General features: G+C 71.7%; 102 protein-coding genes and 1 riboswitch (1 of these 103 running past the window's edge). Of the genes, 54 read left to right on the top strand and 48 right to left on the bottom strand.

Translation table 11 applies throughout. The features are described 5' to 3' along the window. Window positions 1-1,897, bottom strand: the 5' portion of a protein-coding gene (locus ACFYZA_RS03950; protein WP_388486918.1) for a cytochrome P450. 1,259 nt of this gene lie to the left of the window's left edge; only the first 1,897 of its 3,156 coding nucleotides appear in the window; the start codon lies at window positions 1,895-1,897; its stop codon lies off the left edge, out of view. A gap of 104 nt (window positions 1,898-2,001) precedes the next feature. On the opposite strand from ACFYZA_RS03950, the gene ACFYZA_RS03945 reads away from it, so the two are divergent. The 3 genes from ACFYZA_RS03945 to ACFYZA_RS03935 all read left to right on the top strand — a co-directional run bounded on the left by ACFYZA_RS03945 (window position 2,002) and on the right by ACFYZA_RS03935 (window position 7,172). After that, window positions 2,002-2,667 (top strand): PAS domain-containing protein, encoded by a 666-nt coding sequence (locus ACFYZA_RS03945; RefSeq protein WP_382593804.1) that lies wholly within the window; start codon window positions 2,002-2,004, stop codon window positions 2,665-2,667. A 121-nt stretch (window positions 2,668-2,788) separates the two neighbouring features. After that, complete coding sequence (locus tag ACFYZA_RS03940) at window positions 2,789-4,894, top strand: glycoside hydrolase (RefSeq protein WP_388486914.1); 2,106 nt, start codon at window positions 2,789-2,791, stop codon at window positions 4,892-4,894. A 127-nt stretch (window positions 4,895-5,021) separates the two neighbouring features. Further along, window positions 5,022-7,172, top strand: coding sequence for a hypothetical protein (locus tag ACFYZA_RS03935; protein ID WP_388486912.1), 2,151 nt, complete (start codon window positions 5,022-5,024; stop codon window positions 7,170-7,172). An 81-nt stretch (window positions 7,173-7,253) separates the two neighbouring features. On the opposite strand, the gene ACFYZA_RS03930 is transcribed toward ACFYZA_RS03935, so the two are convergent. Continuing rightward, window positions 7,254-8,867: an adenosine deaminase gene (locus ACFYZA_RS03930; protein ID WP_388486909.1), complete on the bottom strand. Its 1,614-nt coding sequence runs from the start codon at window positions 8,865-8,867 to the stop codon at window positions 7,254-7,256. A 116-nt stretch (window positions 8,868-8,983) separates the two neighbouring features. Between ACFYZA_RS03930 and ACFYZA_RS03925 the strand changes: the two genes are divergently transcribed. Together ACFYZA_RS03925 and ACFYZA_RS03920 are read left to right on the top strand one after the other, a co-directional pair. Next, window positions 8,984-10,024: an ETX/MTX2 family pore-forming toxin gene (locus ACFYZA_RS03925; RefSeq protein ID WP_388486908.1), complete on the top strand. Its 1,041-nt coding sequence runs from the start codon at window positions 8,984-8,986 to the stop codon at window positions 10,022-10,024. Between the two features lie 172 nt (window positions 10,025-10,196). After that, window positions 10,197-10,916 (top strand): HAD family hydrolase, encoded by a 720-nt coding sequence (locus ACFYZA_RS03920; protein WP_388486906.1) that lies wholly within the window; start codon window positions 10,197-10,199, stop codon window positions 10,914-10,916. 6 nt (window positions 10,917-10,922) lie between these two features. Here ACFYZA_RS03920 and ACFYZA_RS03915 read toward each other — a convergent pair whose 3' ends face one another. The 4 genes from ACFYZA_RS03915 to ACFYZA_RS03900 form a co-directional block, all read right to left on the bottom strand. Then, window positions 10,923-11,372: a nucleoside deaminase gene (locus ACFYZA_RS03915; RefSeq protein ID WP_382593822.1), complete on the bottom strand. Its 450-nt coding sequence runs from the start codon at window positions 11,370-11,372 to the stop codon at window positions 10,923-10,925. A gap of 42 nt (window positions 11,373-11,414) precedes the next feature. Further along, window positions 11,415-13,610 carry a DUF4157 domain-containing protein gene (locus ACFYZA_RS03910; RefSeq protein WP_388486903.1) on the bottom strand — a complete coding sequence of 732 codons (2,196 nt, stop codon included), beginning with the start codon at window positions 13,608-13,610 and terminating at the stop codon, window positions 11,415-11,417. A 117-nt stretch (window positions 13,611-13,727) separates the two neighbouring features. Beyond that, on the bottom strand, window positions 13,728-14,165 hold the full coding sequence (locus tag ACFYZA_RS03905; RefSeq protein ID WP_382593828.1) for an STAS domain-containing protein: 438 nt from the start codon (window positions 14,163-14,165) through the stop codon (window positions 13,728-13,730). Window positions 14,166-14,479: 314 nt separating this feature from the next. Beyond that, window positions 14,480-15,241 carry a transglycosylase SLT domain-containing protein gene (locus tag ACFYZA_RS03900; protein ID WP_382593831.1) on the bottom strand — a complete coding sequence of 254 codons (762 nt, stop codon included), beginning with the start codon at window positions 15,239-15,241 and terminating at the stop codon, window positions 14,480-14,482. Window positions 15,242-15,246: 5 nt separating this feature from the next. Beyond that, window positions 15,247-15,428, bottom strand: a riboswitch (cyclic di-AMP (ydaO/yuaA leader). Window positions 15,429-16,122: 694 nt separating this feature from the next. Between ACFYZA_RS03900 and ACFYZA_RS03895 the strand changes: the two genes are divergently transcribed. Then, entirely contained in the window at window positions 16,123-16,746 is a 624-nt protein-coding gene (locus ACFYZA_RS03895; RefSeq protein ID WP_388486900.1) for an RraA family protein, read from the top strand. 51 nt (window positions 16,747-16,797) lie between these two features. Here ACFYZA_RS03895 and ACFYZA_RS03890 read toward each other — a convergent pair whose 3' ends face one another. From ACFYZA_RS03890 to ACFYZA_RS03845, 10 genes are all read right to left on the bottom strand, one after another. Further along, window positions 16,798-17,481 carry a hypothetical protein gene (locus tag ACFYZA_RS03890; protein ID WP_388486897.1) on the bottom strand — a complete coding sequence of 228 codons (684 nt, stop codon included), beginning with the start codon at window positions 17,479-17,481 and terminating at the stop codon, window positions 16,798-16,800. Between the two features lie 84 nt (window positions 17,482-17,565). After that, window positions 17,566-18,183, bottom strand: a complete 618-nt coding sequence (locus ACFYZA_RS03885; protein ID WP_388486895.1) for a phosphatase PAP2 family protein — start codon at window positions 18,181-18,183, stop codon at window positions 17,566-17,568. A gap of 230 nt (window positions 18,184-18,413) precedes the next feature. Then, window positions 18,414-18,788 carry a fluoride efflux transporter CrcB gene (crcB, locus tag ACFYZA_RS03880; RefSeq protein WP_382593843.1) on the bottom strand — a complete coding sequence of 125 codons (375 nt, stop codon included), beginning with the start codon at window positions 18,786-18,788 and terminating at the stop codon, window positions 18,414-18,416. Window positions 18,789-18,864: 76 nt separating this feature from the next. Then, entirely contained in the window at window positions 18,865-19,356 is a 492-nt protein-coding gene (gene crcB, locus ACFYZA_RS03875; RefSeq protein WP_382593846.1) for a fluoride efflux transporter CrcB, read from the bottom strand. 15 nt (window positions 19,357-19,371) lie between these two features. After that, window positions 19,372-19,869: a universal stress protein gene (locus ACFYZA_RS03870; RefSeq protein ID WP_388486892.1), complete on the bottom strand. Its 498-nt coding sequence runs from the start codon at window positions 19,867-19,869 to the stop codon at window positions 19,372-19,374. Window positions 19,870-19,878: 9 nt separating this feature from the next. Continuing rightward, window positions 19,879-21,114, bottom strand: a complete 1,236-nt coding sequence (locus ACFYZA_RS03865; protein WP_388487977.1) for an SLC13 family permease — start codon at window positions 21,112-21,114, stop codon at window positions 19,879-19,881. 178 nt (window positions 21,115-21,292) lie between these two features. Continuing rightward, the gene (locus ACFYZA_RS03860; protein ID WP_382593852.1) at window positions 21,293-23,188 is read right to left on the bottom strand and encodes a bifunctional metallophosphatase/5'-nucleotidase; all 1,896 of its coding nucleotides are present in this window, start codon (window positions 23,186-23,188) and stop codon (window positions 21,293-21,295) included. A gap of 731 nt (window positions 23,189-23,919) precedes the next feature. Beyond that, complete coding sequence (locus tag ACFYZA_RS03855; protein ID WP_388487975.1) at window positions 23,920-24,732, bottom strand: class I SAM-dependent methyltransferase; 813 nt, start codon at window positions 24,730-24,732, stop codon at window positions 23,920-23,922. Between the two features lie 134 nt (window positions 24,733-24,866). After that, entirely contained in the window at window positions 24,867-25,508 is a 642-nt protein-coding gene (locus tag ACFYZA_RS03850) for a formylglycine-generating enzyme family protein (RefSeq protein WP_388487974.1), read from the bottom strand. A gap of 57 nt (window positions 25,509-25,565) precedes the next feature. Then, window positions 25,566-26,828, bottom strand: a complete 1,263-nt coding sequence (locus ACFYZA_RS03845) for an RNA polymerase sigma factor (protein ID WP_388486890.1) — start codon at window positions 26,826-26,828, stop codon at window positions 25,566-25,568. Between the two features lie 113 nt (window positions 26,829-26,941). Between ACFYZA_RS03845 and ACFYZA_RS03840 the strand changes: the two genes are divergently transcribed. Together ACFYZA_RS03840 and ACFYZA_RS03835 are read left to right on the top strand one after the other, a co-directional pair. Beyond that, window positions 26,942-27,421, top strand: a complete 480-nt coding sequence (locus ACFYZA_RS03840; protein ID WP_382593858.1) for a GNAT family N-acetyltransferase — start codon at window positions 26,942-26,944, stop codon at window positions 27,419-27,421. Between the two features lie 144 nt (window positions 27,422-27,565). Continuing rightward, the gene (locus tag ACFYZA_RS03835; RefSeq protein ID WP_388486888.1) at window positions 27,566-27,934 is read left to right on the top strand and encodes a MerR family transcriptional regulator; all 369 of its coding nucleotides are present in this window, start codon (window positions 27,566-27,568) and stop codon (window positions 27,932-27,934) included. A 36-nt stretch (window positions 27,935-27,970) separates the two neighbouring features. Here the strand turns inward: ACFYZA_RS03835 and ACFYZA_RS03830 are convergent, their stop codons facing one another. Beyond that, window positions 27,971-28,294, bottom strand: a complete 324-nt coding sequence (locus ACFYZA_RS03830) for a cupin domain-containing protein (RefSeq protein WP_388486885.1) — start codon at window positions 28,292-28,294, stop codon at window positions 27,971-27,973. A 233-nt stretch (window positions 28,295-28,527) separates the two neighbouring features. Here ACFYZA_RS03830 and ACFYZA_RS03825 point away from each other — a divergent pair, with 233 nt between their 5' ends. Next, entirely contained in the window at window positions 28,528-28,788 is a 261-nt protein-coding gene (locus tag ACFYZA_RS03825) for a hypothetical protein (RefSeq protein ID WP_382593867.1), read from the top strand. Between the two features lie 88 nt (window positions 28,789-28,876). On the opposite strand, the gene ACFYZA_RS03820 is transcribed toward ACFYZA_RS03825, so the two are convergent. Continuing rightward, window positions 28,877-29,773, bottom strand: coding sequence for a class I SAM-dependent methyltransferase (locus ACFYZA_RS03820; RefSeq protein WP_388486882.1), 897 nt, complete (start codon window positions 29,771-29,773; stop codon window positions 28,877-28,879). Between the two features lie 300 nt (window positions 29,774-30,073). Between ACFYZA_RS03820 and ACFYZA_RS03815 the strand changes: the two genes are divergently transcribed. Next, entirely contained in the window at window positions 30,074-30,517 is a 444-nt protein-coding gene (locus ACFYZA_RS03815; protein ID WP_388486879.1) for an SPW repeat protein, read from the top strand. 185 nt (window positions 30,518-30,702) lie between these two features. Here ACFYZA_RS03815 and ACFYZA_RS03810 read toward each other — a convergent pair whose 3' ends face one another. Then, window positions 30,703-31,221 carry a GNAT family N-acetyltransferase gene (locus ACFYZA_RS03810; protein WP_388486876.1) on the bottom strand — a complete coding sequence of 173 codons (519 nt, stop codon included), beginning with the start codon at window positions 31,219-31,221 and terminating at the stop codon, window positions 30,703-30,705. Window positions 31,222-31,680: 459 nt separating this feature from the next. Here ACFYZA_RS03810 and ACFYZA_RS03805 point away from each other — a divergent pair, with 459 nt between their 5' ends. Beyond that, on the top strand, window positions 31,681-32,736 hold the full coding sequence (locus ACFYZA_RS03805; RefSeq protein WP_388486873.1) for an isopenicillin N synthase family dioxygenase: 1,056 nt from the start codon (window positions 31,681-31,683) through the stop codon (window positions 32,734-32,736). 46 nt (window positions 32,737-32,782) lie between these two features. Here ACFYZA_RS03805 and ACFYZA_RS03800 read toward each other — a convergent pair whose 3' ends face one another. The 4 genes from ACFYZA_RS03800 to ACFYZA_RS03785 all read right to left on the bottom strand — a co-directional run bounded on the left by ACFYZA_RS03800 (window position 32,783) and on the right by ACFYZA_RS03785 (window position 37,355). Continuing rightward, the gene (locus ACFYZA_RS03800) at window positions 32,783-33,907 is read right to left on the bottom strand and encodes a polyprenyl synthetase family protein (RefSeq protein ID WP_388486871.1); all 1,125 of its coding nucleotides are present in this window, start codon (window positions 33,905-33,907) and stop codon (window positions 32,783-32,785) included. 59 nt (window positions 33,908-33,966) lie between these two features. Further along, window positions 33,967-35,013: a tetratricopeptide repeat protein gene (locus tag ACFYZA_RS03795; protein ID WP_388486868.1), complete on the bottom strand. Its 1,047-nt coding sequence runs from the start codon at window positions 35,011-35,013 to the stop codon at window positions 33,967-33,969. A gap of 144 nt (window positions 35,014-35,157) precedes the next feature. Continuing rightward, on the bottom strand, window positions 35,158-36,402 hold the full coding sequence (locus ACFYZA_RS03790) for a styrene monooxygenase/indole monooxygenase family protein (protein WP_388486865.1): 1,245 nt from the start codon (window positions 36,400-36,402) through the stop codon (window positions 35,158-35,160). 80 nt (window positions 36,403-36,482) lie between these two features. Further along, window positions 36,483-37,355: a PIG-L family deacetylase gene (locus ACFYZA_RS03785; RefSeq protein WP_388486862.1), complete on the bottom strand. Its 873-nt coding sequence runs from the start codon at window positions 37,353-37,355 to the stop codon at window positions 36,483-36,485. A gap of 168 nt (window positions 37,356-37,523) precedes the next feature. Here ACFYZA_RS03785 and ACFYZA_RS03780 point away from each other — a divergent pair, with 168 nt between their 5' ends. Further along, window positions 37,524-37,697: a hypothetical protein gene (locus ACFYZA_RS03780; protein ID WP_388486859.1), complete on the top strand. Its 174-nt coding sequence runs from the start codon at window positions 37,524-37,526 to the stop codon at window positions 37,695-37,697. Here ACFYZA_RS03780 and ACFYZA_RS03775 read toward each other — a convergent pair. Both ACFYZA_RS03775 and ACFYZA_RS03770 read right to left on the bottom strand, forming a co-directional pair. Then, window positions 37,649-38,641 (bottom strand): zinc-binding dehydrogenase, encoded by a 993-nt coding sequence (locus tag ACFYZA_RS03775; protein ID WP_382593891.1) that lies wholly within the window; start codon window positions 38,639-38,641, stop codon window positions 37,649-37,651. The two genes, ACFYZA_RS03780 and ACFYZA_RS03775, sit on opposite strands and share 49 nt — an antisense overlap. 182 nt (window positions 38,642-38,823) lie before the next feature. Next, window positions 38,824-42,006 (bottom strand): GH92 family glycosyl hydrolase, encoded by a 3,183-nt coding sequence (locus ACFYZA_RS03770; protein WP_388486856.1) that lies wholly within the window; start codon window positions 42,004-42,006, stop codon window positions 38,824-38,826. Between the two features lie 403 nt (window positions 42,007-42,409). On the opposite strand from ACFYZA_RS03770, the gene ACFYZA_RS03765 reads away from it, so the two are divergent. Next, window positions 42,410-43,417 (top strand): LacI family DNA-binding transcriptional regulator, encoded by a 1,008-nt coding sequence (locus ACFYZA_RS03765; RefSeq protein ID WP_382593897.1) that lies wholly within the window; start codon window positions 42,410-42,412, stop codon window positions 43,415-43,417. 102 nt (window positions 43,418-43,519) lie between these two features. Here the strand turns inward: ACFYZA_RS03765 and ACFYZA_RS03760 are convergent, their stop codons facing one another. After that, window positions 43,520-45,289, bottom strand: coding sequence for an immunity 49 family protein (locus tag ACFYZA_RS03760; protein ID WP_388486852.1), 1,770 nt, complete (start codon window positions 45,287-45,289; stop codon window positions 43,520-43,522). A 601-nt stretch (window positions 45,290-45,890) separates the two neighbouring features. Between ACFYZA_RS03760 and ACFYZA_RS03755 the strand changes: the two genes are divergently transcribed. The 6 genes from ACFYZA_RS03755 to ACFYZA_RS03730 all read left to right on the top strand — a co-directional run bounded on the left by ACFYZA_RS03755 (window position 45,891) and on the right by ACFYZA_RS03730 (window position 52,794). Continuing rightward, window positions 45,891-48,179 carry a D-alanyl-D-alanine carboxypeptidase gene (locus tag ACFYZA_RS03755; RefSeq protein ID WP_388486849.1) on the top strand — a complete coding sequence of 763 codons (2,289 nt, stop codon included), beginning with the start codon at window positions 45,891-45,893 and terminating at the stop codon, window positions 48,177-48,179. A 504-nt stretch (window positions 48,180-48,683) separates the two neighbouring features. Beyond that, window positions 48,684-49,250, top strand: a complete 567-nt coding sequence (locus ACFYZA_RS03750; RefSeq protein WP_388486846.1) for a DUF2165 domain-containing protein — start codon at window positions 48,684-48,686, stop codon at window positions 49,248-49,250. 438 nt (window positions 49,251-49,688) lie between these two features. After that, window positions 49,689-50,165, top strand: a complete 477-nt coding sequence (locus tag ACFYZA_RS03745) for a hypothetical protein (protein ID WP_382584616.1) — start codon at window positions 49,689-49,691, stop codon at window positions 50,163-50,165. 80 nt (window positions 50,166-50,245) lie between these two features. Further along, window positions 50,246-50,890: a toxin gene (locus ACFYZA_RS03740; RefSeq protein WP_388486843.1), complete on the top strand. Its 645-nt coding sequence runs from the start codon at window positions 50,246-50,248 to the stop codon at window positions 50,888-50,890. 60 nt (window positions 50,891-50,950) lie between these two features. After that, on the top strand, window positions 50,951-52,198 hold the full coding sequence (locus tag ACFYZA_RS03735) for an MAB_1171c family putative transporter (RefSeq protein ID WP_382583646.1): 1,248 nt from the start codon (window positions 50,951-50,953) through the stop codon (window positions 52,196-52,198). Then, the gene (locus ACFYZA_RS03730; protein WP_382583648.1) at window positions 52,195-52,794 is read left to right on the top strand and encodes a hypothetical protein; all 600 of its coding nucleotides are present in this window, start codon (window positions 52,195-52,197) and stop codon (window positions 52,792-52,794) included. Before ACFYZA_RS03735 ends, ACFYZA_RS03730 begins: the two co-directional genes overlap by 4 nt. 25 nt (window positions 52,795-52,819) lie before the next feature. Here the strand turns inward: ACFYZA_RS03730 and ACFYZA_RS03725 are convergent, their stop codons facing one another. Further along, complete coding sequence (locus ACFYZA_RS03725; RefSeq protein WP_382583651.1) at window positions 52,820-53,620, bottom strand: AraC family transcriptional regulator; 801 nt, start codon at window positions 53,618-53,620, stop codon at window positions 52,820-52,822. Window positions 53,621-53,669: 49 nt separating this feature from the next. Between ACFYZA_RS03725 and ACFYZA_RS03720 the strand changes: the two genes are divergently transcribed. Further along, the gene (locus tag ACFYZA_RS03720) at window positions 53,670-54,104 is read left to right on the top strand and encodes a DUF2000 family protein (protein ID WP_388486838.1); all 435 of its coding nucleotides are present in this window, start codon (window positions 53,670-53,672) and stop codon (window positions 54,102-54,104) included. A gap of 12 nt (window positions 54,105-54,116) precedes the next feature. On the opposite strand, the gene ACFYZA_RS03715 is transcribed toward ACFYZA_RS03720, so the two are convergent. Further along, window positions 54,117-55,283, bottom strand: a complete 1,167-nt coding sequence (locus tag ACFYZA_RS03715) for a sensor histidine kinase (RefSeq protein ID WP_388486836.1) — start codon at window positions 55,281-55,283, stop codon at window positions 54,117-54,119. Next, a complete protein-coding gene (locus tag ACFYZA_RS03710) occupies window positions 55,280-55,969 on the bottom strand; it encodes a response regulator transcription factor (RefSeq protein ID WP_382583660.1) in 690 nt (229 codons plus the stop codon). Before ACFYZA_RS03710 ends, ACFYZA_RS03715 begins: the two co-directional genes overlap by 4 nt. A 168-nt stretch (window positions 55,970-56,137) precedes the next feature. On the opposite strand from ACFYZA_RS03710, the gene ACFYZA_RS03705 reads away from it, so the two are divergent. The 5 genes from ACFYZA_RS03705 (at window position 56,138) to ACFYZA_RS03685 (ending at window position 60,484) form a co-directional block, all read left to right on the top strand. Continuing rightward, the gene (locus tag ACFYZA_RS03705; protein ID WP_388486833.1) at window positions 56,138-56,653 is read left to right on the top strand and encodes a hypothetical protein; all 516 of its coding nucleotides are present in this window, start codon (window positions 56,138-56,140) and stop codon (window positions 56,651-56,653) included. After that, complete coding sequence (locus ACFYZA_RS03700; RefSeq protein ID WP_382583666.1) at window positions 56,650-57,714, top strand: efflux RND transporter periplasmic adaptor subunit; 1,065 nt, start codon at window positions 56,650-56,652, stop codon at window positions 57,712-57,714. Before ACFYZA_RS03705 ends, ACFYZA_RS03700 begins: the two co-directional genes overlap by 4 nt. Continuing rightward, complete coding sequence (locus tag ACFYZA_RS03695; protein WP_388486830.1) at window positions 57,711-58,478, top strand: ABC transporter ATP-binding protein; 768 nt, start codon at window positions 57,711-57,713, stop codon at window positions 58,476-58,478. The genes ACFYZA_RS03700 and ACFYZA_RS03695 overlap by 4 nt, the downstream gene beginning before the upstream one ends. Next, a complete protein-coding gene (locus ACFYZA_RS03690) occupies window positions 58,475-59,677 on the top strand; it encodes an ABC transporter permease (RefSeq protein ID WP_382583672.1) in 1,203 nt (400 codons plus the stop codon). Before ACFYZA_RS03695 ends, ACFYZA_RS03690 begins: the two co-directional genes overlap by 4 nt. A gap of 198 nt (window positions 59,678-59,875) precedes the next feature. Beyond that, window positions 59,876-60,484 carry a histidine phosphatase family protein gene (locus tag ACFYZA_RS03685; protein WP_382583675.1) on the top strand — a complete coding sequence of 203 codons (609 nt, stop codon included), beginning with the start codon at window positions 59,876-59,878 and terminating at the stop codon, window positions 60,482-60,484. 18 nt (window positions 60,485-60,502) lie between these two features. Here ACFYZA_RS03685 and ACFYZA_RS03680 read toward each other — a convergent pair whose 3' ends face one another. The 9 genes from ACFYZA_RS03680 to ACFYZA_RS03640 form a co-directional block, all read right to left on the bottom strand. Beyond that, entirely contained in the window at window positions 60,503-61,324 is an 822-nt protein-coding gene (locus ACFYZA_RS03680) for a RimK family alpha-L-glutamate ligase (RefSeq protein ID WP_388486826.1), read from the bottom strand. Further along, the gene (locus ACFYZA_RS03675; RefSeq protein ID WP_388486824.1) at window positions 61,321-62,256 is read right to left on the bottom strand and encodes a RimK family alpha-L-glutamate ligase; all 936 of its coding nucleotides are present in this window, start codon (window positions 62,254-62,256) and stop codon (window positions 61,321-61,323) included. Before ACFYZA_RS03675 ends, ACFYZA_RS03680 begins: the two co-directional genes overlap by 4 nt. 65 nt (window positions 62,257-62,321) lie before the next feature. Next, window positions 62,322-63,296, bottom strand: a complete 975-nt coding sequence (locus tag ACFYZA_RS03670) for a DUF6397 family protein (protein WP_388486821.1) — start codon at window positions 63,294-63,296, stop codon at window positions 62,322-62,324. A 291-nt stretch (window positions 63,297-63,587) separates the two neighbouring features. Next, a complete protein-coding gene (locus ACFYZA_RS03665) occupies window positions 63,588-64,001 on the bottom strand; it encodes a roadblock/LC7 domain-containing protein (protein ID WP_382583687.1) in 414 nt (137 codons plus the stop codon). Window positions 64,002-64,124: 123 nt separating this feature from the next. Next, the gene (locus ACFYZA_RS03660) at window positions 64,125-64,718 is read right to left on the bottom strand and encodes an ATP/GTP-binding protein (protein ID WP_388486818.1); all 594 of its coding nucleotides are present in this window, start codon (window positions 64,716-64,718) and stop codon (window positions 64,125-64,127) included. Beyond that, window positions 64,699-65,115: a DUF742 domain-containing protein gene (locus tag ACFYZA_RS03655; protein WP_382583692.1), complete on the bottom strand. Its 417-nt coding sequence runs from the start codon at window positions 65,113-65,115 to the stop codon at window positions 64,699-64,701. Before ACFYZA_RS03655 ends, ACFYZA_RS03660 begins: the two co-directional genes overlap by 20 nt. Before the next feature lie 21 nt (window positions 65,116-65,136). After that, window positions 65,137-65,622 (bottom strand): roadblock/LC7 domain-containing protein, encoded by a 486-nt coding sequence (locus ACFYZA_RS03650; RefSeq protein ID WP_382583695.1) that lies wholly within the window; start codon window positions 65,620-65,622, stop codon window positions 65,137-65,139. Then, a complete protein-coding gene (locus tag ACFYZA_RS03645) occupies window positions 65,619-68,111 on the bottom strand; it encodes a nitrate- and nitrite sensing domain-containing protein (RefSeq protein WP_388486814.1) in 2,493 nt (830 codons plus the stop codon). The genes ACFYZA_RS03650 and ACFYZA_RS03645 overlap by 4 nt, the downstream gene beginning before the upstream one ends. Window positions 68,112-68,160: 49 nt before the next feature. After that, entirely contained in the window at window positions 68,161-68,928 is a 768-nt protein-coding gene (locus ACFYZA_RS03640) for an MHYT domain-containing protein (protein ID WP_382583700.1), read from the bottom strand. Window positions 68,929-69,097: 169 nt separating this feature from the next. On the opposite strand from ACFYZA_RS03640, the gene ACFYZA_RS03635 reads away from it, so the two are divergent. After that, window positions 69,098-69,697, top strand: coding sequence for a methyltransferase domain-containing protein (locus ACFYZA_RS03635; RefSeq protein WP_382583703.1), 600 nt, complete (start codon window positions 69,098-69,100; stop codon window positions 69,695-69,697). On the opposite strand, the gene ACFYZA_RS03630 is transcribed toward ACFYZA_RS03635, so the two are convergent. Then, window positions 69,667-70,506, bottom strand: a complete 840-nt coding sequence (locus tag ACFYZA_RS03630) for an alpha/beta fold hydrolase (protein ID WP_388486811.1) — start codon at window positions 70,504-70,506, stop codon at window positions 69,667-69,669. The genes ACFYZA_RS03635 and ACFYZA_RS03630 overlap by 31 nt on opposite strands. 142 nt (window positions 70,507-70,648) lie before the next feature. On the opposite strand from ACFYZA_RS03630, the gene ACFYZA_RS03625 reads away from it, so the two are divergent. Further along, window positions 70,649-71,170, top strand: a complete 522-nt coding sequence (locus ACFYZA_RS03625; RefSeq protein WP_388486808.1) for a PadR family transcriptional regulator — start codon at window positions 70,649-70,651, stop codon at window positions 71,168-71,170. Window positions 71,171-71,173: 3 nt separating this feature from the next. Here the strand turns inward: ACFYZA_RS03625 and ACFYZA_RS03620 are convergent, their stop codons facing one another. Next, window positions 71,174-72,070, bottom strand: a complete 897-nt coding sequence (locus ACFYZA_RS03620) for an oxygenase MpaB family protein (protein WP_382583712.1) — start codon at window positions 72,068-72,070, stop codon at window positions 71,174-71,176. 108 nt (window positions 72,071-72,178) lie between these two features. Between ACFYZA_RS03620 and ACFYZA_RS03615 the strand changes: the two genes are divergently transcribed. Beyond that, complete coding sequence (locus ACFYZA_RS03615) at window positions 72,179-72,445, top strand: hypothetical protein (protein WP_382583715.1); 267 nt, start codon at window positions 72,179-72,181, stop codon at window positions 72,443-72,445. Here the strand turns inward: ACFYZA_RS03615 and ACFYZA_RS03610 are convergent. Beyond that, window positions 72,369-74,774 (bottom strand): helix-turn-helix domain-containing protein, encoded by a 2,406-nt coding sequence (locus ACFYZA_RS03610; RefSeq protein ID WP_388486804.1) that lies wholly within the window; start codon window positions 74,772-74,774, stop codon window positions 72,369-72,371. The genes ACFYZA_RS03615 and ACFYZA_RS03610 overlap by 77 nt on opposite strands. Before the next feature lie 150 nt (window positions 74,775-74,924). Here ACFYZA_RS03610 and ACFYZA_RS03605 point away from each other — a divergent pair, with 150 nt between their 5' ends. From ACFYZA_RS03605 to ACFYZA_RS03590, 4 genes are all read left to right on the top strand, one after another. Then, window positions 74,925-75,971 (top strand): BTAD domain-containing putative transcriptional regulator, encoded by a 1,047-nt coding sequence (locus ACFYZA_RS03605; RefSeq protein ID WP_382583721.1) that lies wholly within the window; start codon window positions 74,925-74,927, stop codon window positions 75,969-75,971. 35 nt (window positions 75,972-76,006) lie between these two features. Continuing rightward, window positions 76,007-76,684 (top strand): hypothetical protein, encoded by a 678-nt coding sequence (locus tag ACFYZA_RS03600; protein WP_388486802.1) that lies wholly within the window; start codon window positions 76,007-76,009, stop codon window positions 76,682-76,684. Window positions 76,685-76,811: 127 nt separating this feature from the next. Next, on the top strand, window positions 76,812-77,207 hold the full coding sequence (locus ACFYZA_RS03595) for a hypothetical protein (protein ID WP_388486800.1): 396 nt from the start codon (window positions 76,812-76,814) through the stop codon (window positions 77,205-77,207). A gap of 93 nt (window positions 77,208-77,300) precedes the next feature. Then, a complete protein-coding gene (locus tag ACFYZA_RS03590) occupies window positions 77,301-77,948 on the top strand; it encodes a hypothetical protein (protein ID WP_388486798.1) in 648 nt (215 codons plus the stop codon). Between the two features lie 174 nt (window positions 77,949-78,122). Here ACFYZA_RS03590 and ACFYZA_RS03585 read toward each other — a convergent pair whose 3' ends face one another. Next, a complete protein-coding gene (locus ACFYZA_RS03585) occupies window positions 78,123-79,052 on the bottom strand; it encodes a hypothetical protein (protein WP_388486796.1) in 930 nt (309 codons plus the stop codon). A 366-nt stretch (window positions 79,053-79,418) separates the two neighbouring features. On the opposite strand from ACFYZA_RS03585, the gene ACFYZA_RS03580 reads away from it, so the two are divergent. Then, window positions 79,419-80,489, top strand: coding sequence for a hypothetical protein (locus ACFYZA_RS03580; protein WP_388486793.1), 1,071 nt, complete (start codon window positions 79,419-79,421; stop codon window positions 80,487-80,489). A 46-nt stretch (window positions 80,490-80,535) separates the two neighbouring features. Continuing rightward, window positions 80,536-81,081 carry an SAM-dependent methyltransferase gene (locus tag ACFYZA_RS03575; RefSeq protein ID WP_388486790.1) on the top strand — a complete coding sequence of 182 codons (546 nt, stop codon included), beginning with the start codon at window positions 80,536-80,538 and terminating at the stop codon, window positions 81,079-81,081. A 58-nt stretch (window positions 81,082-81,139) separates the two neighbouring features. On the opposite strand, the gene ACFYZA_RS03570 is transcribed toward ACFYZA_RS03575, so the two are convergent. The 3 genes from ACFYZA_RS03570 to ACFYZA_RS03560 all read right to left on the bottom strand — a co-directional run bounded on the left by ACFYZA_RS03570 (window position 81,140) and on the right by ACFYZA_RS03560 (window position 83,104). Beyond that, entirely contained in the window at window positions 81,140-81,691 is a 552-nt protein-coding gene (locus ACFYZA_RS03570; RefSeq protein ID WP_382583739.1) for an MOSC domain-containing protein, read from the bottom strand. Between the two features lie 74 nt (window positions 81,692-81,765). Next, on the bottom strand, window positions 81,766-81,948 hold the full coding sequence (locus ACFYZA_RS03565; RefSeq protein ID WP_382583742.1) for a hypothetical protein: 183 nt from the start codon (window positions 81,946-81,948) through the stop codon (window positions 81,766-81,768). 94 nt (window positions 81,949-82,042) lie between these two features. Beyond that, a complete protein-coding gene (locus ACFYZA_RS03560) occupies window positions 82,043-83,104 on the bottom strand; it encodes a fatty acid desaturase family protein (protein WP_388486787.1) in 1,062 nt (353 codons plus the stop codon). 259 nt (window positions 83,105-83,363) lie between these two features. On the opposite strand from ACFYZA_RS03560, the gene ACFYZA_RS03555 reads away from it, so the two are divergent. From ACFYZA_RS03555 to ACFYZA_RS03505, 11 genes are all read left to right on the top strand, one after another. Beyond that, window positions 83,364-86,204 (top strand): DEAD/DEAH box helicase, encoded by a 2,841-nt coding sequence (locus ACFYZA_RS03555; RefSeq protein WP_388486785.1) that lies wholly within the window; start codon window positions 83,364-83,366, stop codon window positions 86,202-86,204. Further along, the gene (locus ACFYZA_RS03550; RefSeq protein ID WP_388486782.1) at window positions 86,201-87,466 is read left to right on the top strand and encodes an SWF or SNF family helicase; all 1,266 of its coding nucleotides are present in this window, start codon (window positions 86,201-86,203) and stop codon (window positions 87,464-87,466) included. Before ACFYZA_RS03555 ends, ACFYZA_RS03550 begins: the two co-directional genes overlap by 4 nt. Window positions 87,467-87,614: 148 nt before the next feature. After that, a complete protein-coding gene (locus ACFYZA_RS03545) occupies window positions 87,615-89,108 on the top strand; it encodes an APC family permease (RefSeq protein WP_388486780.1) in 1,494 nt (497 codons plus the stop codon). Beyond that, window positions 89,105-90,133 (top strand): acetamidase/formamidase family protein, encoded by a 1,029-nt coding sequence (locus tag ACFYZA_RS03540; protein WP_388486778.1) that lies wholly within the window; start codon window positions 89,105-89,107, stop codon window positions 90,131-90,133. The genes ACFYZA_RS03545 and ACFYZA_RS03540 overlap by 4 nt, the downstream gene beginning before the upstream one ends. 15 nt (window positions 90,134-90,148) lie before the next feature. Then, on the top strand, window positions 90,149-90,724 hold the full coding sequence (locus ACFYZA_RS03535) for an N-acetylmuramoyl-L-alanine amidase (RefSeq protein WP_388486776.1): 576 nt from the start codon (window positions 90,149-90,151) through the stop codon (window positions 90,722-90,724). 121 nt (window positions 90,725-90,845) lie between these two features. After that, window positions 90,846-92,138: a GAF domain-containing protein gene (locus ACFYZA_RS03530; RefSeq protein WP_388486774.1), complete on the top strand. Its 1,293-nt coding sequence runs from the start codon at window positions 90,846-90,848 to the stop codon at window positions 92,136-92,138. Window positions 92,139-92,195: 57 nt separating this feature from the next. Next, complete coding sequence (gene adh / locus ACFYZA_RS03525) at window positions 92,196-93,719, top strand: aldehyde dehydrogenase (RefSeq protein ID WP_388486772.1); 1,524 nt, start codon at window positions 92,196-92,198, stop codon at window positions 93,717-93,719. A gap of 440 nt (window positions 93,720-94,159) precedes the next feature. Then, window positions 94,160-95,038: a helix-turn-helix domain-containing protein gene (locus ACFYZA_RS03520; RefSeq protein WP_388486770.1), complete on the top strand. Its 879-nt coding sequence runs from the start codon at window positions 94,160-94,162 to the stop codon at window positions 95,036-95,038. A gap of 338 nt (window positions 95,039-95,376) precedes the next feature. Next, complete coding sequence (locus ACFYZA_RS03515; RefSeq protein WP_382583769.1) at window positions 95,377-95,712, top strand: hypothetical protein; 336 nt, start codon at window positions 95,377-95,379, stop codon at window positions 95,710-95,712. Between the two features lie 168 nt (window positions 95,713-95,880). Continuing rightward, window positions 95,881-97,965, top strand: coding sequence for a WD40 repeat domain-containing serine/threonine protein kinase (locus ACFYZA_RS03510; protein ID WP_388486767.1), 2,085 nt, complete (start codon window positions 95,881-95,883; stop codon window positions 97,963-97,965). Then, a complete protein-coding gene (locus tag ACFYZA_RS03505; RefSeq protein ID WP_388486765.1) occupies window positions 97,962-99,470 on the top strand; it encodes a serine/threonine-protein kinase in 1,509 nt (502 codons plus the stop codon). Before ACFYZA_RS03510 ends, ACFYZA_RS03505 begins: the two co-directional genes overlap by 4 nt. Before the next feature lie 421 nt (window positions 99,471-99,891). Here ACFYZA_RS03505 and ACFYZA_RS03500 read toward each other — a convergent pair whose 3' ends face one another. Then, window positions 99,892-100,659, bottom strand: a complete 768-nt coding sequence (locus ACFYZA_RS03500; protein ID WP_388486762.1) for a HisA/HisF-related TIM barrel protein — start codon at window positions 100,657-100,659, stop codon at window positions 99,892-99,894. Between the two features lie 307 nt (window positions 100,660-100,966). On the opposite strand from ACFYZA_RS03500, the gene ribB reads away from it, so the two are divergent. The 7 genes from ribB (at window position 100,967) to ACFYZA_RS03465 (ending at window position 107,771) form a co-directional block, all read left to right on the top strand. Then, a complete protein-coding gene (ribB, locus tag ACFYZA_RS03495) occupies window positions 100,967-101,638 on the top strand; it encodes a 3,4-dihydroxy-2-butanone-4-phosphate synthase (RefSeq protein ID WP_388487971.1) in 672 nt (223 codons plus the stop codon). Then, window positions 101,635-102,333: an SDR family oxidoreductase gene (locus ACFYZA_RS03490; RefSeq protein ID WP_388486760.1), complete on the top strand. Its 699-nt coding sequence runs from the start codon at window positions 101,635-101,637 to the stop codon at window positions 102,331-102,333. Before ribB ends, ACFYZA_RS03490 begins: the two co-directional genes overlap by 4 nt. Further along, window positions 102,330-103,742 (top strand): flavin monoamine oxidase family protein, encoded by a 1,413-nt coding sequence (locus tag ACFYZA_RS03485; RefSeq protein ID WP_388486757.1) that lies wholly within the window; start codon window positions 102,330-102,332, stop codon window positions 103,740-103,742. The genes ACFYZA_RS03490 and ACFYZA_RS03485 overlap by 4 nt, the downstream gene beginning before the upstream one ends. 4 nt (window positions 103,743-103,746) lie before the next feature. After that, window positions 103,747-104,595: an aldo/keto reductase gene (locus ACFYZA_RS03480; RefSeq protein WP_388486754.1), complete on the top strand. Its 849-nt coding sequence runs from the start codon at window positions 103,747-103,749 to the stop codon at window positions 104,593-104,595. Window positions 104,596-104,609: 14 nt separating this feature from the next. Continuing rightward, window positions 104,610-105,764, top strand: a complete 1,155-nt coding sequence (locus ACFYZA_RS03475; RefSeq protein WP_388486751.1) for an ATP-grasp domain-containing protein — start codon at window positions 104,610-104,612, stop codon at window positions 105,762-105,764. Further along, window positions 105,761-106,447, top strand: coding sequence for an NADPH-dependent F420 reductase (locus ACFYZA_RS03470; protein WP_382583796.1), 687 nt, complete (start codon window positions 105,761-105,763; stop codon window positions 106,445-106,447). Before ACFYZA_RS03475 ends, ACFYZA_RS03470 begins: the two co-directional genes overlap by 4 nt. Before the next feature lie 127 nt (window positions 106,448-106,574). After that, a complete protein-coding gene (locus ACFYZA_RS03465) occupies window positions 106,575-107,771 on the top strand; it encodes an FAD-dependent oxidoreductase (RefSeq protein ID WP_388486748.1) in 1,197 nt (398 codons plus the stop codon). On the opposite strand, the gene ACFYZA_RS03460 is transcribed toward ACFYZA_RS03465, so the two are convergent. Beyond that, complete coding sequence (locus ACFYZA_RS03460) at window positions 107,741-109,249, bottom strand: FAD-dependent monooxygenase (protein WP_388486745.1); 1,509 nt, start codon at window positions 109,247-109,249, stop codon at window positions 107,741-107,743. The two genes, ACFYZA_RS03465 and ACFYZA_RS03460, sit on opposite strands and share 31 nt — an antisense overlap. Window positions 109,250-109,316: 67 nt before the next feature. Between ACFYZA_RS03460 and ACFYZA_RS03455 the strand changes: the two genes are divergently transcribed. Continuing rightward, the gene (locus ACFYZA_RS03455; RefSeq protein ID WP_388486743.1) at window positions 109,317-109,940 is read left to right on the top strand and encodes a TetR/AcrR family transcriptional regulator C-terminal domain-containing protein; all 624 of its coding nucleotides are present in this window, start codon (window positions 109,317-109,319) and stop codon (window positions 109,938-109,940) included. Between the two features lie 164 nt (window positions 109,941-110,104). On the opposite strand, the gene ACFYZA_RS03450 is transcribed toward ACFYZA_RS03455, so the two are convergent. After that, complete coding sequence (locus tag ACFYZA_RS03450) at window positions 110,105-110,830, bottom strand: TetR/AcrR family transcriptional regulator (protein ID WP_388486740.1); 726 nt, start codon at window positions 110,828-110,830, stop codon at window positions 110,105-110,107. Window positions 110,831-110,936: 106 nt separating this feature from the next. Here ACFYZA_RS03450 and ACFYZA_RS03445 point away from each other — a divergent pair, with 106 nt between their 5' ends. Then, the gene (locus ACFYZA_RS03445; RefSeq protein ID WP_388486739.1) at window positions 110,937-112,019 is read left to right on the top strand and encodes an alpha/beta fold hydrolase; all 1,083 of its coding nucleotides are present in this window, start codon (window positions 110,937-110,939) and stop codon (window positions 112,017-112,019) included. Window positions 112,020-113,168: the final 1,149 nt, after the last annotated feature.

The following is a 113,168-nucleotide window of genomic DNA, read 5'->3' as shown; positions in this document are numbered from 1 at the left end:
CCGTGCCCATGAGTTCGCCGGACGCATCGGCCTCGGCGCGGGGCAGCAGGCGGTCGCCGCCGAGGGCCGCGAGCCGCTCGTCGATGAGGGTGGGCACGCGCTGGTAGGTGGCGGCCCAGTTGCGGTCGCCGACGCCGAGCACCGCGAACGGCACGCCGTCGGCCGTGCCGGGCTCGGCCTCCTCGGTCCAGCGGACGAAGCGCGCCGCGTCGTCGGTCGGCTGTCCGTTGTAGGAGGCGGCGACGATGACGACGGGGCGGTCCTCGGGCAGCGCGCCCGCGTGCGCGTCGAGCGGGCCGATCTCGGTGGCGAGGCCGAGACCGGCGGCTTCGGCGGCCAGGCGTTCGGCGAATTCGCGGCAGGTGCCGTAGTTCGTGCCGTGCAGGAGCAGCAGGCCGGTCCCCTGCCGCACGCGGGAGGGCAGCTCGGGCCCGGCGGCGGCCTCGGCGGACGCGGCGGCCGCCGCACCGGGGAAGGCGAGCCGGTTCAGGGAGCGCTCGGCGGGGGTGCGCGGGATCAGGGAGAGCGTGAAGCCCTCGGGCTTGAGGGTGAGGGTCTCCTTGATCCGCAGCCGGTAGTCGCTGGAGTCGAGGAAGCGGTAGCGGTGGGCGAGCAGCGCGAGGAGCATGGTCGCCTCGTGGAGCGCGAACTGCCGCCCGATGCAAGCCCGTTCACCGGTTCCGAAGGGCTTGTAGGCGTGCGGCGAGCGGGCCGCCTCCGCCTCCGGTGTGAACCGTGCGGGGTCGAAGAGCTCCGGGTTGTCGCCCCAGGCCGGGTCGCGGTGCAGCATCGGCGTGAGCACCGTGACGAGGTCACCGGCGGCGAGCGGCACGCGCCCGCCCAGCAGGGTGTCCTCGCGGGCCTGCCGGGTGAAGGCGGCGGCCGTGGGCCACAGGCGCAGGGTCTCGCTCAGTACCTGGCGGGTGAAGCGCAGCTTCCCGATGTCCTCGAAGGTGGGCTCCGGGTCGGGGGTGTCGCCCCACAGCTCGTCGGCCTCGCGCTGGACCATGCGCAGCGCGGTCGGGTCCTTCAGGAGGTGGTAGAGGGCGAAGGAGAGGGTGCCCGAGGTGGTCTCGTGGCCGGCGATGAGGAAGGTGATGACCTGGTTGCGGATGTTGGCCGCGTCCAGGGTGGTGCCGTCCGCCGGGTGTGTGGCGCCCAGCATCAGGCCGAGCAGGTCGTCGACGGAGGTGTCCCCGCTCTCCGTGCGGGCGGCGATGACGTCGTCCACCACCGAGGCGAGATAGGCCGAGTCCCGCTCGAACTCCCGGTCCGCCGCGGTGTGATCGGCGCCCGGCGCGCGGCCGATCCGCTTCATGCTCCACTCAAGGCAGCGCACCATCGCCTCGACGAAGGGGTGCGGGGTGGCCCGCCCGAACGAGTCGAAGTCGAAGCCGAATCCGGCGAGTCCGATGGTGTCGAGGGTCATCCGCGTCATGTCGTCGGCGACGTCCACCGCCGCGCCCTCGGCGGCCCTGCGGTCCCAGCTGCCGATCACCCGGCGGGCGACGCGCAGCATCGCCGGGTGGTAGGTGCGCATCGAGCCGAGCGCGAAGGCGGGCATGAGGATGTCGTGCGCCTTGGCCCAGTTCGGCTCGTCGCTGTAGGCGGTGAACAGGCCGTCGCCTGCGAACTCCCGCACGTGGTCGAGGACCTTCGAGATGCCCTTGGCGAAGCGGGTCTCGTCCGCCAGCTCGGTGACCAGGTCGAGGGAGCTGACGAAGAGGACCTGGTGTTCGTGGAGGCGGCGCCGGAAGGCCGGCCCGTGCTCGCGGGCCAGGTCCATGGCCTGCTGGACGGGCGTCGCGGTGGGACCGCCGGCCGAGATGTCCACCAGCGGGACGGTGTCGTCGGCGGCGGGGTGTGCGGGCGTGGGGATCAGGATCATGTCCGTCATGGCTCAAGCCTCGCCCTCCCGGTGTCCGGCTCCCGGGCGGGCGACTGCATGATTGTGCAGTGGTTTATCGCGTCCGGTACTTGCGGACGGGCCGAGGAGGGACGGTGGCACACGGCATGGCCGACGAGCAGGCGGCGGAGGAGGACCTGGGGGCCTGGCGCAACCACTTCCTGACCCTCCTCGACCGCATTCCGCTGCCGATCGCGGTCTGCGCGATCGACGGGGAGGTGCACGTCGCCAACCCCGCCATGGCCGCCGAGTGGGGCACCACGCCCGGCCGGCTGCGCGGCCGCTCGCTGCGCGAGCTGTTCACCCCGCGTTCCGAGGGCCAGCTGGAGCGGCTGGTGGACGCCCTGCGGGCAGGGCGCATGTCCCGTTATCCCATCGAGGTGACCTGGCCCGGCAGGGCCGGCGCCGAGCGGACCGGCGAGTTCACCATCGACCCCATCAAGACCGCCGATCCCACGCCCGTGCTGCTCGCCCTGCTGTACGTGCGCGACGAGCGGCCCGAACCGCCGCCGCCCCCGCGCGTCGCGGTGAGCGAGCCGCAGGCCCGCATCCTGGCGCTCGCCGCGTCGGGCGCGACCACCGCGGTCATCGGCAAGGCCCTTGGCCTGACGGTGGACGGCGTCAACTACCACCTGACGCGGCTCTCGCAGCGCTGGCGCGTCCAGGGCCGCACGGCCCTGGTGGCGAAGGCGTACGCGCTCGGCGTCCTGGCCCCCGGCCGCTGGCCTCCGGTACCGGCCGAGGGGCTCATCGGCCCGTGAGCCGGGGCGCGTTCCGCACCCGGCACCGAACTCCGTTCGCCCGCAGGTCCCTTGAAGCCTTCGCGACTCATCAGCTCCTCTCTCTTAGAGCCCTCTTACAACTCTTCGTTATCCATGCGCCATGGACACCATCACGGGGAAGTCAGCCATCGCGCGCCCCCTGCGCCGGCGCGCCCGACGCACCCTTCTCGTACTCGCCGTCGCCACCGCCCTGGCGGCCGGGCTCACCCCGGCCGCGACCGCAGGACCCGCGCACCCGGACGGGGTGCGCGTCCAGGACGGCCGGGTGGAGCTGCCCGTCGCCGGAGGCACGGCCACCATCGATCCCACGACCCTGCGCATCGAAGCCCGTACCGACGACGGCCGCACCCTGCGCGTCTCGGACCCGGCGGCCGACGCACCCGGCAAGCCCGGGCACGTGACCGCGTCGGGCCGGGGCGCCCAGTGGTCCTACCCCGGGCGGGGGCTGCACGCTCAGGCGCGCGTCGAGCACGGCAGGCTGCTCGTCACCCTCACCGCCGGCCGGGACACGAGCCTGGCGTGGCCGGTCACGGGGGCGGACCCCGCCGCCTCGGCACTCCAACTCCCGCGCGGCGAGGGCCTTTCGCTGCCGGTCGCCGATCCGTTCTGGAACTCGCCGCGCGCCCAACTCGTGGGCTCCGAGGAGGACATGGCCTCCCAGCTCACCCTGCCGGCCTGGGGCTACACGCTCGGCCGGGGCCGGGGCGTCAGCTACCTCGCGCCCACCGACATCGACACGTCCCTCACCTACGCCTCGCAGGGCGGCCGCCTGCGCACCACGGCCAAGCACACCTTCTCCGGCGGCAACGGGACCCGCGCCTACACCGTCGCCTTCGCGCTCACCGACGGGTCCCCGGTGGCGCCCGCCGTCGACTACCGCCACTGGCTCGCCGAACACGGGCAGCTCGGCAGCCTCGACGACAAGATCCGCGAGAACCCGGAGACGGGCAGGCTGCTCGGCGCCTTCCACGCCTACGCCTGGGGCGGCGACCGTACGGCGGCGGGGATCGAGCGGCTCAAGTCCCGGGGCGTTTCCCGGCTTTGGCTCGGTTACGACGCCGACGACGCGCCCATGAAGAGTGAGGACGTCACCGCCGCGACGAAGGCCGGCTATCTGGTCGGCCCGTACGACTCGTTCGCCAACGGGCGCGACAAGGGCCCCGACACTCCCCCGAACTCGGTCTGGCCCGATGGCGTCTACCCGTCCTTCTGCGTGCGGCGGGCCGACGCCACCCCGCAGCCGGGCTTCCACCAGCAGGGCTGCTACCTCAGCTCCCAGGCCTTCGAACAGGCCGAGCGGCAGCGGCACTTGCTCGCCGACCGCACCCGCTCGCTGGTCGCCAACGGCGCGAGCAGCTACTTCCTGGACGTGGACGCGGCGGGCGAGCTCTTCCGCGACCACGACGCCGGGCACCCGATGACCATGGCCCAGGACCGGGCCAACCGCCTCGCCCGGATGGGGCGCCTGACCGACGGCACGTACGACGCCACCGGGCGCGAGCCGCTGGTGCTCGGCTCGGAGTCCGCCGGGGCCTGGGCCAACCGGGTCCTCGCCTTCGACCACGGCTCGGGCACCCCGGTCGACGGGCGGCTCTGGCCGATGGAGAACGGCCACTTCGACAGCGCGGCCGACCAGCCCAAGGACGACACGGCGTGGGGCGGCTACATGCCGGCGGGGGCACCCGACACCTTCTTCAAGCCGGTGCGGGTCGGCGACTTCAAGCCGGAGCACCGGGCGGCGGTCGCCGATGCCCTCAAGGCGATGTACGACCCGGCCTATCGGGTGCCGCTGTACGAGACCGCGCTGCACGGTTCGCTGGTCAACGTGGAGCGCTGGGAGCTGCCGTTCGGCAAACTGCCCGAGGAGAAGACGGACCGGGCGCTCCTCGCGATGCTCTACAACACGCCGCTGAACTTCGTACTGAGCGACAAGGACGAGCGCGAGGAACAGAACGTACGTGAACTCGCCGCCCTGCAACGGTACTTCGAGCCCCTGCACCGGGCGGCGGGAACCAAGGAGCTCACGTCCTTCGACTGGCTGACGGCCGACCGCACCGTACAGCGGACCGTGTTCGGCGACGGCACGCTCACCGTCACCGCCAACTTCGGCAGCGCCGCCCACGACGGCCTTCCGGGCGGCTGCGTCGACGCCACTCTCAAGGGCGGCAGGCCCCAGCGGCTGTGCCCCGCCGGCATCGTCTCGTAGCCCGGCCGCCCGCCGCTCCCCCGCCCCGCTGGCCGAAAGGGCGCTCTGGCCGATCCCGTCGTACGGCGACAGGATGCCTCGCCCCAGCCGGAACCGTACCGGTGTGGTCGAGGGAGGGGCACGGGCCATGGATGCCAGACGAAGACTGAGCCGACGCGGCGTGTTACGGGCGGGGCTGGGCGCCGGGGGGCTCGCGGCGGCGTCACAGCTGCTGCCGTTCCTTCCCGGCGGCGGCCCCCGCCCGGCCTGGGCCGAGGCACCGGACGCCCGGAGCGTGGCCGGGGTCTCCTTCCCCGACTGGGCCCGGTTCGCCCGGCTGGCGGACGGCACCTTCGACGACGACGCCGATCCCCAGCGCGACATGCTGCCGGTCATCAGGAAGCTCAAGGCGCAGAACGTGAGCGTGATCGAGCTCGACACCGTGCTGTCGAACTGGCTGACCGACGAGGTGTTCGCCGCGCACATGGCGAAGGTGAAGAGCTTCGCCGCGCTGGCCCACACCGCCGGGATGCGGGTGGTCATGTACTACCCCTCGCTGGAAGTCATCAGCCCCGGCGGTGAGAAGGGGCCCTCCTTCTACAAGAACGGGGGCGGCAAGGACTGGGTGCAGCGCGGGCTCGACGGGCAGCCCAACGTGTTCTACGGCAGCCTCGTCGTCTGGGTGGACCCGGGCGACGAGAGCTGTTGGCTGAGCCCCAACTCTCCTTACCGGGACTACTACTTGAGGCGCGTCCGCGCGTTGGCCGCGACGGGCGTCGACGCGATCTGGCCGGATGTGCCGATCTACTTCGACGGGGCGCTCAGCTGGTGCGACGCCTCCTCCTGGGCGGCCGCCGCGTTCCGCGCGGACACCGGTCTCGAACTGCCCCGCACGGCCGACTTCACGAACCCGGGCTTCCGCCGCTACGTCGAGTGGCGCCACCGCGATCTGTCGGACTTCCAGCTGGACATCGCCGCCGCCGGCCGCTCCGTCAACCCCGACCTGGTCACCTTCGTGGAGACGGTGACCATGGACTACCAGTACGCGACCCTGACCGGCCTGGACGGCGCGCGGTTGCGCCGGGCCGAGGGGATCAGCCAGGTGTGGGAGGTGGACATCCTCGGCAACTACGACGGCATGCGCCACGCCACGGCGAGCGACTGGGTCTGTCTGATCTCGATGTACAAGTACGCGCGGGCCGCCAGTGGCACCAAACCGGCCTGGGCGTTCTCCTACGGCTGGAAGGCCGACGACGCCTCCTTGGTGATGGCCGAGCTGCTCGCGGCGGGCTGCAACCCGTACGAGGTGAAGAGCCCGTTCAAGGACCAGAGCACCGACACCGCGATGCGGACCCGGATGTTCGGGTTCGTCGCGGCGCACCAGGAGCGGCTGTTCGGCGCCGTCTCCGGGGCGACGGTCGGGGTGTACCACTCCTCCGCGAGCCGCGACTTCGTGAGCCCGGTCCAGGGCAGCGGCATGTACGTGAACACCAAGCCGCCGGCCGGTGTCACGGACTGGTGGAGCTTCGAGAGCTCCGAGGAGAGCTGCACCCAGCAGAAGTGGCTCGGCGAGTTCCGCGGCACGGTCAAGGCCCTGGTGTACGCGCACATCCCGTTCGACACCGTGCCGAGCCCCGGGCTCGAAGGCGGCGACCTGGCCGGCTACCGCGTCCTGTACCTGCCCAACCTCCAGGCGGTCTCGGACCCGGAGGCCGAGGTGCTGCGCGCCTTCGTGCGCGGCGGCGGCACGGTCGTCGTGACGGGTCCCGCGCCCACGGCCCTCGACGCGTTCGGCACCGCGCGGGCCGAGTACGCCCTCGCCGATGTGCTGGGCTTCGGCAAGGCCGACCCGCTGCCGGCCACCGGCCGCCATGCGTACGGGGCGGGGACATGCTGGTACTTCAGGGATCTGCTCGGCCTGTCCTATCTGGCGCGCACGGACGCGCCGAGCTCCGACCGGCTGCTCGAACCCGTACGCGCCGGCGCCCCCGCGGCCGTGTCGCTCGCCGGTGACCACCGGATCCATCTGGAGCTGAGCCGGCTCGGCGACGACACGGTGGTGCAGCTCGTCAACTTCACCCACTTCGGTGAGAGCCCCGCCCCCTTCACCACGACCCCGGCCGCCTGCACGGTCTCGCTGACGGTCCCGTCGGGCCGGCGGGTGACGGCCGCCGCGGTGAGCTCGCCGGACGGCGCCTCGCCCGCCCCGGTGCCGGTCGGGTGGAAGGTGAACGGAGACACGGTGAGCGTGGAGCTGACGGTCATTCAGTACTCGCTGCTCACGGTCACCCTGCGCTGAGCAGGGGCGCCTCGCCGACTCGGCGGCGGCCGTCCCTGTGACCGCCGGGGCGCGGTCCGGGACGGCACGTCCGCCCGGGGCTCAGCGGTGGGCGTAGCGGTTCTCGAAGTCCCGCCAGTCCGCCTCCAGTTGCCACTGGAGCGTCGCCTTGGCGCTGGCCTTCAGGAAGGTGCGGCAGGAGGCGCTGGGCAGCCGGTGCGCGTCGGGGGTGTCACGGGCGCAGGGCTTGGCGAAGGCGCCGTAGTGGTCCTGCTCCTTCCACAGGCCGGGGCCCTCGATGAAGGCGTGGTCGAGGGAGGCGCGCACCAGGGTGCGCAGCTGGGCGACGGTCAGCCCCTGGTCGGTGACGGCCTGTTGGAACACCTCGGTCAGGTCGCTGCGGCTGACGCCCGGGTCGTCGGTGGCCAGCGCTACCGGGACGCCCGCGTCGAGGTAGGTGCCCAGCGGGTGCCGGTCGCCGCTGACGCGCAGGATCTGGGCGTTGCTGACGAGCGGCGCCTCGACGAGGACGTGCTGCCGGCGCATCCGCGCGGCCAGGGCCTGCGGGTCCTTCTCCTGGGCGAGGTCGACGCCGTGCCCGATCCGGTCGGCGCCCGCCACGTCCACGGCCTCGTTGATGTGGAAGGTCAGGTCGCGCCCGGCGACGCCGTTGAGGCCCTCGACGAGTTCACCCGCGTGCAGGCTGACCCGCACCTCGGGCGAGAGCGACTTGAGGTAGCGGACCATCCGCATGTGGAGGGTGTAGTCGCGCAGCGCGATGGGCGCGTCCTCCGGCTGCACCATGTTCACGCCGACGACCCCGCCGAGATGCCTGCGCACGAGCTCGAAGCCGAGGGTCTGCTGGGCGAAGACATGGCGGGGGTCCTGGGCGCGCAGCACCTGGTAGTCGAAGCGGATCGCGACCCGGCAGGCTTCGGGGGCGGTCGCGGTGTCGCAGCCGAGCAGCTTGCGGGAGTCGCGGACGCTGCGGTCGGTGCCGTCTGCCGCCTGCCGGACCAGGGCCTGGAAGTGGGGGTTCGCGGTCAGAGTGGCGTGGAACGCGGCGAGATCGGCGGGGCCGGGGTCCTTCGGCAGGATCCTGTCCACGAGTTGGTTCAGCGGGCCCGCCCCGGGGGTCACCAGGGTCTCCAGATAGGCGCTGTGTTCCTTCGCCGAGTCCCGTGCCACCTCGGCGAGCATGTCCGCGTCGTGACCGGTGGCGGCCTCCTGGAACTTCCCGAACGTGTCGAAGAAGTGGTCGTGGCCGGGCTGGGGATCGCCGTCGGGCGGCAGGACGAAGCCCTGCATCGACCACGCCTGGACGACTCCGCGCCGGAACGGCCCGGGCGCCACCGCGTCGCGCGCCGGACGCCGGCCGTCCGCGCAGGGCGTGCCGGCGGGGGTGACGACGTAGGTCGTGGTGTCGATGCACTTGCCGTCCCGCGCCGCGTATCCGATCAGCGACTCGGCGCGTACCGCACCGACCAGGTGGTGGTGCAGATCGCCGCCCTTGGGCAGCTCCTCCAGGAAGCGCCTGAGTTCACCCGGGGAGTGGGAGACGCGCCCCAAGTAGTCCTGTACCGCCGCCTGTCGGCCGCTCTGGGCGTCCTGCCCGGCCGCCACTGGGGCGGCGGCCGCCGGCAGCGCCCCCAGGGTCACGCTCAGGGCCGTGGCGCCGACGAGCACCGGCCACCGGGTTCCGTACCTCTTCCGCATGTTCCGTTCCCTCTCCTCGTTCACTTCGCGCGTCCCATCATTCACCGATTCGGGGGTCGGGACCAAAGTCCCTATGCCGTGGCGCCATAAGTGGATTGCATTGCCTGTCAAGGAAGTTGACCATTTCGTACAAGATCGAACGAAAGGCCCCTCCGCTGATGAGTCATGTCTCCAGACGACGTCTGCTCACCGTCGCCCCCGTCGTCACCCTCGCGTCGGCCATTCCCCTGTCCGTCACCACGGCGGCGCATGCGGCACCTCGGCAAGGTGGCTCGAAAACATCGGCCCGGCCGCTTCAGGAGATAACGGACGCGTGGGGCGGCTGGATGGCACGCGAGCGCTTTCCCGCCTCGAATGGCTGCCGATTCACCGCGTCCACCGACTATGCGAGGCAGAGCTTCCTGGGCGACTATCACCGCCACCAGGTATCCGCGAAGTACCAGGACATCATTTACGACGCGAACGCCCCATCGCCCGTTCCCGGACAGGTCAGTTCGGTGGCCACGAACTATCGCAACGGAACGGCGGTGGAACAGACCGTCACCTACAAGCAGAGCAAGACCACCGAGCAGGATCTGCGGATATCGGTCACGGAGTCGCTGAAGATCGGCGTGACGGTGGAGGTCTCGGCGGAGATTCCGGCGGTCGCCAAGGTCAGCGAGACGACGTCGATCGAGGCGAGTCTCTCGTCGACCCAGGAGTTCACGCACAAGGAGACGCAGAACTGGAGCGTGGACCTTCCCCTGCGCATTCCCCCCAAGTCGGTGGTGGAGGCGACGCTGGTGGTCGGCACCCAGAAATACGACATCGACTGGACGGCCACCGTCACCCTGCGGGGCAATGTCGCGATCTGGTTCAACGAGAAGGTCGACCTCAATCAGGACGGAGACCGCCACTGGCTGTGGTTCGTGCCCATCGAGCAGGTGCTCCGGGACTGCCGGGACCACCGGATCATCGACACTCCGGGATACGAGGTCATCGCGGACGGCGTGCACGCCTTCGCGAGCGGAACGTTCAGCGGCGGCCAGGGCGTGTCGCTGAATGTGAACGCCGATCAGAAACCGCTGGACGGCGGCCGTTCCCGGGCTCTCGGCTCCCGCACGATTCCCATTCCGCTCGCCCCGAACGGAAAGCGAGCGGCCGTTCCCGGGCACTGAGAAGCCTGCTGCGCATCCGTCGCATTACCTCATGCCGTATGCGCGCATCCGTCGCATTACCTCATGCCGTATGCGCGCATCCGATGGTCACCGGACCGGCAGACGGAACATCAGGCGAATATCGCGCGGCCGCTCAGTAAGGTGAGGCCGATCCCGGGAAAGGGGCGGCCCCATGGCGCAGCCGCGTGTACTCGCGCTCGATTTCGTCGGCACCTTGGCAGGCCATGGGCCGGCCCCGGATGGCCGGTTCATCGCGGATGTCCTTCGGGGCCTGCCGGGTACGGCGATCCCGAAGGACTTCCCGGCGCGCTTCGACGCCGTCACCCGTCGCCTCCGGGAGACCGACCGGGCCCGAGGGGCCCGAGGGGTACGCACCCCCTTCCTCGCCCGGCTGGCCCGGACCGTCCAGGACTGCGGGGCCACCGTTCCCGATCTGCGGACGGCGAGCGATGCGGTGTTCACCGCGCTGCCCGACGCCCGGGTCGACCCGCGAGCGGCCGCCGCGCTGCGCGAGCTGCGCGCGAGCGGCCTGGTCTGTGTGCTGGCGGCCAACACCGACCGGCCCGAGCCGGTGCGGCGGCGCACCCTGCGGGACGCCGGAATCGAGGGCTGCTTCGACGCCCTGGTGCTCTCCGGCACCCTGGGCATCCGCAAGCCGGACCGGCGCTTCTACGCCGCCGTGACCCGGGCGGCGGGGTGCCCGGCCGAGCACATCCTGTTCGTGGGGGACAACGCGGAGACCGACGCGCTCGGCCCCCACGCGTTCGGCATGTCGGCGGTACTCGTCACGCCGGGCCCCCGACCGGCCGCGCTGCCCCCGGACATCGCGACCGTCCCGCACCTCAGCGAGCTGGCCTGCTGCCTCAACGAGCTGGGCCATCAGGTGAGTTGAGATATCTCACTGACCGATGTCCTCGTTCCACAGCACCGGGTTCGCCGCGATGAAGTCCTTCATCAGGGCCACGCACCGAGGATCGTCGAGCACCACGATCTCCACCCCGAGCCCGGCCAGCCACTCCTGTCCGCCCCGGAACGTCTCGTCCTCCCCCACCACCACCCGGGAGATGCCGAACTGCCGGACCAGACCACTGCAGTACCAGCACGGGGACAGCGTCGTCACCATCGTCGTGCCCCGGTAGGAGCGCTGGCGTCCGGCGTGGCGGAACGCCGCGGTCTCCGCGTGCAGGGAGGGGTCGTCCTCCTGCACGCGCAGATTGTGCCCGCGCCCGAGGACGGCGCCGTCCGCTCCGTACAGGGCGGCGCCGATCGGGATGCCGCCCTCCGCGAGGCCCGCCCGGGCCTCCTCGACGGCGGTCGCGAGCCACTGCCTGGCCAGTTGGTCGTCCATGGGCGCGACGATACGCCCGGCCCGCCGGCCTCGCGGGAAGCCTCAGGCCCGCTTCGCGTATTTCAGCTTCTTGCCCTCGTTGAGCTGCTCGATGAGTTTGAAGGCGGCGAGCGCGAGCGGCTTGAGGCCCTCCGCCGGGACGCCGTCCCGCATGCGGCGCAGCTCGGCGACCATCAGATTCAGCTCGCCGCTCTTGGTGGTGGTGCGGTTGTCCTGGTCGCCCAGCGCTCCCAGCGACTTGTGCACCGCCTCGGCGCCCGGCTCGTCGTCGACCATGGTCCGCTGCTCGGCCGTCAGGTGCTGCGCGTTCTTCAGCAGATCGTGGCCCTGGGGGATCGCCCGCAGCCACTGGGCGCGGGTCAGGGCGATCTCGGTCTGGGTACGGTCGTTCGCCAGGCCCCGCTCCACCGGCGCCCCGAACAGCCGGGCGCTCCCGCTGCCCGACCGGTTGGCGGCGGACAGGACCAGATCGACGAACTGGTCCGGGTGAGCGGTGAAGTACTCCCGCACCCCCTCCGTCAGGAGTCCGAAGTGGCGGGCGAAGTCGGTGCGGGCCATGAGGCCGCCCGCGATGGACTTGGCATTGGCACCCGCCTGCAGCTCCTCCCCCGCGAGCACGTAGGAGGACAGGTGCATGACCAGGCCGGTGAGGCCGCCGATGTCGGTCTTCGACAGCGAGATGCCCTCGGGAGCCGACTCCCCGAACTCGCCCACCGCCCGCTCCGCACCGGTCTTGGCCGCGGGCAGCGTGCCGAGCCCGCCGCCGAAGAGGTCGCGCTGCGCCTGCGCGCGCCGCTCCTTGGTGTGGGTGAGCTTTCCGTAGACCCCGCGCACGGCCCCGGCGACGGACTTCTCCTCGGGCTCCTGCTTGTCGGCCAGATAGCCGATCAGGTCCGGCAGGCGGTCGAGCCGCACTCCGGCGGTGGTCTGCGGGGCGAACTTGAGCGCGCCGCCGAACGGGTAGATGCGCAGCTGCCGCTCGGGCGTGCCGCCTCCAGCCGTGACGTCCTCGGAGGGGATGTACGGGTCCCGCTGGCGGCCGTTGAGGTAGCCGGCCATCCGCGAGATGCGGTCGAGGACGCCGCCGACCTCGGCGACGTTGTTCAGCGGGTCGGTCACCCACTCCAGGTTCGAGCCGCCCGAGGGGCTGGCGTCCGCGGTGAGATCGAACTTGTCGCCCTTCACCACCACGCCGTCGGGCCCGCGGCCCTTGCCGAGGTTCTCACCGACCAGGGGCACTTCGGAGATCTCGCTGGAGATCATCAGGCTCATCTCGGCCGCCGCGCGCTGCGCGCCGTCGGGCCCCAACTGTGTCTTCTTGAGCCGGAGTTCGCCCGCCTCGGTGAGGAACTCGCCGTCGAACCAGCGGGCCCTCAGTTCGTCCTGCGACGTGCTCCGCTCCGCCGCGCTCAGCTCCTGCGCGTAGGGGCTGTACGGGTTGAGGACCCGCTCCAGGAGCTTGGCGTCGAGCAACCGCTCGCGCTCGACGGCCCGTTGCTCCTGCACGGCCTTGGCGGCGACGGGGTCGGCGACCCTGCGCACGTTCCACTGCGCCTCGAACTCGAAGCCGACCGCCCGCTGCACGACGGGGGCACCCGCCGCGTGTGCGTGCCCGTGGGCCCCGGTTCCGCAGTCGCGCTGCACGGAGGCGGACTCACCGCCGGCCTCGGGCGCGGGCCCGGAGAGGGCACGGGTGGCGTTGGCCTCGGCGGCCCGCTCGAAGGAGTCCGAGGGGTCGGACACGCGCAGCCCGTCACCGGTGTCGGTGCCGGCGACGGGTCCCCGGCGCTGCTGGATGACGTGCGTGAGTTCATGGGCGAGGGTGTGCCGGTCGGCGCCGCCCTGCCCGACCACGATGTGGCTGCCCGAGGTGTAGGCGCGGGCGCCGATCTCGGCGGCGGACCGCTGAGCCGCGGCGTCGTTGTGCAGGCGTACGTCGCCGAAGTCGGCGCCGAGCCTGGTCTCCATGTCGGCGCGCACCTCCGAGTCCAGCGGCTGCCCGGATCCCCGCAGCACGTCGTGCACCGCGGAGCGCTGCACGGCCGCGTCGCCCTGGGTCAGGAGCCCGGCCACCGCGGCGTTCCCCGCGGACCGCTGGAGCGCGAGCAACTGGGCCGCACCGAGCCCTCCGCCGGGCGCGGCCTGTCCGTCGCCCGCACCTCCACGCCGGTCACCGGCCCGTGAAACGGGTCCGCCGGGCGTGACAGCTGGGCCCTGCTGCCTGTCCTGCGCGTGCACGTGAACCCCTTCGGTGGTGAATCGTGAAGCCGGGCTGTACGTGCATATCAGCCACGGGAGCAGGGGTGAAGGTACGAAAGGGCAAGTACGGGTGCACTCCTGTCAACCAGCCGCGATTCAGAGCCGGTTGATGTCCGAGCCGGACCGGGCCAGGGCGGCGAGGGCAGCCTCCTCCACGGATCCGGCAGGCCGCAGGAGCGTGTCGAGGCGGGCCGCCGCGAGGATGCGCAGATGCCACGGCCGTACGCAGACCACGCCGAGGTGGCCGTCGCGCTCGCGGATCCTGCGGTGCGCCCGGCAGAGCTGGGTGAAGACGGCGCAGTCGAAGAAGTCCACGGGCCGCAGGTCGACGATCACCCGGGCGCCGGCCGGCTGGGTGGCCGCGTCCAGGTGGAGCTGGACGCCGGGCGCGCTGGCCAGGTCCACGGTGCCGTGCACCTCGACGACGGTGAAGCCGTGCATCAGATAGGTGCGGGCGTTGCGGCACCGGTCCGGCAGCAGCCCCGGCGGAAGGGGCACGGGCGCCGAGACGGATGGCCGAGCGGTGGATCCCATGGGCAGCTCCCGGTCCAGAACTGACCCCCGCGGTGCGGGAGTACTCGGTAGTCGGGCAGTCACCGTGGTCCCCGGGGTGACGCACTAGCACCCTAGGAACAGACGCGTATGCAGAAACGTCCAGCCTTCGAATTGTTCACCCCGGGGGGTGAACGAAATTTGCGTCTGCCCCTGTTCTGACCCTGCGCAACGGCTGCCGAGGGCTCAAAACGGCGCGGCGCCCGGCCAGTTGGGATGGCCGGGCGCGCGCTCGGGGCCGCGAGCGGTGCGGCCGGGCACTCCCTTCACCGCGAGAGGCCCGGCCACGGGATCCGTCAGTAGGCCCCGAAGACGTTGTCGATCGACCCGTAGGTCTTGGCGGCGTAGTTGCAGGCCGCGGTGATGTTGGCGATCGGGTCGTAGAGGTCCGTGGAGGTGCCCGGCACGTGGAAGGCGGAGAACGTGGGCTGGATGACCTGGAGGAGTCCCTTGGAGGGCGTTCCGGCCACGGCGTTGGAGTCCCAGTTGTTGATCGCCATCGGGTTGCCCGAGGACTCCCGCATCACGTTGCGGTAGATGCCGTCGTAGCTGCCCGGGATGCCGTGCTGGGCCATGATGTCCAGCGACTGCCGGATCCAGCCGTCCAGGTTGTTCGCGTACGTGGTGGTGCTGGCCACGGTGGCGGTCGCGGTGAGGTCGGTGGTCCGGGCCGAGCGGTCGGCCCGGGCGGAGGCGTCCCGGGCGGTGCTCGCCGCGGGGGCGCCGAGGGTGAGCTTCATGCCGGGGCGGATCAGCGCGGGGTTGCTGCCGATGACGCTCTGGTTGTCCTGGTAGAGCTGCTTCCAGCCGCCGCTCACGTTGAGCGCGTCGGCGATCTTCGCCAGCGAGTCCCCGTCGGCCACGGAGTAGCTCGTGGGGGCGGCCTTCACCGCGGTGACCGGCTTGGCCACGACGGAGTGGACCGACGCCGGGGCGGCGGAGGCCGTGGTCGCGCCGATCACCGGGAGGGCCAGGACGGCGCTGCCGGTGCCCGCGACGGCGAGGCCCCGGGAGAACGAGCGGGACTTCGGCCGGCGGTGCTTGCCCTTTGCGGACATGTGTCTATTCCTCTCCGTCGCCTGCGAGGTGAGCTGTCGGGTTCGGACGGGAGATGTCCGGTCGCGGTGCACGCGACTTCACCCCAGCCGTTCCGGAATCCGGATCGGCGGCTTACCTGGGTCCCCCGCTCCTGCCGTACGTGTATGGGAGGCTCCGGACGGCGGCAGGATTCGGCGTTCCTTCCGGATTGACGGTGAACGTAGACGAATAGCCCCGACGGAAACAAGGCCGGAATTCGTGAGGGGTGATCAGGAATATAGATCAACTCGAATTCACCGGCGCCAGCCACTTCGGCGGGAGCGCCCAACTCGCTTTCGGGTGAAGCGAAATGCCCCGGGCGGGCGCCACACGCCCGGCGGGCCGCACGTGACCCAATTCACTCGCCCGCGACGCAACCGCCGGGACCTCCGATAAAAGAGGCGAGTCTTACCCATTAGCCCCAATTAGGACATTGCCACGGCGGTCCATCCCGCGCCGATTACATTTCATTTCGGACACTTCGGGCACGAGGTCCCCGCCTACCCCCTGTGTGCGACACCACACCCATCCCCTACGCCTTGTCCGGGATCATGATCACTGGCCACCCTCCAGGGAACCGGGGGTGACAGGGGGCGGGGCGGGGAACGGGGAGGCGGGGCGGTGATCAATTCATTTGCGGTGATCAATTCGATCGATCACGGATCCTGCGAGTCCGCTCGCGTCCACATGGCGAAGGCGCGACGCCTGGCACGGCCTCGCGCCCCTGACACCATCTGGCCCATTCCGCCCAACTGGCTCTCGGCGCAGGCCCCGTCACGTCCCGTCAAACCCGTCTTCGCCGCACAATGGCTGCGGCCCACCCAGTAATAGTCGCCGTCAACTACCAATCACCAGGAAGAACATGAACGACTTCAGCGAATTCAAGGACATTCCCCCGACCACGCTCGCCGACATCGTCGGGCGCCCGCAGGTGATGGATATCGGCATTCGCCCTCTGTGGTCTCCGATGCCGCGTGTCGCCGGGCCCGCATTCACCGTGCGCTGTCCCGCCGGTGACAACCTCATGCTGCACGCGGCCATTTACCGGGCCGAACCCGGTTCGGTCATCGTGGTGGAGTCGGGCGACCTGGACTACGCCCTCGCCGGAGGCAACGTGTGCGCCGTGGCCCAACGCCGGGGCGTCGCGGCGTTCGTGGTCGACGGGGTGATCCGCGACCTCGCCGAGGTCCGCGAGGCGGGCTTCCCCGTCTTCGCCCGGGGCGTCATCCCCATTCCCGGCACCAAGAAGGCCGTCGCCCCGCTCAACGAGCCGGTCCGCTGCGGCGGAGTGCTCGTGCACGCGGGCGATGTGGTGGTGGCCGACGAGGAGGGCATCGTGGTCACGCCCCGCGCGCAGGCGGAGCAGGTGCTCCTCGATGCCCGGCGCAAGCTGGCCAAGGAGGCCGCCGAATCCCTGGACGCCTGGGAAGAGGCGCACCGCGGCCGGATCGACAAGGCCCTCGGCGACGGCGGCTTCGAGGGCTGAGCGCCCAACTCCCTTTCGCGCATGGCTGGTTGGCGACGGAGCGTGCCCGGTTCACACCGTGCCGACCTCGCGGACGAGTTCGAGGCCGAGGACGCGGTCCAGGTGGGACATGGTCTCGAACTTGGCACCCGGCGCCACCTCGTCGGCCGTCGCCAGATCGTGCAGGAGGCGCAGCACGGCCGCGGTGTCGAGCCGGTTGTCCAGGGCGGTGCGGGCCGTGCTCTTGAGGTCGGCGGGGATCGGTTTCGAGGGCTGCGCGGCCCAGCCGGCGATGGCCCGCCGCCAGCGGGCGAGGGCGCGCCCCGCCTCGTCGACCTGGTCGGCGGTGACCGTGACCGGCTCCTCGTAGGGGTGGCTGAGCAGCAGCAGGCGTACGGCCAGCAGGTCGAGGCCTTCGAGCGGGGGCAGAGCGGCCGCGCCGATCTGGAGGCCGGCGATGCCCGCGCCCTCGTACGTCGCGCTGCTGAGCTGGACGCCGGGCGGGCCGCCGAGCTGCTCGGCGATCCGCTCCGGGTCCCCCTCGGCGTCGGGCGGCCGGATACCGGCGGCGGCCACCGGCTGCTCGGGGCCGGTCCATCCGATGAGGGCCGCCCTGCCGCCCTGCTCGACGACGCGCGCCAGCACGTCCGCGATCAGCAGCACCCGCAGTGCGGTCCCGGGATCACCGTCGGCGGGGGCCTGGGCGCAGATGCGCAGGGGTCCGGGGCCGGCGAGTTCATCGACGATTCGCAGCATGCCGCCGACCCTAGGTGTTCGGGCCCGCCCTGGACACCGGTCCACGCCCGCACGGACGAGAAACGCCGCCGGGGCGGGCGGGCGTCAGGCGAGCAGGGGCTTCAGGGCGCCACCGCGCAGTCGGGCGACGAGCGGGGCCGCGTACCGCCGCGCGGACCACGTCACCGCGAGGGCCACGGCCGCGCCGACCCCGAAGGCGACCAGCACGTCGTGCGGGTAGTGCGCGCCGACGTACACCCGGGACGCGCCCATCAGGAGTGCGGCGAGGGCGGCGATCGCGCCGAGGCGCCGGTCGACCAGGAACAGGGCGACGGCCGTGGCAGCGGCCACCGTGCTGTGGTTGCTGGGGAAGGCGTAGTCGTTCAGGGGCGGGCACTTCTCGATCAGGAAGTCGTGCGGCAGCGCACGGCAGGGCCTGGGCTCCGTGAACACCGACTTGACCGCGTCGTTCACCACGTACGCGAGCACCACCGCGATCGGCGCGGACAGGGCCGCCGCCATGACGGAGGCGTCCTTGCGCCGCGCGATCCACCAGCCGGCCAGCATCAACACGGCGAACAGGGCGACGCCGTAGCTGGTGTACGCGGCCACCGGTCCGTTCAGCCAGTGCGTATGGCGGGCGAAGTCGGTGATGTCGCCGTACAGGCCGCCGTCGATGGACGCGCCGTCCAGGGCCTGGGTCGTGGGGGCGGAACTGGTCATGGGATGCGCTTCTCCGGTGGGTCGAACGGGGCGGGGTGCGGGGTGGCCTTCTGGGTGAAGGCCGGGCGAGCGGAACATGAACGACTACAGGCATGTAGACGTCAGAAGATCCGGATTGGTTGCGCAGACGATCCGGATTGGTTGCGCAGAGGGTCCGGATGGGTTGCTCAGAGGGTCCGGATGGGTCGCGCGCCCCTGCCGATCCGCTCGGTGGCCCCTGCGGGAAGCCCTCAGCCCCAGAGCCCCTCGGCGAGCGCCACACCCGCGAAGACCGCGCCGAGGCCGGCCACCACACTGCCGACGGCGTTCGCCACCGCGTAGGACTTCGCCCCCTGCTCGGCGAGCCGGAGCGTCTCGTACGAGAAGGTCGAATACGTGGTCAGCGCTCCGCAGAGCCCCGTGCCGACGAACAGCTGTACCGACGAGGACGCGGCGCCCTCGGTGACCGCGCCGGTGAGTACGCCGAGGATCAGACAGCCGGCGACGTTGACCGTGAAGGTGCCCCAGGGGAAGACGCTGTCGTGCCGCTTCTGCACGGTCAGGTCGGTGAGGAAGCGCAGGGGCGCGCCAATCGCCGCCCCCAACACCACGTAGATCCAGCTCACTTGACGCTCTCCCGTCCGGTGTACCGCGTGTCGTCCCCGGTCCGCTGTGCCGGGTGGGTCCGTCCCGTCAGGCCGGTCATCGCCGCCTCCGCACGAGCACGCGCCGGGTCAGCCACACCGCACTCCACACGGCCGCGAGCGCCACGGCCAGCGTGAGGGCCAGATAGGCGAGGGCGGTCAGGGGCCGTCCGGCGGACAGGAGCTTCTGAATGTCGACGGCGTACGTCGAGAAGGTCGTGAATCCGCCGAGGACGCCGGTGCCGAAGAAGGGGCGGACCAGCCGGTGCGCGGACCACACTTCGGTGATCGCCACCATGAACACGCCGATCACGGCGCAGCCCACGGCGTTGACCAGCAGTGTCGTCCACGGAAACGAGCCGGGGGCGGTGGTCCACAGGAGCGAGGCCCCGTAGCGGGCGCAGGCGCCGATCGCTCCGCCGAGCGCCACCACCGCGACGACCGGGCCGAGACCGCGTGCGAGGTCCCGGCGCTGGGCCGGCACGCCCAGATCGACATCGGGGTCGGTGGGCCCGTCGGTCACCCGCGACTGCTTGGCTGCGTCGGACATGCTTCTCCTAACTGGTCAGGGCTGCGGATGGGCGGGCGGTGGCGGCGGCAGCGAGCCGAGGCCCGGGGCCGTTTCGGGCCACACCAGCAGGATCGGGCAGGGCGCGTGGTCGACCACGAACCGGGTCGCCGGACCGAGACTGCGCGGCCCGAGGTGGCGGTGGTCGCCGTCGCGCGCGCAGACGAGGAGGTCGGCGCCTTCCGCGGCGCGCACGACCCGCTGTTCGGCGCGGCCTCTCAGGTCGAGGCGGCGGGCTGGACGGCCCAGGCGCCGCTCGGCCTCGGCGAAGAGGTCGTCGACGGCGGCCCGGGAGAGTCCTTCGAGGCGGGTGCCGGGGTCGCGTTCGCGGTGGCCGCGCCCGAGGAGCCCGGCGAACGCGCCGTGCGCGGCCTCGGCCACCGTGTCGTCGGTGACGTGCAGGAGTACGAGGTCCTCTCGCCCGGCGGTGTGCTCGCGCGCGGCGTCCACGCAGGCGGGCCAGGTGCCCTCGGTGATCCAGATGATGACGCTCATGGAATGCGGTCAGCCTCCGATCGTGTGCAGCGCCGCCCAGAGCGCGGCGGTCGACGCGACCAGTGTGGCGGGAACGGTGAGCAGTCCCAGGCGGGTGAAGTGCCCGAGTTCCGGCGCGTCGTCGTGCTCGTGCAGGATCCGCCGCCACAGCAGGGTGGCGAGCGAGCCGACGTAGGTGAGGTTCGGGCCGAGGTTGACGCCGATGAGGACCGCCAGGACCGGGCCCGGGCCGCCCGGCGCGGCGACGGGGAGCAGGGCGAGCACGGCGGGCAGGTTGTTGATGAGGTTCGACAGCACCGCGGCGACGGCGACGACGGCGAGCAGGGCGGGCAGCGAATCGCCGTCGGGCAGCAGATGGCTGATGGCGGTGCCGAGGCCGTTGTCCACGACGGCCTTGACGACGACGCCGAGGCCGAGGACGAAGAGGCAGAACGGGATGCCGGCCGAGGTCACCAGTGTGCGGGGCGTGGTGCGGCGCCGGGCCAGGCCGCGCGCGGCGAGGACGAGCGCGCCCGCGAGGGCGGCCCAGACCGGGCTGAGGCCGGCGAACGAGGTGACAACGAACCCGCCGAGCGTCAGCGCGAGGACCACGAGCGTGAACACGGGCATCGGGGTGGTGTCCCGGGCCCGCCCGCCGCTCGGCCGGGCGGCCAGGTCGCTGCGGAAGAAGGCCCGGAAGATTCCGTACTCCACGGCGATGGCCGCCAGCCACGGCAGGGCCATCAGCGCCGCGAACCTGGTGAAGGAGAGCCCGCTGGCCGCCAGGGCGAGCAGGTTGGTGAGGTTGGAGACGGGCAGCAGCAGCGAGGCCGAGTTCGCCAGGTGCGCGGTGGCGTACACGTGCGGGCGGGCCCGGACACCGGCGCGGGCCGCCGTCGCGAACACCACGGGCGTGAGCAGGACGACGGTCGCGTCCAGGCTGAGGACGGCGGTGATGACGGCGGCGACGGCGAAGACCCCGCCGAGCAGGCGCTGGGCACTGCTTCCGCAGACCCGGGCGACGAAGTCACCGGTGGCCGCGAACAGGCCGTCGTCGTCGCAGAGTTGGGCCAGTACGAGGACGGCGGCGAGGAAGCCGACCACCGGGAGCAGGTCGCGGGTCTGCTGCCACGCCTCGGTGGGCGAGACCGCGCCGAGCCCGACCACGAGCGCCGCCGCGGGGAGCGCGGCCACCGCTTCCGGCCAGTTGCGGGGGCGTACGACGGCGAAGGCGAGCACGGCGATCAGGAGGACGGCCGACACGATCTCGGCGGTGACGGTACTCAGGGTCGGCCTCCGGGCAACGGGCGATCACGGCGGCGGGCCCCTTGCCACACCACCGCGACGACCCTACGCGCCGGTCACCGCTCCGCGATCTCCGGCGGGGTGAGTCGCCGGCACTCCCCCGCGCGGCGCGGGCACGGGGGAATGAGGTGGGCGGCGTTCAGCAGCGGCCCTCGCCGCCGTCCGTGCCCGCCGACGCCACCCGTGGTCCGGCGTCCACGCTGCGCGTCCGGGGCACCGGCAGCAGCTGGCCCGGCTCGCCGCTCAGGGTCTTCGCGTTGCGCGCGGTGACCCGGCCGAGCGGGGCCGGGGTGAGGACGGCCTGGCTCTGGACGTAGGCGACGAAGCTCTCGAAGTCCCGGGTGTGGCGCACCGCTTGCGAGTGGTTGAGCAGGGCGGGGTAGTCGTCCGCGCCGATCAGCGTGTACGCCGTGACGGCGAGCCGGTAGGTCGCCTTCACGTCGAGCGGGGTCCCGTCGATGAGGACATCGGCCGGAGCCACCCGGTCGCCCGCCGCCCCGGACGCGTCGAAGGTGTAGCGCACGTTGTGGGACACCGCGAACGGCGCGTAGGTGAGCGCGGTCCCCTTCATCTTCCACTGCTGTTCCAGGGTGTCGTGGATGCACTGGCCCGTGACGGAGACCGTGACGATCGGGTCCCCGTAGCCGACGGCGTTGAACGCCTTGCGGTAGGACACGGCGCCCTGCAGCGTCGCGTCGATGGTGAGGTCGCCGTTGATGACGCAGGAGCCCTGGCGGGGAGCCACCGCGATCAGGGCGAGCTGGGCGGGCACGTTGGCGTTGATGTTCCCCGTGTCGAACGGGTCCAGCGGCTGGGCCCCGGCCCACAGGGCCCAGTCGGCGGCGAGGTTGCCCATCGTGCTCTCGCCGAAGCTGTTCAGGCTCCTCGTGAAGGAGGCCGTCTGGCGCCCGATGCGGGTGTTGCCCCGGTTGTCGGCGTAGCCGGTCCAGTAGTCGGACGTCTCCTTGAGGTCCGGGTCGGGCGCCACGTCATGGGTGTTGGGGTGGTTGGTCGAGGTGGTCAGCTCCCGTACGACCTCGCCCGTCACCGGGTCGAGGCGCAGGTTGATCTCGTTGATGATCTGCCCGTGGCAGCCCGCCTCGACGAACGGCCGCGTCTTGCCCGAGGGGTCGGGGACCATCATGTTGAAGGCGCAGTGCCAGTGGCCGGTGATGATCGCGTCGATGTCGGACGACACGGCGAGCGCCAGGTCGTAGGCAGGCCCCGAGGGGTTGCTCCCGCTGTTGAAGTCGCTTCCCGCGACCGCCCCGTCGTGCATGCTGAGCACGATCGCGTTGACGCCCTGCGCCTTGAGCTGCGCCGCACAGCGGTTCGCCGTCGCCAGCTCCTCGGTCATGCGCAGTGCCGTCTGGTAACTCGTGGATCCGGTGTCCGTGCCGGTGACCGTCAGATGAATGAATCCGATCGGAAGCCGTTTCCCGCCCGGCCCCTGTACCCATTCGACATTCACTGGCGGAAGGACGGTCCTTCCCGTATTTCCCCAGAGCATGTTGGCCGAGTAGTAACGGAAGTTCGCGCCGTGGAAGGTCCGTCCGGTCGAGTCGGGGAAACTGTTCGTCCACCCCGCTCCGGCGTACGGTCTGCCGTGTTCCATGTGGTTGATCAGGAATCCGGGGGTGCGGTCGAACTCGTGGTTTCCGGCGGTCGAGAAGTCGAGCTTCATCCGGTTGAGCGCTTCGATGGTGGGCTCGTCGGCCAGTGACAGGGCCGGGAACGCCCAGCCCGAGAACAGGTCTCCCTGTCCGAGGAACAGCGTGTTCGTGCGGCCGGCCCGCAGGTTCTTGAGGTGCGTGGCCATGTAGGGCACGCCGCCGACGGTGAACTGTTCGCCGCCCGCGCCCGTGATGACCGCGTCGCTCGCGGGCGGGGCCTGGAGGTATCCGTGCAGGTCGGTGATGCTGAGCAGCTGGACGTCCACGTACTCGGTGGCGGTCTTGGCGTCACGCGCGTGTCCGCTGGCCAGCGCCGACGTGCCCGTCGCCGCCATCGTCGCGAGTGATCCCGCCACGGTCATGAAGCTCCGTCGACCCACGCCCCACATTTCGACTCCCTCATTCGAAAGCTACGCGGCCATGCCGGGAGCGGTGTTCCGGCTCCCCACGTGGCGGCCCGAAGAACTGCGTGACACGAATCCGCCGATTGCGGGCACAAGGAATACAACACGGCAGGATGGCCGAACCCTCGACACGCCGCCGGACCAAGGGCGCCGAAATCCGGGTCGCCAACATGTCCCACTCAAGCGCACGAACCACACGAAGAGCGAAAGATGCGCGGAACTCGGTGGTGGTGTCACATGACGAGTTGCTGAACTGAATCCGGTGTCCTTCAACCCCGCTTGTGCGCGGACGTCATGAATGGACGTCAGGATCTCCGGAAATGCGGTGCCGACGCGAAGGGCCCGTTCGGGGCGCGGCGCGGCGGCACCGCGGGGTAATCGGCTCCGACCTCTGCGCATGGCAGGCCGCCCTTCGCCGGTGCCCGCCGCGCCCCGCAGGGGGGGCGGCACTCCCGTGCCGGGTGTCCGCGCGCCCGGCACGGTTCGACCGTTCTCGTCTCGGCGGTCCGTGTACGTGTGGAGCGCTGGGGGCCAGGGGCCGCCTACTGGCCGTCTCGCGCCGGGCCGGCACCGGGGCCGACCGCTCGCGCAGACGTACTCGTTGGCAGTGTCCCCTTCCGCGCAGCCTTCAAATCAAGCTGAAGGCAAGGGAGTTGACCGATCAAGGCGGTGGGGGTCACGGGGCTGACTCAGCGGTGTGCGATCAGGGTGAACAGGAGCGGGACGCGCGGCTCCCCGTCGGGCAGCCGCCACCAGCCCTGCGGGGTGCGGACCATCTGCGGCCAGCGGGGCCAGGGCAGTTCGTCGCTCTCCCGCAGCCGGCCGATCCTCAGACCCGCGCCGAGCACGGCCTCGACGACCTCGTCCAGACCGTGCATCCACTCGTAGCACTCGGTCGCGCCCCGCACGGCCGGGCCGTCGGTGTAGGTGTACGTGGCGTCGCGGCGCACCGCGCCACCGCCGCCCAGGTAGTCGTGGCGCAGCAGCAGTTCGGGGCCGGCACCGGGCGCGGGCGAGGGGCCGAGGGAGTTGAGCAGGGGGTGGAACTCGGCGAGGTACAGCCGCCCGCCGGGGCGGAGGAGTGCGGCAACCGTCTCGGCCCAGCGGGGCAGGTCCGGGAGGTAGCAGAGCGCGCCCTTGCCCGTGTAGACGACGTCGAACTGCCGCCCCGCAAGGCGCCGGGCCGCGTCGTACACGTTGGCCTGGACGTATTCCACGTCGAGGCCCGCCCCGGCCGCCAGCGCGCGAGCCGCGGTCACCGAGGCTCCGGAGAGGTCGAGGCCCACGGCGCGGGCCCCGCGCGCGGCGAACGCCATCGTCTCCGTACCGAGGTGACATTGCAGATGGAGGACGTCCCGCCCCGCCAGGTCGCCGAGGTCGCGCCACTCGTAGTCCGCGAACCAGCGCTCGGGGTCCGCGCTCCCGTCGGCCACGCCGTAGAAGCGGCTGGCGAGATGGACCGGGGTGCGCGCGTCCCAGTTCGCCTCGTTGGACGACATCATCCGCCGCACAGCCGGGTCGAAGTCGTCGGTCGTGTCGGTCAACCGGTCCCCCTCACGGACGCCACGTCGCCCCGACCCTACCCAGGTCCCCTGAGGGTAGGCGCCCCTTCCTCACCCCGGCCCTCAGGTGTCGCTCAGCCGGAGCGCGCGACCCGGAACCCTACGTCGTCGATGCGGAAGGTCGGGTGGCTGCGGCGTCGCACGGAGGCCCGGCAGCTCCAGGGTTCATCGAACCAGCCGCCGCCGCGCAGCACCCGGTAGCTGCCGTAGACCTCGGCGTCGTAGACGTCCCAGCACCACTCCCACACATTGCCCAGCATGTCGTGCAGCCCCCACGCGTTGGGCCGTCTGCCGCCCACCTCGTGCATCCGCTCGCCCGAGTTGCCGCGGTGCCAGGCGATGTCGTCGAGCGGCCCGTACCGCGCCTGAGCCGTACCGGCCCGGCACGCGTGCTCCCATTCGGCCTCGCTCGGCAGCCGGTAGCCGTCGCCGCCCGCGTCCCACTCGACGCGCTCGCCGTCGACCCCGCGATAGGCGGGGGCCAGCCCCTCCTCCCGGGAGAGGGCGTTGCAGTACCGGACCGCGTCCAGCCAGGAGACGCCCTCGACGGGCAGACGCTCGCCCCGCGCGGTGCTCGGCCATGCGCCGGTGACCCGTGCGTAGTGCGCCTGGGTCACGGGGAACGCCCCGAGCCGGTACGGCTGGAGCTCCACCTGCCAGCTGCGCCGCGTACGCCGGTCCGACAGCGTCACCCGCCCTGCCGGGACGGCGACCATCTCATCTCTCACTACCCCACCCATGACCATGATCGGCCGATCCTAGCAACGGCGGTCTCAACCCCCTTGCGCCAAGCGCCTGTTGGCGTCCGCGCGGTTGAGGAGGAGCTCCTTCTCCCGCGCGTTGCGGGTCAGGGCGGCCGCCCGCTCGAACTCCGCCCTCGCCTCCGCCGGACGGCCGAGACGCTCAAGCAGGTCCCCTCGTACGCTCGGCAGCAAGTGGTAGTTCTTGAGGGCCGGTTCGTCCCCGAGGGCGTCCACCAGGCGCAGCCCGGCCTCGGGGCCCTCGGACATCGCGACGGCGACCGCCCGGTTCAGCTCGATCACGGGGGACGGGGTCATCGCCATGAGACGGCCGTACAAAAGGGCGATCGACGCCCAGTCGGTGTCCTCGTAGCGCAGAGCGTGCGCATGGCACGCGGCGATGGCAGCCTGCACGGAGTAGGGGCCGTCCCCCGCCCGCTGGAGGGCCTCGACGCCCCGCCGGACGAGCAGGCGGTTCCACTTGGCCCGGTTCTGGTCGGCGAGCAGCACCGGCATCCCGCCGGGCCCGGTGCGGGCGGCGATGCGGGAGGCCTGGAACTCCAACAGGGCGGCCAGGCCGTGGACTTCGGGCTCCTTGGGCATCAGGCCGCAGAGCACCCGCACCAGCCGCAGCGCGTCCTCGCACAGGGCGGGGCGCACCAGGTCGTCGCCGGCCGTCGCGGAGTACCCCTCGTTGAAAATGAGGTAGATGACTTCGAGGACCGAGGACACCCGGGCGTCCCGGTCCGCTCCGTACGGCACCTCGAACGGGACCCCGGCCTTGGCCAGCGAGCGTTTGGCGCGCACGATGCGCTGGGCGACGGTGGATTCCGGGGCCAGGAAGGCGCGGGCGATCTCCTGCGTCGTCAGGCCGCCGAGGAGCCGCAGCGTGAGCGCGATCCTGGCCTGCGTGGACAGCAGCGGATGGCAGGCGGTGAAGATGAGCCGCAGCAGGTCGTCGTCGATGCGGTCCGGGTCGTCGAAGTCGGCCGGGTCCGGCGGCGGCACGTCTTCGAGCGCCCGCCCGACCTCCGCCAGCTTGCGGGCGTACGTCTCCTTGCGGCGGACCAGGTCGATGGCGCGGTTCCTGGCGGCGGCCATGAGCCAGGCACCGGGGTTGTCGGGGACGCCGGAGGCGGGCCACTGCTCGAGGGCCGCGACCAACGCGTCCTGCGCGAGCTCCTCCGCGATGCCCACGTCCCGCACGACGCGGGCGACACCCGCGATGATCCGCGCGGACTCGATCCTGAATACCGCTTCGACCGTTTCGGTCGCACTCGCTGACGTCACGGCCACCCATCAGAGCAGCCCCACGAAGGCGCGGCAAGCTCGACGCGGCGCGTCCGACGGCCTCGACCAGGCGACACCCTCGTCACCGCCGCCCGCACCCGGATGCGTAGCCTTGCCGCATGGCCCAGCTCCAGCTTCTCCGCGTCGATCACGGTCCTGCCCTTCTGGAGTTCGAGCGGGAGAACCGCGCGTACTTCGCCGCGTCCATCCCCGACCGCGGCGACGACTACTTCGCCGAGTTCGACGCCCGCCATGCGGCACTGCTGGCCGAGCAGGCGGTGGGCACCTGCCGCTTCCACCTCGTGGTGGGCGACGACGGTGAGATCCTCGGGCGCGTCAACCTGCTCGACCTGCAAGCCGGTTCGGCCGAGCTCGGATACCGGATCGCCGAGCGGGCCGCCGGACAGGGGCTGGCCACGGCATCCGTCCGCCAGGTCTGCGCCCTGGCCTCCGGGGCGTACGGCCTCACCTCGCTGACGGCCAGGACGACCCTGGACAACACCGGCTCCCGGGCCGTCCTGACCCGGACCGGATTCACGCCCGGCGCGGAAATCGAGCTGAGCGGCCGGCCGGGCCTCAGCTTCGTACGGGGCTTGTGACCGACCGGGTCTCAGCTTCGTGCGGGGGCTGTGACCGACCGGGCCCCTCGCCATCGCCGCGCGCCGCGCTGCCCTACACTCGCTCGCACCTTCACAGCGGTGTGAGGGTGGGGCCTTGTTCCGTACGTCCGCGAGGAGGAGCACATGCGCATCGGCGAGCTCTCGGAGCGCACCGGCACATCGCGTCGGCTGCTGCGCTACTACGAGGAGCAGGGCCTGATCATCTCCAGCCCCTCCCCCAACGGCTACCGGAACTACGACGAGAATCTGGTGGACCGGGTGCTGCAGATCCGGGGGCTGCTCGACGCGGGCCTGCCGACGCGCATCATCAAGCAGATCCTGCCCTGCCTCAACAAGCCCCGGGCGATCCACTTCCCCGACGCCACACCGGAGATGCTCGCCACCCTCACCCTCGAACGTGACCGCATGACGCAGCGCATCGAATGCCTGATCCGCAACCGCGACGCGGTGTCGGAGTACCTCGACACGGTGAGCGGCAATTCACATGTCTGATGCGAACCCCGCATTCTTGGGCTCCCCGAGGAGCCCTCAGGAGCCGTCCTCCTCGACCTCCACGATCACCAGGGTTCCCCTGCTGCCCGGGCGGACCGCGTGTGCCGTCCCGGCGGGGACCAGGTGGAGTTCGCCCGCCTTCACGGTCAACGGGCGCCCCGCGACGAGGAGTTCGAGCCGGCCGTCCAGGACCAGGAGGGCCTCCGTGGTGTCGTGCCGCTCCTCGACGAGCGGCAGCCCGTCCATCCTGAGCACCTTCACACAGGCCGGGCCCACCTTCCCCAGCGCCAGCGAGCGCCAGGGCGTGAGGCCGGCGGCGGTCGCCGTCAGGTCGATCGGGTTCTCGGCAAGTGTCGTCACGGCACACGTCTCCTCTGCGGTCGGGGCATGCCGCCGACCGTTCCGGGGGGAATCTGTGGATGCCCGAAGGCTATGTGGCCGGGCCACATGACTGGTCGACCGAACGGCAAAGGATGTCGACGCCTCGGGTGGGAACGGATCCGGCTCCATCCCTGTCTACTCTTCTGAGCACCCCCGAGCGGTGCCACTCGGGCGCGCCCGGGGGAACGTCTGGCAGAGAGTTCTATCGACCCATGGGTCTCACGAGTAACAGCGTGCTGGCACTGACCGTGCTGTGCGCGGTGGTCATGTTCGCCGTCACCATCTGGTGCTGGCCGCGCCTTTCACGTCACAGCTGGAAAACGGTACTGGGCCGGCTGGGGCTGCTCATCGCGACGCAGTTCCTGGTGTTCGCCGCCGTGGGGCTCGCGACGAACAACTCCTTCCTGTTCTTCGGCTCGTGGACCGACCTGTTCGGGCAGGAGCAGGGCGTCGGCGTGGTGGTCAACCACTAGGACCGGCCACCGGCCGTCACGGCCCCGGCCCCGCCGTCGGGCGGCTCGTCGAGCCGCCCGGAGCGCGGGGGCCGGGGCCGTGCCGTGTTCAGCGGCGGCGGCCGCCGAGGGCGCGGGCCAGCAGGCCCCGGCGCGCGGCCGGCGGGGCGGGGACCGGAGCGGCGGCCTCGGCCGTCGGGGCCTCCGGAGACTCCGACTCCTCCCCCGACTCCGGCGGTGCGGTGCGCAGTGGTTGGGGCGGGGTGGGCGCCTTGGCCTTCTTGCCGTCGATCCGGATCAGCGGTGCGCCCGCCACCTCTTCCACCCCGTGCCACAGGTCCGTGCGCGATGCCAGCCAGTCGAGGAGTTCGGCCCGTACCGGTTCGGGATCGCCCCAAGTGCCGTACGCCTTAGTGCCGGTGATGCAGATGAGCTTCAGCTCCATCGTCGCGACCGCGCCCCAGACCGCGGCCGCGACCCCGGGGCAGTGCTCGGCGCGGAAGTCGTCGAAGGCCACGATGGCCTCGGGGGCGGCGAGTTCCCTGGCCGCCTCGATGTCGCCGTGGACGTGCTCGTACAGGTGTGAGGCGTCCACGTGGATGAAGCGGCAGCTTCCGGCGTCGAGCCGGGAGGCGATGACGGAGGTCGGTGCCTGGACGACGGTGGGCAACTCCTCATGGAACGCGCGGTAGTTCGCCTCGAAGGCCCGGCGGGTCAGCGTCGAGTACGACCTGCCCATTTCGGCGCTGTTGGGATCGTCGGGGGCCGGTGAGTCGAAGAGGTCGCAGACCGTGAACTCCTCGCCGGGGCGCAGATAACCACCGATGAAAATCGCGCTCTTGCCCAGATAGGCGCCGAGTTCGAGCAGATCACCGGTCTGTTCGGGGGCCCGGTCCTGGCGCTTCAGGAACCAGTCGAACAGCAGTTGATCGGCGGGCCAGAACCAGCCTTTGACGTCGGAGAAGCGGGCCGGGGACGCCACCGGTGCACTCGTCGTTTGTGACATGGCCCGGTCCTACTCCTGCGAGATGACCGGAAGGTGGCCACGGGGCGTGGCCCGGGCGCCCCCGGCCGAAACTCCCCGTACAGCACGAGAAAACCCGCCTTCACCTGCGAATCCGCCGTACTGAACAGCGGGACAATCACCCTGTGTAGCCGCAGAAACACCCGAAGCGAAAGATTCCGCGTCGCACAAATCGACAATTCCCCCGACTACACATAAAGGGCATGTAAGCGCACAATGGGGGGCGCGACACATTGTCGCAGCGCGGCCAGACGTGCAGACTTTCAGAAGGAGGCGAGTCGGATGGCCGACGTCTCACACCGCCCCGGTGATCTTTCCGGGCACCCCGATGTATCGGAGATGCGGGACCGCTACGCCCGGGTGATGGAAACCCGCGGAGTGGCAGCGGTCGAGGAACTCGTGATCCTCGCCGGTATTTACGCAGCGATCTCCGGCTGGACGGTCCACTTCTCGGCCGCCAAGCCCACCCTGGCCCTCAGCAACCTGGTCGTCGGCATAGCCCTCGCGGTGCTGGGCCTGTGCATGTCCATGGCCCCGGAGAGGTCCACGGACCTGAACTTCGTGGTCCTGCCCCTCGGAGCCTGGCTCATCGTCTCTCCCTGGGTCGTCGCACGGAGCGCCGGCACCGGAGCCATCCTGAGCAACGTCATCACCGGCGCGTGTGTGTGCCTGTTCGCACTCGTCGCGGGTGGGATGTTGATGTCGAGAAACCGAAAGTCGACCTGACTCCCGGTAGCCGGCCCCGGCGGGGGTGAAGCCTTCCTGTCCTACGAGGCCTCCCGGTTTCGACGGAGACCCGCCGCCGCCCCGGGCCGGCACCGCCGTCCCCGATCGCCACAGCATGCGGCCCGCACGGCGCCCGTACCTCAACTCCCGGACTGTGAGCCGGAGTTGACGCGGGCGCCGTCGGCCTACGAATCGACTCGGCGCAGCCACCTCAGCTCGCCGTCCTGCCACACATCGGTGACCGCGAGCCCGGCGGCAGCGGCGACGGCGGCGGACGCGCGGTGCTCGGGGTGGATGTGGGCCACCAGCGTCCGCACGGGCTGCCGCACGAGCCAGTCGACGAGCCCCCGGGCGGCTTCGGCCGCAATGCCCCGGCCCTGCCAGGCCGTGCCCACCACCCACGCGATCTCGGCGACGCCCCCTTGCCCGGACGAGGTGACCGTCGCCTGGACGGTGCCGGTCAGGCAGTCCTCGTCCCGCAGCCGCACCACCCAGTTCAGCCAGGACACCCCGGGCTCGGGAGAGCCCTCGGTCAGGCGCTCGTAGCGGGCGCGGAGCGCCTCGGGGTCATCCGGGGCGCCGCCGATGAAGGCGTGCAGCGCCGGGTCGGACAGGACCGTGGCCATCTCCTCGGCGTGGTCGACGCGCAGCGGCACGAGGTCGAGCCGCGCGGTCGCGATGGGCTTGGCTTCCAGGGGGTTCACGCCGCCATCCTCGCCGTCGGCGCCTGCGGCTGTCGATCTCCGGCAGGGCGGCTCCGGGCCCGCTTCGGCGACTTCCGGCCGGAGCGGAGGCGGGGAGCGGCAGCCGCGTATCGGCCAACTCCCCCGCCGCCCCCTACACCCCGGCCCCGCACCGGACGAAGATGCGCATCACTCTCTACGAGGGCTGAGAAACGAGGGCAGTGAGCGGGAGAGGGGGCGGCGCACATGCCATGTGAGGGTGATCACAGCACCCGAGGGCCACCCGGGCGTAACCTGACGTCATGCCTCTGCTCGTTCGACGCCGCCACGTGGACTTCGTCCGCGTCACGAGCATGGCCTGTCGCACTTACCGCTGACCCAGGCCCCCCTTTCCTCCTCCCCGTGCCCATGCGGCGCCCGCCTCACCCCGGCGGAGCCGCGATCGCGCGCACCCGCGCCGGCCGGGGCATCTTCCAGCGGATGGCTTCCATGTCGTACGTGACCTCCTCGCAGCTGCCGATCATCGACCTCTCCGCCGCCGACCGCGGCCCCGAGGCCCGTGGGCGGCTGCACGACCAGCTCCACAGTGCCGCGCACGGCGTCGGCTTCTTCCAGCTCGTCGGGCACGGCGTCACGGAAGCCGAGACCGCCGCGCTCAACGAGACCATGCGGGCGTTCTTCCGGCTGCCGGAGGCCGACCGGCTCGCCATCGACAACGTCAACTCGCCCCATTTCCGCGGCTATACGCGCATCGGCGACGAGCGCACCGGCGGCTCCCGGGACTGGCGCGACCAGCTGGACATAGGCGCCGAGCGGCCCGCCCGTGTCCCCGGGCCGGGTGAGCCCGCGTACTGGTGGCTGGAGGGCCCCAACCAGTGGCCCGCCGCGCTGCCGGGCCTGCGCACCGCGGCCCTGAACTGGATCGACCGGCTCAGCGCGGTCGCCGAGAAGCTGCTGCACGAGCTTCTCGCCGCGATCGGCGCGCCCCAGGACTTCTACGACGACGTGTTCGGCGACCGGGCCCATCTGCACCTGAAGCTGGTCCGCTACCCGGGCAGCGCCGAGGACGGCACCGCACAGGGCGTCGGCGCGCACAAGGACTACGGGTTCCTCACCCTGCTGCACCAGGACACCGTCGGCGGCCTCCAAGTGCAGCGCGAGGACGGCCGGTTCCACGATGTGCCGCCGCTGCCCGGCGCCTTCGTCGTCAACCTCGGCGAGCTGCTCGAAGTCGCGACCAACGGCTATCTGCTCGCCACCAACCACCGTGTGGTGAGCCCGCCCGGCGCCACCGAGCGCTTCTCGGTGCCGTTCTTCTACAACCCCCGCCTCGACGCCCACATCCAGCCGCTGTCCTTCCCGTACGCGGCGCATGCGCCGGGCGCCACCGCGGACCCGGCGAACCCGCTGTTCGCCGAGTACGGACGCAACGAACTCAAGGGCAAGCTGCGGGCCCACCCGCTGGTCGCGGCCCGCCACCACGCGGACCTGCTGCTCACCGAGCGCCCGCTCGCCGGATCGGCGCTGACGTCCTAGCCGCGCCGATCTGCGCGCGGGACTCGCACCCGGCGGTCGAGGACCGTCACATCCGGCGGTCGAGGAACAGCTCCGAGAGCGCGACCAGTTCGTCCACGCGCGGCGCCACCAAGGGCGCCGCGCGCAGCCGGTCGCGGGCGACGGCGACCCGAGCACGCGCGTCCCGCAGCGCGTAGGTGCGGCCGCCCGCCTCCTCGATCAGGTCGGCGGCGCGCCGGACGCGGGCCTCGTCCGGCGGGGTCCGCCCGTCGAGGAGGCGTTCCAGGCGGGGCCCCAGCGAGGGGTCCTCGGCCAGGGCGGCGAGGACCGGCAGCGTTTTCTTGCCGCGCCGCAGATCGCTGTGCACCGGCTTCCCGGTGACGGCGGGGTCCCCCCAGATTCCCAGGACGTCGTCGACCGCCTGGAAGGCCAGCCCCCATTCCCGCCCGGCCCGCGCGAGCGCGTCCGTGAGACGGGGCGGGGCGCCCGCGAGGACCGGCCCGAGTGCGACGGCGCAGCCGAGCAGGGCACCCGTCTTGCGGGTCGCCATCGCCCGGTATTCGGTCAGGCTCACCGCCCCGCCGCCGGTCCACGGCCGTTTCTCGAACTGGACGTCGTCGGCCTGGCCATGCACCAACTCCCCCAGCATGACTGCCAGTTGACGCACCGCCGAGCCGCCGTGCACGTCGTCCGCCTCGGCCAGTGTGCGAACGGCGAGCGCGAACAGGGCGTCGCCCGCCAGGACCGCGGGGCCCGTGCCGAAGGCCTTCCACGAGCTGTCGCGGTGCCGCCTGGTCTCGTCCCCGTCCATGATGTCGTCGTGCATCAGGGAGAAGGTGTGGATCAGCTCGATCGCCACGGCCGCGGGCACCGCCACATCGGCGCTCGCGCCCACCGCCTCCGCCCCGAGCACCGCCAACGCCGGTCGCACCCCTTTGCCGCCGCACCCGGCGCTGGGCGTGCCGTCCGTTTCGCACCAGCCGAAGGAGTGTGCGGCGATGCGGCCGGGTTCCGGGTGCAGCCCCTGTACGGCCTCGCGCAGCGCCGGCTCCACCACATCGCGGCAGCGCGCGAGGGTGGCCGCCGCGCGGGGCGCGGGGCCGCCTCGGGACGTCACGGCTGCCACCGGCGCGGAGCCGTCCCGGGGCGGACGTAGGGACTCGGGGGTGTGCAGACCAGCCTGGGGGGACATGGGTTCTGCTCCTGTCGTGGGCCGTGCGGGGGGTGCCGTGGACATCGCGGGGGCCGCGCTCAAGGGGCGGGTACGGCGTCGGGCGCCGTGATGCCCAGTTCCGCGCGCGCCTTGGCGATCATGTCGCCGGCTCGTCGCAGACCGATGCCGCCGAGCGCACGCTCAAGGACGTCCAGATCGGCGGCGGTCAGCTCCGCCGCACGCCCCTGCCGGGCCTGCGCCTTCACCAGGCCGAGCCGCGACAGCGCCTCCCCGCGCGGCTCGCCCATCGCGCGGAACTCCGCGAGCGCCCCGCTGTAGACCTCCTCGGCCTCGGCGTAACGCCCCGCGCGGTACAGCACGTTGCCCCGCATCTTGTGGTTGTACGCGAGCGCGCCGACCAGCTGAACCTCCCGGCAGAGCGGCTCCGCCTCGGTCAGCAGCGCGAGGGCCCGCTCGGTCTCGCCCTGGGCGGAACACACATCGGCTATGCCGCGCAGCGCCCAGGCCCGGCCGCGGTCGTCGCCCGCGTCCCCGGCTATCCGGGCCGCTTCCTCGAACATGGCGAGGGCAGTGTCGAAGGAGCCGGTGTTGCGGTGCATCTGCGCGATGCCTTCGAGCGCCCACACGGTGTGCCGGGCCTCGCCGCGCCGCCGGGCCTCGGCGAGCAGCTGCTCGTGCAGGCGGCCCACGGCCTCGTAGTCGCCCTGGATGCGTCCCGTCTCCGCGAGCCCGGCCAGCGAGTAGCCGCGGGCCACGATGTCGTCGCCCTGTTCGGCGAGTTCGGCGGCTTCGGCCAGTCGTTCACGGGCCAGCGCGAGGTCGCCGCGCTGGCGGGCGAGGGTGCCTCCGCTCCAGACCGCCCAGGCCATCGCCCCCCGGTCGCCGGCCCGGTCGGCCGCGCGGTAGCTGTCCTGCCAGGCCCGTTCGGCCTCGTCGACCCGGCCCAGTCGCCGGCTCGCCTCGGCGACGGCGAGCGCGGCGTGGGCCAACTCCAGCGCGTCGCCGCTCTGTTCGGCCCGCCGCTGTTCCTCGACGGCCTTGGCCAGCACCTCCTCCAGCGACGTGTTCACCGAGAGTTCGCCCAGGGACCCCCGGTACTCGGGGGCGAATGCCTTGCCGTACATGGTTGTCTCGCTTCGGATCGTGGTGCGGAGCGAGGCGCTCCACCTTTGATCAAGAAGCTAGGAGACGACCGGGGTGCCGGGAGTCAGCCTCAGAGCCCGTGTGCCGTACATCTGAAGGCGGACGTCCGGTGGAAACATCCGACTTCAGCGGGACCCGGGGAGCGTCGCGAGGTAGGCGTCCGTCCGGTCCGGATCCATCAGCCAGTCGCGGTAACTCAGCGGATCGGCATAGCCGTTGGCGAAGCGGTGGGCGACCTCTGGGTGTTCGTACGCGGCCCGCAGGATGCGTCCGAGGTGATCCGCCGGCGGCTGACGCAGCATCAGGTCGGTGAAGGCGTGCACATGGCGCGCCTGTTCCCAGTAGTCGTCGAAGGTCCCCCGCATCCACTGCTCGTCGAAGGGCCGCTCGCCGCGCTTCAGGATCGCGTCGAGGTATGCGGCGGCCGCCCTCGCCGCGTTGTTGGCGCCCTGGCCGGTGAGCGGGTCGTTGACGGCGACGGCGTCCGCCATGCCGAGGACGTACTGGCCGTCCCCCAGTGCGGCGACCCCGTGCCGGACGACGGGGGTGACGGCTCCGTACAACGCGGCGCCGCCGTCGGTGGGTTCGGCTCGCGCGAAGCGCTCGTACTCCCACGGGGCGTACTCCCGCAGCAGCTCCACCGCCCGGCTCAGCCCCTCGCTCGGGGCCGGGCGATCCGCCCAGCAGTCGTACGGACCACCCGGCTTGGCCTCCAGGAACAGGATGTCGCAGGGCCCGTGCACGCTCAGGGCCTGGAGGACGATCGCGTCCCCGGCCGCCGAGCCACCGGATACGCGCAGATATCCGTCCGTCTCGTCGCCGCGGCCCGTGACGTCGTTGGCGTAGAACGCGGCGAGCGTGCGCTGCGGGCGGTCGTGGACCGAGCGTGCCGCGTCGCGGCCGAAGAGCGACGAGAGGGAGCCGCGGCCCGCGGCCACGACCGTGAGGTCATGGCGCGCGACGACCGCCGGGGCGCCGTCGGCCTCGACCGACCCGTACTCCACCCGGCCGCCCCGCGACTCGAACAGCTCCAGCCATGCGGAGAGCTTGAGCCGCTGGTCCACCGAACGGGCCTCGGCGTCATAGGAGGTGGTGAAGCGGGCGGGGCCCTGAGCCGGCACCGCCGGGTCCCACTGGCTCATCTCCAGGCCGCCCATCACCGGCGCCCGCTCGTCCCAGAGGTTCAGCCCGGCGGCCCGCTCAAGTGCCAGGGCGGGGCCGAACATCAGCTGTGTCGAGGTGACCCGGCCGTCGTGGATCTCGCGCGCCGTCCGCTCCGAACAGAGCGTCACGTCGTAGTCCTCGGCCTGGAGTCCGAGCGCCAGGTGAAGCCCGGCCTGCCCCGCCCCGATGATCGCGATCCTGCGCACGCCTGCCTCCACCTGGTCCGCACCGCCGACCCCACCGTTGTACTGGGTGGCACCGGGGGCTGCCTAGACGACCTTGGACGTCAGGCCGTCGGGTACTGACGGAGCATCCAGTTCCGGTACAGCGCCGAGAGGGGGCCCTTGTAGTCGGTACAGCCCTTGGGGCACTCGGTCGTGGTCAGATACCGCCGGAAGACCGCCTCCTTGCGACGGGCCGGCTGAACGGCGACGTTCGGGCGCATCGCACTGACCGAGTAACCCCGGTATCCGATGACGGCGGGCTTGACGCCCGGCACTGCGGCGGCGGCCGACTTCACGAACCGCGCCGCGACTTCGTGATCGCTGTGGTCGCCCTTGGGTCCCGTGCCGTAGTCGGTGTTGCGGTAGTCGAGGGTGCGTACGGTCCTGGCGTGCGAGTCCGCGACGAGCCAGGCGAGCATCGCGGTGAGCTCCCTCGCGTCGTAACTCGCGCTGTGGTCCATGGCGGTCATCCGGCGGATCCTCCCCCGTTCGAGCTTGAGGAGGCTCTGGCCCGCCTGGGTGCGGGTGCCCGAGCCGTCGTGGATGCCGTCCGGCAGACGCAGGAAGGTGACCCGCACCCCTGGCCGGCCCGCCGGCACGCGGAGCGCGAAGGCGCGGACGGTACGGCCGGCGTGCCTGCGGTCCTCGCGCCGCCAGTCGTTGGGCACCCCCGCCAGCAACGCGTAGGCCTGGCCCACGCCCTGCTCGCGTTGCTGTACGTACCGGGTGCCGGGGCTCCCCGCATCGCCGGCGGTGAGGTAGACGATGTCGAGGCAGGCGCCCTTGCCCCAGTCGGCGACCAGATCCGGGCTCATGAAGAGGAGGTCGTCGTCCTCGTGGGCGACCCCGGCGAACACGGTGCTCCGGCACGGCGGGGCCGCGGCCGCCGAGGAGTTCGCGGGTACGGCGATCTGCCCCCACGCGAGCATCGCCATGCCGCACACCACTGAAGCGCCTCGAAGTCCGAGCTTTCTCCGCTGTACCGCTGTCCCGTTCACGGGACGGATTATCAGCGCATATGTCGCGAAGATCCCGGATTTCCCTCCGGGCGTGCCTCCGGCCGGTCCGCGTGCCCCGGCCCGCCGGGCGCCCGGGTGAGTGCCGTGACCGTCCTCACCGCCGCCGTCGTCCAGGCGGGCTCACCCTTGTTCGACACCCCGGCCGCGCCGGCCAAGGCGCTGGACCCGATGACGCGCCCGACGCCGAGCCCGCTCGCCGCGGACCTCGCTCAGGCGACCTCGACCGGCACCCGGAGGTCGGCGCGCGGGCGGGTGTAGAGGCGGCCCCGGACCTCACCCCGCGCCAACCGGTCCATCGCGGCCGGGAGTTCGGTGAACGGAACCTCCTCCACGGCCGGCTTGAGCGCGCCGCGCGCGATGAGGTCGTACACCTCCCGCAGCTCGTCCTTGCTCGCTCCGAGGGAGCCGACGAGCTGGACGTTGCGCATCACCAGGGAGGCGATCGATATCGGGGCTACGGCACCGCCGAGGCCGACGAGCACCACACGGCCGCCCGGCCGAACGCTCTCCACGGCGGCAGCGGCCGTCGAGGGCACGCCCGCGAAGTCCACTATGACGTCCGGGTGTTGGGCCGCGAGCTGGTCGATGTCCTGGAAGCAGGCCGTGGCTCCGGCCTCCGTCGCCGGCCCGAAGGTGGACGAGTTGACGTCGACCCCGTACACGGTGGCGCCGAGCAACTTGGCGATGCGTACGCCATTCAGGCCGAGGCCGCCGAGGCCTATCACGCCGACCGTCCGGCCGGGACCGACCGAACCGGCCGTCCGCACCGCGTGAAAGGCGGTGGCCACGGAGTCGGTCGCGACAGCCGCCTCCGCGAACGTCACGTTGTCGGGGATGTGCACCAGCGTGGAGACATGGGCGAGTTCCCGCTCGGCGAACGCGCCGTCGTGTCCCACTCCGGGCGTGAAGAGGGCCTCCGCTATCGGGTGCGAGACCAGGGCGATGCCCACCCGGTCGCCCACCGCGAAGTCCCCCACTCCTTCTCCCACCGAGGAGATCACTCCGGCTCCCTCGTGGCCCAGGGTCACCGGTGACTTGACGGTGAGGTCACCGAGGTCCATACCGCTCATGATGTGCAGGTCGGAGTGGCAGAGCCCGGCTGCCTCGATGTCGACGACCACCCAGCCCGGGCCGGGCTCCGGATCCGGAACGGTCTCCAAGTTGAGCGGCCGTCCCGCGCCTGCGAACCGTATGGCCTTCATCCGCGCATCCCCACCTTTACACCCGCGTCGCACAGTTGTTCCCTGTTCTGGTGGTTGAATTCCCAAGGTTCGAACGCTTTATGCGTGTGATTCGAATCGGCAGACGAATCACCATATGACCGACGTGAACATGCCAACGGCGGCCCGTCCAGCGGATGCTGGGCGGGCCGCCGCGATGAGGATCAGCTTCCGTTGACCTCCAACTCGTATATGCGGGCGGCCGGATCACCGTTCTGGGCCGGGGTGACGACCGCGAGGCGAACGTAACGGGCCGATGCGCTCACGGGGCTCGTCGTGGAGCCGGCCGTGTTGCCGCGTACCTGGGCCGCCGTCGTCCAGGTGCTGCCGTCGGTGGAGACGCTCAGGTCGTAGTCCTTGGTGTTCCAGTCCGCGCTCTCGCCGCCCGCGCCCGCGTGGCGCACGGTGATCGACGTCAGCGGATGCGACGCGCCCAGGTCGACCTGGAGGGTCTTGGCGCCGGACGCCTTTGAGCACCACTTGTCGCCGGTGCCGCCGGTGAAGCTGCCGTTGACCGCCTTGTCCGGGGTCTCCGTGGCGTTGCAGGACGCCGAGCCCGTGGCCGGCTGCCCGATCGCGAGGTCCCGGCTGCCGCCGCTCGGCCCGTAGACCTCCAGCTCGTAGACGCGGGCCGCGTCGCTGCCGCCGCCGCTGGTGTTGGAGGGGCTGGTGATGAGGAGGCGTACGTAGCGGGCCGACCGGGCCGAGACGGGATGGTAGGTCCGGCTGGAGCGCGAGCCGGTGACGGTGGCCGCGGTGGTCCAGGCGGTGCCGTCGGTGCTGGTCTGGATCTGGAAGGCGCCGGTGTTCCAGCCGGTGTTCTCGCCGCCCAGACCGGCGTGCTTGATCACGAAGGAGGACACCGTGCGGGCGGTGCCCAGGTCGACCTGGAGCGACGGGTTCGCCGCGGACGAGCACCACTTGCTGTTGTTGGTGAGCGAGCCGTCCACCGCCTTGTCGGCCGACTCCGCCGTGGCGCAGCTCGCCGACCCGGTGGCCGGCTTGCCGAGCGCCAGGTCGGGACCGAGGTCCGGCGCGGCGGGCACCGGCGTTGCCCCGTCCTGGAAGGACGGCGGCACGTCGGAGGCGCCGGTGCCCCAGGTGCCGCTGGGCGTGCCGCCCATGGTGTAGTTCAGGGTCGCGCCGCCCGCGACGTCCGGGTAGCGCAGGTAACTGTGGCTGGTGGAAGCGCCGTTGACGTCCAGCGCCTGCACGTAGGGGCCGGTGCCGGAGCTGTTGATGGTGATGTTGCCGCCCGCCCGCTGGATCAGGATGGACGGGAACTGCGGCCCGTGCAGGGCCAGCGTGTCCGCGCCGGGAGTCGCGGGATACATGCCGAGCGCGGCCCACACGTACCAGGCCGACGTCGCGCCGAGGTCGTCGTTGCCGGGGAGCCCGCCCGCGCCGGTGGTGAAGGACTCGGCCATCACCTTGCGTACGGCGTCGGTGGCACCGGCCGGTTGGCGCGCGTAGTTGTAGGCCCACGGCACACCGTGCTCGGGCTCATTCCCTATGTAGTAATAGGGCCTGCTCTGCCCGGCGTTGACCTCGGTGAAGTGGTGGTCGAGGCGCTGCACCGCCGTCCCGGGGCCGCCCATGGAGTTGATCAGGTCGGAGAAGTCGTACGGCACCATCCAGGTGTACTGGGAGGCGTTGCCCTCGGTGAACGTGGACTGGCTCGCCGGGTCGAGCGGCCAGCTCCACGAGCCGTCGCTGCGGTGCTGCTGCACATAGGACGACTCGGAGTTGAAGGTGTTGCGCCACCACTGGGCGCGTCCCATATGGGTGTTGTAGCTCGACGTGTCGCCGAGCGCCCTGGCGAACTGGGCCACCGCGAAGTCGGACGCCGAGTATTCGAGGGAGTCGGAGGGGTCGTCCAGGTAGTGCAGGCTCGTGTAGGTGGACTGACGGCCCCGGATCGCGCTGCCCTGCGCCGTGCCTCCGTTGGACGCCTTCTCCATCAGGGACAGGGCGGCCGAGGTGTCGAAGTCGCGCGCCCCGAAGGCGTACAGGCTGCTGACGATGATCGGGCCGGGGTCGCCCGTCATCACGAAGTCCTCGTTGGTCTGCTGCGACCACTTGGGCAGGAGACCGCCCTGCTGGCCGTCCAGGACCATCGACTTGGCGATGTCACTCGCCTCGGTGGGCGCCATGAGGGCGATGAGTGACGCCCACGAGCGGTAGATGTCCCAGCCCGAGTAGTTCTGGTACACCGGTCTCGCCGAATTGTGCACGGCGTTGTCGAAGCCCCGGTAGTCACCGTTGACATCGCTGGAGATGTTGGGGCTCTGGAGCACGTGGTACAGCGCGGTGTAGAACTTCTGCCGTTCCGCGGCGCTGCCTCCGGTCACCTGGACCCGGTTGAGCATCTCGTTCCAGGAGGTGTCGGCCGCGGTGCGGACCGCGCCGAAGTCCCAGCCGCTGTTCTCCGCGCCCACGTTGGCCTGCGCGCCCGTGACGCTCACGTACGACAGGCCGACCTTGAACTGGACCGTCGCGTTGCTGCTGGTGTCGAAGGTGACGTAGGCGCCGGTGTTGGTACCGGAGGCACTGGCCGAGCCGTCGCTGACGGTTCCGCCGGACCAGGTGCCGAAGCCGGTCGGCGTGCGGTCGAAGCGCACGTCGAAGTAGATCTGGTACGTCTTGGACGAGCCGCAGAACCCTCCGGCGGTCACGCTGCCCGTGAGCTCGTTGCCGTTGACGCGCACCGTTCCGGCGCGGTTGCCGGTCGCGCTGCGGCCGGTGTTGATCAGCAGCCGGGACGCGGTGGAGGCCGGGTAGGTCAGCTTGCCCATGGCGGTGCGGGTGGTGGCGGACAGCTCGACGTCGGTGGCGTAGCGGTCGAGGCGGGTCTTGTAATAGCCGGGCTTGGCCACCTCGTTCGCCTTGGTGTAACCGGAGGCGTAGCTCGTCCAGTTGGTGCCGGGCGAGCTGCCGAGCGCGCCGGTGACCGGCAGCAGGGGCAGGTCCTCGTTGTTGGCGCAGCCGGCGCCGTCGAAGTGGGTGAGGCTGAAGTCCTCGACGGAGGTGTCCTTGTAGCGGTAGCCGGACGGTGAGGCGGTGGGGGTGTCAGGACCGAACTGCACGCCGCCGAAGGGCACCACCGCGCCGGGGTAGGTGCTGCCGCCGGCGCCGCCGGGCACGGGGTTGGGGGCGTTGCTGTCGTCGGTGCCGATGAACGGGTCGACGTACTGGGTCAGCGGAAGCGCTGCCGCCTGGGCGGGCACGGCGGCGGCGAGGCCGACGAGCCCCAGGGCGGAGAGCGCCAGCGCGCTGAACGCGCTGACGCCCCGGGAGGGACGTCTTGGCCGGACCACGGGTCCGGCGGAGGGCACGGAGCGGAGCACGAGGGGGGACCACCTTCTCGCAAGGGACCGCTCGCCGTCCGGCGGGCGGCCTCGGGACGGGGGATGCTCGATGTGCATGTGAACGTTACCAACCAACTCAGGATTGTTGAGGTGTCCCTGACCACCCGTCAAGAGTGCGGGACGAATTGGAGCCCCGTGTTCACTCAGGCACGCGGACGCCTCCGCCAGGGGGAGCAATCGCCTTGCGTGGAGCGCCGTTTGACGATCAATCAGATCCGACCGGACCTCGCACGCGGCCGTCATGTGAACGTTACCAACCCGAAGGGGCTCCCGAGGCTGCCGGCCCAAGCGCCGCGCGGGCCGCCTGACATGGGGGTCCGTCTGCCATCATCGACGCGTCGCCGTGCCGGACCCGGGCGCGGACCGGTCGATGAGGAGGCTCGTGAAGCGCCCGACGATGAAGGACGTGGCCCGCGCGGCGGGAGTGAGCCCGATGACCGTCTCGCGGGCGGTCTCCGGCGAACCCGGTGTCTCGCCGGACACCGCGGCCCGGGTGGAGCAGGCCGTACGGCAGTTGGGCTACCAGCGCAACGACAACGCCCGCAGTCTGCGGCAGAAGGACCTCCGCACGTCGACCATCGGTCTGGTCGTCGACGACCTGGCCAACCCCTTCTACGCCCTGATGGCGCGCTCCGTCGAGGACGAGGCCCACCGGCGGGGCTTCCTCGTCCTGGTCGGCAGCACGAACGACGAGCCCCGCCGCGAACGCGAGGTCATAGCCGCGTTCACGGCACGTCAGGTGGACGGCCTCATCCTCGTCCCGACCAACGGCGGCCACGGCTTCCTGAAGCAGCCGATGGAGGGCGGCACCTGCGTGGTCTGCGTCGACCGGCCGGCCAAGGGCCTGGCCGTGGACACCGTCACGGTCGACAACCGCGCGGGAGCCGAGCGGGCCGTCAGCCACCTGCTCGGTCACGGACACACCCGGATCGCCTATCTCGGCGACCGGTTCGACATCTGGACCCAGCGCGAACGCCACGCGGGCTATCTGGACGCCCTCGCCTCCCACGGCATACCCGAGGACCCCGAACTCGTACGCCATGAACTGCGCTCCCAGTCCGACGCCGCCGCCGCCCTCGCCGATCTGCGAGCACTGCCCGCTCCGCCCACGGCGCTTTTCACCACCAACGACCTGATCACCATCGGGGTGATGGACGGGCTCGGGCATCCCGACCCCGTCGCCCTCGTCGGGTTCGACGACTTTCCCCTGGCGGACCGGCTCGACCCGCCGCTGAGCGTGGTCAGCCAGGACCCGGTCGCGCTCGGCGCCACCGCCGCGAACCTCCTGTTCTCACGCATCGACGGCGACCGGTCGGCTCCGCGCTCGGTCGTCCTGCTGACCCGGCTGATCGTGCGCGGCTCGGGGGTGGGCGGGGGCGAGCGCGGCTAACCGGTGGGGCGGGCCGTGATGGCGGGTCCGGCCCATGCCGCGTGGCCGGTCGACGCGGCCGGGGCGGGTCCTGACGGCCCGGCTGCTCGGGGCCGGCCGGGGCTAGTCGAGCAGGCTCTTGGGCAGGTAGGGCGACCTGACGGGCACCGGCCAGCCGATGCGGCGGGCGTGGCAGGCCAGGCCCAGCACATCCAGGTTGACGGCGGCTTCCATGTCCCTGCCTCGGGCGCCCACCGTGTAGTGCTCGCGGTGTTCCTCCAGGGCGTCGGCAAGCGCGAGGGCGAAGCCCTGTTGGTCGCACTGGACGAGTTGGGACAGCAGGGAGAGCGGCGGCGCGAGGAAGCTGCCGCCGGCCATCCGGTCGGCGACCGCCAGGGCGTGGTCCATCGCGGGCTCGGGATCGACGCCGCGCAGATAGTCGTGCAGCGCCGCACAGTACGCCCCGCCGGGTGACGGGTGATCGCCTTCCGCGAAGAACTCCGGCTCGATGAGGACGCAGTCGGCCAGCGGCCTGCGCGCGCCGACGACCAGCGCGAGCGCCACGGCCTGTTGCCACTGATGCGGATTGGGGCGATAGGAACCGCGCCACGCCGGAAGCGTCCTCGTCGTCCCTCCGACGGTGACCTCCACCTCTGTGCCCGGCTCGGCCCGTGCCACCCGAAGCGCGGCCGCTCCCGCCTCCGCCCCGAGCAGGACGGCCTCGTACTGACACGGATCGGTCCCGTCCGGATCGACCGCGGCCCGCACCAGGAAGCGCCGGCGCTCGTCCGACATGAGCGACGTCAGATCCCGCGCGAGCGACTTCGGGTCCGCGCTCAGGTCGTGGAAGCGCGCCATCTCCTGCGCGGCGAGGTCGTCGTACAGCGAGGGATCCAGGGATCGGATCTCCAAGGGATGGCGCGGCCGCTCGACGACCAGGGGGCCGGTGCCGAGCGCGGCCACGGCGTCGGCGCGCTTGTCCCTGCCGTAGGCCCGCACCCGTGGCGCCTCCGGTTCGAACCCGGTCACCAGGGCCCGGGGAAGGTAGCCGGACTCGACCGGGATCTCCCAGCCGTGCCATCGGTGGGCCATCGCCATGAGCGCGAGGGCGTCGAGCGGGAGCAGGCTGCGCGGTCTGGCGTTGTCTCCCGAGGCGCGGCTCCGGTACTGCTCCAACTGTGTGGCCAGGCGCTGGGCGAAGCCCTCCTCATCTCCTGCCGCCAGGGCCCGCAGGGTGCTGAGGGCGGCGCGGTGGCCGGGCCAGTCGTCGCCTTCGCCGAGCGTGGAGACCACCATGTCGATCAGGGCGCACTTCTCGACGTCCTGAACGGGCACCGAGGAGAACACATCGGCCGGCCCTTCCTCGTGGCCGAAGACGTACGCCATCAAGGCGTGGACGAGCGCCACGTCCGCGCGGCCCTCGTTGCCGCGCCACGGCGGGGCGGCCTCGATGAACACCTCGGCCGCGCTGTCCGAGACCTGGGCGAGGAAGGCCAGATGGAGGGCGTCCAGCCAGTCGGATGCGCGGACGCGTCCCGCCTGCTCCTGCGTGTCCTCGTCGCGCTCCAACTCCCCGCCGTAGGACACCCCGGCCCCGGCGTAGTCGATGAACACCTCGGACTGCCGCCCCGGAGCGGAGGTCAGTTCCAGGGCGCCCACCGCGGCGGCCGCCGCCGAGCCCAGCGCCGTCTCGGCGTCCTTGCCGCCCAGCTCGGGCAGCCGTAGGGACCGCGCCCCCAAGTAGTCCAGAAGGTCGTCGGCCACCATCCGCCAGCCCTCGGCGGGCAGGGGGTCTTCCTGCATCCGGTGCACCTCGGCGGCGATCCGCTCCGCGAAGTCGGCCTCCGCGGCGGCCGATGCCGCCTCACCGATGCGATGGCGCTCGATCCGCACCTCTGCCTCCCGACGAGTCCCCGTTCGATCTTGCCCTGCCAGCATAGGAAGGGGGTCTGACAACGCGCCCGGTTCGGCGGTCCGCTCGTTCCGCATGACAGATCCCCCGGCGTCTTTGTCATCATTTGGTCACATGGGCATGCGATCGTGGTCTTGCTTGATCGGTTTCCGGGGCCATGGCAGTTCGACACCGGCTCGGAAATGAGTACTTCCGACTGGAACGGCTGTATGCGTTCCTGACGTCTAGGCGGCCGACAGCGCAGAGAACAGGGCGAGATCAGCAAGGCGGGCTGCACCACGTATGAACGAGAAGAACAGCGCGAAAGCGGGCGGGCCTTCCGGCACGGAGGCCGCGGGCGGCGACGATTCCGCCGCGGCCAAGGCGGCCGACGGAGCGGCTGAGCGGACGGAGGGTACGGGGCAGGCGGCCGCGCACCGGACGCCTTCGGCGTCGGCCGGCCCCCAGGGCTCCAACTCCGGCCCCGCCGCGCCGGCTCAGGACCGGCCCACTCCGGCCGAGCGCCCTGATCGAAGCGATCGAGCCGACCAAACCGGCCGTCCAATCGATCAAGCCGACCGAGCCGACCGAGCCGACAAGACCTTGGTCTTCACCTCCCCGGCGTCGCGGCTGGACTCCGCGCGGCCCGCCGCTGACCGGGCCGTCACGGCTGACGACGGTGACGCCGACGACGGCCACGCGGGCAACAGGGACGCGGGCCGGCACGAGGAGGAGGGTGAGAAGGGCAAGGCCGCAGCAGGCACCAACTCCGGCTCCGCCGTCCCCGCGTCCACCCCCGCCTCCACATCCGCTTCCGCGTCCGCGTCCTCGTCCACGTCAGCTATCCCGTCGCGAGACGGGAAGCCCGAGCAAGCTGACGCCGAGCGACCCGAGGCAGCGGCACGCACGTCGGATGCACCGGCGCTGAATGTGCCCGAGTCGGGCGCGCCCATCCCCGAGGCGGAGGGGCCGAAGGCCGAGGCCCCCGAGTCGCAGGCCAGGGGACACGAGTCGGAGTCCTCCGACGCCGGGGCGCCCGAGCCACAGGCCTCCAAGGCCGGGGCGGAAGCTCCCCAGACAGAGGGGCGCACGCCCGAGCAGCCCGAGTCGGAAGCCCGAGCGGCGCCGGCCGACAGCGACCCTGCGGCCACTCCCGCCGCGACTCCCTCTCCGGCGCCCGCCGCGCCCCCCGTCTCGGATCCCCGCGCTGTACCCGCGCGCACCGCCAAGGCGGAGCCGGAGTCGAAGGCAACGTCGGAGCCGGATTCCGAGCCCGTCGAGAAGCCGACCCCTTCCTGGGCCGCCCGCAGGGAGTCGGACTCCGAGCGGACCAGTGAGTTCGTCGCGCTCAAGCCGGACCTGCCGCACCCGGCCCCGCCCCGCCGTGTCGTCCCCGTCCCGCCTCCCCCGTCGGTCGGCACGGAGCCCGGCCAGAGCCCCTCGGGGCCCGAGGTCACCAGGGAGTTCAACGCGCCGCGCGCCGTCGACGACCGCACCATGGCGCTGACCCGCCCGCCCGCGCCCTCCGCCACGCCTCCGGCCGCCACACCCCCGACCGCGCCCGGAGGCGGTGACGCGGGCGGGCCGCCGCCCCCGCTCGACCTGCTCGCGCAGCTGACGAACACCCCGCCGAAGCCCGAGACGGTCGCCCGCACGGTCGGGCGCAGGATCAAGATCTGGGGCACGCTCGTCGCGCTGGTCGCCGTAGTGCTGGTGGTAGTGCAGGCGCTGCGGCCGCTCCCCACGCCCACCCTCCAACTCACCGCCAAGTCCACCCACACCGCCGACGGCGGGGCCCTGTCCCTGCCGTGGCCGAACGAGGGCCAGGCCGTGGTGGACATCAACGGCCTTGGCCGGATGGGCACATACGGGGAGATGAAGCCGCTCCCCATCGGCAGCGTGGCCAAGGTGATGACCACCTACCTCATCCTGCGCGACCACCCGCTCAAGGCCGGCGACAAGGGACCCTCGATCCCCATCGACCAGAAGGCGCAGGACGACTACACCAACGGCGTCAAGGAGAAGGAGTCCGTCGTCGAGGTCAAGGCGGGCCGGCAGGTCTCCGAACTGGAGGCCCTGCAGGCCGTCATGCTGCCCTCGGCGAACAACGTGGCCCGCCTGCTGGCCCGTTGGGACGCGTCCACGGAGGAGGCGTTCATCAAGAAGATGAACGACACCGCCAAGGAACTCGGGATGACCAACACCACGTACACCGACGCGAGCGGCCTCGAGGAGTCCACGGTCAGCACCGCCGAGGACCAGGTGAAGCTGGCCAAGCGGGCGATGGCCGATCCGATCTTCCGGACCATCGCCAAGCTGCCGTCGTACACGTCGACTACGACCTCTGGCGGCGGCACCCTGGAGACGGCCAGGACTCAGCACAACTTCAACAAGCTCGTCCCGCTGAACGGCGTCGTCGGCATCAAGACGGGGTCCACGACCAAGGCGGGCGGCAACCTGCTGTTCGCGGCCGAGACGACCGTCGGCGACAGCAGGCAGCTGGTCATCGGAGCCGTGTTCGGCCAGCACCGGGCACCCATCATCGACACCGCGACGGCGGCCAGCAAGAAACTGATACTGGCCGCGGACAAGGCGCTCAGGAGCGAGACGGTGGTGAAGAAGGGCGATGTGGTCGGCCGGGTGGACGACGGCCTCGGCGGTACGGTCCCGGTCGTGGCGACCAAGGACCTGAGCGTGCCCGTCTGGTCCGGCGCCTCGGTCGGGGTCGGCCTGACGGACGGCGGCAAGGCGCTGCCGCACTCGGCGAAGGCGGGCACCCAGGTCGGCACCCTGACCGTGGGCACCGGCACCGGTGAGGTGAAGGTGCCCGTCGCCCTCAAGGACGATCTGGTGGAACCGTCGTTCGGCGCGAAGCTCACCCGGATCGGCTGACCCGGAGGGCGGCCGCCGACAGCCCCTGCCAACAGTGCGGCCCCGCCGATTTCGGCGGGGCCGCACTGTTGGCAGGGGGTCAGCAGGGGACGGCGCCCCCGCACTGGCAGGGGCCGCCGCTCTGGCAGCCGCATTGGCAGCTGGGGCCGCACGAGCAGTTGGCCGCGCGCGGTGACGGGGCCGTCGCGGGGCGGGGCGTTGTGTACAGGAGGCTCGGTGGAGCCATGGGAGGAACAGGCTGCTCGGGAATCATGGTCAAGCTCCCTTCCCTGGTGCGCTGTTTCGGTCCTGAGTCAACTCCAGGCCATGACGGGCGTCAACGCCCTTGCGCGACAAGGGGTTTGAGAGTACGGATCTCATGCGCATCAGGAGCCGCACTCCCCCCACCCGGCCCGATTGTCAGTGGTGCCCGGCAGGATGGTGGCAGGCCCGGCGTCGGGCGCGCGCGGGGGCTGTGCGTTCGGCGAAGGAATCGGCTCGGCACGTCCGACAAGGGAGTCCGCGATGACCTCCAAGTTCAGGTTCGGGGCAGGCACGGCAGGGGGCGCACGTCCCGCGAGCGGCTCGCGCCTTCCGGCGCTTTCCCTCGCGGCGGGGCTGCTCACCGCGACCGTCGCGCTGTACATGGCGCTCGTCGCCTTCGGCAACATCACCGACTTCGACACCAACCGGCAGTTCGTCCGGCACGTCCTGGCGATGGACACCACGTTCAAGGACCCGGATCTCATGTGGCGGGCCATCACATCGGGCACGCTCCAGGACATCGCGTACGTCGTGATCATCATCTGGGAGACCGTGGCCGCCCTGGTGCTCGTCGCGGCCGCCGTCGCCTGGCTCGGCGGGCCGCGGCGGCGTTCCGGCGCGGGGCGGGCCCGCCGCCTGAGCACCCTCGGGCTCTTGATGGTGCTGCTGCTGTTCGGCGCCGGATTCATAGCCATCGGCGGCGAGTGGTTCTCGATGTGGCAGTCGAAGTCCTGGAACGGACTCGACGCGGCCACCCGCAATTTCATCGTGGCGGGCATCGTCCTCGTGGTCGTCCATCTGCCGGGCGGTGAATCCCCGGCGGAATAGGCCGACGTCACTTCCCGGCCAAGTCGCGTGTCGGAGCTCTCAGCCGGAAGTGGTCACCGAATACCGCAGACAAGGTGCATAATGCATGTGTAGCCCTTCGCGCGTCCCCCGTCGCGAAGGGCTACACCTGCTTGCAACGGCCACGCACCTTGGACGCGCGAAACGCGCAGGGCGCAGCAGCCACCCGAGCAAGGAACTCCCCTCGTGGCTCCTTGTTCGTGTTTTTTCGAGTTAACAGTGACGTAGAGTGTTTCCGCAAGTCCGGTTCCGATCACGGAGCAAGATGTTCCGTTTTGTCACCGGCGACCGTGGCCGACAGGCTCCCCGTCCGCCGGGCCCCTGTACCAAGGTCGGTTAAAGTACACAGCCGTTGACCGAATCGGACGTCGCGCATCGACGGACAGCGCATGAGCGGCGGACGTGGACGTGGGGACCCTGATGGACAACGGCGAAGAGCACACGCCCGACCTGACCACATTGCGGCAAAAGGTCGAGTACATGGTCGAGAAGACCTTCCCGGGGGAGAAGATCTCCGGCCGGGTCTTCGCCGATCTCGTGAAGGAACGGGGCGGCTCGCTCTCCCACAGCTATTTCTCCAACATCCTCGCCGGCAAGGTCACCAACCCGTCGGAGGAGATCCTCAAGGCTCTCGGGCTCGGCTTCGGCGTGGACTGGCGTTTCTTCAAGGACGAGTCCGAAGTGGTCGACGACGTCGTGGCCGGGCTCCAGTTCCTTGCGAAGCGGCGTACCGGGGAAATCAGCGGCCTGGCGGCCCGCGGGCTCGACGACGACGGCCTCGACCCGGAGCTGCTCCAGTTCGTCCTCTCCCTCCTGGAGGACAACAAGGACAACAAGGACGGCGATGGCGGACGGGGCAGCGGGCCCGAGGCCGCCCCCGGCGGACAGTCCCGGTAGCGGGCACCGCGTGTTCATGACGATTGGCTAAGATCGCAGACCGCTTGTCACACACGCGTGACTACGATCAAGAGGTCTCCATGTCCATGCGCGAGCTGCGGAAAGAGTGCGAAGCCGGCCTGGCGGATCTGCCGATCCCGGCCCCGTTCAGCATTCCGGGTCTCGTGGCGAACATGGAGGAGGCCCGGGGCCGCACCATCGTGCTGCACGAACTGCCCGACCGCCTCGCCCGCGTGAACGCCGCGTGCGGCCTGCGCCTCAAGTCGGGCGGCACCAGCTTCGTGCTCTACCGGCGCCGTCCCACCGCGTACCAGACCCAGCACGTCATCCTGCACGAGCTCTGCCACGAGTGGTTCGACCACGGCACGACCCTGAACGCGGACCAACTGCGCCAGCTGCTGCCGCTGTTCAACACCTCCCTGATCAAGCGGGTCCTCGGCTCCGACGAGCCGGCCGCGCGCCCCGGGCCGCCCGAAGCCCCGGCGCCCCCGGAGGAGGAGCCGGCCGGTCTGCCGCCCGCGGTCACCGAGGCGCTGCGCTCCGGCGGCCCCATCCAGGCGCGCGCCCAGTACGACACCCACGACGAGCGGATCGCCGAGTTCGGCGCCTCGCTCATCCCCCGCATGGCCCGCGACGTGACGAGCGACGACATGGTCGGACGCCTCGCCAACTCCCTGTCCCGGCCCGTCGCCCACCGGCGCCGCGGCTTCTTCCGCCGCTCGTAGCCGTCGAACCCCCGCACCCTCGCGCCCCCCTGTCCCCCTCCACGTCCCCGAGGAATTGCCGTGACCGCGCTTGACCTTGCCGGCTATCTCATAGCCGGCCTGATGACTGCCGTCGCCCTGTGGCGCATGCCCGCGGCGCTCTGGGGCGACGAGGAGGACAAGCGCAGACGCGCCCTGTGGGGCTGCTACGCCGGCTTCGCCCTCGCCCTGTGGACCAAGACGAAGGTCGTACGCATCGGGCTCAACAACAGCCCCGTCATCGACCTCGCCGTACTGATCAAGCACTACACCGCGACGGTCGCGATCCTGGCGATCCTCAGCTACATCGTGGCCATCTACGGGCACTTCCCGGAGGGCGGGGTCATCCCCCGGCACGTGCGGTTCGCCCGGGTCATCCAGCAGGTGGCGGCCAAGGCGTCCGTCGCCACGCTGATCCTGCTCACCGTGCTCTTCTTCACCGTGGTCGACCGCTCGTACGCCTCGGACCGGTTCGTCTCCGACCACGCCGGGCAGTGGGGCGCCACGCTCTACATGAGCGTGTTCTACCTGTACTTGGGAGCCGCGTCCGCCGTGTGTGCCTACCAGTGGGCACTCGCCACCGCCGGGGCCGCGGCCCGCCATCTGCGCATCGGCCTCGGCATGATGACGTTCGCCATGTTCATCGGCGTCGGCTACACCGTCAGCCGGACCCTGTTCCTGTGGATCAGCGTCATCGACCAGCCGAGCCCGGCCTTCGCCCTGAAGTTCGACGAGATCACCGAGGCGGCCCAGGTCGTCCTGTTCGCGTTCTTCGCGCTCGGCGCCTCCATCCCCGCGTTCAGCAAGGGCTGGCGCCGGGTGAGGCTGTGGCGGGCGCAGGCCAGGCTGCACCCGCTGTGGCGGGAGCTGATGACGGCCTTCCCCGACCAGCCCTTCGAACCCCCGGCCTCGCTCACCCGCGAGCTGACCCGCTTCGGCACCCCGGCGGACCTGCGGATCGACCGATGGGCGGCCGACATCGCGGACGCCGTCGAGAAGCTGCGCCACTACGTGCCGGACGGGCTGCTGTCCGCCGCCAAGCGGGCCGCGTCCGACGACAGCCCGCGACCGGAGAGCGCCGAGCCGCTGGCCGAGGCCTACTGGATCAAGGCGGCACTGGCCGCCAAGGCCGACGGCACCGCCGCGGGTGACGCCGCGGCCGTCGAGACCAAGCACGCCACCGACCAGGACGGCGAAGTCGCCTGGCTGGTCAGGGTGGCCGCCGCCTATCGGACCGTCAGCGGCGAACGGGCCCGCGGCGTCCTGGATTCCCTGGAGAAGACCGCGTGAGTGACACCCTGACCACGACCGAAAGCCGTACGACGGCCACCGCCCGCACCATCACCGACGTCCTGCAGCCGCGCAACGTACTGCTCGCCGGGATGCTGGGGATAGGCCTCGCCGCGGCCGGCGAGTGGACCGGCCTGCTGTGGGGGCTGCTCGGCGCGCTGTGCGCCGGGCTCGTCCCGGCCGGATACATCGAGTGGGAGCGCAAGCGCGGCACCTGGGGCGACCGGCATGTCGTCGACCGCACCAAGCGTGCGCCGATCTTCTTCGTCATCCTCGGCTCGATCGGCGCCGGTTCGGTCGTCATGGTGCTCGGCCACGCGCCGACGGGCATCCTCACCGCGATGCTCGCCCTGTGGGTGATGACCATCTTCCTGCTCGCCGTGAACACGGTCTGGAAGATCTCCGTGGACTCCGCCGTCGCCTCGGCGGTCGTCGCGCTGCTCGCCGTGGTGCACTCGCCGTGGTGGCTGCTCGCGTACGCGATCACCGTCGCGGTGTGCTGGTCGCGGGTCGCCCTGAGCTATCACACGGTCATGCAGACGGTCGCGGGCAGCGCCCTCGGGGCGGCCACCTCGGCCGCGTTCCTCTTCATCTGATTCACCTGATTCACCTGACGGTGTGTCAGGCGGGTCCGCGCCGGGCGTAGCGGCCCGGCGCGGTGCCCACCACCCGCTTGAAGTGGCGGGTCAGATGGGACTGGTCGTAGAACCCGGTGGCCCGGGCCACATCACCGGGCGCCCGCCCCTCCAGGAGCAGCCCCCGGGCCCGGTCGATCCGCCGGGCCGTCAGGTACTGGTGCGGCGCGATGCCGAACTCGGCGGTGAAGGCGCGCACCAGATGGGTGGGGTGCGCGTGCACCAGGCCCGCGGCCTCCTCCAGCGTCACGCCGTCGACGACCCGGGCGTCCAGGACTTCGCGCAGGCGCCGCGCGATCGAACGGCCCGGAGCGCCCGGACCGCTCGCGAGCCGGGGGCTCAGATGGCCGCGCAGCCGCTCGGCGATGAGCGCGAGCCTGCTCTCGGCCTCCAGTTCCTCGCCGCGGTGCGCGAGAGCGGTGTGCAACTGGCCGACCCTGCGCCTCAGTACGGAGTCCACCAGGTCGGGCCCGTCGACGGCGGGGGCGATGAGGCTGTCGTCGAGCTGGGTCCGGTCCAGGTAGACCACGCGCTTGCGGAAGCCGTCGGCGGTGGCCGGGGAGCCGTTGTGCGGCACGTCCGGCGGCAGCAGGGTCACCGAGTCGCCCGGAGTGCCGTGCGCGTGGCGGTCCAGGTCGTAGCGGACCGCGCCGTCGTCGACGATCAGCAGCGTCCAGCTGTCGTGGACGTGCATGGGGTAGGAGTGCTCGGTGAACCGGGCGTGGAAGACCTCCACGACGCCGGCGACCCGGGGGCGCCAGGCGGAGATCTCCTGTTCAGCGGTCATGCAAGGAACGTACAAGACCCGGCGGGGGCGGGCCCGGCAGTCTCATTCCATGACATCAGACAGCGCCGCCCCCGTACGTTTCGACACCAAGATCGCCGTGCTGCTCCGCGACGACCTGCGGACCTGGCAGCGGCTCAATGTGACGGCCTTCCTGGTGAGCGGTCTCGGCACGGAGGTGCCCGAGACGATCGGCGAGCCGTACGCCGATGCCGACGGCACCGGCTACCTCCCGTTGTTCCGCCAGCCGGTCCTCGTCTTCGAGGGGACCAAGGAGGTGCTGAAGTCGGCCCACACCCGCGCCCTCGGCCGCGACCTCCCCCGCGCGGTGTTCATCGGCGACATGTTCAGGACGGGCCATGACGAGGACAACCGGGCCGCCGTCCGTGCCGTACCGGGAGCCGACCTCGATCTGGTCGGGCTCGCGGTCTACGGGCCCCGCAACGCGGTGGACAAGGTCCTGAAGGGGGCGCGCATGCACCCCTGACCGGGGGGCCGCTCAGGGAAAACGCACGGTCACGGCGAGACCGCCGCCCGGATTCGCCACGGCCGTGGCCGCACCGCCGTGGGCGCGCGCGATGGAGGCGACGAGCGCGAGGCCGAGCCCGGCCCCCTCGCCGGGGGCGTGCCGGCGTTCGTTGAGGCGGCGGAACGGTTCGAAGAGGTCCGCCACCGCGTCCGGCGGCACCACGGGCCCGGTGTTGGTGATCCGGAGCGTGCGGTCGGCCGCCACCAGAGCCACGTGGAGCGTGCCGTCGCGGTGGTTGTAGCGGATGGCGTTGCCGACCAGGTTACGGATCAGATGGGTGAGCAGCACCGGGTCACCCTCGACGGTGAACGGCTCCAGGGCGGTGGTGAGCGTGATGCCCCGCTCGCGCGCCTCCTGGCGGTGCTCCTCGGCGACGGTGGTGACACGGTCGTCGAGCGTCACGGGCTCGCGGTGTTCCAGGCCCTGGTCGGAGGCGGCGAGGAGCAGGAGCGACTCGATCAAGTGCTCGCTGCTGTCGGCCACTTGGAGGAGTTCATCGCGGATCCACCTGATCCGTTCCGGGTCGGGGTCGACGAGACCGATCTCGGCGGCGGCCCGCTGGACGGCGAGCGGGGTGCGCAGTTCGTGGGCGGCGTTGGCCGCGAACCTCCGCTGCGCGCCCACCAGTTGCTCGATCCGGCCCAGCATCTCGTCGAAGGTGTCGGCGAGTTGCTTCAGCTCGCCCGGAGGGCCTTTGAGGTCGATGCGCTGGTGGAGGTTCTCGCCGGACAGCTTGCGGGCGGTGGCGGTGATGAGGCCGACCGGGCGCAGCACCCGGCCCGCCATCCACCAGGCGAGGAGCATCGAGAGCACGGCGAAGACGGCGAGGGCGATGCCGGAGACGGTCAGCAGCCGGTCGAGGGTGGTGGCCGCGACGACCTGGACGACCTGGGTCCTCGCGTACTTGCCCGCCCGCTCGGAGGGCACGAGGTCGCTGGGCAAAGTGGCCGGGGAGCGCGGTGTGGCCTGCCCACCGGGCACGACCCCGGTGAACGCGCTCCCGATGCGGTGGTCGAGGCCGTACTGGACGAACACGTAGATCACGCCGACCAGTACGCAGCCCGCGAGCAGGAGCAGCCCGCCGTACAGGGCGGTCAGGCGGGCCCGCTCGGTGGCGGGGACGAGTCGGCGGATCATCGTTCGGCCCGCCCGCCGTCGTCCGGGGTGCGTGCGATGCGGTAGCCGGCGCCGGGGACGGTTTCGATGGCCGGCGGGTCACCGAGTTTGGCCCGCAGCCGGCTGAGGGCGACCCGTACCGGATTGGTGTCGTACCCGGCGTGCTCCTCCCACACCTGCTCGATGAGGTCCTCGCCGCTGACCACCTTGCCGTCGGCCCGCATCAAGGTCTCCAGAACGGCGAACTCCTTCCGCGTCAGGGCGAGTTGGCTGCCGTGGCGGCCGGCCTGGCGGCGTGCGGTGTCGAGGACGATTCCGGCGCGCTCGATGACCGGGGGCAGTGCGGGCCGGGCCCGGCGGCCGAGGGCGAGGACGCGGGCGAGGAGTTCGTCGTATGCGAACGGTTTGGTCAGGTAGTCGTCGGCGCCGAGCCCGAGGCCCTCGACCCGGTCGCGTACCGCGCCGGACGCGGTGAGCATGAGCACCCGGGTGAGCAGCCCCTCGGCCACCGCCTGACGGCACACCTCGTCGCCGTGCAGGCCGGGCAGGTCGCGGTCGAGGACCAGGACGTCGTAGTCGCCGAGCCGCAGTTTGCGCAGCCCGCTGAGGCCGTCGAGGGCGACGTCCACCGCGATCGCGTCGCGGCGCAGACCCTCGGCGATCATCGTGGCCAGGAACGCCTCGTCTTCGACTACCAGTACGCGCATGCCCCCTGTCTACCGGAAGCGGACCTTTCGCCGTTGTTACGCGGGGCTGCGCCCGGGGCCGTAAGGGAAACGAAACAGCGGGTTGCCGGACGCTCTCCTCGGCCGTGCTTCGGCGGCCGGTCGCGCGCAGCCCTGCCGCGGCCACGCGTGTCCGCGAGGAGAGAAACGATGAGGAACCACCGGCTCACCCTGGTCCTGGCATCCGGGATGGCGGGGCTTGCCCTGTTCGCCACCGGCTGTTCCGGCTCGTCGGGAGGGGACTCGGGGAAGGAATCGGGCGCCTCCGGCAACGGCTCGGGCCAGGGGTCGGGCGGGGATTCGGCGGCGGCCGACAAGGCCCAGGCACTGCGCGGCTGCCTGCGAAAGCAGGGCATGGACGTGCCCGACCTCAAGCCGGGCGAGAACCCGAATGCCCAGGTGCTCTCGCCGCCGCAGGGCACATCGGCGGACAAGTGGAACCAGGCGCTCAACGCCTGCGGGTCAGGTGTCCAGGGAGGCGGCGGCTCCGGCGCCCCGGACCCCAAGCAGCAGGACCAGGCCGTCAAGATCGCGCAGTGTCTGCGGGGCAAGGGCTTCGACATGCCCGACCCGAAGGTCGAGGGCAACCACAGCAGCGGCTTCAAGATCCCCGAGGGGGCCGACCAGGACAAGTTCATGAAGGCCCTCAACGAGTGCGCCGCATGAGGCCCCGGACCGTGATCGCGGCGGTGGTGACGGTGGCGGCCGTCGCGGGCGGCGGGTTCGCCGTCACGGGCCTCGCCCAGCCCGAGGCCAAGGACTCGGCCAGGCAGCAGACCGGACTCCCGGCCTCCACCGCCGCCATCGAGCAGGGCGATCTGGTGAGCAGCACCAGCGTCGACGGCACGCTCGGCTACTCCCGCGAGAGCAAGCTCAACGCCGGCGCGGCCGGCACCCTCACCTGGATCGCGGGCGGCGGCTCCGGCGTCAGGCGGGACGAAAGGCTGTACTCGGTGGACGGCAAGGACGTACGCCTCATGTACGGGACCGAGCCCATGTACCGGGTGCTCAAGAGCGGGGACAAGGGCACCGATGTACGGCAGCTGAAGGCGAACCTCAGGGCCCTCGGATACGGGAGCGGGCTCGCCGACGACGACACGTTCACGTCCGGCACCGCGGATGCGGTCAAGCGCTGGCAGAAGGCACACGGCCTGGCGCGGAGCGGACAGGTGGGGCCGGAGCAGATCGCGTTCGCCACCGGGCCGGTGCGGGTGCAGAGCGCGGACGCCGCGGTCGGCGACCGCACGGCGCCCGGCCAGAAGCTCATGACGACGACCAGCTCCGACCGTGTCGTACAGCTCCAGCTGAAGGTGTCCGACGCGGCGCTCGCCAAGGCCGGCGGCAAGGTGCGGGTGGAGCTGCCCGACGGCACTTCCGCCTCCGGCACGGTGTCGTCGGTCGGTGCCACCGCGAAGGCGGGCGACGACCCGAACGACAAGACGCCCCGGATCGCCGTGACGGTCACCTTCGACGACCCCGGCAAGGTGAAGGGGATCGACAAGTCTCCCGCGACCGTGAAGCTCAGTGGCGAGACCCGCAGACACGTTCTGAGCGTGCCGGTCGGCGCGCTGCTCGCGCTCGACGACGGGTCGTTCGGGGTGCAGGTGGTGGAGAACGGCAAGGCGCGCGAGGTCAAGGTGGAGCTCGGCATGTTCGCGCAGGGCCGCGTCGAGATATCCGGCGCCGGGCTGCGCCCGGGCCTGCGGGTCGGGGTGCCCTCGACATGAGCGCTGCCACCCTCATCGAACAGCCCGGGGCCGAACCGCCCGTGGTCGAGCTGTCCGGGGTCACCAAGGAGTATCCGGGCGGGGTCGCCGCGCTGCGCGGGGTGGACCTCACCGTGGAGCGGGGCGAACTCCTCGCGATCGTCGGCCCTTCCGGCTCGGGCAAGTCCACCCTGCTGCACATCGTCGGCACCCTGGATCTGCCGACCGCCGGGTCGGTCACGATCGCGGGGCACGACGCGGCCGCCCTCAGCGACCGCAGGCTCTCGGCGCTGCGGGCCCAGCACATCGGCTTCGTGTTCCAGGCGTTCCACCTGGTGCCGGGCATCAGCGCCCAGGACAACGTGGCGGAGGGGCTCCTCTACTCCGGCATGACGCGGGCCGAGCGCCGCAGGCGGGCGGCCCGTGCGCTGGAGCGGGTCGGGCTCGGCGACCGCATGAAGCACCGGCCGCACGAGCTGTCCGGCGGGCAGAAGCAGCGCGTGGCCATCGCCCGGGCGGTGGTCGGCGAGCCCGATCTGCTGCTCGCCGACGAGCCCACGGGAGCGCTCGACTCGGCGTCCGGAGAGGCGGTGATGGAGCTGATCCACGAGCTCAACAAGGAGGGCGCGACCATCGCCGTGATCACCCACGACACCGAGATCGCCGCCCGGCTGCCGCGCCAGGTCCGGATCCGGGACGGCCGGGTGGTCGAGGACAGCGGTCCGCTCGGCAGGGTGCGGGACGGCGGCCCGGACCGAGCAGCGCTTCACGGGGACGTCCGATGAGCGGGCGGCCGGTGCTCAGGCCGGCCCGGCTCGGTCCACGGGACATCCTGCACACCGGCGCCGCCGGGATGCGCAGCCGCCCGCTGCGGGTGGTGCTTTCGGCGCTCGGCATCGCGATCGGCATCGCCACGATGATCGCGGTGGTGGGGATCTCGGCATCCAGCAAGGAGCAGCTGCTCCGCGAGCTCGACAAGCTCGGCACCAACATGCTGGTCGTGACCCCGGGCACGGACCTGCTGACCGGGAAGCCGGTTCCGATGGCGAAGGACGCGGCGGGACGGGTGGCCCGGATCTCGGGGGTCGAGCACGTCGGCGCGACGGGCTCGGTGCCCGCGACGGTCCGCCGGTCGGAGAAGATCCCCGACACCATCACCGGTGGCATCCAGGTCCAGGCCGCCACCGATGACCTCCTCACCACCCTGCGCGGCACGCTGCGCAGCGGTGCCTTCCTCAACTCCGCCACCGGGAAGTACCCGTCGGTGGTGCTCGGCGATGTGGCGGCCGGCCGGCTCGGCATCACGGCGCCCGGCCAGCAGGTGTTCATCAACGGCCAGTACTTCACGGTCCTCGGCATCCTCGACCCGCTGCCGCTGGCGCCCGACATCGCGCGCTCGGCGCTGGTCGGCTGGGACGTGGCGACCGGTCGCCTCGGTTTCGACGGCCGTCCCACGGCCGTCTACGAACGCTCCGCCGACGCCTCGGTCGACCGGGTCCACGATCTGATCCCGCGCACGGTCTCGCCCGAGACACCGCGCGACGTCAGCGTCACCGACCCGTCCTCCGGCCTCCAGGCGAAGGCCGCCACCGAGGGCGCGTTCAGCAGCCTGCTGCTCGGGCTCGGCGGGGTGGCACTCCTGGTGGGCGGGGTCGGCGTGGCCAACACCATGATCATCTCGGTCCTGGAGCGCCGTTACGAGATCGGTCTGCGCCGTTCCATCGGCGCGACCCGGGGTCAGATCAGAGGCCAGTTCGTCACCGAGTCACTGCTTCTGTCGGGGCTCGGCGGGGCCGCGGGCATCGTGCTCGGGGCGGCGGCGACGGCGGTGTACTCGGTGTCGAGCGGTATCCCCTGGGTGATTCCGGCGTGGGCGGTGGCGGGCGGCTTCGGCGCGACGCTGGTGATCGGCACGGTCGCCGGGCTCTATCCGGCGGTCCGCGCCTCGCGGCTGTCCCCGACGCTCGCGCTGCACTCCGCCTGACCCCGCGCGGGCCGGGTCCGGATCGATGGATTCGGGCCCGGCCCGCGTGTGCGTTCGCCGTCCGGGCCGTCCGTGAGGTATCCGACACTCGACACACCGATCCGCACGGAATGCGCGCGCCCCTTGGCTGGTTGTCCCCGCGTACGGCCGGGGCGGTACCGGCCCGGGGGACGCACACGGAGAACGGAATACACAGCCATGGGTGAGTTGATCCTCGTACGTCACGGGGAGACCGAATGGTCGCGCTCGGGACAGCACACGAGCTACACCGACCTGCCGCTCACGGCGCACGGCGAAGAGCAGGCCCGCGCGGTCGCACCGCTGCTCGCCGACCGGCCCATCGGCCTCGCCCTGGTCAGCCCGCTCCAACGGGCCGTGCACACGGCCGAGTTGGCCGGAATCAAGAACGCCCGCATCACCCCCGATCTCCACGAGTGGGACTACGGCGGCTACGAGGGCATCACCACGGACGAGATCCACCGCACCCGCCCCGACTGGGACCTGTGGACGGACGGCGTGGCCCCCGGCCCGGCGGACCACCCCGGAGAGAGCCCGGCCGAGGTCGGCGCACGGGCCGACCGGGTCCTCGCCGAGGCCGCGGCGGCCCTGAGCGCGAGCGACGACGACGTCGTCCTCATCGCGCACTCCCACTTCCTGCGTGCCCTGACGGCCCGCTATCTGGGCCTTCCCGCTTCCGGCGGCGCCCTGTTCGTCCTCGACACGGGCGCACTCGCCCGGCTCGGCCGCGAACACGGCCGCCCGGTGCTCACCGGGTGGAACACGGTGATCCAGCACACCGCGCACTGATCACCCGGGCGCCGGCCCTCAGGCCGCCGCCACCGCCTCGTGAGCCCTGCGCAACGCCAGGGCCGCGAGGGCCTCGGGGGCACCCGCCTGGCCACGGATGCCGGGAAAGGCGTTGATGTCCACGATCAGCGGCCCGCCCTCCCGCGTCGCTATGACGTCCACGCCGTACACGTCGAGGCGGAAGGCCTCGCCGACCTCGACCACCAACCGCGCCCAGCCCGACGGCAGTTGGCCCAGGGCGAGCGGCCGGGTGGGGCCTCGGCCCTCGGGGGACAGCTCCGAGCGGCGCAGCGCCGCGAAGACCGTGCCGGCGATCACCCACAGCTTGTGGTCGTCCCCGTTGTTCTCCGCGAACTCCTGGGTCACCACGGGCTCGTTCGCCCAGGAACCGGCCAGCTCCGCCCACTGCCGCCGGCTGTCGACCCGCGCCACCAGGTCGTGCCGCCGGCTGTGCCGGCTCTTCACCACCAGCGGGCCGTCCGGCCCGGCGCCGGCCGCGAGCTCGGCCAGCGAGCCATGGGTACGGGTCGCCGCGAACGGCAGCCCGGCCTCCTCGGCCCGCTCCGCCATGGCGGTACGGTCCTGGCACAGGGCGGTCGCCGTCGCGGAGTTGATCACCGGGACGCCCCGGGACTCCAGCTCCCGGGCCAGGGCGAGAGCGCGCGGCGTACGCGACTTGAGCAGGTAGACGTCGGCCCACCGCTCCAGGGTGTCGAGTCGGGCCGTCTCCGGATGGACGGCCACCACCCTGTGTTCGCTCCGGAGCAGCTCCGCGGTGGCGGCGAGCAGCGGATGGTCCGGCTCCGGCGTGATGAGCCCGACCGTGGTCGCGCCGCTCACCGGCCCTCGACCGCCGCCGAGGACCGCACCGGCTGCGCCCCGGCGCCCGGCACGCCACCCCCGAAAGGCTGCTCCGGTATGCGTGCCGCGGCGGGGACGAAGGCGGCTGCGGCCACCTCGCTGCCCGTGCGGGCCAGTTCGAGCACCGCGCGGGCCACCTTCGCGGCCGCGTCCGGGACCTGCCGGAAGCTCGGGAAGTCGTTCACATCGACGACCACCGGCCCGTCCGGGCCGAGCAGCACGTCGACGCCGTACAGGTCGAGCCCGTAGACCGCGCCCACCTGGTCGACGATGGCGGCCACTTCGGCGGGCAGCGGAACATGCCGTTCGCGCACGCCCCGGTCGGGGTGGAGCGGTGAGCGGCGCTCGGTGGCGTACAACTCGCCGCCCACGCAGTACACCTTGAGGTCGATGCCCGAGTTGGGGACGTACGGCTGCGCGATGAGCATCCCCTCCCCCGCGAGCGCGGGCAGCATCGCGGCCAGCCGTTCCGGCGACGGCACGAGGTGCACGGCCCGCCCCGAGCTGCCGTCGGCGGGCTTCACCACCAGGGGGAACTCGGACTCGGGTATTTCCAGGAGCAGTTCGGGCCGTGCGGCCGCGTACGTCAACGGCACCGGAAGGCCCCGGCTGCGTCCGATGGCCGAGGCGAGCGCCTTGTCCCGCACTCCACGGATGGACCGGACATCGTTGACGGTGGTCAGGCCGACGGCGGCGGCGGCTTCCAGGAGCGGCAGCCCCGGGCCGCCGGAGACCGTCTTGAGCACCCAGGCGTCGTGGGTGCCCGCGCGGACCGCCTCGGACATCCGTAGCAGGGACCCGCCGGGGCGCACCACGTCGACCTGGTGTCCCCAGGCGTCGAGTTGGCGGATCACCTCGACGGGCATGCCGTCATGGCGGTAGTGCTCTTCCACCAGGAAGCAGAGCCTCATCGACCTTCCCCGTAATGCCCGGACGTCCGCCGATCCCGTCCGGCGAGCTGTGACGTCACAGGATGTCATGAACTGCGGGCAGGTCGCCGCCCGCCCCGGCCCGGCTCCTTTCCCCGCCGTAGCCGTCCCAGCAGCCTTCGCTGTACCGGCACTCCTCCCCGCTGCCGGGAGGGCTCCCGGGCGACGGGCTCCGCCTTCGGATTCCCCCTGCTCTCCGCCGCCGGGTCCGGGGCGGAAGCCGCCGTCGAGCCGGGGGCGGGGCCTTGGTCCCGGGCATCCGCGAGGGCCTCCACGAGCCGTAGCCGACACCAGTCGATCTCGTCCGGTTCGTCCGCCAGGACAAGCCCGTCGATCACGCCCTGGGCGGTCGGGGACTCGGGGTGGACCCTGAACGTCTCGGGCCGCAGCCGCCTCAAATGGGCCCGTTCATACGGGTCGTGGACGATGTGGGCGAGATGGGCGCTGTCCAGCGTGGCGGCCACCGCGGCCGCCAGCTCCCACTGGTCGTCGGTCTGGCGGGCCAGCATCGCGATCCTGCGCGCCCGCCAGTTGCGCGGCCGCCAGTCCTGGCCGCCGTCCGGCTCCGGGTGGCGGCCGCTGAGCAACTCTGGCTCGCGCAGCGCCAGTTCGACCAGTTCGTCGGCCAGATAGAGCCACACCACGGCCCGGTACCTGTTGAGGTAGCAGCGCACCGGCGCGAACCGGCCCGTGCGGGCGAGCTTGGTGAAGCGACCGGGTGCGATGCCGAGCAGGTCGGCGCCCTCAGCGGTGCCGACGGTCCGCACCCGTTCGCGCAGGCCCTCGGGAAAGTCCTCGGCGGCTCTCAGCCACGCCACCTCGCGCGCGGTGACCCGCCGGTGTCCGCCGCCCGGATCCGGGACCGTGCGAATGTGGCCGAGCTGGACCGCCAGCTCGAACTCGGCGCGCTTCAGCTCCAGTTCGCGTGCGGCGGCGCCTGGCGCGAGCCGCGGGCCGGCCGGTGCCGCCGCGCTCGCGGCGACTGCGGGCACAACGGCATGAGTGGTGGTGACTACGGTCATCGGATCCTCCCCCGTGAGGAACGAGTACGCGAGAGACGAATACTCTCGGTGACGACCGTAACGCGCCGTGCCGACATCCCGCTCGGCCTGTGGATAACTCCCGTCCGGCGGACGAAGAACTCAAATCCGGCGCCCGGACGCCCAGTTCAGACGGGTCGGGGCCCGAGACGGGCCCGCGTCCGAGACGGATCGGACGCCGAAACGGGTCAGACGTCGGCACCGGCCGGCCGCCGAAACGGGTCGGACGCCGGCACCGGCCGGAGGTCGAGACAGGTGCGAAACGGAGGCCGGTCAGAGATCGGTCGCTCCGAGGTCCCTCGGCTGTCGCGCCGCCACCGAGAGGTGCTCGCCCACCCGGTTCACCAAGAGGGTCATCTCGTACGCGATCTGGCCGATGTCGGCGTCGGCGGAGCTGAGCACGCACAGGCAGCTGCCGTCGCCCGCCGCGGTGACGAACAGGACGCCCTCGTCGAACTCGACCATGGTCTGGCGGACCTTGCCGGCCCGGAAGTGCAGGCCCGACCCCTTGGCGAGGCTGTGCAGGCCGGAGGAGACCGCCGCCAGATGTTCCGCGTCCTCGCGCGGGAGCTCGGCGCTCGCGGCGGTGACCAGACCGTCGTTGGACAGCACGATCGCGTGGCGCACGTGCTCGACCCGTCGGGTCAGGTCGTCGAGCAGCCAGTCGAGTTCCTTCTTCAGTGCCATGTCAGGCCTCCCCGCTCATGCAGTTCCCCGTTTCCCCGTTCCCCTGCCACCCTTCCCCACCGGCGCGCCACGGGCAAGCGGTGCCGGACTCCGGCCAGTCGCGTCGCGGCGCGGGCCGGGGCATCAGCCGACCGAGTCGAGCAGGCGCGCGGTGTGCATGCGCCCGGCGTACTCGACGAGGCGGATCAGGACCTCCTTCCCGGAGTCGCGGTCGCGGGCGTCGCACAGCACCACGGGGGTGCCGCCGTCCAGGTCGAGCGCCGCGGACACATCGGCGACGCCGTGGGCGCGGGCCCCGGCGAAGCAGTTGACGGCGACGACGAAGGGGATGCGGCGGTGCTCGAAGTAGTCGACCGCCGGGAAGCAGTCCTCCAGGCGGCGCGTGTCGGCGAGCACGACCGCGCCGAGCGCCCCCTGGGACAGCTCGTCCCACAGGAACCAGAAACGATCCTGCCCGGGGGTGCCGAACAGGTACAGGGACAGGCCCGAGCGGATGGTGATCCGGCCGAAGTCCATGGCGACGGTCGTGGTGGTCTTCTGGTCCACGCCACCGGTGTCGTCCACCGACTCCCCTGCCTCGCTGAGGAGTTCCTCGGTGCGCAGCGGACGGATCTCGCTGACAGCCCCGACGAGGGTGGTCTTGCCCACCCCGAATCCGCCCGCGACGAGGATCTTCAGCGCGAGGGCGGGGGCGGGTTCAGAGGGCTCGGAGGCCATCGATCACTTCTCTCAGGATGATCTCGTCGGGCAGCTGCGCGGGCGGTACGGGCCGGCTGACGGCCACATGACCGGATTCGAGCAGGTCCCCGACGAGGACGCGGACGACACCGACGGGCAGGTCCGCGTCGGCGGCGAGTTCGGCGACGGACTGGGTCTCCCTGCGGCACAGGGCGAGCAGCGCCCGGTGTTCGGGGCCGAGGAGGGATTCCTCGGCGGGCTCGGGCCCGCGCGGCGCGGCGAGCGTGACGAGCGCGATGAGGTCGAGGCGTACGCCGCTGGGGCCGGGCGCGGTGCGGCCGCCGGTCATGGCGTACGGGCGGACCAGCGGCCCCGCGTCCGTGTCGTACCAGTGGCTCGGCCGGTACGCGGGGCCTTCCGGCCGGTGTTCGTTCATGGGGTGGGCGTGCCTTTCCGGTCAACCGGCCGCCGGCGGGCGCACGGTGTGGCGCGGTGGCGTGTAGAGGTGTTCGCCGACCCGTTTGACCAGACGTGCCATCTCGTACGCGATGAGCCCGATGTCGCTGGTGAGCGAGGAGAGCACGGCGAGGCAGGAGCCGTCTCCCGCCGCCGCGACGAAGAGGAATCCGTCGTCCATCTCGACCATGGTCTGGCGTACTTGGCCGACCTGGAAGTGGCGTCCGGCTCCCTTGGCGAGGCTGTGGAACCCGGAGGCCACCGCGGCGAGGTGTTCGGCGTCCTCGCGGGTCAGCGCGCTGGAGGCGCCGACGGCCAGGCCGTCGTTGGACAGCACGACGGCGTGCCGGACCTCGCCCACCCGCATGACCAAGTCGTCCAGGAGCCAGTCGAGTTCACCCGAGCGCGTGCCGGGCCGCGCGCCGGAGGCCGCGCCGGGTGCGGGGCCCGTGTGGTGCGGGGCGTCGAGCCTCTGGTGGTCGATCATGCGCGGTCTCCTTCGCTGGTGCGGCCGCCACCGGGCGTGCCCGGTGCGGGAGTTCGGGGGGCGGGCCGGTCGGCGCCGCCTCGGGCCCAGCCACCCATGTAGGCGGTCATGCGGTCCCGGGCCTGCTCGGGGGTGGAGGCGGCGGCACCCGGGCCGGTGTCGGGCTCGGGGGCGGGAGCCTCGCGCAGTTGCGGGGCGAGGCTCGCCTGGCGCACCCGGCGCGGCAGCCCGTCCTCGGCGCCTTCGGGGGCGACGCCCCGGGCCCGCTGGCGCAGGGTGGTCACGCCGGGAGGCGCCGTGGGTTCGGGCCGGCCCGGCGGGGGTGCGAAGTCCGCGACCAGGGCCGGCCGGGGCGGCGCCGCCGGGGCCGGTTCGATCGGCCTGCGCGCTTCCTCCTCAGGCTGTTCCAGGCGCCGGGCGGTGGCCCGCGCGGGCTGGGCCGGGGCCTCAACTGCGGCTTGGAGCAGGTCGGTTGGCAGCAGGACGACCGCGGTGGTGCCGCCGTACGGCGAGGTGCGCAGGTGGACCTTGATGGTGTGGCGGGCGGCGAGGCGGCTGACGACGAAGAGGCCGAGACGGTCGCTGTCGAAGAGGTCGAGCGCCTCGGACTGTTCGATCCTGCGGTTGGCCTCGTGGAGGGATCCGTCACTCATGCCCAGCCCGCGGTACTCGATTTCGAGCGCGTACCCGTTGCCGACGGGCTCGCCGGTGACCCGGACCTTGGTGTGCGGCGGGGAGAACTGGGCGGCGTTCTCGATGAGTTCGGCGAGCAGGTGGGTGAGGTCGGCGACGGCGCCACCGGTGACGGCGGCCTCGGGGAGCCGGCGCACTTCCACCCGGGTGTAGTCCTCGATCTCCGAGACGGCCGCGCGCACGACGTTGGTGAGCGGTACGGGCACGCTCCAGGCGCGGCCGGGGGCGGCGCCGGACAGGATGATCAGCGATTCGGCGTGGCGGCGCATGCGGGTGGTGAGGTGGTCGAGGCGGAACAGGTCGCCGAGTTCGCCCGGGTCGTCGGCGCGCCGCTCCATGCGGTCGAGGAGGCCCAGCTGGCGGTGCACGAGTACTTGGCTGCGGCGGGCGAGGTTGACGAAGACGCCGGAGATGCCGCTGGCCAGTTCCGCGCGTTCGACGGCGGCCGACAGGGCGGCCCGGTGAACGGTGCCGAGCGCCTCGCCGACTTGCGCGATCTCGTCCCGTGGCGGTGGTCCGGGCGGCGCCTCGGCCTGGATGTCGAGTTCTTCGCCGGATCTCAACCTGCCCATCGCGGTCGGGAGTTTGCGCCGGGCGATCTCCAGGGCGCTGTTGCGCAGGCTGATGAGCTCGACGACGAGCCCGCGTCCGATGCGTACGGAGATGACGAGGGAGGCGGCGACGGCGGCGAGGCCGAACAGGACGGCCGCGCCGCCCGTGGTCAGCAGCCCGCGGCTGAACGGGTCGGCGCGGCCGGTGGCGCTCCGCGCCCCTTGGGCCCCGATGTCCTGCATGCCCTTCTGCACCGTGCCGAGCACGGCGTCCCAGGCGGCGGGGTCCACGGCGGCTGCCGCCGCGCGCCCAGGCTCGGCGGCCTGGAGCTTGTCCTCGGCGGCAGTGAGCGCCGCGTACGCGCTCTGTCCGCCCAGTGCGGTCCAGGCGCTGCGGGCGGGGCCGGTGAGGTCGGAGGTGGCGCTTTCGGTGAGGGTCCGGCGGCTGTCGACGGCGCCCGTGAGGCGGCGCAGATGCTCGGCGCTGAAGGTGTGGCCGAGCTGTGCGGCGGATATCAGGGCGTCCTCACGGGCCAGCATTTCGCCGGCCCGGCCGAACTCGTACAGGACGCGCGTGCCGGGTCCGAGCGCCGGGGCCTGGACGCCGGCGAGTGCGCCGTCGACGTCGAAGCCCGCGTCGATGGTGTCGGTGTACTGCTGGTAGGCGGTGTCCCAGCCGGTGGTCCGGTCGTGGACGCCGCTCCGCAGCGCGGGCAGCTTCCGCGCCTGGGCGACGAAGGTCCGCAGCCTTTCGGTCACGCTCGCGGGCACGTCCCCGGCCTCGGCGACGGTGTGGTCCCGGTCGAGCCTGAGTCCGCCGAGGGCGGTGTCGGCGCGTTTGGCCCGCTGGTCGAGTTCGGCGGCGAGGTCGTCGGCGGGGGCCGCCAAGTACCGTGCGGCGGCGCGCCGTTCGGCCTGGAGTGCGGCCACGGCGGCGACGAGGGGGCCGTGGACCTGTTCGTCGACGCGGCGCGCCTGGCGCAGTGCGGAGACGTCCTGGGCGGTGGTGACGGTGGCGAAGCCCCACAAGGTCAGGAGCGAGACGACGGGCACCATGAGCAGCGAGACGATCTTGGCGCGCACCGTGCGGGGCCGCAGCCGCCACAGGGCCTCCGCGTCCTGCGGCGCCGGGGGTTCGCCGAGGGCGTGTTCGTCGGCGGCCGGCGGTCCTGCGTGGGCGCGTCGCCCACGGGCGCCCACCGGGGTCGGGGGCTCGGCGTCCGGGGCCTTGCGGGGTGTGCGCACGGATCTCCTCGCTTGCTGATGGGGCCGGGTGCGGCGCGGCGGAGGGTTTTCAGGGGGCGGGGGCGAGCTGTTCCGCCGAGGCGTACTCGGCGCGTTCGCGGGCCGTCGGGGAGAGCGCGACGAAGGCGGCGGTGATGAAGAGGTAGGACCCGAGGCCGACGGCGAGGGGGAAGATGAACTGCATCGCCGTCGCCCCGGGCAGTTCGGCGCCGCTGGGGGTGACGTCCACGCTCACCGCGATCATGCCGGTGTAGTGCATGCTGCTGACGGCCGCGCCCATCACGAGGGAGGCGGCGGCCACCGCGACCGGGGCCTTGATGTTCAGGCCGGCCCACAGGGCGGCGGTCGCCGCGACCACGGCGATGACGACGGAGAGCGCGACGAGTACGGGGTCGTAGTGGACCTGGCCGTGCAGCCGCAGGGCCGCCATGCCGAGGTAGTGCATGCCGGCGACGCCGAGTCCGGTGGCGAGGCCTCCGGTCAGGAGCGCGCGGGGGCGGTCCCTGCCGTATCCGACGGCGAAGACTCCGGCGCCGACGAACACCATGGCGACGAGCAGGCTGAGGATGGTCGGGAGCACGTCGTAACGGATGTCGGTGCCGCTCACGGCGAAGCCGAGCATCGCGACGAAGTGCATCGTCCAGATGCCGGTGCCGATGGCCGAAGCGGCGGTGATCAGCCAGTTGCGCCGGGAACGTCCGGTGGCGCCGAGGGCGCGCACGGTGCAGCGCAGCCCGAGGGCGGCGCCGATGCAGGCCATCGCGTACGACAGCACGGGTGTCAGCCAGCCGAAGGCGGCGTGGTCCAGGTGTCCCATGGCCCAGGGACGCTAGTCCGGGGAGGGGCGCGCGGCTGGGGCGCAGTTCGAAAGCTGCTGGAATATGACGAAGAGATGTTCCCCGACGATCGCGCTCTGTTCGAATGCGCTCGCCGTGGTCGATTTTCGGCCACTGCGGGATCGGTGGCGGGTGGGGGATCATGGGGCCATGGCCGGAGACCACGCACACGTTCAGGAATTCTTCGCCGCCCGCGCGGCCGACTGGGACCGCAAGTTCCCCGACGACGGCCCGGCGTATGCCGCGGCCGTCGCGGAGCTGGGGCTCACGCGGGGCGACGCCGTGCTCGACGCGGGCTGCGGCACCGGACGCGCCCTGCCGCCGCTGCGCGACGCGGTCGGCCCGACGGGCCTCGTCGTCGGCGTGGACCTCACCCCGGAGATGCTCGCCGAGGCCGTACGGGCCGGGCGCGACCGGCATGCCGTGCTGCTGCGCGCGGACGTGGCCCGGCTGCCGCTCGGCTCCGCGTCCGTGGACGTGGTGTTCGGCGCGGGGCTGATCTCCCATCTGCCCCAGCCGGCCGAGAACCTGCGGGAGTTGGCGCGGATCACCCGGCCGGGCGGCCGCCTCGCCCTGTTCCACCCCATCGGCCGCGCCGCGCTCGCGGCACGCCAGGGCCGCACGCTCACCGACGAGGACCTGCGCGCGGAGCCCAGGCTGCGGCCGCTGCTCGCCTCGGCCGACTGGCGGCTCGTTTCCTACGCCGACGAGGACGAGCGCTACCTCGCGGTGGCCGTGCGCGAGGGCTGACCGCCAGGGCTCCGGCGCGACGGGGCCCCTTCGCGCATGCCGGAGCCCTGGCCCGGCCGGGCCACTTCGCGTGCGAAGGCGGCCGGGTTGTCCAGCATGATGTTGTGCCCGGCGCCGGGAACCGTCACGACCCGGACGCCCGAGGCGATGAGGTCGGCGCGCCCCGGCAGGGCGTCGTCGAGGCCGCCCACCAAGTAGGTCCGGTCAACTGTCTTGGCCCGCATGAGGAGTTCGCGCATCGTCGGGCGCGTGCCGTGCACGAGCCCGACGGCCGTGCGGTGGAGGCCGAGCGGGTCTGCCAGGCGCATGGTCGCCGCCCAGGTCGGGCCGACGCGCGCGAGCACCTCCGGAAAGCCGCCGCCGTGCACGAAGTGCTCCTCCGTGTACGACGCGATACCGCTGCTGCCCGCCCCCGGCACCGGGTGGGGATCGAGGTTGGCCTCGGTCAGCAGGAGCCGGGCGACCAGGTCCGGGCGGCGGTCGGCCAGCACGACGGCGACCGAACCGCCCATGCTGTGCCCCACCACCTCGGCCTCCGTGAGGCCTGCCGCGTCCAGTACCGCCGCGAGGGCGCCGGCGTGGTCCTCAAGGGTGTAGCCGAAGTCCGCGGGCCGGTCACTGATGCCGTGCCCGGGCAGATCGACGAAGAGCTGGCGTCGACCGATGAGCGCCGGATGGGCCGCGATGTGGGCGTGATAGATGGCCGACATCGAGCCGAGGCCGTGCACGTACACCAGCGCGGGCCCCGCCCCCTCGCTCTGCGTCCACCGGATCAGGCTGCCCCGCCCGTCGAATTCCGTCTGCCGCATGACGCGCTCCCCGTGTCGGTGTGCCCGGTCACCTCGACCGGGCACGTCTCCGTGCTGCTCGTGGCCGACCATACATCGTTGGCGCAGTACTACGACACCGATGTACACCGTCAGACCTCACGCGATGCGGCAGAATGCGGGCATGCTCGAACTCGCCATCCTGGGATTCCTCTACGAAGCGCCGCTGCACGGCTACGAGCTGCGCAAGCGGATCACCGCGCTCACCGGGCATGTGCGCCCGGTCGGCGAGAGCACGCTCTATCCGGCGATCAAGCGCCTGGAGAAGGCCGGCCTGCTGTCCCGCGAGACCCAGCCCGGCGCGGCGGCGGCCCCCCGGCACACGCTCACGCTGACCGCGTCGGGCCGCCGCGATCTGCTGCGCCGGCTCGCCGAACCGGACCGTCTGGACATCACCGACGAGAACCGCTGGTTCACCCTGCTCGCGTTTCTGCGCCATCTGCCCGGACAGGCCGAACAGGCCACCGTACTGCGGCGCAGGCTGGCCTTCCTCGAAGAGCCCGCCAGCTTCTTCTACGACGGCGAACGCCCCATCGCCGCCGAGGAGTTGGACGATCCCTACCGGCGCGGCATCCTCACCATCGCGCGCGCCACCAGCGTGGCGGAGCTCAAGTGGCTCCGGGCGACGCTGCGTTCACTGGAATGAGCCTCACTCGGCCTCGCCCGCCCGCGCGCGCGGCACCGGGCAGCCACGGACGCCCGGCACGGGGAAGGTGCCGAGTTCGGGGACGCGGTAGCCGTCGGGGTAACCCTTGACCTCGGGGTTCTGGCGGCCGTAATGGGGCGTGGAACGCGGCGGGAACAGGCGTACGGCGCGGGCGCGCAGCCGCAGCGCGCCGTGGACCAGGGCCCGGGCGGCCGGGGCCGGCCGCTCGTAGCGGAACGCCCGCAGGAGCGGATCGTCGAGCAGGGCGAGGCTCGCGGCACGCAGCAGCGGGGCCAGGGGGCGCGGATACCAGGACGCCATGAGGTCGAGGGTGGCGTCGGACACCCGCCGCCCGCCCTCGTCGAAGCCGAAGTGGGCTGCCTCGTACGCGACGAGGCAGCGCTCGAACTCCTCGTAGGAGTCCGGGATTTCCTTGATTCCCATGTGCTGGCCGAGCGTCTGGTAGTAGCGGGCGGCGGCGCGCAGTTCGTGGTTGCTCAGCCGCCGCCACCCGTAGGAGTCGAGCCAGCGCTTCGGCACCACCACGAAGGTGCAGAGCACGTAGCGCATGTCGTCGTCGCTGATGTCGTACGAGCGGTGCATCTGGTTGATGCGGCGCACCGCCGCCCGTCCCTCCGCGCTGTCGAAGCCGTGCTCGACGACGGCGTCCAGAAGCAGGGTCGTGTCGTCGTATCTCTTCTGCGGACGCTCCGTCAGTTCTGCTGTTTCCGCGAGGAGTCGGCCGATGCTGGGCACGGCATAGGTGCGGTACAGAGCGAGTTCGAGGGCTCGGGTGTAGTCCCACGGGAACTCCAGGCTCGCCGTCATCCGATGGATCGCGAGGAAGTCCCGCTCGGGGTCGAGGCGTTGGATTTCCTTGAGCCGGTCGAAGCGAGTCACGGCTGACCCCTATCTGTCGACGGAGGCTCAACTCTACGTTGGTGGGGACCATGTGAAAGATCGGCGTGTCGCATACGCGCGGCGGGTCGTCCACGGAAGGTGGCCCTGATGTTCGGGAGATTTCGCAAGCCGGCCGAGCCCGTCCCGGCCGACGATCGCCACCACAACATCTTCGAGGCGGCGGCCGCTTATGTGGCGGCCTGCGCCGAGGACGACCAGGACGCCCTCGACGAGGCGGCGGGCTGGGTGTCACCGGAGGCCCTGTCGTTCGGAGTACGCGAACTGGCCTGCCGGGCCGTCATCGCGCTGGCCCGCGACCGCGACGAGTCGCCGACCGCCGTCGTGCAGGAGCTGATGGGCCTGCCGGCGGCCTGAATTCCGCTCCCTCGCGCTCCGCCGCGCCATGACCCGGTCGGTGAAAGTCGCGGGCGAGGTGGTGTTGCAGGCGGGCGTGACGGAACTGGTAGACCGCGCCCGCCTGGCGCAGGACGCCTCGCTGGTAGGCGTCTTCCAGGAAGGCGACCAGGGACCAGGGGAGCCGCCCGGTCAGCGGTAGCCAGAAGCGGGAGAAGACCGTCCACTGGCCCCAGGAGGTCAGGCTGAACAGATAGCCGAAGGCACCGCCGAGGCCGCTGATGACTCCGAGCTTGAGCGCCGCCGTGGGGTTCCACACCACCGGCCCGATGATCACCGACATGGCATCGACCAGCACCAGGGATCCAACGCCCACGAGGATGCCGAACGTCGGTGTCCAGACGAGGAGTTGGGTGGCGACCGTGCGACCGTTGGTGCGCAACAGGCCGCGCGGATTGACGGCGGACCGGATGTCGAGAGGGGCTTCGAAGAGGGCGACCAGACCGAGGGTCGGCCCGGCGGCCAGGGCGAAGATCAGAGCGTAGATGGCGCCGTCCCCGACGCCGCCGACCAGGACGTCGGCGAGGTCGGCGTGGAAGAGCAGGCCGTTGAGCCCCCCGCGCACGAACCCGTATCCGAAGCCGAACACCAGGCCGCAGACCACCCCGGTCATCAGGCGGCGAAAGGGGCGCCGTCCCGGTCTCCGCTCTCTGCCGCGCAGCCTCGTGCGGACGACGGACGGCACCACGGCGGCGTCCCTCGCCGCGACCATGAACCAGTACGCGAGCCCGAACAGGAGCCCGCCCAGCAGCCCCGCCACCGGCCCGTCCACCAGTTGGTACGCGACGGGGTCGAACGCGAGCCCGAAGACACCGTCGACCAAAGTGATCGCGAGGCAGATCACGAGCGCGGTCACCAGGGTGCGGGCGAGCCGGCCCAGCCCGTGGCCAAGGCGCCACCATTCCAGGTCGGGGGTGTCGAGACGGTTCAGGTGGTGGGCGAGATAGCCGAGCCAGTAGCGGGCGCGCTCGGGGTCCCAGGCGTCGCCGGGCGCGCCCCCGGGGCGCGGGCGGTAGGCGGCCTCGGTGAAGTTGTCGAGGAGGTGTTCCTCCAGTTTCTCGGGGGTGGCGAAGCGGCGGGTGTCCAGCAGCGCTGCCGGGTCGCTGCCGGGGGTGTCGCTGTAGACGGCACGGGCGAGGGCGACCATCAGCGGCGTGGTCAGCACCGTCGCGAGGTTGGCGCCGGCCACGCTCAGGGGCTGCCGACGCAGTTCGCCCAGCACGGGTTCCCAGGCGTTCTCCGAGCAGCCCCGGGCGCGGGCCTTGCGGGTGGTGCGCGGCAGATAGGCGTCCAGATCGGCCAGAGTGAGGTCGGACAGCTCTACCGCTGCGGCGGAGGTGAGGACGTCGGTCTCGGCCACCGCGGCGGCGTACTCCGAGGGCCGGCTCGTCAGGAGCAGCGCCAGCGTGGTGGCGTTGAGCGCTTCGAGGGCGGGGCGGCGCAGGCCGTCGGCTATCTCGTCGAAGCCGTCGAGGACGGGAAGGATCCGGCCGGTCTCGACGAGCGCGTCGGCGAGGTTGGTCCCGCCGGGCCCGGGGGCCGCGAGACCGGGGTGGTCCCGGGTCAACTGCGCCGCGAGCCAGTCTCGTAGGGCGACGGCCGTCGGGTCCCACGAGCCGACGCTGAAGATCACCGGTACGGCGTCGGCGCGGCTCCGGGCCTTCAGGCGGTCCAGGACGAACCGTACGGCGAGGACCGTCTTGCCGGAGCCCGAGCGGCCCAGCACCACGAGTCGTCCCGAGGGAATCCGCCGGTACACCTCGACGATCGCGTCCACCTGTCCGCTCAGATCCACCGGATCGTGGCTGCTTCCCGGTGGCAGGCGGCGGACGTTGGCCCAGTGGTCGGTGAGTTCCTCGGCGACCGGCCGCCAGCGCACCGGCAGCGGATAGGGGTCGTGGACCTGCCGCTGTTCCTCCTCGCGCTGCCACCGGGCGGCCACCGTGTGGGCGATCTGGTCGCAGACATCGGCGAGGGCTTCGTGGAACGGCGATCCCGGCAGGCCGCCCGCCGCCGACAGGGGCGCGGGCGGGCCGGGCACTTCCCCCGCCGGATCGTCCTCAACGGGCCTGCGGACGACGGTCGCGAGCAGCCGGTCGCGTCCCTCGGGACTCAGCTCCAGTGCGTCGGCCAGGAGCCGCACCGTGGTCATCCGCGGGTCGACGCGCTCGCCGGTCTCAAGACCGCGGATGGTGCGGACGCCCACTCCGGCGCGCTCCGCCAATGCCTCCTGAGTCAGGTTCGCCTCGTGCCGAAGCTGCTTCAGCAGCGCGCTGAACTCATTGGTCACTGGTCTCGGCCTTCCCCCGGCATGTCGATTTCCCCAGGTGAGGGACTTTAGCGCGGCGACCGGCCGTATACGGCCGGTCGGTCGGCCTGTCCGATCTCCGCCGTCGGGGCCAGCGTCGAGGCAACTGCCCCCCATGCCAGGAGAGACCGCATGCCGACGACCGCGACCCGGTTAACCGTCACGCTCCTCACGCGCCAGGAGCGCGAGGTGCTGCGCGCGGTGGGCTGTGGCCTGACGGACCAGGAGATCGCCCGTGCGCTCGCGCTCTCCGAAGGCGCGGTCACCGTCCACCTGCGCGGCATCCTGGCGAAACTCGGGCTGCGCGACCGGGCGGCGGCCATCGTGCACGCCTTCGACGGCGGGCTGGTCGTTCCCGGCCAGGGCCCGCGCGCGGCGGCGTCGCCCGCACCGCGGGCGACCGTCCGCGAGCACCCGGTGCGGATCTCCGTGCTCGGCCCGCTGCGGGCCTGGCGCGACGGGCGTCCGCTGGACCTGGGGCACCTCCGGCAGCAGGCCGTCCTCGCGAGGCTGGCGCTGTGCCGTGACCGGACAGTCAGCAAGGACGAACTGCTGGAGGGAATCTACGGGTTGGAGCCACCGCTCACGAAGGTCGTGCCGGTCTACGTCTACCGGCTGCGGAAGGCCCTCCAGCTGGAGAGGGGAACGGACTCGGTGATCCAGCACGACCGGTGCGGCTATCGGCTGGTTCCCCACGCGGTCGAGGTGGACGTGGCCAGGATGGAAGAGCTGGCCGCCACCGCCGGCGCGGCCGAGCGGGCCGGCGAGTCCGCCGAGGCGGTGCGCATCTGCGCCCAGGCCCTCGACCTGTTCCGCGGGGAGCCGCTGGCCGCGCTGCCGGGCCCGTTCGCGGAGCTGGAACGGCTCCGGCTGACCGAGCGCAGGATCGGGCTCACCCTGCGCAAGCTGGACCTCCAACTGACGCTCGGTCGGCACTCCGAGGCCGTCTGCGAGCTGTCGGCACTGGCCGCGGCCCGTCCGCTGGACGAGCCCGTCGGCGCGATGCTGATGCGCGCGCTGTGCCTGGGCGGACGGCAGGCCGACGCGCTGGGCGTGTTCGAGCGCACCCGCCGCCGGCTGGCCGACGAGCTGGGGGTGGCACCGAGCCGGCTCCTGCGCCGGACCCACCGGACGATCCTGCACGGAGGCGACACCGCCCTCCCCCGGACGGCGCCATGACGGGGCCGACGCCGCGAAGCCGCGGTGATGAGCTGTTGCTGGCACGGGTCTCAGCGGCGGCCGGCCGCGCTCGCCTCGGCCGGCGGCTGGCCACGCACACGGCGACGGCCTGCCGTCCCCGCACCCGGATCGGTCTGCGCCGGGCGATCCGTCGCCTGTCGGCCCGGGACGGCCACAGCCGCTCCGCAGCACGGGCGAGCCCGAACGCGCGACTGGACCTGTACGAGCACGGCATGACCGTCGCGGTGAAGGGCCGCATCCACGTCGTCCGCTACGACACGACGTCGGTGTTCCGCCACGGCCCAGTGCTGCTCGGTTCCGCTTCCCCCGGATCCGCCCTCATCCACACGCTCACCGACACCGAGCACAAGCGCTTGTTGCTGTACGGCAGTTGCGGGGACGCCGACGCGCGGGCCTGGGAGAACGCGCTCGGGCGCGCCGTCACACGTGCCCGCGTGCCCGGCGCCCTGGTAGCGCTGCACCGGGGTGAGCGGGTCTCGTTCGGTGAGGTCTGGTTGACCATCGAACAGGTCGGGTGCGCGGCGCTGCGTGTGCCCTGGGAACGGATCCAACAAGTCGGCTTGGACGGCGAGTTCCTGACCGTCACGGTCGACGGGCGGCAGCACAGGCTCGGTCCGGCGGTCTCCCGGATACCGAACGTCTTCGTGTTGTGGGCGCTCGTCGACTACTGCCGCAGCCGGGACGCCCCTTGACCGCCCACAGCCCTGGACCGCACACCGCATACGGGGGTGCCGAACAGCCCATCGCGTACGCGCACGAAGTACACCGCCGCACGCCCTCATCGAGCTCTTCGAACTCGCCCAATGAACAGGAATCGCCATGAACGACCTCTTGCACAAGCTGGTCTCCATCGTCATCACCGGCGCTCTGGTCGCCCTGGTCGGATACGCCAGCGTGTCCGTACGCAGGCGCAGGGTCGCCCGGGAGGAGGCCAACGGACCGGCCCCGGTCCAGGATCCGACGCAGGTCCTGCTGCGCCAGGCACAACAACTGGACCGCACCCGGGACGAGTTGGCCGCGCAGCGCCGGGGGCCGGAGGCGCTGACTCCGGCCAGGCAGGCCGCGGACGCCTGGCGCAGGCTCACCGAGGCTCGGCCCGGAAGGTTCCAGGCGGAGCGCAGGGCGGCCCTGGCGCGCCTCGGTGAGCTCCTGGACGCCGTGGGCCAGGCCGAGCAGGCGGCCCAGGTACGCCAGGAAGCCGCGCGCCTTCTCTGACCGAGTGGCCGCTGATCCTGCCTGCCGGGTGACCCCAGGACCCGCCTGCCAGGTCACCCCAGGCCCTGCCCGACCGAATGAAGGAGACCGACCATGCCCGCCGCCATCTGGACCGGGCGGAACGCGACGCCGGAGCGGGCCGCTGCCGACGTGACCGCAGCCCTGAAGGCCGAACTCGGCCTCAACGCACCGCCGTTGGCGGTGACCCTGCCGTCCGAAAGCACCGGTACACCGGCCGGGAGCCTCCTCCCGCCGCGCCCCCGATTCAGCGGAATGCCCGCTCCGACACATTGCTTCGTCTATGTCGACGCCCAGTCACCCAGGCGCTTCGAACTCCGGGCCTCCGTCATGACCGGACGCTCGGGGCTCCGCCGGAGCCTGGGCCTGGGACACCTCGCCTATGCCGTACCCCTGACGACACCCGCATGCTCACCCGTCGCTCTCACCGTGCCGACCGGTTCCAGCACCGCCCGCTTCGAAGGAGACCCAACGGCGGCAGGCCGGTTGAACCGTGATCCCAACCTCGTCGACGCGGCGCGTGCGCTGACGCCGGGCACGGCCGGCCCGGACCGGAACCACACGTGGCAGGTGGCGAGCGGCCTGACGATCGAACCGCTCCCCGAAGGTTCGGTCCTGCTGGTCCAGACCCTGCACCGCCCCACCGCCCGCGCCTGGTCCCTCAGCGCGGCGGCGGTGCTGGACATGGCGGCACGGGTCGAATCGTCCCTGGGGGCCCATTGATCGGAGGTTCGGACGAGGGCGGGTTGCGCCGGATTTCCGCATGCCTCTGCGAACGGTGCGGGCGGGGTGTTCCCGATCGGTGAAGACGGCGTTGGCCGTGGGTGGTCCCGTCGGGCCGTGCGGTGCCGGGCCGGGGGCGAGCACCCCCGGCCCGGCACCGCCCCGTCACGGGCGTCAGAGCGCGCTGAAGCCGCTCTCCCCCGGTCGGCGGCAGCCAGTGATGGCCGCCAGGGGGATTCCCCCGATGAAATCCATTTCCTGGGTGGGGCCGACGGGACCGATGACGGCCGCGGTCGCGGTCTCCAGGGACGTGCTGTTGGCGTAGACCGTCGGCTTGGTCAAGATCTTGCTCCGCGCGGGCGGCGCGGCGAACCTGTGCCAGCCGCTTACCTGGATCTGGTAGAGGTGCCGGTCGTTGCTGGCGTACCCGCCGCAGTCCTCGTCCAGCGCCGTGGAGACCAAGGTCGGCTTGGGGCTGCTGACATGGGCCCGGGCATAGGCGATCGGGTCCTCAAGGAACATGGCGAGTTCGGTCGCGACGGACGTGCTGTTGCGAGACCTCATACCGTTCGACTGCCGGATGACCTCGGGAGAGCGCCCATCGGCTCGGAAGAAGACCAGGCTGGCCGATCCGGCGAGCGCGTACCCGTGCGCGGGGGTGTCGGAAGGCCCCTGCACGGACTCCCCGGCCGCCGACGTCTGCCCGGCCGAGTCGGTCCGGTCGGCGCTGGAGGTCTGCGCGGCCCCGCCGAGCCTCAGATTGTCAGGCTTCTTCGGTACGGGCGGCTTCTCGCCGGGCGCGGTCTGCACGGCGACCGGGCCGCCGCGCCCCTCGTGGGCGGTACCGGCGGCGGCAGCCCTCGGCTCCATTCCCTGGCGCACCGGCTCGTCGAGGTGCCCGCAGCCGGCGCCGTGCTCGTGCTGTTCCTGGGCCCAGGTGTCGTCGGCGCCCCGGAGCATCTGGACGACCGCGGCGTTGCCCGCGGCGGCCTGCAGGCCGAGCAGGCCGTGCTGTTGCGCGGGCGGGGCGGCTGCGGGCCGACGGGCGGGGATACGGCTGTCGCCCGCCCCGGTGTGGGAGCTGGCCTTCTCGTGGTCGTGCACGGGAGTCCCTCGTGGTGTGAGATCGTCAGCTTCCCTGGGTACGTGGCGGAGAGCCGCCGGCGCAAGGTACGAGCGGGCAGACGCGGTGACCGGACGGGCACATCCGATGCCGCGATGATCCACGTGGGGGTCGGCCTGCTCTCGCCAGAAGACGATGACTGGCCGGAGCTGCTTCCGGCAGACACGTCCGGTGGGCAGCCCGAGTAGTCGGCGTAGTAACCGCCTTGAGATGTGGCGGCTCCCTGCCTGGCTCCCCCGAGCGCAAGGGCTCTGCTCACGAGGACCATTGACCTGTACAGAGCCCTCGACGTCCGCGTTACCGGGTGGTTAAGGTGCGCCGACGAGCGAACCGAAGGGGAGGATTCCGTGACCGGGACGGACGAGGCGGAAGCGGCCGCAACCGCCGCAGACGAGGCGCTCTACGTGCTGACGGCGGCGCTCCTCACGCCCGCGCAGTTCCCGAGCGTGCTCGGCGACGACTACCCGGAGGCGTGCGCGGCACTCGGCCTCGGGCCGTACGCCCAGGGGTACGGGCTCGTCCTCGGACAGGACGGCGCCGGCGCCCGCTGGACGGTGGTCGTCGACGACGTCTCGCTGGTGGCGGTGGCGATCGCGTCCTGGGACTGCGGGATGGAGTACGACCTGTCGCCGGACGAGCGGACGGTGGTGGCGGCGCTGCCCGGCTGGCCGCTGGAGCTGGTCGTCTCCGCGCCGAACGTGCCGGCCCCGCACGACCCCGAGCCGGACCCGGAGGGCCCTCCCACGCTCACGCCCCCCGACACCAGCGCATGGGGCCCGGCCCAACGGCGCCTGGGTGCGGACGCGGTCGCGTTGCAGTGGAGCACCTGGCGCGAGCAGTTGGACCCGGAAGCGTTCGGGGCGCCTCCGGGGGCCGAGGAGGCGGAGGCCCCATCGGATGCCTCCGACGCGTCGAGCACCGCGCGGGCGCCGGCTTCCGCGACCGAGGGAGCCACCCCCGACGGCGACGCCGGCGTCGCCCAGAAGGCAGAGCACCCCGACGGCAGCGACAGCCTCACCGAGAAGGCCGAGCACCCCGACGGCAGCGAGAGCGCGAGCGTCACCGAGGAGACCGGCGACACCACGTCCCCCGAGAAGCGCGACGGATCGGATGCCCAGGCCGGTCACGGGCACCAGCACCCCGGAGGCGAGGAGTCGGGCGTGCGGCGCGTCCTCGCCGAGCTGCGCGGCTACCTCGACACCGCTCCCCCGGTCGGACGGGTGCGCTCCACCTTCGCGCCGGGGGGTGCCCGCACCCTGCGCGCCGACGGCCCGGGCTGGTCCCTGGTGGCCAGGACCGACGACATGGCGTTCGTCCTCCTCGACGGATGCCCCGGCGATGTCCACCCGGTGAGCCGCGACGCCGAACTGCCCGGCCTGCTCGAAGCGCTGGGCGCGATCGCGGTGCGGCCGTCCTAGGGTGCTGACCATGCGGACCGATGAGGCGGCACGGGGAGGAACCGGCTTGACGGACATGGTTGTTGGCGGAGAGCCGGGCGATGACACGGCGGCCGCGAGTACGCCGGACGCGGCGACCGTCAGTGCGTCGGACGTGCTGTGCCGACCGGTGGGGTGGGTGGTCGGCGGGCGGGCCGAGACGGTCGACGACCACTGGGGCCGCGAGACGGCGGTGATCCGCCTCGACGCGGACCGATTCGGCCCCGAGGCGCTGTACGGGCTCGCGGACTTCTCCCACCTCGAAGTGGTCTTCCACTTCGACCGCGTGGCGCCCGAGAAGATCGAGTCCGGTGCCCGGCGCCCGCGCGGCAATCCGGAGTGGCCCCTGGTGGGGATCTTCGCCCAGCGGGGCAAGAACCGCCCCAACCGCCTGGGCGTCTCACGCTGCCGGATCCTGTCGGTCGAGGGTCTCGACGTACGGGTCGCGGGACTCGACGCCGTGGACGGTACGCCGGTGCTCGACATCAAGCCGTACCTGGCCGAGTTCGGCCCGCGCGGCGAGACCACACAGCCCCAGTGGTCGGTGGAGCTGATGCGGGAGTACTACGAGTGACCAACTCGTCTGCGCACAGGCCGCGTTGACCCTGCCGCCCGCAACCGCTCCCCTCCCCTCACACCCGGTCCAGCGGACGGTGCGGCCCCTCCGGGAGCTCCGCCGTGATCGTGTCGCCGGGGCGTATCTCGCCGCCCGTGCGGACCACGCTCATGATCCCGGCCTTCCGCACGATGGTGCCGTCGGCGTCACGGCCGACGACCTGCTTCAGGAGCCCGTCCTGAAAGGCGTCGATCTGCAGGCACGGATTGCGCAGGCCGGTCACTTCGACGACCGCCTCCGTACCGATGTGGAGCAGCGTCCCGGTGGGCAGGCCCAGGAGGTCGATGCCTTCCGTCGTCACGTTCTCGCCGAGCTGGCCGGGGGCGACCTCGAAGCCCTTCTCCGCGACCTCGCCGAACAGCTCGGCGTGGATGAGGTGGACCTGGCGCAGGTTGGGCTGCGTCGGGTCCTGGGCGACGCGCGAACGGTGTTTGACCGTCACGCCCGCGTGGACGTCGCCCGCCACGCCGAGGCCGGGCAGCAGGGTGATGCTGTCCCGGTTCGGCTTGGTGAACGAGTACTCACCATTGCTGCTGACCGCCCTGACCGTTCCCTTGGTGCCGTCCATCGCGCAGCTCCCCTCTGCCGTACCCACTGAACGGCCCGAGCCTATCCGGGCAGGTCGGGGGCTCCCAGCACGTGCTAGCGGCCGAGCTCCTTGCGGGATATGTGGCGCAGCCTGCGGCGCTGGCTCGGGTCCAGCATCAGATAGGCCGCCACGGGGACGCCGATCAGCACCAGCAGGGCGAGCCAGAAGCCGATCAACGGGATCAGGATGATCCCCGCCACGACTCCACCGGCGGCGATCATCGCGCGCTTCGACATGTCCGTCGCCTTCCTCTTCACGGCCCGTGGGCCGCTCCTCCTGTCCAGAGAACGCACGGTCACGCCCGCTGGTTCCAGCTGCTTCCACTATGCGTCACTTCCGCAGCGGTGCGCCGACCTCGTGCATGTGCTCAAGGGCCTGCCGGTAGGAGTCGATCAGCGAGGTCTCCGTGTACGGGATGCCGAGGGAGGCACAGTGGGCCCGGACCACCGACTGGGCGAGCCGCAGGTGCGGGCGCGGCATGTTCGGGAACAGATGGTGCTCTATCTGGTAGTTCAGGCCGCCCAGGAACCAGTCGGTGAGCAGCCCGCCGCGCACGTTGCGCGAGGTCAGCACCTGGCGGCGCAGATGACCCCACGCGGAGTGGCCGGGGTCGTCCGGATCGGGCATCTCCATGCCCTTGTGGTTGGGGGCGAAGGTCATGCCGAGGTGCAGACCGAACAGGGCGTGGTGCAGCAGGGCGAAGACCAGCGCCTTGCCGGGCGACATGACGCTCAGGAGCAGCGTCGCGTAGCCGGCGAGGTGGCCGAGGAGGAGCGGGGCCTCCACGGCGCGCTCGCGCGGCGGCTGCCGCTTGAGGTCCTGGAATCCGTACACCTTCAGGGCGATGCCCTCCAGGAGCAGCATCGGGAAGAAGAGCCGGGCCTGGTTGCGGGTGAGCCAGCGGGCGAAGCCCTCGCGGTGCTCGGCCTGGCGCTGGGTCCACACGAGGGCGCCGACGCCGACGTCGGGGTCCTTGTCGACGTGGTTCGGGTTGGCGTGGTGCCGGTTGTGCTTGTCGTTCCACCAGGCGTAGCTCATGCCGAGGAGGAGATCGCTGTGGAGCAGGCCGATCAGCCGGCCCGCGCGCTTGCCACGGGTGATCTGGCCGTGTCCCGCGTCGTGGCCGAAGAACGCGGTGCGGGCCCAGAACACGGAGAGCGGGACGGCGAGGAGCAGGGTCCACCAGGTGTCGCCGGTGAACACCATCGCGGTGGCCGTTCCCGCCAGGGCGAGCAGGTTGACGACGATGCGGGCGGCGTACCAGCCGGTGCGACGGTCGAGCAGGCCCTGGCCCTTCACCGTCTTGAGCAGGGGCGCGAACTCGCTCCCGGCCCGCGGTACGGCGGGGGCGTCGAGCCCCGTGCTCGGCTGCGGCATGGTGGCCTGTGGCATCACGTCTCCGGTGTTCGGTCGTCCCCCGCAGGTCCCTGCGCTGACCTCACCGAACGTACGGATCGACGGCCTTGACGACCATGGAGTCACCCCCCGGCCCGTGCCGGGGGGTTGCCCCGTGCTTCTGGGTGGTGCTGGCAACACCCACCCGGATCGCCTGTGACGCGGGTCACCGCGCGGAGCCCCCGCGCGGCCCTCCGTTCCTGTACCCTCGGCCGCTCCGGCCAACGTAGTCAAATTTGAGGAATGCGTTAACGCTGTGCAGAGGCTCCCTGCTCCCACGCCGTCCCAGCTCGCCGAACTCGCCCGCTGTTCCGTCGCCTTCCTGTTTGCCGACCCCTCCCGCACCGGCCGCATCGCGTTCTGGCGCCCCGACGGCGAAGAGCCCCCGGCCGCCCCCGGCGCCGTCGAGGAACTGATCGTCGTCGACGCGGACGCGGTGCCCCGTTCCGTACCCGCCCTGCTGCTGCCGGCCCGGGACGCGCTGCCCGTCCTCACCCGGGCCCGCGCCCTCTCCCACGCCTCGCGCCCTGCCGCGTTCTGGGGCACGGCCGCACTGCTCGCGCTCCAACTGGCCGCGCGCGGGCTCCTGTTGCCCGGTCTCAGCGCGGGCGATCACGACGCGTGGCGGGTCGGCCCGCTCGGCGCCGACGAGCTGGACAAGGTGCGCGAGCTCGCCGCCGCGATGCCGCCCGAGGCGCATGCCGTACCGCTGGACACCGAAGGGCCGCTCCTGCTGCCCGAGCCCGAGCGGCTGTTGCGAGCCTTCCTCGACGCGGTCGCGGACGGACTGCCCCGCACCCCCGCCGCGGTGCACGCGACGGGCTCCCCCGCGTTCGCCGCCGAGGCGCCGCGACGGCTGCCCGAGCAGCGGGCCTGGGCCGCCGAAGTGGCCGCCGGGCACGACGCGGGCGTACGGATCTCCCTGCGGGTCGAGCTGCCGGGGCTCGCCTCCGCCGACCCGGAGAGCGCCGGGCCGGTGTTCCGGGCCGTCCTCCAGATGCACAGCGTCAGCGACCCCGCTCTGGTCGCGGACGCCGCCGAAGTGTGGGCCGGATCCGCCGGGTTCGGACCCCGGGCCCGCATGGACGCGCTGCTCGCCCTGCGCCGGGCGGCCCGCGTCTGGGCTCCGCTGGCCCCGCTGCTCTCGGATGCGGTGCCGGACGCGGTCGAGCTCGCCGACGAGGAGGCGGCCGAACTCCTCGGCTCGGGGGCCCGGGCCCTGGCCACGGTCGGCGTCCAGGTCCACTGGCCGAAGGAGCTCTCCCGCAAGCTGACCGCGAAGGCCGTCGTCGGCCCGCCGGAGCAGGAGCCCGAGCGGGTCGGATCCGCGGCGCCGTCCCTGCTGTCCGCCGATGCGCTGCTCGCCTTCGACTGGTCGTTCGCCCTGGGCGGCGCGGAGTTGACCCGGCAGGAGCTCGACGCGCTGGCCGAGGCGAACCGTCCCGTGGTGCGGCTGCGCGACCAGTGGGTGCTCGTCGATCCGGAGGAGGTGCGGCGCGCCCGCGCGGCACAGGACCGCAAGGTGACCCCCGTCGACGCGCTGGCAGCGGTCCTGACCGGCTCGACCGACATCGACGGGCGCCGGGTCGAGGTGGCCGCGACCGGCTGGCTGGCCCGGCTGCGCGACCGGCTCGCCGACCCCGAGGGCCAACGCGAGCAGCCCGTCGCCCAACCGGCGGCGCTCACCGCGCAGTTGCGCGACTACCAGCTGCGCGGCCTCAACTGGCTGGCCGACATGACCTCGTTGGGCCTGGGCGGCTGTCTCGCCGACGACATGGGGCTCGGCAAGACGATCACCCTCATCGCACTGCATCTGCACCGGGGGACCGACCCGGCGACGGCCGGTCCGACCCTCGTCGTCTGTCCGACCTCCCTCATGGGCAACTGGCAGCGCGAGATCGAGCGGTTCGCGCCGGGCACGCCGGTACGCCGCTTCCATGCGGCTTCGCGCTCGCTCGAAGGCCTGGTGGACGGCGAGTTCGTCCTCACCACGTACGGCACGATGCGCCTCGACGCCGCCAAGCTGGCCAACGTCCCCTGGGGCATGGTGGTCACCGACGAGGCCCAGCACGTCAAGAACCCGTACTCCGCGACGGCCAAGCAGCTCCGCACCATCGGCGCCCGGGCCCGGGTGGCGCTGAGCGGCACACCCGTCGAGAACAACCTCTCGGAACTGTGGGCGATCCTCGACTGGACCACGCCCGGACTCCTCGGCAAGCTCAGCACCTTCCGCACCAAGTACGCGTCCGCCGCCGAGAGCGGCCAGGACCCGGCGGCGGCCGAACGGCTCTCCCGCCTGGTGCGGCCCTTCCTGCTGCGTCGCCGCAAGTCCGATCCGGGCATCGCGCCCGAACTGCCGCCGAAGACCGAGACCGACCGGGCCGTCTCGCTCACCAAGGAGCAGACCGGCCTGTACGAGGCGGTGGTGCGCGAGACGCTCGCCGAGATCTCCGGCGCCGACGGCTTCGAGCGCCGGGGCCTGGTGATGAAGCTGCTGACCGCGCTCAAGCAGATCTGCAACCACCCCGCGCAGTACCTCAAGGAGGAGAGCCCGGCGATCAGCGGCCGCTCGGGAAAGCTGGAGCTGCTCGACGAGCTTTTGGACACCATCCTCGCCGAGGACGGCTCGGTGCTCGTCTTCACGCAGTACGTCCAGATGGCGCGGCTCGTCGAGCGGCATCTGGCCTCCCGTGGCGTGCCGACGCAGTTCCTGCACGGCGGGACGCCCGTGGAGCGCCGCGAGGAGATGGTGCGCCGCTTCCAGGACGGTCAAGTCCCCGTCTTCCTGCTGTCGTTGAAGGCCGCCGGCACGGGTCTGAACCTCACCCGGGCCGGCCATGTCATCCACTACGACCGCTGGTGGAACCCCGCCGTGGAGGCCCAGGCGACCGACCGCGCCTACCGCATCGGCCAGACCCAGCCGGTCCAGGTCCACCGCCTCGTCGCGGAAGGCACGATCGAGGACCGCATCGCCGACATGCTCGGCCGGAAGCGGGAGCTGGCGGACGCGGTGCTCGGCACGGGCGAGTCCGCGCTGACCGAACTGTCCGACGCCGAGCTGACCGACCTGGTGGCACTGCGAGGGAGCGGACGATGAGCGGCACCTACGACGACGAGCGCACCTTCGAACCGATGCCGCCCGCACAGGGACGAGGCTTCGCGAGCACTTGGTGGGGACTCGCATGGCTGAAGGCCCTGGAGGACACCGCCCTCGACGGACAGCAGCTCAAGCAGGGCCGCCGCCTGGCCCGCCAGGGCGCGGTCGGCGCGCTGACAGTACGCCCGGGCCGGATCACCGCGGTGGTGCGGGACCGGGACGGGTCGCAGTACCGCGGCGACGTCCTGCTCCAGGAGCTGGACGACGAGGACTGGGACCGGTTCCTCGCGATGGCGGCGGAGCGCTCGGGCCACATCGCGGCCCTACTCGACCGCGAGATGCCGCCCCACCTGGTGGAGGACGCGGCGGGCGCCGGCATCGAACTCCTGCCGGGCATAGGCGACTTGGAGCCCGAGTGCACCTGCGGGGCCTGGGACCACTGCCCGCACACCGCCGCGCTCTCCTACCAGGTGGCGCGGCTGCTCGACCAGGATCCCTTCGTCCTGCTCCTGCTGCGCGGCCGCGCGGAACGGCCCCTGCTCGACGCCCTTCAGGAGCGCGTGGCGGCCCCGCCCGCGGACGAGCCCGCGACGGCGTGGGGCGTACCGGCCGAGGAGGCTTTCGCGGCCAGGGACATCGTGCCGCCGCTTCCCGTGCCGCCCGCCCTTCCAGCGGAACCGGGCGACCCGGCCCGCCTGGACACCGAGACCCCGCCCGAGCCCGGGATCGACCCGGCGGCGCTGGAGTTCCTCGCGGCCGATGCGGCGGCCCGCGCCCACCGCATGCTGGCCGACGCCCTCGCACCCGGGCACGAACTCCAGCCCTTCACTGTCGAGTTGACGGAGGATCAGGACTGCGTCCGGCTCGCGGCAACGTGCCGGGACAGCCACATTTCGGCCCGGCTCGCCGAGGCGTCGGGCCGCCGCCCCGCTGAGCTTTTCACTGCCCTACGCGCCTGGCGGCTCGGCGGGGCCGTCTCGCTCCGCGTACTCGAGGAGGAGTGGACGCCCGCGCCGCAGGAGCTGGCCCGGGCGATGGCCGGGCTCGACCGGGCCTGGGCCGAGGGCGAGCGTCCGGCGCTTCGGGCCACCGGAGGCAACCGGTGGACCGCGACCGGCCGGGACGCCCAGCTGCGGCTCGGCCCGGACGGCCGCTGGTGGCCCTATCGCAAGGAGCGCGGCCGCTGGTCCCCGGCGGGCCCGGCGGACCGGGATCCGGCGGCCGCGCTGGAGGCGGCGCTGGAATCGTCACCGGCCGAGTGAGGGCACGGAAGTTCCGGCCACCCGCGCGCGGGTGCGCTCCGGGCGCCCACCCCGCCCGTACCGCCCGTCCTCTTCCACCCCGCTCGCCCCGGACCGTACGGTAACTACCGTGGGATGCCTGCCTGTTGACCGACAGAGGGAGCCGACTGTGCCGGGGGAATCCAGCAGGGGTACGGGCACAGGCCTGGCGCGCGACGCGGTCGGCCTGCGCGAGGTCCTCTTCCAGAGCGTCACCGCGATGGCGCCCGCGGCGGCCGTCGCCGCCTCCATTCCGGCGGGCGCGGCGTTCGCCGGCGGCAGCCTGCCGCTGTCGGTCCTGGTGGCGTTGGTCGCCTGTCTTTTCACCGCGTCGTGCGTGGCGGAGCTCGCGCAGCATCTGCCCGCCGCCGGCTCGGTGGCCACCTACAGCGCCCAGGGCCTGCACCCGGCGGTCGGCTTCCTGGTCGGCTGGGGATATGTGTTCGTCGAGGCCCTGGTGCCGCCGCTGCTCCTGCTGCAACTGGGCTTCACCACGGCGGGCACCCTGCATCAGCAGTGGGCGTCGTATCCGGCGGGCCTGTGGTGGCCCTGGTCGCTGGCCGGGGCCGTCGTCATCGCGGTCGCGGGCTTCTTCGGGGTACGGGCCTCGGCGCGGTTCGGCACGGTGCTCGGCATCTTCGAGATCCTGGTGTTCGTCGCCTTCGCGGTGATGCTGATCGTGGCGGCCGGATCGGACAACACCCTTTCGGTGTTCGGCACTTCACACACCGCGCACGGCTTCGGCGGTTTCGGCGGGGTGTTCGCGGGCTCCGTGTACACCGTGCTCGCCTTCGCCGGCTTCGAGGCGGCGGCCCCGCTCGCCGAGGAGGCGAAGGACCCCCGGCGCACCATGCGACGCGCGGTGTTCGGGGCGGCCCTCGCGATCGGAGTGGTGTACGTCCTCACCACGTACGCGATGGCGGTCTACTTCGGCCCCGACCGGTTCGAGGGCTTCGGTGCCTCCGGCGATGCCTCGTGGGAAGGCGTGGCCCGGGCGTCGTTCGGCCTCTTCTGGGTGATCCTGTTCCTCGCGGTGGTCAACTCGACGGTCGCGAACGCCAACGCCTGCTCCAACGTGTCCACCCGCACGGCCTTCGCGCTGGGCCGGATCGGGGTCTTCCCGCGCGCCTTCGCGCGGCTCCACCCGAGCCGCCGCTCCCCCGTGACCGGCGTGGCCGTGCAGTTCGTGGTGGCGGTGGCCGCGATGCTCGGCCTGGGCCTCCGGTACGACCCGGTCACGGCGTTCGCGCTGCTCGCCACGGTCATCGTCACCGTGATCATCGGCGTGTACATCGTGGCCGACGTGGCCTGCGCCGGATACTTCCTGCGGCGCCGCCGCGACCTGTTCAGTCCGCTGCGGCACCTGCTGTTCCCGGCGCTCGGCATCGCCGCGTTCGTCCCGGCGCTCCTGACCGCGGCGGGGATACCGGCGTTCGGCTTCGTCGCCGAACTCGCGCCGCCGGTGTCGTACGCCGGGCCCGTCGTCGGGGTGTGGATGGCGGCCGGGGTCGTCGTGCTCGTGGTCCTGGCGCGCCGGTACCCCGAGCGGCTGGCCCAGACCGGCCGCGTTCACCTCATCGATCCCGATGAGGAAGTCGAGCAGACAGGAGCGGTACGAGGATGAGCGACGACCCGCGGATCGTGACCGTGCGGCCCAAGGACAACGAGTACGCCTGGACGTTCGGCGGGGCGGCGCCGGTCGCGCGCATCGCGCCCGGCACCGTCCTCGACCTCTACACCGAGGACTGCTTCGCCGGGCGGGTGCGCTCCGAGCGCGATCTGGTGTCCCGGGTGTGCGAGTTCCCGTTCCTCAATCCGCAGACCGGCCCCTTCTACGTCGAGGGTGCCGAGCCGGGCGACACGCTGGCCGTGCACTTCGTGTCGATCCGGCCCGCGCGGGACTGGGCGGCGTCCACGACCGTCCCCCTGTTCGGCGCGCTCACCTCCACCCATGCCACGGCGACGCTCCAGCCGCCGCTGCCCGAGGTGGTGTGGATGTGGGAGCTCGACCGGACCCGGGGGACCTGCCTGTTCCGGGCCCGGGAGAGCGACATCGAGGTCGAGCTGCCGATGGACCCGATGCACGGCACGGTCGGGGTGGCCCCGGCCAACCTGGAGGTGCGTTCCGCGCTGGTGCCCGACGCGCACGGCGGGAACATGGACACGCCGGAGATGCGGGCGGGGGTGACCTGCTACCTGGGCGTCAATGTGGAGGGCGCCCTGTTCAGCCTCGGCGACGGGCACGCCCGTCAAGGCGAGGGCGAGACGTGCGGGGTCGCCGTCGAGTGCGCCATGAACACCGTGGTCGTGGTGGAGCTGCTCAAGGGCGTGGCCACGCCCTGGCCGCGCATCGAGTCCGACACCCACATCATGTCGACGGGCTCTGCGCGGCCCCTCGAAGACGCCTTCCGCATCTCGCAGTTGGACCTGGTGCGCTGGCTGGAGCGCGACTACGGCCTGTCCGAGCTGGACGCGTACCAGCTGGTGAGCCAGGCGGGTGAGGCTCCGCTTGCCAATGTCTGCGACACCAACTACACCTGTGTCGCCAAGATCCGCAAGGAGTGGCTGCCCCGGCAGGGCGAGCCGCACCACGGCCTGCACCGCCACCTGAGGGAGCGGTCCGGTCAACTCCCTTCCTTTCCAGCCTAGTTCAGGGGTGCGTCCATGAACCGAAGAAGACTCCTCCAGGGCGCGGCCGCCACGGTCGGCGCCGGCTTCCTGTTCCCGGCGACGGAGGCGGCGGCGGACGGCACCACCGACTACCCGGGGGCGCACTGGATGCCCGCCTCCTCCTCCAACTACACGGCTTCCAGCAGGCCTTCGGCCTATCCGATCGACCACGTGGTCATCCATGTCACCCAGGAGACGTGGTCGAACACCATCGGCATCTTCCAGAATCCGGCCAAGCAGGTGTCCGCTCACTATGTGACGCGCTCCGCCGACGGATACATCGCGCAGCTGGTCAGGGAGCACGACATCGCCTGGCACGCCGGGAACTGGGACTACAACACCCGCAGCATCGGCATCGAACACGAGGGCTGGGTCGACCAGCCGGCCTACTTCACCAACGCGCTGTACGAGCGGTCGGCGGCCCTGACCGCGAACATCTGCGACCGGTACGGCATCCCGAAGGACCGCGAGCACATCCTCGGCCACTACCAGGTCACCGGCACCGACCACACCGACCCGGGGCCGGAGTGGGACTGGGTGCGGTACATCAGGCTGGTCAACTTCGCCTGACAACAGGCTGGTTGGCGTGCCGGTGGACCTCTCCTCGAAGCCCCCGTTCCGCGCTCCTTGCCGCATCGCCCCGCCGCGACGACGATGGGAGCAGCCCATACGGTGCGCGGGGAGGCCCTAGGTGACGGACAGGCGGGACGAGTCCTGGGTGGCCCTGGAGGCGGGGGCGGACCCGGCCGAGCGGAGCTGTCAACTGCGCCACGCACACGAGCAGTTCACCGCCGGCGGGCGGCTGACGCGTCCGGTACGCCCGCTGGTGGCCGCATCCTGGAAACGCTCCGCGCGGGCCCGCGTCAGCCCGGACGGCGCGGCCTGCGTGGAACTCGGCGAGGAAGACCTCGCCGCCTGCCGCGACGGCCATCCGCTCGCCCGCGTCATGCCGCTGATACGGGAGCTGACCGGGGCGTACGCGGGTGACGGCGAGCACCTGGTCGCGGTGTGCGACGCGCAGGGCCGGCTCCTGTGGGTCGAGGGGCACCCACGGATCCGTAGCGCGGCCGGGCGCATGAACTTCGTCCCCGGCGCCCGCTGGGCGGAGTCGGCCGTGGGGACCAACGCGCCCGGTACCGCCCTGGCCGAGGACCGGCCGGTCCAGGTCTTCTCGGCGGAGCACTTCCGCCGCCCGGTGCAGCGCTGGACCTGCGCGGCGGCGCCCGTGCACGATCCCCGGACCGGACGCCTGCTCGGCGCGGTCGACCTGACCGGCGGTGACGGCCTCGCGCACCCGCACAGCCTCGGCTTCGTGCAGGCGGTGGCGCGGGCCGCCGAGTCCGAACTCGCCCTGCTCGCGCCGCCGCCCGCGCACGAGACGATCAGCCTCGGCGCCCTCGGCCGGGACGAGGCGCTGCTCGTCACCGGCGGCCGCAAACTGCGTCTGAGCCACCGCCACAGTGAGATCGTCTTCCTGCTGGCCCGCCACCCCGAAGGCCTGACCGGCGATGAACTCCTGGTGGCCCTGTACGAGGACGAGGCGGTGAGCCCCGTGACCCTGCGCGCCGAACTCTCGCGACTGCGGAGGCTATTGGGCCCGGAGCTGCTCGCATCGCGCCCCTACCGGCTGACCGTTCCGGTCGACGTGGACTTCGACACGGTGGCCCGACGGCTCGGCTCGGGCGCGGTGGCCGCCGCGATGACGGTCTATGCCGGGCCGCTGCTGCCCGGCTCGCAGGCCCCTGCCGTGACCCGCCTGCGCCGGCGCCTCGACGACCAGTTGCGCGCGGCACTGATCGCACGCGCCGACCCCGGCCTCCTCGCCGACTGGGCGTACAGCCCCTGGGGCGAGGACGACCTGCCGGTGTGGCAGGCCCTGGCAGCGGCGTTGCCGAGCTGTCAACAGGCTTCTGTGCGCGTCAAGTTGAGGGAGCTGACGACTGAACAGGGCCTCGCAACGGGGCCGCAACGTCCGGGCGCCTAGTCTGCGCGGCGTGCGCCGCCCAAGGGCGGGCGGCGCGGCAGAGGGAGGCCCACGCAGATGACCCGTTACGCAGCGCCCGGCACCGAGGGTGCGCTCGTCTCGTTCCGGTCCCGTTATGACAACTGGATCGGCGGCGAGTTCGTACCGCCGAGGCTCGGCCAGTGCTTCGAGAACCCGAGCCCCGTCAACGGCCGTCCCTTCACCGAGATCGCGCGGGGCACCGCCGAGGACGTCGAGCTGGCGCTCGACGCGGCGCACGCGGCCGCGCCCGCGTGGGGACGCACCTCGCCGGAGGCCCGCGCGAACGTCCTGCTCAAGATCGCGGACCGGATGGAGGCGCACCTGGAGGAGCTGGCGGTCGCCGAGAGCTGGGAGAACGGCAAGCCCGTCCGTGAGACGCTGGCCGCCGACATCCCGCTCGCCATCGACCACTTCCGCTACTTCGCGGGAGCGTTGCGCGCCCAGGAGGGCACGCTCAGCGAGATCGACGACGACACGGTGGCGTACCACTTCCACGAGCCGCTGGGCGTGGTCGGACAGATCATCCCGTGGAACTTCCCGATCCTGATGGCGGTGTGGAAGCTGGCTCCGGCGCTGGCGGCGGGCAACGCGGTGGTCCTCAAGCCCGCCGAACAGACCCCGGCGTCCATCCACTTCTGGATGAGCCTGGTGGCGGACCTCCTCCCCGCGGGTGTGGTGAACATCGTCAACGGCTTCGGCGTGGAAGCGGGCAAGCCGCTGGCGTCGAGCCCGCGCGTCGCGAAGATCGCGTTCACGGGCGAGACCACGACGGGGCGGCTGATCATGCAGTACGCCTCGGAGAACATCAAGCCCGTCACGCTGGAGCTGGGCGGCAAGTCGCCCAACATCTTCTTCGACGACGTGTGGGCGCGGGACGACGACTTCCGCGACAAGGCGCTGGAGGGCTTCACGATGTTCGCCCTCAACCAGGGCGAGGTCTGCACCTGCCCCTCCCGGGCCCTGATCCAGCGCGGCCACTACAGCGAGTTCCTGGAAGCGGCGATCGCCCGCACGGAGCAGATCGTCCCGGGCCACCCGCTGGACACCGACACGATGATCGGCGCCCAGGCCTCCAACGACCAGCTCCAGAAGATCCTCTCCTACCTGGACATCGGCCAGCAGGAGGGCGCGAAGATCCTGACGGGTGGTCAACGAATCGACCACGGCGGCGAGTTGGAGGGCGGCTACTACATCCAGCCGACCATTTTCGAGGGCGACAACCGCATGCGGATCTTCCAGGAGGAGATCTTCGGCCCGGTGGTCGCGGTGACCTCCTTCACCGACTTCGACGACGCGATCGGCACGGCGAACGACACCCTGTACGGCCTGGGCGCGGGCGTCTGGACCCGCGACATGAACACGGCCTACCGCGCCGGCCGAGCCATCCAGGCGGGCCGAGTGTGGACCAACTGCTACCACGCCTACCCGGCACACGCCGCCTTCGGCGGCTACAAGCAGTCGGGCATCGGACGCGAGACGCATCGGATGATGCTGGATCACTATCAGCAGACGAAGAATCTCTTGGTGTCGTACTCGCCGAAGAAGCTGGGCTTCTTCTAGGGAGTGCGCGGAGCTGCGCCTGAACTGGGGCTTCTACCAGTCAGGCGCAGCTCGTTGAAGGATCTTCGCGGTCCGTCTCGGCCCAGTACGAGTGGGCGGCGAGTGAGGCCGATCAGCTGCCGGTCACCTGTGGCCAGGGGCGGAAGTGGGACCCCTGATCTCCGACCGCGCCGCCCCTCCTCTGTCCCGGCCGTGACCAGCGGCTCGATGGACGCCTACTGCCCGTCCGACAGAGCTGGTGTGTGCCCTCTCTTCACGCCCCGCACAACGCGGAGAAGCCGGCCTTGACGTCCACTCAGTACCAGCTCTATGACGCCCCGAAGCGCCCTGTATATCTTGGAGAGGAGCGGCGGCCGGCGACCATCGGCCTCCGTGACCGACGCATCCTCAGGCTGAGGGGGATGCGCCCCCTGGCGGGGCCCGGGCAAAGGGGATGTCTCGTGGGCCGTGAGGTCGGACGTGGTGATGGACCGGGCCGGGAGGTCACGGTCTCCGACGCCGACGGTCTGCGACGGGCCACCCGACCCCCGCACCCGGCTCTACAGCCCTATCTGTGCGGTCGCATCGGCTACTCGCACATGGCCCCGCCCTACCGGGTCCGGATGGTTCCGACCGGGCACGTCGTACTGGCCATCAGCCTGGCCGAGCCGTTCAGCCAGATCCGCCGCCTCGGAATGCCGGGCTCGGGCACCGGCCGGATCGGTTCTGTGGTGGTCGGCATGGAGGACCGGCCCGCGTGGTGCGCACATCCCGGTGGCCGGCAGGAGGTGATCCGCCTGGAGTTCACACCGCTCGGTGCCTACCGGCTGCTCGGCCTGCCCATGCGCGAGTTGACCAACCGCGTGGTGGGGCTGGACGACGTCCTGGGCGCCGAGGCCTGTGTGCTGGTCGAGCGTCTGGCGGCCACCCGGAGCTGGGCAGCCAGGTTCGACGTGCTCGACGCCGTGCTGCTGGCCCGGCTCAGGCGTGGCCCGGAGCCCGCACCCGAGGTCCGGCACGCGTGGCGCCTGCTCACCGGCTCGGCCGGTGCGGTTCCCATCACCCGACTCGCCGACGAGGTGGGGTGGAGCCGCAGCTACCTGGTCCGCAGGTTCACCGAACAGGTCGGGCTCACGCCCAAGACCTCGGCCCGGGTCCTCCGCTTCCACCGCGCCGCGCGACTGCTCGCCTGCGGACCCGTAGACCTCGCCGGAATCGCCGCCGGCTGCGGCTTCTACGACCAGGCGCACCTCACCCGGGAGTTCCGCGCCCTGGCCGGTCTCACCCCCGGCCAGGTGGCGTCGGCCACCCGGCCGGTTGACGAGGCTCTCGCTCTCTAGGACGAGGTCACTTTCGTCCAATCCGAGCCCGCCTCCGCGCCTCTACGTTCGAGAACGAAGGTCGGAGCCGGCCGGAGCGCACCCGACTGCCCCACAGGCTCCGTTCGATCGAACGCGACCTGAGGGGCGGCACGCGATGGGTGCGACACCGACGGCAGAAGTGGCCATTCCGGCTCTGCTCGCAATCGATGCCCGGTTGGCACGAGCAATCGATGTCCGGGCTGGCACGAGCCGAGGAGGCGGTGACGCGGACCAGCGCCGGCCGGGTACGGAGCCTGCTGAAGTGCCACGGGGAGGAGACGTCTTTGTTCAGCGATCGAGCGAACGTCCAAGGGGCGATGATCGCCCAAATCGTCCATGGGAAGGCCACCCCGGCCCTCGTGACGAGGGTCCAGGCCAACTTCCGGAGGTGGCTGCGCGACTTCTGGAACGGTAACGAGCCACTGGCCATGGGCTATTGCATCCATGTGCTGGCCGAAGCCTGCGGTGGATCGCGGGGCGAGTGGGGCACGCTCAGCGAGAACCAGCAATCAGCGGTGGTCTGGTTCTTCAGTCTGCTGTGTCTGCCGTCCCCGGCCAGCGGTGAGAACGACGCGGCTGCCTTCTATCGGGAGGCTCGCGTCTCGGGCGGCCTCGCGGACCTCGCCCGTACCGCCGACATCCTGCGTGGCTGAGCCTGGGCGGGTTTCTCCAACATCACGATCCACCCGGCAAGATCACTTCCCGCGGTCCGGGGGCTTCCATCAGACCCCGACCGTGGGTGCTTCTACGCGGCGGCACCGCGGGGCGCAGTGGCCGGAGGGACTTGGACGCCAAGGATTGATTCGAGAGGGAACACAGCGATGACAACACCCCTGCAGGCTGGCGATCCCCGTCAGTTGGGCGATTACCGGCTGGTCGCGCGGCTGGGTGGTGGGGAGCTGGGGACGGTGTTCCTCGGCCGTTCCGGCAGTGGCCGACTGGTGGCGCTGCGGGTGGTCGCGCCGCAACTGGCGGCCGATGCGGAGTTCCGGCGCCGGTTCTCAGAGCTGACTGCCTGCGCGCGGGGAGTGAGCGGCTTCTACACGGCGCAGGTGGTGGACGCCGCCGCCGACGGGGACGTGCTGTGGGTGGCGAGCGCGTACATCGCCGGTCCGTCGCTGCGGGAGGCGGTGGCGGCGCACGGCCCGCTGCCGGAGGAGGCGGTGCGGGCGCTTGGGTCGGGGCTGGCGGAGGCGTTGGCCGGTGTGCATGCGGCCGGTCTGCTCCACGGCGGCCTCACCCCGGGCGACGTGATCCTCGCGGACGACGGTCCCCGGCTGACCGACTTCGCGCTTGCCCGGCTGTGGGATGCCGCCCATCCGTCCCGGACGGTCGGTGTGGCACCGGATGGTGTGTTCCTCGCACCGGAGCAGGTGCGCGCCGGCGCGGTCGGCGCGGCCTCGGACGTCTTCTCGCTCGGCGCCGTACTGGTCTTCGCCGCCACCGGGCGCAACGCCTTCGGCGATGGAATCGGGTCGGATGCGCTGCTGCGCGTGGTGACGGGGGAACCTGACCTTACGGGGGTGCCCTACTCGCTGCTCGGTCTGATCGGCGCCTGCCTGGCCAAGAACCCGCGAGCCCGCCCGGACCTCGGCGAGCTAGTGGGCAGCCTGGCCGGACCGGGTCCGGGCGGCTGGCTGCCGCCCACCCTCCGGGACATGGTCGGCGAGCGGCAGGCCGAGGCCGGCACCCACCTCAGGGCCGGAGCACAGCCGGGGCGGCGGGCGCTGCTGGCGGCCGCCGGTATCGCCGCCCTCGCGGCCGTCGGGGTGCCGGTGGGGATCTGGGCCGCGCACGACGACAACCCGACGAGCGGCACTCCGAGTTCCGCCCACGGCGCCTCGGGCGCCGGAGCCGGGGCCGGCCCCGCCGCTGATGTCGTGACGTTGACAGCGGGCACGTTGGTCGAGGTGGGACGTGAGACGGGCAATGGCAGGGGGATCGCCTTCAGCCCGGACGGGAAGCTCCTGGCGACGGGCGCGATGAACAAGGTCGTCCTGATCGACCCGGCGGCCGGGAAGCAGGTGGGTGTGCTCGCGGTGAGCCGCGCCCTGGGCGACGCCAACGCCGTCACCTTTTCCCGAACCGGCGGCCTCCTCGCCGCCTGCTACTCCCTGCCTCCCGACCTGAGCAGCCGCGATGACAAGGACCGCGAGCACGGCCGGGCTGCCGTCACGGTGTGGGACGCCGCCTCCCGCCGGGAGGTGATCACGGTGGTCGCCGCCTCCCAGGGCAACACGCTGGCGCAGCCGTACGCGGTCGCGTTCAGTCCGGACGGGCGGCTGGTAGCGCTCGGCCGGGACGGGCGCGACTGCGTCGGGACGGCCTTGGTGTGGGAGGTGACGTCCGGCAAGCAGGTCGCTTCCCTGGTTGTCGGGCCCGGGTCCAACGGCACCCTGGGTGCCGCGCGCAGCGTCGCGTTCAGCCCCGACGGCAGGACCCTGGCCGTCGGCTACGGAAGCGACTTGAAAGGGGCGGTGGACTTGTTCCACGTCTCCTCCTCGTTCGCGCCGATCGCGACCCTCGCCCTGGACAAGACCGACCCGTACGGTGTGACGTCGATCGACTTCACGCCCGACGGAAGGACACTGGTCGGCTCCTTCGGCGGCGTCGCCGTGTGGGATGTCGCGGGCCGGAGGCTGATCGCGACCCTGGCCGACGTCAACTCGCATGTCGAGGGCGTGTCGGTGAGCCCCGACGGGAAGCTGATCGCCGGCTCCGCCAGCGCCCATTCCCAGGGCGGCGGTGTGGTGGTGTGGGACCTGGCATCCCGCAAAGGCATGCCGGTGACGACGGGGCGCAGCGGCGCGGGCAAGGTGGCGTTCGGTCCGGACGGCAAGCGTCTGGCCGCGACGACCGACACCGCTGAGCTGCTGGGCGCCGTGCAGTTGTGGTCGGTCGGATGATCCAGCTGCCGGCCCCGGAGGATCCTCGGCAGGTCGGGCCGTACGATCTGGTGCGGCGGCTGGGCCGGGGCGGGATGGGCGAGGTGTTTCTCGGCCGGTCGCCGGGCGGGCGGCTGGTGGCGGTCAAGGTGGTGGCCGCCGAGCTCGCGCACGACCCCGTCTTCCGGCGACGCTTCGCGCTGGAGGTGGAGGCGGCACGGAAGGTCGGCGGGTTCTACACGGCGCAGGTGGTGGACGCCGACACCGACGCGGTTCGGCCCTGGCTGGTCACCGCCTACATCCCCGGCCCGTCGCTGCACCAGGTGATCGTCGACGGTGGGCCACTGCCGCTTCGGGCGCTTCGGGTGCTCGGCTCCGGTCTGGCCGAGGGCCTGGCCGCCATCCATGCCGCCGACCTGGTCCACCGGGACCTGAAGCCCGGGAACGTGATCGTCGCCGACGACGGCCCACGGGTCATCGACTTCGGGATCGCGCGTGCGCTGGACGGCGGCCAGCACACCGGTGCGGTGATCGGCACCCCCGGCTTCATGTCGCCGGAGCAGGCACAGGGCAAACCCGTCGGCCCGGCCTCCGACGTGTTCGCGCTCGGATGCGTCCTCACCTACGCCGCCACCGGGCACAGCCCCTACGGGCGGGGCCGCTCCGACGTCGTCCTCTACCGGACGGTGCACGAGCCTCCTGATCTGGAGGGGGTACCGGACGAGCTCACCGCGTTCATCCGGCTCTGCCTGGCCCCTGAGCCGGGCGGGCGTCCTCTGGTGTCGGACGCGCTGCGTCACCTGGTGACCTCCGCCGAAGACACGCAGTGGCTGCCCGCCGGGGTCTCGGCGATGATCGGCGAGCGGCGGGCGGCGACGCTCGCCCTGCACGAGCGCACCGCGCCCGAACCGCCCGGCAGCGGGCCGGACTCCCGCGCGGAGTCCGGGCCGGTGCGGCGCCGCCGTCGGGCGGTGCCGGCGGCGGCCGCCACCCTGGCCGTCGGCGCCGCCGCCTGGGCCGCCGTCGCACTGCCGCACGCCTTCAACACCGGCGGCGGATCGGGGACATCCGGGGCGTCGGCGACTGTGAAGGCCGCCGCGTGGAGCGGGGACCCCTGTGACGTCACGAGCTACAGCCTCATCCAAGACCACCAGCTCACCAGCGTCGGGCAGGCCGGCGGCTCCGCCAACGGCTCCCATCGTGTGAAGACGTGCACCTGGAAGGTCGGTGCGGCGACGGTGGACAACAACCGCACGTTGACGTTGGCCTACTCCACCGCCGCGTTCCACCTGATCACGGACCGCAAGACACCCGAGGAGTCGGCAGACGTGCACCTGGACAAGCTCACCTCCGCCGCGGCCTACGCGAACCAGGAGGAGGACCAGTGCGAGGTCGACTGGCGGACACCCGACGGCTACGCCGCCGTCCTCGAATCCGAGCCCGGCGGCAGTGCCGCGTGCATCCTCGCTTCCCAATTCGCCCAGGACCTGGCCCCCAAACTGGCCGGCGGAACACCGGCCATCTGACCCGGCCGGTTCCGCCGAACGCGGGGCCGAACGCGCCCTGCGGCGCTCCCTCCTGACCACGGCCGAACGCACCGGCCGACACATCGCGGCGTACGCCGGCGATCCGGCGAACACCCCGTTGCACCGGGTCGCCCCCGACCCCTCCCCGACCCCTCCCCGACGCCGCGCCCCTGGCGTCACGCCACCGCCGCCACCCTGCCAGGGGCCGGCGCCTGGACAGCGTGCGCCGCCTGGACGGTGGCGACTCGTTCAACCGCGTTACTTCATAAGGGAGTTGCCACGCTCGGTGCGGACCTTGGGCGCCGCGTGAGGACTCCCGGTCCAGCGCTCCGTGGCCGACAACATCACCGAGCAGCAGTCGTGGGTGGCGGGAGCCGGTGCGGTGCCGTCAGTGAGGCGCCCCGCACGGGCGATCAGCCTGTCAGGTCAGGGCGTCAAGAAGGTCGTTGACGCTGTGGCTTCCGTCGTGGAGCTGGGTGAGGACCAGGACGCCGTGTGCACCGGCCGAAACCGCTGCGCGCAGGTCCTGCGGGGTGCGGCTGCCGCCACCGCAGATGACGGGCACGGTGGATGCCCGCAACACGGCTTCGAGCAGTGGCACGTTGAAGCCGCCGCCGTTCTCCTCGCGGTCCATGTCGTTGATGACGAGGTACCCGACGCCCAATGCGGAGAGTTCGGCCGCCCAGGTGGCGGGGTGTCGGCCCGTGGCACGGCGGCCGCCGTCCGAGAGGACGTCCCAGGTGCCCTCCGGCGTCGTCGTGACGTTGATGACCCCTACCAAGCGCCGTCCTCCCAGGGCCTGAGCCGCGGCGGCGACAAGCCCGGGGTCGTTGAGGGCGGTGGTGTTGACCGTAAGGGCGTGGGCTCCGGAGTCCAGTACGTGACGGGCCTGCTCGATGGACGGCAGGGTCCCGTTGTCGATGCTGGCGATCAGGGAGTGGCCCGTGGCGCCGAGTCGGTCCACCAGCGGGAGCAGGCGGTTCACATGCCGCCAGGAGTCCCAGATGTCGGCGAAGATCAAGGAGGCGCCTTCGTGGTGGTAGTGCTCTGCGATGAGGACGGGGTCGGTACTGCCTTTCAGGGCCGGGATCCCGGTGGGTTCGGTGGTGTGGCCGTGCTCGTCGACGACAACGCAGCACATGAGGGAATTGCCGGGAATTCCTTCCGTGGTTTCCAGATGTGTTCCCATGCGGATACCTCTTGATCGTGAGGGTTCATTGTCCTGTCGCCGGGTTGCCGTCCTCGGTAAGTTGAAACAATAAGTACCGGCCACCTCCCGTCGTTATTGCATCGATCTGTAATTCATGCTAAAGCGGGCCCTCATGAATATCGCGGATCTCTTCTGGGGTTTTGTTCCTCAGGCGTACCTGTCCTGATCAGGGCCGTTTGCGCTGCGAACTCTCGGCTACCCGCACAGACAGTGGGACTGCTCATTACCTGTGGCGAGGAGATCGACGGCGCCACAGACGGTAAGGAAGGGATTTCCTGTGGCTGTCATGAAACCAACGTTCGACAAGAGCGAAGAAAATCCGTCAGAAATGTTCGTAATCGAAAAGGCTCTGGCTGACCTGATCGCCGGTAAGCCTGTTCTGGTGTTGGACGCGGAAGAGCGGGAGAACGAGGGGGACCTGGTGGCCTCGGCGGCACTGGCCACGGAGGAATTGCTGGACTTCATGGTCCGCTACACCTCCGGATACCTGTGCGCGCCCATGCCGGAGGCGGTATGCCGGCGGCTCGAGCTGCCGGAGATGGTCGAGGACAATCAGGATCCCAAGGGGACGGCGTATCGCGTCACCGCGGACGCGCGGGACGGAGTGACAACGGGCATTTCGGGTGCGGACCGGTCGCGTACCCTGCGCGTGCTGGCCGACCCGGCAACGTGCGCCGGTGACCTGACCCGGCCGGGGCACGTGCTGCCGTTGCGGGCGGCACCGGGCGGAGTCCTGGAGCGGGCGGGGCACACCGAGGCGACGGTGGAACTGCTGACCCTCGCGGGGCTTGAGCCGGTCGGCGTCATCGGCGAGGTGGTGTCCCAGCGCCACGAGGGAGACATGGCCCGCCTGGAAGAACTGAGGGACTTCGCCGAGGCGCACGACCTCACGCTGATCACCATCGAGGAGCTGATCGCCCACCTGCGCGGGCGACCGAAAGGCGGGCGAGCGTCGTGAAGACCGGGACCATGGTCGTGAGCGGCGCGGGGCGAGGCTTGGGCCGGGCCGTGGCGGAACACTTCGCCCAGGGGGGCTGGCGCGTGATCGCGGGTGCCCGCGATCCGGGCGAACTCCCGCGTGGGGAGGGCGTGTTGGCTGCCGAACTGGACGTGCTGGACCCGCAATCGGTCGCGGCTCTGGCCACGGCCGTAGGCATGGCGCCGGTGGATGTCCTGGTGAACGTGGCCGGTGTCTTCGACGGCCCGGGCGCCACCTTGGACGACGTGAGGCGCGAGGAAATGATGGAGGCGTTCGCGGTCAACGCCCTGGGCCCGCTGGAACTGGCCCGGGCCCTCCTGCCCGCACTGCGGCAAGGGCGGGGCAGCTTGATCCTCAACGTCAGTGGGCTGATGGGAAGCATCGGCCTCAACAAGGACGGGGGCAACTACGCCTACCGGGCCTCCAAAGCGGCGCTGAACGCCATCAGCCGCTCATTGGCGCTGGACCTGGCCGACGAAGGGATCGGGGTGGTGGCTCTGCACCCGGGCTGGCTGGACACCGACATGGGGCGCAGTTGGCGGGACCCGCACGATCAACACGACATGGTGTCGGTGGCCGATGTCGCCCGGGACATCCAGCGGCTGCTGGAGGATCCGGCGACCGACCGGGAGGGCCGGCTCATCGACCGTCACGGCACGGTGCTTCCGTGGTGAGGCGGGCGAGGCAGGACCATGCCGACGTCGTCGTGATCGGCGCGGGCGTCGCCGGCCTGACCGCCGCCCTCGCCCTGCAGGACGCGGGAGCCGATGTCCTGGTTGTGGAAGCGGCGCCCCTGGCCGGGGGCAGGATCCGGACCCACCGCTTCCCGGAGCCCCACCGGCACGCGACGGGGGAACTGGGTGCCATGCGCGTCCTGGAGGAACACGACCGCACGAGGAGACTGCTGGAACGAGTGGGCCTGACGGGTCGGCTCACCCCGTACGCACCGATGTTCCACGACACCCACAGCCTCCTGGCCACGGCGGACAGTGTCCGCGGTGCGGAGGAGGCGCTGACGGCCCGCCCAGGGACCCGCTCGGGCGCCACCACCCTCCAGGTCATCCTCGATGGCGTCACCCCCTGGCCCGTTGCCCGGCGCACCCACCGGCACGACCGCCTGCCGACCCTGCCGGCGCTCACCACCACGGGCTCGTTGCCGACCCGCCTCGTGGAATACCTGGCCACCTGCGCCGACCGGCTCGACGGCAGTGATCCCGTCCTGGCCACCGCCCTGCGAGAACTCGCGCTGGAATTCAAACCGGCGCTCGCCTGTCCCGAGGGCCTGGACCTGCTGCCCAAGTGCCTTGCCGCGCTGCTGGAACGCCCGGTGAGACACCTCCACCGTCTCGTATCCCTGACCGAAGGCCGCGACCACGTCGAGGCCCAGTGCGAGAGTGGGTCCCCGCCCCGGCTGCTACGGATCCGGGCAGCGGTCGCCGTGTGTGCCCTGCCCGTCTGGCTCCTGCCCCGGATACATCTGGAAGGCCCCGTACGGTCCCTGCTGCACAAGGACATAGCCGGTCGCGCGCCGAGCGGAGCACGGAAGATGCTGGTGCACATGGCGCGGCCCGTCTGGCAGGATCAAGGCATCCGATCCGGCGGTTCGGCCGGGGGCCCTCTCCTGCGGCAGGTCTTCTACCCCTGCGGCACTCCGGACGGCGACTGTGACTGTGCCGTCCTGACCGTCTATGCCACCGGCCGCGACACCGCCGCCATGGGCCGCATCCCGCCGACGCAGCGACTTGACGTCGTGGTGAGGCAACTGGCTCGCCTGCATCCCGCTGCCGGTCAGCCCGGCATGGTCCTCGGACACGCGGTAGCGGACTGGAGCCAAGTCCCCTTCGTTCACGGGGCGTTCGACGGCGAGTGGCGGCCCGCGACGAACCCGCTCGACCGACACGGCATCCGCACCGGTCGAGTTCTCCTGGCCGGAGACTCCCTCTCCCGGCGGCCGGGGTGGGTCGAAGGCGCCGTCTCGGCGGGTGAGCGAGCCGCAGAGGACGCCAACGTCGCGTTGCGATCCCGGGCACGCCCCCCGCACACGCCTCTCCCATCTACAGCAACGCTGACGAAGGAGTGCTGAACGCATGCGCCTTCGCCATCTCGGCAACACCGGCCGGCAGGTCCCTCTGATCGGCCAGGGCACCTGGAAGCTCGAGCAGACCGACCTGAACACGGCCCATCGCGCCCTGCTCGCCGGAATCGACGCGGGCATGACTCATCTGGACACCGCAGAGGACTACGGCGCAGGCCGCGTCGAGGAACTCCTCGCCCCACTCATCGCTCCACGACGAGACAGGCTCTTCCTCACCTCCAAGGTCCACCCCGACCACGCCACCCGTTCCGCCGACGTCATGACGGCTTGTCGCAACAGCTGCCGGCGCCTGCGCGTGGACCACCTGGACCTCTACCTCCTGCACTGGCCCGGTCACGCAGTCCTGGAGGAAGCGGTCGCCGCCTTTCGCGACCTCAAGAAGCAGGGCACCATCCGTCACTGGGGAGTGAGCAACTTCGGCCCCCGCGACCTGGAACGCCTCCAGGAGCACACCGAAGACGGCGAAGCCGTATGCAACCAGGCCCTCTATCACCTGGCCGAACGCCGCATCGAGCACCAGATTCTGCCCACCGCCGTCCAGTCCGGCATGTCCACGATCGCCTACAGCCCTCTGGGCTCCTGCGGCTTCCCTCCAACCGGCCACCAAGCCAGCGTTGTTCTGGAAGCCGTCGCTCGTGACCACCGAGCCACCAGCGCCCAAGTCGCCCTGGCCTGGCTCGCACGCCACGACAGCGTCCTGCTGCTGCCCCGCTCCTACGACATGGAGCACAGTCTCGCCAACGCGGCGGCAGCCGGACTGACGTTGAGCGAAGACGCGATCCACGCCCTGGATGCCGCCTACCCCCTCGCACCCGACACCGGGGTGACCCCCACCCTCTGACAGACGGAGCAGCCATGCCCGCCGCCCCTCGGGCCGACCACCCCACCGCCTTCCTGCTGGGTGAGCCCTACCTCTCCGAGCCCCTCGCCCGACACATCCGCAACCGAGGCGCCCCTGCCATCGCCCTCGACGGCGCCGGCCGCCTGCAAGCCGCGACCCACCACCTCCCCCTGACCACGGCAGAGGACTTCGTCGAGGACTACCGCTCCCGACGCCACGCGCCACTCCTGCTGGCCGTGAGTCCCCGGGCGCCGGCCTGGATCGCGGAGCACCTGGCCGGCAGCGCGCTGGCCGAGCAGGTCGCGGTCCTCGACGACAAGGTCGCCTTTCGTCGGCGCACGGCCGAGCTCTACCCCGACTTCCGCTTCCAGCCGGTCGATCCCCGCCACCCCGCCCCGCCCACCGAACTGCCCGTGCTCGTCAAACCCGCGCACGGCTCCGGCGGCGTCGGAGTCAGGAACATCGAGGGCGAGGGCCAGTGGCACCGCCACCTTCACACCCTCGCCGAGGACGGCTGCCAAGCGGCCATCGCCGAACAGGTCCTCGAAGGCCCCGAATACGCCGCCGACTTCGTCCTGGGCGTCGACGGCCGGCTGCGCATCGTCACCGTCCTCGAGCGTCTGGCACCGGCCGAATCCCTCACCTTCCTCTACCGGACAGACCCGGAACTCCGCGACCGGATGGGCGAGTTCATCGCCACCGAGCTGCTGCGCGTCGCCGACCACTTGCACTTGGCGCCCATGACCGGGGTGGCCGAATTCCGTACCGGCCACGACGGACGACTCGCACCGGTGGAGATCAACCCGTGCCGATTCGGCGCCTGGGGCACTGCCGACATCGCCCCGTACGCCTACGGCACCGACCCCTACCAGCAGCTCACCGAGGACGTCATCGGGAACGTGGCACACCGCCGGGACGGGACACGGCACCTCGTGGGCTTCGTCGACCGACCGCGGAAGCCGACTGCGGGCGTCGACTACGAGCTGCTGGCACCCGGCACCGCCGAGGTCGAGGAAATCCGGCCCGTCAGCGGCGAGAGCGCGCCCTTCCTCGCCGCACTCTTTCTGCGCACGACCACGCCCGACGCCTTCGACCGGACCGTCGAAACGCTGCGGCGCGGTGTGCCGGAGGAGGCACTGTACGGACAACGCCAAGGGAGTGGCTCATGAAGATCGGCATTCTGGGCACCGGCGAGGTCGGCCGGGCGCTCGCCCCGGCCCTGCGTCACGCCGGCCACGACATCGTCATCGGCACCCGCGATCCCGACACGACCCGCCGTGAGAACGAAGCCGTGCGAACCCTCGTGGACGCCCACTCGGGGCTGCGACTCGCCACCTTCCGCCATGCCGCCGCGAGTGCGGACGTCATCGTCAACGCGCTGCCGGGTCCCCTGTGTGTAGACCTCCTGCGCGAACTCGCCGATGTCGTGGCGGGCGGCATTGTCCTGGACGTCTCCAGCCCTTTCGACGGCAAGGCGGAAGGCGCCGTCCTGCACCCCGTCAACACCGACAGCCTGGGAGAGCAGATCCAGCGTGCACTGCCCCACGCCCGCGTGGTCAAGACCCTCAACACGATGGCAGCCGAGCTCATGGCCAACCCCGTGGCGACCCGTCGGATCCGCCAGACGGTCTTCACCAGCGGCGACGACCCCGAGGCCAAGGAGACCGTCGTCGCCCTCCTGCGGCAGCTCGGCTGGCACGACATCCTCGATCTCGGCCCCATCCGCACCGCCCGAGCCACGGAGATGCTCCTGCGCATGTGGATCGATCTCTATCAGGCGCTGGGAACGGACCACTTCGGCTTCAGGATCGTGCGGGGCGACAGCGCGGACTCCGCCGGGACGTCCCCGTAACCGCCCGTCCGCCGGACGCCGCCCTCCATCACTTTTCACCCCACGTTCCGGGACCGCCCAGGTGCCCCGCACAGCGGGCAGTCCGTCACGCCCCACGCGCAACGCGCCCCGACTTCCGAGGAATCGCATGCCCACGCCGAAAGCAGCCATCGTCGGCGGAGGAATCGCCGGACTCGCCACCGCGATCCACCTCCATGACCGCGGCTGGCAGGTCACCGTCGTAGAGAAGTCCACCGTGCAGGAGAAGGACGGCAGCTACCTGATCCTCTACCCCGCGGCAACAGCCGCCGCCCGGCGTCTGGGAATCATGGGCGATCTGCCCGCTCGTCTGCTGCCCCACTACAAGATCACCGAAATCGACCGGACGGGCCGCCGACTGCGCCAAGCCGTGTCACCCCTGGTCTTCAAGCCGCCCCCCATCGCCATGCTGCATGGCGATCTCTGGAACGCCCTGCGCCGACGGGTTCCGGACGAAGTGGAGATCAAGTACAAAGCGACCATCACCTCCCTGACCCAGAGCGCCGACACCGTCCGGCTCGGGCTCACCGACTCGGGAAGCCAGGAGTCGGTCGAGGGGTTCGACCTCGTCGTCGGCTGCGACGGAGTCAACTCCACCGTGCGCGAGATGGCCTTCGGCCCCGCCACCGTCTACTCGTCCTCGACCGAGAAATGCCTCGTGACGGCCCGGCTCCGGCACACACTGGCCGACTTCGGCCCCGATGAGGGCGTATCCCTGCACGAGAGCGGGCGCGTCACGATCCTCTTCCCCTGGGCCGGCAGCCGTCCCTGCCTGTCCGTCTACGCAGACGAACGCCTCATCACGGCCGACCTGCCCCAGAACGAACTCATCCGCACCGCGCTGGGAATGGGCACCACGGGCGACATCGTCGACCAGCTCCACGAACTCGTCGTGGACGGCAGTCCCGCCGTCCACCCAGCCACCCAAATCACCATGGACGGCTACACCAAGGGCCGCATCGTGCTGCTCGGCGACTCCGCCTGGTGCTCCACATCGGCCTCGGGCATGGGCGCCGCGACCGCCCTGCAAGCCGCGGAGCTACTGGCCAAAGCACTCGACCGACACCGCAACGTCTCCGACGCCCTCGCGCAGTGGGAGAACACCGTCCGCCCCCTCGCCGAGTTCTCCAAAGCCCTCGGCCGCCACACCATCCGCATCCTCTGCACCCGCACACCTGCGGGGAAGGCGATGCGCATCGCCGGCGGCCACAGCGCACGACTGCCGGTGGTCTCCGACGTCCTCCTGGCGGCGTACAAGAAGGCCCTGGGGGGCGACTACCTCGCCCTGGACCTCGCGGGTTGCTGAATGGGGCAGGAGTTCCGGTGCGTGGTGGCGAGGGCGGCGGTGAGGCTGTCGGTGAGGACGGTTCCGTCGCGCTCCGCGCTTGCCCAGGCGATGTGGCCGTCGGGGCGCACTAGGACGGCGCGGACGTCGGTGAACTCGGCCGGCGGATGGTGCGGGGTGGCGGTGTGTACGTGCAGCCCGCGGCCCGCGTACCCGGTGAGGCGGCCGCTGCCGGTGAGGTCCAGCAGGAGGTGGCGGTCGACGCGCAGCAGCGCGAACAGGCCAGTGTCGCCGAGGGTGAGGTCGGGGGCGCGGGTGCCGCTCAGCGGGTGGTCACCGGGGGTGGTGGGCGGGTAGGTGACGGCGAGGGAGCTGACCTTGGCGGCCAGGTGGTCGTTGAGGTCGGGCAGGGTGGTGATCAGCTCTGCGAGCAGGCCGCGCAGGTCGAGTCCTTCGGGGGTGAAGGCGGTCATCAGGGCGACCTGGGCGCGGCTGGTGGCGGTGAGGTCGGCGCCGACGGGGTGGCGTTCGGCGTGGTAGGTGTCCAACAGGCCTGCGGGCGCCCAGCCGTTGAGGGTGGCGGCGAGCTTCCAGGCGAGGTTGGCGGCGTCCTGGATGCCGACGTTCATGCCGACGCCGCCGGCGGGGAAGTGCTGGTGAGCGGCGTCTCCGGCGAGGAAGACCCGGCCCTTGCGGTACTGGTCGGCGAGGCGAGTGGCGTTGCCGTAGCGGGAAAGCCAGAGCGGGTCGCGCAGGCCGAAGTCGGTGCCGGCCATGGCGACCACGTTCTCGCGCAGTTCGTCCAGGCCGAGTTGGCCGGGCCAGGTGGTGGTGAGGTCGCGGGGGGTGAGGCCGACCAGGCGGTGGATGCCGCCGGGCATGGGCACGGCCATGAGGGCTCCCGCAGGGCCGAAGTAGCTGTAGCCGGGGGCGGGCGGGCTGTCGAGGACCACGTCGCCGAGCCAACCGAACACCGTGGAGGGGGTGCCGGGGTAGTCGATGCCGGCCTCGGTGCGCACGGTGCTGCGGGCGCCGTCGCAGCCGACCAGGTACGCCGCCTGGAAGGTGGAGGGCCCGTGCGGTCCGAGGGTGTGCACGGCAATGTGGTCGGGATGCTCGGTGAAGCCGGTGACCTCGTGTCCGCGCAGGATGTGCGCGCCCAGGTCGAGGGCCTGGCCTTCCAGCAGTGCCTCGGTGCGCTCCTGGGGAAGCGCGAGGGTGTGAGGGAAGGGGCTGGGCAGGCGGCGGAAGTCCAGACGGGAGTCGAGGGCGGCGAAGTGGCCTCCGGGCAGCGGTATGCCCTCGCTCACGAAGGGATGGTGCGCGCCACGGGAGGCAAGGGTCTCGATGGTGCGGGGATGCACGGTCAGGGCGCGGGAGCGGGAGTCGCGTTCGGAGCGGGGCTCCATCACGGCGACGGTGACACCCGCGCGGCGCAGTTCGCCGGCGAGCCACAGGCCCACGGGTCCGGCACCTGCGACGACAACCTGATAGCTCATGGTTCTCTCCTCCTCTACACAGACTCTTGGTCGGTGACCAATAACTGTGGTGGAGTAAACTAGGTCAGTGACCAAGAAGCAAGGTGGAGAAGACACCGCGGGCCAGCTCACCCGCGCCGCCGTGATCGATGCCGCCCTCCGGGTACTGGACGAGCGTGGCCTGGCCGGGCTCTCCACGCGGGCGGTCGCCGACCGCCTCGGAGTGCGGATGAACACCGTGCTGTGGCACGTGAAGACCAAGGCGCGAATGCTGGAGCTGATGGCCGACGCCGTCCTCGCCGGTATCCGCTACGACGAACTGCCCGACGCCCCTCAGGCGCGGGCCCGCGAGCTCGTCGGCCGTTACCGCCACGCGTTGCTCGCCCATCGCGACGGCGCCGCCCTGGTCACGGGCACCTATCCGGCCGAACCGCACACGCTGCGCTTCGCCGACCGCCTCGTCGAGGCGTTCCTGGAAGCCGGTGCCGATGAACGGCAGGCGGCGTGGACGGCTTGGACGGTCAACTACTTCACCCTCGGCCTGACCCAGGAGGAGCAGGCCGAGGGCGAGGAGGACGGCGCGAGGCTGGGCCGGGCCGTAGAACCCGGCGCGCACCCGGCGCTACAACGCGTGCTGCCCCATCTCCAGCAGAACTACGACGCGCGCTTCGCCTTCGGCCTGGAGGCGGTCCTGTCCCGCATTCCCGACTGACAGCGCTCCCCCGGAGGCGCCCAGACACCGCACCGGCAACGGGCCGCGCAGCCTGCGCCCGGCACACCCGGCCCCGCCCGGTGCCGTTCGTGGACCGTCGATCACAGCCCGAACCGCCCGTATCGGGTACGGACGGGAGGGCACTGGCGTGACAATGCCCGGCCCTAGGAGTGGTCGATCAGGTAGGTGACGCCGTCGAGGATGCGGTCGAGGCCGTAGTCGAGCGGGTCGTTGTCGTGGGGGGCGAAGGCGCCGGCCGCGATGGCGGCGGCGAGCGCCGGGAAACGGTGCCCGTGGCGCTCCAGTACTTCATCGGCGAGCCGGTTCCACTCCTCGTCGCCTTCCTCGTCCGCGTGGACGAGCCGCTGCGCGAGGCTTCGGATGTGGCCGATGATCAGCAGAACGGTGTCGTGCTGCTGCGAGGCCGTCAGCCCGGCCGGGGCGAGGGCGGCCAGCGCCGCGTCGAGCCAGGCGAGCTGGTTGGGCCCCATGAGCTGGCGACGCATGGCGGTGGCGGTCAGGATCCACGGGTGCGCGCGGTACAGCGCCCAGCATGCGCGAGCCCATGCGGTCAGCCGCGCACGCCACCCTTCCGAGCGGCCGATGACCTCTGGCGGCAGGCCGAGGACCGAGTCGGCCATGAGGTCGACCAGTTCGCCCTTGCCGGGGAAGTAGCGGTAGAGGGCCATGGTGGTGACGCCCAAGTCGGCGGCGACGCGCTGCATCGAGACCGCGTCCAGGCCCTCGGCGTCCGCGATCGCGATGGCGCCGGCGACGATGCGCTCCACGGTCAGCGAGGGCTTCGGACCGCGCCGCGGCTGCTCCTGCTCCCCCCATAGCAGCGCCAGAGTCACCTTCGGGTCGCGCTTCTTCTCCCTGCTCCCGGCCAAGTGCCGACTCCTTCGCGGACGTTGATGGTTGACGCTCCCTCAGAACTGTATATAGCGTACGCTAAATCGAATTGCGTATCGGATAAACAGTTCAGGGGAGCCAACTGTGATCACCGCCGCCCTCGTCGCCACCGCCACCCTCGCCACGCCCGTCGCCGGGGTCCTCGGCCACCGCCGCATCCGCCAGGCAGTCGGCGCCCGGCAGATGCGGATCGAGGCCCCCAACGGCATCGACGAGCAGAGCTACGTGCGCATCGGCGGCATCGACCAGTGGGTCTCGATCCGCGGCGAGGACCTCGCCAACCCGGTGATGCTGGAGATCCACGGCGGCCCCGGCGCCTCCAACGCCATCTACGGACCCCGCACCCGCACCTGGGAGAAGCACTTCACGGTCGTGCGCTGGGACATGCGCGGCACCGGCAAGACCCTGCGCCGCTCCGGTACCGGCCACCAGGGAGAACTGAGCTTCGCCCGGATGTACGAGGACGCCGTCGAGGTCACCCACCACGTCCGCGCCGAGCTGGGCGTCGACCGGGTGGTCCTGGTCGCCAACTCCTTCGGCAGCACCTTCGGACTGCGCCTGGCCCGCCAATACCCCGATCTCTACTCGGCCTACGTCGGCACCGACCAGAACATCCACGACGCCGGCCGCGACGACAGCGCCCACCGCGCGCTGCTCGCCCGGCTGCACGCCGCCGGCAAGCGCAAGGAGCTGGCCACCATCGAGGAGATGCACGCCGAGGCGGGGACGTGGACCGGCGAGCAGTACGCCGCCTACGCCAAGATCGCGGCCACGAGCGACCCGCTGACCTTCGCCACCATGAAGTCCGTGGTCATGAAGTCGCTCTGGTTCTCACCCCAGCACTCGCTCCGCGAACTCGGCGCCCTCGGCAAGGGCATGAAGCTCTCCGCGCAGGTCTTCCCCGCCACCGCCCACTTCGACGACTGGGCCGACGGCACCACCTTCGGCCTGCCGTTCTTCATCTTCCAGGGCGACCAGGACGTCCTCACCCCCACGGACCGCGCCAAGCGGTTCTTCGACGACGTCCGGGCCCCCGTCAAGGACTTCGCCCTCATCGAGGACGCCGGCCACTTCGCCTCCTTCCGCCACCCCGAACGGTTCCTGCACCTCATGCTGACCAAGGTCCGCCCCCTGGTCACCAACGAGCCCCATCCCACCGCCGCGTGAGCGAGGAGGGACCTGGGCGCCGGCAAGAGCGCTGTCCTGGCCGGGAGTTCATCGCGGTCGGGCGGCCTCTTCTTTCGTGGGGTCGCCGGTGTGCGTGAGGCGAGCGGGGCCGGTGCGGGCCCTGCCCTGCCCCGGGCGTCGTACGGCGGAGGCGTTGAACTCGCCCGAGCCGTATCCGATTACGGCGTCCTCGTGTACGCCTACTGCTGCACCTCGACGCGGTAGGTACGCAGGCCCCGTTTGTGGTAGTTGCCCAGTACGCGGGGGGTGGTCCTTGTTGCAGGTGTGCAGCCACACCCTGCGTGCGGTCCGAGCGTCGACGGGTCCGGTGGTAGGCGACGCCTGCGGGTGCCTCCTGAAACGTGATCAGCCAGTAATGGCGAAGCGGCGTCGATGAGGACGCCCAGCGCGCGTCGAGGGCGGACCGGGTCTCTGCGGAGCGTCTTGGCGAGCCACGCCAGAAAGGCTCCGAGCGACAGCTCCTCGGCAGGCGGGATGGATACCGGGCACTCCGTGGCATGTTCCGGGTTCCATCGGGGGCGCATCGAGGCGCGCGGCGCCCGGCGGGCCAAGGGAGCGGCCGTAGGAACACTCCCCCAATCGTCGTGCACTCCGCGTGCGCCGGGGCGGCTGTCGGCCACGTTCTGCGCGATCCACGGATGAATTCCATGCCGGGAAAATATCGAGATTCCGCTGGTCAAGAGGCCATGCCCTTCATGCCGTCCGCACGTTCGAGGTGCGGATGATGCGGAGGGGCCGCCGGAAACGGCAAGGGAAGGGGAGACCGCCGGAAGTATGGCCGAATTGAACGCGTGTGATGTTTTGATTTCCAGAAAGCGCTCTGGACACTCCACGACCGACTTGCAAACAATGCGATGGGCGGAAACAAATACCTCGGTCCTGCCGGTCTCCTTTGCCTGTCGGATTCGGGCGCGCAAACGTTCAGCAGAGCAGGGCCTGGTCCACGAAAGGAGAAGAAAGATGTCAGTTCGGATTGATGCCGTCGTTCCGGTGCCCGACCAGTACAGCCAGTTCTGGTTCCTCTCCGGGGCTCGATACCTACGCATCCACATCGCGGGCGGCGAACCCCACCAGGACACGGTCATCAGCGGGCCCGGCACCCTCAAGGACTGGCCCAGCCTCGCCGGC

Source organism: Streptomyces sp. NPDC001828 (assembly GCF_042892175.1).
GTDB lineage: Bacteria > Actinomycetota > Actinomycetes > Streptomycetales > Streptomycetaceae > Streptomyces.
This window is presented reverse-complemented; position numbering and strand designations above follow the sequence as displayed.

Coding starts and splice junctions, on each gene's coding strand:
- ACFYZA_RS03475 (WP_388486751.1), top strand. CDS start 104,610: ATGCCCGCCGCCCCTCGGGCCGACCACCCCACCGCCTTCCTGCTGGGT.
- ACFYZA_RS03500 (WP_388486762.1), bottom strand. CDS start 100,659: ATGGGAACACATCTGGAAACCACGGAAGGAATTCCCGGCAATTCCCTC.
- ACFYZA_RS03595 (WP_388486800.1), top strand. CDS start 76,812: ATGAACGACCTCTTGCACAAGCTGGTCTCCATCGTCATCACCGGCGCT.
- ACFYZA_RS03605 (WP_382583721.1), top strand. CDS start 74,925: ATGCCGACGACCGCGACCCGGTTAACCGTCACGCTCCTCACGCGCCAG.
- ACFYZA_RS03815 (WP_388486879.1), top strand. CDS start 30,074: ATGGCCGACGTCTCACACCGCCCCGGTGATCTTTCCGGGCACCCCGAT.
- ACFYZA_RS03535 (WP_388486776.1), top strand. CDS start 90,149: ATGAACCGAAGAAGACTCCTCCAGGGCGCGGCCGCCACGGTCGGCGCC.
- ACFYZA_RS03710 (WP_382583660.1), bottom strand. CDS start 55,969: ATGCGCGTACTGGTAGTCGAAGACGAGGCGTTCCTGGCCACGATGATC.
- ACFYZA_RS03850 (WP_388487974.1), bottom strand. CDS start 25,508: ATGGTCGCCGTCCCGGCAGGGCGGGTGACGCTGTCGGACCGGCGTACG.
- ACFYZA_RS03635 (WP_382583703.1), top strand. CDS start 69,098: ATGGCCGGAGACCACGCACACGTTCAGGAATTCTTCGCCGCCCGCGCG.
- ACFYZA_RS03750 (WP_388486846.1), top strand. CDS start 48,684: ATGACCTCCAAGTTCAGGTTCGGGGCAGGCACGGCAGGGGGCGCACGT.
- ACFYZA_RS03930 (WP_388486909.1), bottom strand. CDS start 8,867: ATGCGGAAGAGGTACGGAACCCGGTGGCCGGTGCTCGTCGGCGCCACG.
- ACFYZA_RS03935 (WP_388486912.1), top strand. CDS start 5,022: ATGGATGCCAGACGAAGACTGAGCCGACGCGGCGTGTTACGGGCGGGG.
- ACFYZA_RS03565 (WP_382583742.1), bottom strand. CDS start 81,948: ATGTCGAAGCGCGCGATGATCGCCGCCGGTGGAGTCGTGGCGGGGATC.
- ACFYZA_RS03510 (WP_388486767.1), top strand. CDS start 95,881: ATGACAACACCCCTGCAGGCTGGCGATCCCCGTCAGTTGGGCGATTAC.
- ACFYZA_RS03650 (WP_382583695.1), bottom strand. CDS start 65,622: ATGATCGACCACCAGAGGCTCGACGCCCCGCACCACACGGGCCCCGCA.
- ACFYZA_RS03655 (WP_382583692.1), bottom strand. CDS start 65,115: ATGAACGAACACCGGCCGGAAGGCCCCGCGTACCGGCCGAGCCACTGG.
- ACFYZA_RS03550 (WP_388486782.1), top strand. CDS start 86,201: ATGAGCGGCACCTACGACGACGAGCGCACCTTCGAACCGATGCCGCCC.
- adh (WP_388486772.1), top strand. CDS start 92,196: ATGACCCGTTACGCAGCGCCCGGCACCGAGGGTGCGCTCGTCTCGTTC.
- ACFYZA_RS03800 (WP_388486871.1), bottom strand. CDS start 33,907: ATGTCCCCCCAGGCTGGTCTGCACACCCCCGAGTCCCTACGTCCGCCC.
- ACFYZA_RS03705 (WP_388486833.1), top strand. CDS start 56,138: ATGAGGAACCACCGGCTCACCCTGGTCCTGGCATCCGGGATGGCGGGG.
- ACFYZA_RS03715 (WP_388486836.1), bottom strand. CDS start 55,283: ATGATCCGCCGACTCGTCCCCGCCACCGAGCGGGCCCGCCTGACCGCC.
- ACFYZA_RS03670 (WP_388486821.1), bottom strand. CDS start 63,296: ATGACCGTAGTCACCACCACTCATGCCGTTGTGCCCGCAGTCGCCGCG.
- ACFYZA_RS03870 (WP_388486892.1), bottom strand. CDS start 19,869: ATGAGCGTCATCATCTGGATCACCGAGGGCACCTGGCCCGCCTGCGTG.
- ACFYZA_RS03590 (WP_388486798.1), top strand. CDS start 77,301: ATGCCCGCCGCCATCTGGACCGGGCGGAACGCGACGCCGGAGCGGGCC.
- ACFYZA_RS03745 (WP_382584616.1), top strand. CDS start 49,689: ATGGACAACGGCGAAGAGCACACGCCCGACCTGACCACATTGCGGCAA.
- ACFYZA_RS03630 (WP_388486811.1), bottom strand. CDS start 70,506: ATGCGGCAGACGGAATTCGACGGGCGGGGCAGCCTGATCCGGTGGACG.
- ACFYZA_RS03615 (WP_382583715.1), top strand. CDS start 72,179: ATGTTCGGGAGATTTCGCAAGCCGGCCGAGCCCGTCCCGGCCGACGAT.
- ACFYZA_RS03515 (WP_382583769.1), top strand. CDS start 95,377: ATGATCGCCCAAATCGTCCATGGGAAGGCCACCCCGGCCCTCGTGACG.
- ACFYZA_RS03675 (WP_388486824.1), bottom strand. CDS start 62,256: ATGAGGCTCTGCTTCCTGGTGGAAGAGCACTACCGCCATGACGGCATG.
- ACFYZA_RS03840 (WP_382593858.1), top strand. CDS start 26,942: ATGGCCCAGCTCCAGCTTCTCCGCGTCGATCACGGTCCTGCCCTTCTG.
- ACFYZA_RS03465 (WP_388486748.1), top strand. CDS start 106,575: ATGCCCACGCCGAAAGCAGCCATCGTCGGCGGAGGAATCGCCGGACTC.
- ACFYZA_RS03560 (WP_388486787.1), bottom strand. CDS start 83,104: ATGCCACAGGCCACCATGCCGCAGCCGAGCACGGGGCTCGACGCCCCC.
- ribB (WP_388487971.1), top strand. CDS start 100,967: ATGAAACCAACGTTCGACAAGAGCGAAGAAAATCCGTCAGAAATGTTC.
- ACFYZA_RS03895 (WP_388486900.1), top strand. CDS start 16,123: ATGAACGACTTCAGCGAATTCAAGGACATTCCCCCGACCACGCTCGCC.
- ACFYZA_RS03885 (WP_388486895.1), bottom strand. CDS start 18,183: ATGACCAGTTCCGCCCCCACGACCCAGGCCCTGGACGGCGCGTCCATC.
- ACFYZA_RS03660 (WP_388486818.1), bottom strand. CDS start 64,718: ATGGCCTCCGAGCCCTCTGAACCCGCCCCCGCCCTCGCGCTGAAGATC.
- ACFYZA_RS03690 (WP_382583672.1), top strand. CDS start 58,475: ATGAGCGGGCGGCCGGTGCTCAGGCCGGCCCGGCTCGGTCCACGGGAC.
- ACFYZA_RS03785 (WP_388486862.1), bottom strand. CDS start 37,355: ATGGCGATGCTCGCGTGGGGGCAGATCGCCGTACCCGCGAACTCCTCG.
- ACFYZA_RS03775 (WP_382593891.1), bottom strand. CDS start 38,641: ATGAAGGCCATACGGTTCGCAGGCGCGGGACGGCCGCTCAACTTGGAG.
- ACFYZA_RS03460 (WP_388486745.1), bottom strand. CDS start 109,249: ATGAGCTATCAGGTTGTCGTCGCAGGTGCCGGACCCGTGGGCCTGTGG.
- ACFYZA_RS03725 (WP_382583651.1), bottom strand. CDS start 53,620: ATGACCGCTGAACAGGAGATCTCCGCCTGGCGCCCCCGGGTCGCCGGC.
- ACFYZA_RS03740 (WP_388486843.1), top strand. CDS start 50,246: ATGTCCATGCGCGAGCTGCGGAAAGAGTGCGAAGCCGGCCTGGCGGAT.
- ACFYZA_RS03540 (WP_388486778.1), top strand. CDS start 89,105: ATGAGCGACGACCCGCGGATCGTGACCGTGCGGCCCAAGGACAACGAG.
- ACFYZA_RS03665 (WP_382583687.1), bottom strand. CDS start 64,001: ATGGCACTGAAGAAGGAACTCGACTGGCTGCTCGACGACCTGACCCGA.
- ACFYZA_RS03640 (WP_382583700.1), bottom strand. CDS start 68,928: ATGGGACACCTGGACCACGCCGCCTTCGGCTGGCTGACACCCGTGCTG.
- ACFYZA_RS03625 (WP_388486808.1), top strand. CDS start 70,649: ATGCTCGAACTCGCCATCCTGGGATTCCTCTACGAAGCGCCGCTGCAC.
- ACFYZA_RS03900 (WP_382593831.1), bottom strand. CDS start 15,241: ATGTCCGCAAAGGGCAAGCACCGCCGGCCGAAGTCCCGCTCGTTCTCC.
- ACFYZA_RS03685 (WP_382583675.1), top strand. CDS start 59,876: ATGGGTGAGTTGATCCTCGTACGTCACGGGGAGACCGAATGGTCGCGC.
- ACFYZA_RS03820 (WP_388486882.1), bottom strand. CDS start 29,773: ATGTCACAAACGACGAGTGCACCGGTGGCGTCCCCGGCCCGCTTCTCC.
- ACFYZA_RS03915 (WP_382593822.1), bottom strand. CDS start 11,372: ATGGACGACCAACTGGCCAGGCAGTGGCTCGCGACCGCCGTCGAGGAG.
- ACFYZA_RS03920 (WP_388486906.1), top strand. CDS start 10,197: ATGGCGCAGCCGCGTGTACTCGCGCTCGATTTCGTCGGCACCTTGGCA.
- ACFYZA_RS03570 (WP_382583739.1), bottom strand. CDS start 81,691: ATGGACGGCACCAAGGGAACGGTCAGGGCGGTCAGCAGCAATGGTGAG.
- ACFYZA_RS03940 (WP_388486914.1), top strand. CDS start 2,789: ATGGACACCATCACGGGGAAGTCAGCCATCGCGCGCCCCCTGCGCCGG.
- crcB (WP_382593846.1), bottom strand. CDS start 19,356: ATGTCCGACGCAGCCAAGCAGTCGCGGGTGACCGACGGGCCCACCGAC.
- ACFYZA_RS03890 (WP_388486897.1), bottom strand. CDS start 17,481: ATGCTGCGAATCGTCGATGAACTCGCCGGCCCCGGACCCCTGCGCATC.
- ACFYZA_RS03470 (WP_382583796.1), top strand. CDS start 105,761: ATGAAGATCGGCATTCTGGGCACCGGCGAGGTCGGCCGGGCGCTCGCC.
- ACFYZA_RS03795 (WP_388486868.1), bottom strand. CDS start 35,013: ATGTACGGCAAGGCATTCGCCCCCGAGTACCGGGGGTCCCTGGGCGAA.
- ACFYZA_RS03905 (WP_382593828.1), bottom strand. CDS start 14,165: ATGGGATCCACCGCTCGGCCATCCGTCTCGGCGCCCGTGCCCCTTCCG.
- ACFYZA_RS03700 (WP_382583666.1), top strand. CDS start 56,650: ATGAGGCCCCGGACCGTGATCGCGGCGGTGGTGACGGTGGCGGCCGTC.
- ACFYZA_RS03480 (WP_388486754.1), top strand. CDS start 103,747: ATGCGCCTTCGCCATCTCGGCAACACCGGCCGGCAGGTCCCTCTGATC.
- ACFYZA_RS03825 (WP_382593867.1), top strand. CDS start 28,528: ATGGGTCTCACGAGTAACAGCGTGCTGGCACTGACCGTGCTGTGCGCG.
- ACFYZA_RS03855 (WP_388487975.1), bottom strand. CDS start 24,732: ATGATGTCGTCCAACGAGGCGAACTGGGACGCGCGCACCCCGGTCCAT.
- ACFYZA_RS03805 (WP_388486873.1), top strand. CDS start 31,681: ATGGCTTCCATGTCGTACGTGACCTCCTCGCAGCTGCCGATCATCGAC.
- ACFYZA_RS03505 (WP_388486765.1), top strand. CDS start 97,962: ATGATCCAGCTGCCGGCCCCGGAGGATCCTCGGCAGGTCGGGCCGTAC.
- ACFYZA_RS03835 (WP_388486888.1), top strand. CDS start 27,566: ATGCGCATCGGCGAGCTCTCGGAGCGCACCGGCACATCGCGTCGGCTG.
- ACFYZA_RS03860 (WP_382593852.1), bottom strand. CDS start 23,188: ATGACCGTGGCGGGATCACTCGCGACGATGGCGGCGACGGGCACGTCG.
- ACFYZA_RS03720 (WP_388486838.1), top strand. CDS start 53,670: ATGACATCAGACAGCGCCGCCCCCGTACGTTTCGACACCAAGATCGCC.
- ACFYZA_RS03695 (WP_388486830.1), top strand. CDS start 57,711: ATGAGCGCTGCCACCCTCATCGAACAGCCCGGGGCCGAACCGCCCGTG.